This window comes from Prosthecobacter debontii (genome assembly GCF_900167535.1).
In the GTDB taxonomy this organism is placed as follows: domain Bacteria; phylum Verrucomicrobiota; class Verrucomicrobiia; order Verrucomicrobiales; family Verrucomicrobiaceae; genus Prosthecobacter; species Prosthecobacter debontii.
In genome coordinates, this window is record NZ_FUYE01000003.1 from 219,457 (window position 1) to 334,799 (window position 115,343).

The window sequence follows — 115,343 nt, forward strand, 5'->3', positions numbered from 1 at the left end:
AACAGCAGACGGCCTACCGCACCACAGTCTGGGCATGGACGGCTTCACAAATCATTCTCAAGGAGCTCTCCAGATTGCCATCGGCGGTTTTGAAAGAATCTGCATCAATGGTTAGGGGTGCGCCTAACACCACCAGAGGCGCTCCATATTGGGGGCACTGAATGGCTTGTTCTAAGCTCAGGCCACCCACCGCCTGCACAGGCACCTTCACCGCATTTACCACCTCGCGCAGTTGATCCAGCGGGCTGGGCATGCGGTGGCCTGCAGCCGCAATGCCGCGGCGCTCATCATAACCGATGTGGTGGATGATGTAGTCGCAGCCTAGGTCTTCGAGAAATTTGGCCCCTTCTACCATGTCCGGGCACACCATATTATCCCCCATGACCTTACAGCCAAAGTCGGCCCCTGCCTTGACCACACATTTGATGGTTTCCGCATGAGCCCGTGCCATCACCACCACATGCGTCGCCCCGGCTTTGGCCATCATCTCGGCCTCCAAGTAACCTCCATCCATCGTTTTCAGGTCGGCCACAATGGGGATGTCTGGGAAGGCCTTGCGCAGGGCGCGCACACCGTGCAGACCCTCCGCTAAAATCAACGGTGTGCCTGCCTCCAGCCAGTCCACGCCCGCCCGCAAGGCCATGGCAGCAGTTTCGAGAGCTTCATCAATGTTGGTAAGGTCGAGGGAGATTTGAACGATTGGCTTCATGGCGGTGACTGGAGGATTGCAGATTGATTTACACAATCCCGAGCATCATCGTCACGACAAAGATGATGCGAAATGCGACACTGCTCAAACCACGCCCTCTCCAGCGGCGTTCAGCGACCGTGATCAAACGCTGGCAGCAGGAGAGGCAACGCTGGTTAGGCACGCTAGCGCCCACCTCCTTATTTCATCCCCTTTTCGACCACATCCCCGGCGTACATTTTTTTGCCAAAAACCGTGAAGGTCATCTCATGTTTGCCAGTGAAGGCCTCCGCCAGCGCTACTCCATCCAGGATGAATCCGACATCCTGGGGATGACCGACTTTGACCTCAACCCAGGCACCATGGCTCAAGCCTATGTGGAGGATGACGGTCAACTCCTCCAGGGCAAAACTCAACGCATCGAACGTGTCGAACTCTGGTGGGATCGTCAGGGCATGCCTGACTGGTTCCTCGTGATCAAGCTACCCATCCTCGATAAAACCGATCAGATCCAAGGGGTCATGGGTCTGCTTCGCCGGCCTGATGAAGCCGAGCGACGTCTCCCCATTTTTCAGACCGTTGCGCAAGCAGTGGAGATCATTCGGCGCGACTATGCCAAACCGTTGCTGGTCGAGGATATTGCCGTCTCCTGTGGTCAGTCCCTGCGACAACTGCAGAGGCGGTTCCAAGCTTCCTTCGGGATCTCCCCTCAAGAGTTCCTATTGAAAACCCGTGTTCTCGCTGCTGCCCAGCTTTTGGATACCTCCGCGCTCTCGGTGGCTGAAATCGCTCGCTGCTGTGGCTTTGCCGATCAAGGGGCCTTTACGCAGCATTTCCGTCGGCGCACGGGATTAACCCCCACGAGCTACCGACAGAAAAAAGCTCCCCTCGAGCCCATTAATAAGCTCTAGGAGGCTCATATTTTGGTTGCCCTCTGGCCCCCCCTGCGAATCGTTCAGGTTCCCATACCATGAGCAAAGCCCCCATCACAGTTGCAGTCACCGGTGCCGCCGGTCAGATCGGTTATTCCCTTCTTTTCCGCATCGCATCCGGAGCACTTTTCGGCGCCGATCAGCCCGTGAACTTGCGTCTCATTGAGCGCAATGATGAAAAGGCCATGAAAGGCCTCACGGGCGTCTGCATGGAACTCGACGACTGTGCTTTCCCCCTACTGAACAGCGTGCACCCCACCTGTGACATCGACGACGGCTTCACCGGCGTGAACTGGGCCCTCCTGGTCGGTTCCGTCCCACGGGGTCCAGGTATGGAGCGTAAAGACCTCCTCAGCATCAATGGCAAAATCTTCACCGGCCAAGGTCAGGCCATCGAGAAAAACGCCGCTAGCGACGTGCGCGTGCTCGTAGTGGGTAACCCCTGCAACACCAATTGCTTGATCGCCATGAATAGCGCCAAGAGCATCCCGACCGACCGCTGGTTCGCCATGACCCGCCTGGATGAAAACCGCGCTAAGAGCCAGCTCGCCGCCAAGGCCGGTGTCCACAGCACCGCTGTCACCAACATGACCATCTGGGGCAACCACAGCGCCACCCAGTATCCCGACTTCTTCAACGCCAAGATCAACGGCAAACCCGCCACTGACTCCATCAGCGACACCGAGTGGCTGCAGGGCCCTTTCATCAGCACCGTGCAGAAGCGTGGTGCTGCCATCATCGAGGCTCGCGGTCTTTCCTCCGCCGCCTCCGCTGCCAATGCCGCTTGCGACACCGTTTACAGCCTCACCCGCCCCACCCCAGCCAGCGACTGGACCAGCGTCGCCGTCTGCTCCGATGGCAGCTACGGCATCGAAAAAGGCCTCATGTTCTCCTTCCCGATCCGCACCGACGGTAGCAAGTGGGAGATCGTCCAAGACGTGCCCGTCAATGAGTTCAGCCAAGCCAAGATCAAGGCCACCGAAGACGAGCTCAAAGAAGAGCGCGCTGCTGTGACCGAACTCGGTCTCATTTGATGGATCTCTCCACGGAGAGCCCAAACAGACCCGTCCTCCTTGTCTTTCCTCCAAGCCACCCAGGCCCAGCCTCGGGTGGCTTTTTCTTAGATTCGATATGGCTAGACAGGTGGAGTACAGGCTGAGGGATGAAGTTCGCATCTCCCGACTCAAATCAGGGCTATCGAGTATCTTAATGGATCTTGTGGCCCAACAAGAAGGTATCGAGGGGAGCGCGCAGGCTCATCGCCGCCGTGGATCATGTCACCTCATAGCCAAAACTTTCGAGCTGCATCCGCAACTTCTCAAAACCGGAGGTCCAAAAGAACACTGAGGCCCAGAACACGACGAACTCCGGCAGCTCATCCTGAGTGTGCTCGATGCGCAACCCCACCGAGAACCACCCCCGATGCCTGTGCAATCCCCGGATGCAGCTCCGTGGAAAGTGATACTCACGACCGAGACACGTGACACGCAGCGCCTCGCGCATCGCCGGAAAGCTTGGCCAGTGGAAAGCTTGCATAAAAGCCATCGGTTATCATTCCGCCCGTTTGGGTAAACGTCGTCATATTCGATTTGCGGGCTAACGTTTCAGATCAGAGACCGAGCAGTTGGCGCGGAGCGTGCGCAGCACGATCCGTGACAATCAATCGTGTTCCCTCTAGCACTTCGTTAGGCTCATTGACGTCAATGCATAGAATCGGGTCTACAGAGATACGATTATGAGCTTACCGGAGGTAGAAACTCGAGACCATATCTGTCCGCGATTTCCATCACGCGAGGGATTGCTTGTTCTTGCGGGCTCAGCCTGCCCACTTCATCGAAAAATTCCTCAAAACCTGCCGGGGTAATGGTCACCACCATCCGACCTGGATTGCGGCCCACACAACGATAAGCGTGCGGCACTCCACGCGGTGCAAATATCGTCGCGCCCTTTGTGGCCTTAAAGGCCTGCCCACCGCAGGTAAATTCATATTCACCTTCGATAATCTGAAATGTCTCATCTTCCCGATGATGAATATGCGGAGGCGGACCCTCGTCGGGCTTATCGATCGATTCTATCACGCTTAAAGCGCCGCCTGTATCGCGTCCGTGGAGACGGATCGTGATGGCATTTCCGATAACATTGACTAACTTCCCTTCGGCGAACGGAATGTGGATGGGGTTCATGTGAGGGTTCAGAAATATGTTCGAGTCTGCCGAACGTCGAAGTCCTCTCACACCTGCCCGGGGGCGAGGCTTCGACTGTGGGATGAGGGTGAAATGGTCGTGACGGATTGAATTCGCGGCGGGCAGGTATTGAGAGCGACGCCTTGTTCGCCTTTCTGTTTCTTTGGATTTAGGTAGATTGAGAGCTCTGAACTGCCTCAAGAAACTTCTCCTCGCATCGAATCAATCGATCATAGGAGTCGTTGTCGAATGGTGCAGATCGTCCACTGCAATTGTAGGCTGTCTTTGCGGCGTTCTCTGCGACATAGGCAAAGATTGAATCCAAATCAGTCTTCCCATGCGCTTCATTCGCAAGGGTGATATTGACTCGGATCGCGTTGAACTGATCGTGGGCCTCATACCACCGGCTAGGATCTCGAAGGATGGCAACCAGACGATCATATTCAGGCCGCACCGATACAAATGGCAAGTTGCTCTCCATGATCGTCAATACGCGCAATGCGTGATCCGATGTGTAGGTGATCATTTTGTGGCGAACGTCTCGGATCAGGCGACGGCGAGTGCAAGACGTTGCTGACATGACTGATAGCCTTCGAGCCGTTGCCTCCAGCGTTTTGTTCGCCCCCGTTTGGCTGGTGGCCTTCTTCGGTTCCTTTTTCTGCTTCAGTATCTCACGAACTCGGTCAAGCACAGTAGCCTTCGGCTGAAATGTCATCGGAAATCTTTGTTCTGGAGCCGAATACCATTCGATCTTGTCATCCTTCAAGGGGCGAAGCGAAAGGTTCCAATTCGCACCCACCCACAAGTCACCATCTCGCCTCAAAAACGCCAAATACAGACCAGCAGCTAAGTGGCACTGAGCACAGATGAATGTCTCATCTCCAAATAGAGTAAAAGCATCTGGTATAGTTCCCGCAACCCACTCTACAACCTTAGCTCCAGCACTCCTGCGGTATGTCCAAGTCGCCCCCTTCTGATCGCTATCAACCGGCTCGGACAATTGGATGATGGCAATGGCAGTGGATTGAGTGACGAGTTGAGGCTCGGTCTGAAAATATGCCTTCGCGGCTGCGTCATTTCGCACCACGAACAAAGCGACGAGAAGAGTGATGATCGACTTCACACTGTGCATGACGGCGGTGGACTTGGTTGCTTGGTCGAACATCTAAGCTGTGGCGGCGGTGAGCGCAAGACTCCGTTCATGCGACAGGCAGCTACGAGCCGTTGCCACCAGTGTTTTGTTCGGCCTCGTCAGTTAGGCTGATATGGTCATCTTGAGTCTGGTATGGTTGCCCTCCGACAGGCCAGTAGAGCAAAGAGAACGTCGCCAGAAAAAATGCTGGCAGTGCAACAAAGGAATGAAGCCGCGAGGCTGTGACTGTGTCCCCAACAGAGTTGGTGTATGTGTATGGCTCTTGCATCCCAAGGAAACGCCCAAAAACGAGGACCACGATGGATGCAATGAGAACGGACGCAGCAGGCCTTCTGCCAGAATACCATATCTTCGCAAACCAAGGCATCTTACGGCACAGGCCGAGAACTAGCACAATGGGAAGCGAGATGGCCAATAGCAAGCTCGCAACGAAAGGTGCGCCGATCAACGACATGATGCTGTCGTAGTCGTCAAACAGCTTCAGGCAGAAGAAAATGCTCCACAACATGACCGAAGTAAGTAAGTAGCGTGGTTTCTGAATCACGAGCGGCTCCGTTGGTTGGGCGAACTAGTTGATGAAAAACAATTCTGTCGAGGATGTCAACAGTGTGATGGACCACTGTTTGGGCGAGTCCGAACGAGTTTACAACTCCATGGATGTCTCTTTTGGCATAGATACCGCCGATAAGCAACATTACTGACGGTTATGACGCCACCTCATATCTGCACAAACGCCGTATCGAGATGATACTCGCCTGAACGACAACCCAGCACGCGGACAAAGTAGGCGTCAAGCCACTCCGTAACAGGCTCCACTTCAAACGGAGTGACTTCGAAAGTCGCGAACTTGTTCTCTTCCCAACAATTGAGCTTTGTCGAAATCAACGACAGCCCGAGTTTGCTGAGCCTTTCCTCGGGGTTATCTGAGTACGGATAAGCAGCGTTGACGGTCTGATCGAACACTTGCACCCATTGTTCGGAATCACCCGCAACTTCAAATGTCACACAGGTATCGGGAGCCCCTTCGACCACTTTTTGAAGAGTAAGACGAATCTACGCGAGTGGCTGTCTGTCACTGCCCTTCGAATCCGCCCCGGAACGAACCATGGATTGTCCTAAATCGGCGCTTCACGATCAATTCGTTCTCGACGCTCAATCAAGCCTTCGACCATTTCAATTATTTCGTCAGGTACGGCTTGATCTGCGACCGTAACTCGAAGGATCTCCATCAATTCGTTTCGGACTACCGCGTCCAGATTTGAGCTCAAGATTCGATTGATCATCAAAACGCCATTGTAAGACGGCTTGCGTCTCACGGACGCCTTCAACGCTGGGAGATAGTTGGGATAGTAGCGCTCAACGTGATGAACGAGTGTTCCTGGTGCACCGCAATCCGCATCAGGAGCTGTCTCGAAAAATTCAAAAATGGCCGGATAGACGGAGTCAGCAATCTCAGGTGCGAGTTGCTCAACCAATTGATCGACATGAAGCACAAACTCGTCCACATAAGGATCAAGGCGCATCAATTGGTTTCGAAAATCGTCGGTGTTTGTGATCATTGTCTTCTTCAGTGGACAGGTGGCTTATGGCAAATCTGTCGACATGCCAGCAGCCCAATCTCCGACAGCTTTCGGTATCATTCTGTTACTCGCAATGATGTTTTTACAGATGCCCGCACATGGCTCGGCGTTGTCTGTTTGCATTGCCGAGTTGACCATTAGTAATCATGGGTCCACCACTCAAAGATAACCTGCCCTGCTCGGACGACGATGAAACCTTTGCCGATTCGCTCCGAAGTTTGGAGTGAATCAAATTGGAACAATTGATCTCCGGGAAGGATCTCGCGCCGCAAGCGGATGAGTTCGGGAGCGTCTTTCAGAAGTTCTGTGATCGCCTCCTTATAGTAAGCGCGTGGCATCATCCCGCTGCCTTTAACTCCGTCGATGATCCACGGGTTGCTCTTGTCAGACTGGATCTGCGAGAGTGCGATGATTTGCTGAATGCGCTCAGTGTGGATCATCGATTCCAGTTCCTCAAGAGACAGCCTTTTGGAAATCCACGCCGGTTTCACGGTCGATCCCTGATATTTAGGGACGTCACTCGGCTCCGCCGCTTGGATGGTGTCGGCACCAAGTCCGGCTAACCAAATGAATGGAACCAAAAATATCTGATTGGTAAAACGCGCACGGCAACACCTCACTCGCTGATGATGATGCGCTACAAGTCCTTTGAGTCCGTCAAAGAACGCGATGACCGGCCGTTTTGCCGAGTGCCAACAGGTCTGCGACTTCATGATCACCACTTTGACAAAAACACCGTCGTTAGGCAATCCAAGGTTCGAGGAGCAGAGGAAGTTGTCCGTTGGATGCCTGTCGAGAGGCTGCGCAGGCGGAGAGATGGGAGAGCGAGTATGGCGAAACCTACTCGCCTCATTTTCTAAGGATGGGGGGAGGCCATGGAAACGGGTGTGTGTTTGTTCCACAGGGGAATTGGGGATGACTTCATGATCACAAACGTTTAAACCTCCCTCGGACTTCGACGCGGTTACCCGCACACGGAGTGTGCGGACCACTTTGCTGTGCCATGCGGCGGTCAGAGCCTGCCCACGCGACTTGGCACCTGCTTTTGCAGAAGTTAACCCAACCTGATCGGGGCATGAGTAGGGAGACCAAACAGCGTTCTTGGATGGATGGAAATGATAAGGGACCGGGAGGCGCCGTTAAAACAAGGTGTGAGGGCAGCTTGCCTCATGATGACGGCAGGATCACCGCAGTCTCGGGACCGGTGCCGTCACGAGGTGTGCGTTAGGTATTCCCAGCGGAAGTTTTGTAGACAAAGTGAAAAAGGTCTACAAAACGGGATTCACGATCCTGCCCAGGCAGGCGGCGTTGAGAGCGCGTTTGGAGAAATCGCATGAGGATCATAGGTCGATTCACCCTCGGACTTGCATTCCGATCATCCTAGGGTTGGATCTAGCCACCATGGTTGCCCGCACCTACTCTGCCACCCTCCTCGGCGTCAATGCCATTGAGGTGGAAATCGAGTCTTTCGACAGTGGCGGGAACCCCAAGATGTTCATCGTCGGGCTACCGGATGCCTCGGTGAAAGAGAGTCGGGAGCGGGTGACGGCAGCGATTTCCTCCTGCGGGTTTGCCCTGAATGAGGGCACGACCACAGTAAACCTTGCGCCAGCGGATTTGAAAAAGGAGGGCCCAGGGTTTGACCTGCCCATCGCCATCTCGCTGATCGCGCATCGGGTGAAGATCCCCATCCGCATCCTGGCGGAAACGGCGATGGTGGGGGAGCTAGCACTGAATGGAGAACTGCGACCCGTGCGCGGTCTGCTGGCAATCGCGCTGGAGGCCCGAGCACGCGGACGCAAGCGACTGCTGGTGCCGAAACGAGCCGCCACGGAAGCCAGTGTGGTGGCGGGGATCGACATCATCGGCGTGAGTCACCTGCGGGAGGTGGTGGAGTATCTGAAGGGCGAGATCGAACTCGCTCCCGAGCCTTGCCGTGCCACGGAGTTCTTCGCTGCGGCAGCTCACTACGACATCGACTTTGCCGATGTGAAAGGTCAAGGCGATGCCAAGCGCGCCATCGAAGTGGCCGTGGCCGGTGGACATAACATCCTGATGGTAGGTCCACCGGGAACCGGGAAATCGATGATCGCCAAACGAGTGGGCACGATCATGCCCTCCATGACGGAGGAGGAAGCCATCGAGACCACCAAGATTCACAGTGTGGGAGGTCTACTCAGTGAAAAGCAGGCCTTTGTCGCGACAAGGCCTTTTCGTTCCCCTCACCACACGATCAGTGATGCGGGGCTGCTCGGCGGCGGCACCAATCCTGGGCCCGGGGAAGTGAGCCTGTCGCACAATGGAGTCCTCTTTCTGGATGAGCTGCCCGAGTTTCGCCGCAGCACGCTGGAGGTGATGCGCCAGCCTCTGGAGGATGGAAAAGTGACAATCTCGCGGGCCGTGGGTTCCGTGACATTTCCCGCATCCTTTTTGTTAGTCTCTGCCATGAATCCTTGACGCTACATTGCCCTTTTTCAGCTTCTTGAAATGAGGGAAAGTGAATCATTTCAATGATGACTTCCTCGTTCCCGACGGTGATCGTCCGTGCGATGAGGTTCACGATGTCGCGTTTCTCCGTGTTCGATAGGCCGGGCCATCGTTCATAGAGATTGGTCGCCTCGGCGGCTAGCTGCTCCTGGCTCAGGCCGTCCACCTGCAAGAGGGCGATCTGCGCCTCGACCTGCGGCAGCTCGGCTTCGAGCTGTTTGCGCCGCTCGGTTGCAGGGCCGTCCATTTCGCCGAAACGCTCGGCTGTGATTTTCCTCGCCATGTAGAGCTTCAGGATGTGCTCCGACTCCTCTCGCAGCCGCGCTATGTCCTGCCGCATCGTCTGGGCGAGCGCCTGCTTCTCGCGCAAGCCGTCGCTGACGCGCTCGATGTAGTGCTTGAGTGTGTCAGGGTTAACGCAGTAGTCGCGGACGTGCTCGCGGAAGAGGTGCTCTAGGTCGTCGCAAGGTATGCGATGACGGCACTTCGAGCATACATACTTTGGTGAGTTGCTGAAGACATACATCTTCCCGCCGCACGCGCAGCGAACCGCGCCTGTGAAGATGTGGTCGGACAACTTACCGGGCTTCTGGCGGGATGCGCGGCGGCTGTCGAGAATGTCATTGCACTGCTGCCAAAGCTCCACAGAGACAATCGGCTCGACGCTCGTATAAACGTGCTCGCTCTCCGGCTTCAGCTCCCACTTGCGGCCAAGGTTCTTGGTGAAGTTGCTGCGGTATAGCCCCTTGGAGGTTGGGTCGCGGATTAGGCGCTCGACACTGGTATCGCTCCACTTGCTGCCGTCGCGCGTGCGATGCCCGCGTTCGTTCAGGAGCCGTGCAACCGTCTTGCGGCGCTTGTGCTCGGCGAAGAGTTCGTAGATGAGGCGGCGCACGGGCGCTTCCTTCGGGTCGGGGCGCAGCCGCTTGTCGTCCCAGACGTAGCCGAAAGACGCGCGGCCTCCGAGGGGTTTGCCGAGCTTCGCCCTTACGGCGACGGAGGCGCGAACGCGGTCAACGATCTCCTCGCGCTCCCACTGCGCCATCGCCGCCACCATGTTGTAGAAGAGGCGTCCTGAAGGGGTACTCGTGTCGATGCTCTCCTGGAGCGACACGAGGTCGGCATTGTGGGCGCGGAAGTAATCCGAGAAATCCATTAGCTCGCGGGCGTTGCGAGTGAGGCGGGCGAGCTTCGAGAATACCAGCGCGGCAATGTGGCCGCGCTTCACGTCGGCCATCATCCGCCGCGTCTCCGGGTGGTCCATGACTGCTTTGCCTGACACCCCGGCGAGGTCGTATGTCTCAACCACTTCCCAGTCTTTCGCGGCGCAGTAGTGCTCGGCGCGTGCGCGGTGGTGCTCCGGGCTGTCGCCTTGTGCCTGATCTTCGGTCGAGACGCGAATCCAGACGCCGACTCGCTTGGCTCCAGATTGTAAAAAAGGCAATGCGGGCATAGCTACAGACAATAGCGAGCTTGTTCTTTCTTCAATCTAAAACTTGGCTATTCACGGATGGTGAAATCAGCCGAAGGCGGTTGCGTGGAGCAAGAATATCCACTCAAATAGAGCGCATGGCGTTTCGGAAACCATTTGATCGGCTGCGGGGCACCCGCACTATCACGATTAAGCTGCCCGTTGATTCGGAGGGCTTCTTGGATCGGCAGTGCGCCAGCGAGGAATGTCGCGGCGTCTTCAAGGTCGCCGAGGGCAGTTGGAAGGATCACGTCAAAGATGAGGTCGTTTTTTGCCCTTTCTGTCGGCATCAGGACAAGGCAGAGGAATGGAACACTGAGGAGCAAAACCGCTATGTTCGACGCAAGGCTAAAGAATTGGTCGAGCGCGAAGTTCACGGAATGCTGAAAGAGTGGGCGAAAGACTTTAATTCGACCCAGCGAAGCGGCGGGCTGATCAGCATGTCGATGTCGGTAAAGCCACAGGTTAACTCCTGGGTATTCCCGGCGCGCTTCGCTGAGGCTATGAAGCAGAAGATAGCTTGCGAAGCATGCGGGTGTGTTTTCGCGTCAATTGGTGCTGCTTACTTTTGTCCTGCCTGCGGCCACAATTCGGTGCTCCGAACTTTCTCAGAAACGCTGAAAACCATTCGTGGAACGCTCGCGGCCATATCCGCCCTCTCGGCGGCGATTGGCGATGGAGACAAGGATCATGCAGTAGATGTCGCGCGTCTCTTGGTCGAACAAAGCTTGGTCCGGGTGGTGGGTGGATTTGAGAGATTCTCAGAGGCGCGGTTCCAGCAGGTTTCTGGTGGTAGTGAGTTCAAGCGAGGGGCCTTCCAGCGCCTTGGAGATGCCTCCGATCTCTGGGAGAAGATTGGTCGTCGCCGATACGATCAGGTCCTTTCCTCTTCTGACATGGCGTTTCTTGGGAAGATGCTTCAGAAGCGTCATTTGCTAGCGCACAGAGAGGGGGTTGTGGACAGCGATTACCTGAAGAAGACCAACGATCCGAGCATCGCCGTTGGCCAGCGTATTCGCCTCAAAGAAGCTGATGTTATCCGCGTCTGCGAACTGCTTGAAGTTTTGGCAAGGGAGCTGGGCAAGTAAGCCTGGTTACTGCGCCGCCTCGCCGTCGCCTTTTGCCCGTCTTGACGAGCTTGCCAAAATCTTTGCGGCAGCCGCCTCGCGCTCCTTCGCCTCTTCCGGTGATATGTGAACGGTCGTCGTCCTCACCGTCCAGCCTTTGTGCCGCACCTGCTTGTCGGGCATCGGCTCTTGTGGAGGCTCGGCCAGCACAAAGTTCTGAAGGTGCTCGTTGAAGCCGTCGCGGAGGAAGAATCGCAGGCGGTCGCCGTGCTGGTGGCCAAAGGAGACGCGGGCTGCCGCCTCAATTTTCGCGAGCTTACCCGATTCTGCGGCTACGACGGCAACCTGCGAAACTCCCGCCCTGAGGCATTTTCCAATGTTGCGCAGCTCGTAGTCGAGTGTGTTGGTAACGGTAATTTCCACGGCTATCGTGAACCCCTCACGTTCGAGCAATAGGTCCGTGCATTCGAGCGTGCCGGGGAGCTGCTTCTCGATGGTGGCCCTGAAGCCGAGCGATTCGGCGATAGACTTGAACTCTCTCTGCAAGTTTCGGTGATCTTCGCCGCCGCGCCCAAGCTCAGCGGGCACGGCGGGTGCCACCTTGGCCGCTGGTGGCTCAGGGTCCGGAGCTTCTTCATCCGATCTCGGTGCCGTCACATCGTCGCGGCTGTGCTCTGGCTCCACCCCCGGCTCGTCCGCATAGGTCGCCGCCGCCTCGTGCGCCGCTGCGTCCGCCTCGGAGTTTGGCGTTCCGTAGGCTGCCCTTGATCGGGCAACGGCCTCGTCTCGACCGGCGTAGTCCGTTCCCTCGAACCGTCCCAGCTCGGGGAGGGTAGCGATGTTGAAGTCGGCGTCGCTCCGCTCGACGCGGCACACCGCCTCACCTACGCTGAGGTTTTGCAGCTCCCGCGCCTCGAAGTGCGAGAAGCCGTCGGCGAGCGCCCGAGCATCTTGGTCACCCACGCGGAACACGATGCGCGTGCAGGCGCTCGAATCTAGCGCACCGGCAACCTGCGGCTCCGCCTTGAGTTGGCTCAAGCCCTGGTGGGAGAGGATGAGTCCGAGGCGGTACTTGCGCGCCCCTGACAGAATTTCCGCCATCGACGGCGTGAGGAAATTCGCCGCCTCGTCCACATAGAGGAAGAACGGGTTGCGGTCTTCCTCGCGCATCCGCTGGCGGGCCATAGCCATTTGCTGAAACTTCGAGACGAGGAGCGTGCCGATGAGGTGGGCGTTCTCCGCGCCGATCTGCCCCTGCGGCAGCTTCGCGATGAAAATCTTGCCGCTGTCGAGGATGTCGGCGAAGTCGAGCTTGTTCACCCGCTGCGACACCATGCGCCGGACAGGTTTGCGCGAGAGCAGCTTCTCAAGCCGGGTAACCACGGGGCCGATTGACCGCGTTCCGCCGAGCTGCGGGAACCCCTTCTTCCAGTAGAAGACCACATCCGGGTCTTGGACCGTTTTCAGGAACTCGTTCCGGGTGCCCGCGTCGAGCAGGAAGTTTTTCAGGTCGGCGATGGTGCCGCCGCGCGAGCTTTCGAGGAAGGCGAGAATGGCGTGGTGAAGCACGCTCTCCATTTGCTCCCCCCAGCTTGAAGATTGTCGGCGGAACACCGCCACGAGATCAGAGGCGATCAGGTCTTTCTCGAAGTCGCTGTGCGCGGCGAGGATATTGAACCCAACGGAGAACTCTTCGTCGGTCGGGTCAACGACCACGACATCGCCGAGCCGGTCTCGTGGGACAAAATCGAGGACTCTCTCGGCGAGGTCGCCGTGGGGGTCCAGGAGACCGCACCCGAAACCGTTCTCGATGTCCTGCCTAATGCAGTTGAACAGGAATGTCGTCTTGCCGTAGCCAGAGCCGCCGATGATGTGCGTGTGCCGGACGCGGTGATCCATGCGCAACCAGACGGGAGATTCCTGGCCCGCATGCTGATTGACGCCAAGCAGGAGGTCGGCCTGCTCAGAGAGGTGGGCGGGCGCGGGCCGCGTGCGCCCGGTGTCGCGTCGAAGCTTTGACGATACGACGGCGCTCGTGGGCAGGTGAACGAAGCCGGTCAGCTCCTCCGCGTTGAGAAGCATTCCCGTCCGTCGGCTCTGGCGGCGGAGAATATCCTCTTCGTGCGCTTCGGCTGGGTACTCGTCGTCGGAAACAGGTATCAGTTCGTTGCCGCCAATTTGGGAAAAGGAGCGAAGGCACGATGCCATGTTTAGGCACAATCCGTGCGCCCGCTCGCGGTCGTCGGCAAACACCGCGATCCGTACCACGGCGGCGAAAAGAGGCGAGCGTATTTTCTCTCGCGCCTGCTTCACCAACTCGGGTCGGTTCGCGAAAAACGGCCCTCCCGTATTGTCGGTCACGGCGCGGAGGATGCTCTCCGCCCATGCGTGGCGCGTCGGCTCGAAGACGACCTGGAACACCGCGAGTTCCTGTGGCGCGAGGTCAGACATTGCCGCTGCCATGCTCACGAAGATGTCGCTCCTAGGCAGGGCGAGCGGGACCATGCAGAGATCGGAGAGTCCAAGCTCGACGACCGCCATTTGTGGCCCCGCTTCGCGCCACCGCTGGTGCAGGTAGTCGTTTTGCGGGACTACTTCGGCTCCGGGGAAGTGCGCGGCAATCTGCTGAGTGAGCAGCGGGGCGTCGGCGATCCCTGCGGCAAACTGCGCGACGATCTCCCTTGCGCTCCCTACCAGCTCGAAAGCCACGGGTTCGCGGCAAGATGACAGCGACAGGAACCATGACTCCATTGTGTCGCGGCTGATGCCCTTGATGTCCGGCAAGGTAATCTGCGCCTCGGTCATCTCGCCGCGCTCTTCGTAGAACGGCCCTGGCTCGTTATCGGTCGTATGCTCGGATGCCTGCGCCGCTGGTTCCGGCGATAGGAGGCGGCTCACGCCGCCTAAGAATCGGCTTCCAATGGTCTCGTGGCGTCCGTCATCTGCGGGCGGAGAGCCATTCTGAGAAACGAAGTGGCCGAAGAATGGGCGGAACGGCGGTTCAATAGAAACTGGTGCGTCGTAGTGCTGCCAGCCGCGTCCCCGCAGCTCCCAGCGGTAGAACTGGTCGGTCAGCGCTTTGTCGATCCATCCCATAGATCAGCCTCCCAATACCTTCCTGAGGAATGCCGCGAGCGGTCGGTCCGGTTTGAGGTCTTTGAACTCCAGCAGGCTCAAGCCAGACGAAGCGGTGAAGGCGGCGATTTGCCGATGGACAATGGATTGGACGAGGTTCTGGAAGAGTCCTCTGGTGTCGTCGCGAAAGAAAGTCACTGGCCGGAGAAATGCCTCGTAAATCACCCCAAAAACGGGGAGGCGCAGCAACAGGTCGTCGAGGCGGTTCCAGCCCATTGTGACGAGATTCCGGCAGAGCGTAACGAAAGCGATCACGTTCAGCGCAAAAATGGCGATGCCCCAGTACAGCCCAAGTAGCTGCCAGTAGGCGATGAATGCTCCCGCAACGAACATTAGCGCCACGATTACTTCCCACCATCTGAGTGAGCAGGGAATCTCGGTGAAGCGCGTGCTGAAGAAAAATGAAGTGCCCCACGGCGCGGCGCAAACGAGGTAAGCGAAGCGCTCGCGCCTAACTCGCAGGTACTCGCGGTTTGCCGAGAGAAGGCCGCCCTCGCGGAAGAAAACTCGCGACACCTCAATATCTGGCAACTGCTTCTCGGCAATCTCTGACTCAATAGCTTTATAGAGATCGCCGGGTGCAATGGAGAAATTCTCCAGGTAGGTAGCTTGGTGGTCGTGCACCAGAGGTTTGCGGTGTTTCCAAATTCCGAACATGGCTCACTTCCGCCCTCCACTGGTTTGGACTTTCAAGGTGCTCTCTCGCTGCTTGACGATCTTCGGCCCCTGATTCGTCAATAGCACTTCTAGGTCCATCAGGACCTCGGCAATCTGCTTCGGCTTGCTGGGGCTAGAGATTTCGATGCGGGCTACGTACGAAAGGGAGAAGCGGTTCCCGGACAATCGAGTCACCTCTATGGGTGGAACGGGCGTCTCGGTGAAGGTGGTGGTCCCGGCACGGTTGCGCCTGAGCATTTCGCCGAATTCTTCGCGGGACATGGATTTGCCAGGCCCGAGGTCGATAGCTGCCCCGTATCCACTCACGACGTTTTCGAGGTCGCCTCGGCTGAAGCGCGCGCTGTGTTCGACTATGAACTGCCGCAGCCTCTCTTCGTCGGCGAGCTTTGGCGTCTGGGGTGTTGGGTCGGGCGACTGTGATCTGACGGTTGTTTGGAGAGGGACGGGCGGCTTTGGCGGAGGGGTAGCTTGCGGCGCGGGCTGAGGCAGGAGCGGAGGACCCACAGGGGACTGGGCTGTGGTTGGCGTTGGCGCGGGCGGCGGTGCTGGCTCAGGTAGAGGCCGCAAATCACGGCTGCGGGACGGCATCAACGTCGCTACTACGGCTCGACGGGGGACAGACTGATTGTCGTCAGCCGCCTTTATCACGGCCCACCAGTCGGGAGAGATCGAATACTCGTCGCCGTCTTGAATCGCCGAAAGCGTCATGAGCACATCGCCCTCCCGAATCGGTTGGCGCTCCTGCTCGATCCAGACGGTGCAGGTCTTGTCGTCCGCCGCGATGAAGCGGGCGTAGCCTTTAATAGTTCTAGGGTTCCCCGCGACGGTCTTGCCGTTGAGCGGGTTGATGATCGGTGCGACCACCGCCGCGCGAACGGACCGCTGTTCCAGCGCTGTCTTTACGGCGGGAGCTGTTGGAAAATCGCTCTTCGACTCCGCAACAAATCGCAGCGAAGGCGACTGGCGAAGCCCCATATAGAGAATGCGAAGACGCTCCGGCTCCATCAGGAAGAACATGGTGCCGTCACGGTTGGGAAACGCGCTGGTAAAGCCGTGCTCTGCGCTTGCCGCGAGTCGAGTGTAGAGTGATTCTTCGTCGTTGAGGGCGAGCGTCCGCGAGTCGTCTCCGAGGCCACCGATGAAGGCGAAGTGTGCCTTCGGCGTCTTCTCCATGCCCGGCGTGAATGCCTCCTGTCCGATGCGCGTCCGCTCGTCATCGGTCAGCTTTGCCCACTGCGGGTCTTTGGCTGCCGTGGCGATGCGCAGGGAATCGAGCGATAAGATGCCCGGATCGCCACGGCTGGGATAAATGACGACGGACTCATCGCGCCACCATACCAAGCCGTAGCGCTGACCCCCATCGAGAGCCGGGATTGGCAGTCGAATCAACTTGCCGCTCTCGGGAACACAGACCCAAATCGCGCCGCTTACACCGGAGACAAAAATGATTCGCTTGTCGTCGGGGGACCAAGACATCGCTGCGATGCCGCCGTCCACCGTGAGCGAGTAATCCGGTCCCGGATCGTAGAGGTGCCGCACGACAAGCTGGTGTTCGCCCCGCTCGCGCGCAACGAACGCGATTTGGCGCTCGTTGCGGGACAGTTCTATGGCCGATTTGGCGTCTGTATTTGGTATTGCGTCTTCGTGCAACACGATTCGCTTCCAGGCGTTTGCCGAATCGAAACCTTCCGGCTTCACATAACGGGGTTGGGGAGGGGGCGTCGAAACGATTGGAGTTGGCTTGGCGGTGACGACAACGGAAGGCTTCTCCATAGCCTTCCCGAACACATAGACCGCAGGCCAGACGAGGACACCGAAAGCGGGCAAGAGGGCGTTCAAAGCGAGGGAGAGCACGCTCCCTCGAACCCCCCATGTCTTGCCGAATACAGTTTGGCGTCGCCTCGCGCGGTGGCTCAAGTTTGCTCCAACTGTCGCGAAGAGCGCGGACGGAAGAATGGATAGTAAAAGGAGGACGACGGCGAGTGGGAACGGCAGGTTCCGAATGGTAGAGCCAAGATTCGCCGAGTACGCTGCCACACAGGCCACCAGAGCCGCTAGAAGGCCGGAGATTGAGGCTTTAGACCGAATTGCGCCTTCCTCTCCCGAAAGCTCTGAAACCTGCCTCCAGGCACCAATCAGCCAGCCAGACGCGAAAGCCGAAGCGAAGGCGGGCAGGAAGAATCTCCCTGCGGGCAGAGGAATGAGACGGTTCCACAGGGAATCGGGAATCCACGCAAAGGCTGCTGTTGCGGCGAAAAGACAGCCCGCCGTTGCGAGCCATTCTGGACCGCCGACTGAATCAGAACTTGCCGATTTCGCGACCATTGCGGTTGGCAGAGCTGCACTGGGACACGCCTACATGAAACAGACAGGCATCGTCAACGGCATTCGCACTCTGAGGATAAAAAACCACGAGGATTGCCACAGCCATTTAGGCACCTATAATGGCTGCGCTCTCTCGACCTCAGGCGTGCTCGCAAGTCTCCAAGACAACCCGAACACTGTTCGTGGTTTGGAAAGCCCAATCCTCCCGGATGAGCACTCCGTATCACGCCAAATACCTAGCCCACGAGCTGACAAAACGCTGCCCCTCAGACAGTGTTCAAAAGCTCGCTGCCTCGCTGGCAGATGCGCAGGTTGATCTAAACCCCCACCAGATTGACGCAGCGCTGTTCGCCTTTCGTTCACCTCTGTCGAGAGGGGCAATTCTCGCTGACGAGGTAGGGCTGGGGAAGACGATTGAAGCGGGAATTCTCCTTTCGCAGAAGTGGGCGGAGAGAAAGCGGAGGTTGCTGATTATTGTCCCGGCGAACCTGCGCAAACAGTGGAGCCAAGAGCTTGCCGACAAGTTCTTTCTCCCGTCGATTATTCTCGAAGCCAAGTCGTTCAACCAGTTCATTAAGCAGGGGAACCTAAACCCCCTCGACCAGCCTTCGATTGTCATCTGCTCCTATCACTTCGCCCGCGCAAAAGACTCCTACCTGAAGCAGGTGAGCTGGGACTTGGTAATCATCGACGAAGCGCATCGTCTGCGGAATGTGTACAAACCGACCAACCGTATTGCGAACGCGATCAAGGCTGCGGTAGCGCACGCACCCAAGGTGCTTTTGACGGCCACGCCGCTCCAAAACTCACTCCAAGAGCTATATGGCCTCGTGAGCATAATCGACGACTACACCTTCGGTGACATTAAGAGCTTCAAGTCGCAGTTCGCCAGCCTGCGGAATGATGACGACTTCAGATCGCTACGCGAGCGGCTGAAGCAGGTCTGCCAGCGCACGCTCAGGCGGCAGGTGCTCGAATACATCAAATATACAAACCGGATTCCGATCACTCAGGAGTTCTATCCGACTCAGGAAGAGCAGGAACTTTACGACCTCGTTTCGGACTACCTTCAGGCTGATCAGCTCTACGCTCTTCCGTCCAGCCGCAGGCAGCTCATGACCATGATTGTTCGCAAGCTGCTAGCATCATCGACCTTCGCTATTTCAGGGACGCTAGAAGCGTTGGCCGCAAGACTCGAAGCTGCCGCAGTTCAAAACGCCCCCGCAGAGGTTGCCCAATGTGATCCTGGAGAAGTGGCTCCTGACTACGATACGGTGGATGAGACTGAGGAAGAGTGGACGGACGAAGAGGAAAAGCAGGCAGAGAAAGCCGCTTACACAGCCGAAGACCTGGCGCGAATCAAAAATGAGGTTGCCTTGCTCAGGCGCTTCACCGCGCTAGCAAAGTCCATTCAAAAGAACTCGAAGGGGGAGTCGCTGCTCCAAGCGCTGAGCGCGGGCTTCAGCGCTGCCACCGAAGCGCAGCGACGAGGTTCTGCGCCCACGCTGAATGCCAAGGCCATTATTTTCACTGAGTCAACCCGGACGCAGAGTTACCTGCTCCAGCTCTTGGAGGGGGCGGGGTACAAGGGGCGTGTTGTTTTGTTCAACGGCACGAATAGCGATCAGCGTTCAAAGCAAATTTATCGAAACTGGATCGAGCGGCATAAGGGCACTGACCGGGTGACAGGCTCACCGAGCGCCGATATGCGAGCTGCTCTCGTCGATTGCTTCCGCGATGAAGCCATCATTATGATCGCCACCGAAGCAGCGGCGGAAGGAATCAATCTTCAGTTCTGCAACTTGGTGGTGAACTACGACCTCCCCTGGAATCCCCAAAGGATCGAGCAGCGCATTGGGCGCTGCCACAGGTACGGCCAAAAGTACGATGTCGTGGTGGTGAACTTTCTCAACAAGAGCAACGCGGCAGACCAGCGCGTTTACCAGCTTCTCAGGGATAAGTTCAAGCTCTTTGATGGCGTGTTCGGAGCCAGTGATGAAGTGCTGGGAAGCATCGAGTCAGGCGTCGATTTCGAAAAAAGGATCGCATCGATTTACCAGACCTGCCGGACACCGGAGCAGATCGATTTTAACTTCAACCAGCTCCAGCAAGAACTCGAAGGTCAAATCGACGAGCGAATCAGCCAGACACGGCAGCAACTCTTGGAGAACTTCGATGAAGAGGTTCAAGAGAAGCTGCGTGTTGGCAAAGCGAGAGCGGAAGAAACCCTGTCTCGTTTTGAGCAGTGGCTCTGGCAAATCACGCGCTTTTACCTGCGCGACCATGCGCAGTTCGCAGACGAAGGGCACTCGTTCCAGTTGGTGCAAAATCCCTTCCCAGAAGAGCGGATTCATCCCGGCCCGTATCGCACTGGAAAGAATGTTGAAGACGCCAACCTCTACCGAGTTGGGCACCCTCTCGCGCAGCGAATCATTGAGTCCTGCCAAAAGCTGGAAACTCCGGACGCGGAGGTGGTTTTCTCAGCCAGCGGACGGAACATCGCCGCGCTCGACGCGCTGAAAGGCAAATCTGGGTGGTTGTCTGCCTGCGTGCTTACCGTCTCCGCATTTGAAACGGAAGATCATCTCTTGTTAGCGGGGCGCACAGATGATGGGGAGTTGGTGGGGCAAGACCAGCTCCAGAGATTGTTCTCGCTGCCGGCACAATCGGTAACAGCAGTTACGTCTGACGAATCAGCGACACTGGCCCTGCGTGCAGAGTTGGAGCGGCACAAGAAGGCCATACTAGTGAATCTCAGCGAGAAGAACGGCAAGTTTTTCGAGGAAGAGCTAGAGAAGCTGGATCGGTGGGGAGAAGATCAGCGAAACTCTCTCAAGACTCGCCTGAAGGAACTTGAGGATCAAATCAAGGAGGCAAAGCGTTCGTCACGGCTCGCCGCGAACCTTCCCGAAAAGCTGGCCCTTGAGCGCGAGAAGCGAAACCTCGACACAAAGCGAGATGAGGCTTGGAAAGAATACGAAGAGGCCGCAAAGGCTATTGAAGCGAAAAAGGACTCTCTGATTGATGAGGTCGAGCGTCGGCTGGGCCAGCAAGTTCAATTTAAATCGTTGTTTAACCTCAAATGGAGACTCGCTTAAACAGCAAAAAATGAAGATTGATCGAATAGCCAAAATCAAGAGACATCGAATTTTCCGAGACTTCACTTGGCCAACATCTGGCCTCGACGATTTCTCTCGATTCAACCTGATTTATGGCTGGAATGGGGCCGGCAAGACAACCATATCCAACCTGTTTAGGGCCGTTGAGAAACGAGAGGCAATCACTGAGGGGGAGGTTCAATTTGTTTTTGATGGCGCAGCATATGCGGGCGATGCGCTGGCCTCCACGCCTGCACTTCCAAAGGTTCGGGTGTTTAACCGCGACTATGTTAATGCCAGCGTGTTCCGGCGAGATACTGATCAAGTTGTGCCGATTTTTGTTCTTGGAGAAGACAGCGTAGAAAAACAGAAGGAAGTAGAGAGGCTGCGTGCCGCACTGGCTGACCATCAGAAAAATTATCTGGTGGCTGAAGCGGCCCTCAACTCAGCAACAAAGTCGCTGGAAGGCTTTTGTCAGGCTCGGGCAAAAGCAGTCAAAGACTTAATTGGAAATGACGCATCGAGCAGTTACCGCAACTATGAGCGGTCGCGTTTTCGCCAAAAGGCAGAAGCACTGTTGGTTGGGGGTAACGCATCAGCCTTCCAGATTGACGACGACGCTAGGACCAAGCTGATTCAAAGACAGCAGGATAAATCAAAACCCAAAATTCCATTGGTTTCCGCATCCATTTCTGACAGGGAACACCTGTTGAGGGAGGTGAGGGAGGCATTGAAAACATCAGTGGTTTCGGCTGTGATTAATGATCTGGCAAACAAGCCGGATGTTGCGACCTGGGTAGAGAAGGGTCTGCACATTCATTCAACCAGCGATGCCACTGGCCTCTGCAATTTCTGTGGGCAGCGCATCCCCCCCAATCGGATTGAGGAGCTTAACGGGCACTTCAACGATAAGTTCAGAGAGCTGAACCTGCTCCTTGATCGGCTCTGCGAAAGAATTGATCGGGACAGAGCAACGCTCCGCGCGCTGCGGTTGCCTGACGCCGCGGCTCTCTACACAGACTTAGTTGAATCATATAAAACGGCGGAGTTGCGGGTCAACCGAGCGGCTGTCCGGCGTGAAGCGGTGCTTGTTGCGCTGGTAAGCGCCATCAATCAAAAGAAGCTGCGGCCTTTTGAGACGATTGAATTCACCCCAGAGTCAGAGCGTGAAAGCCCCGCCACGGACGAGGGGCGTGAATCGTTTGAGGATTCAGTCGCTGTGTTAAACCAACTGCTAGAGAAGCACAACACAGAAACCGACGCTTTCGACCTCTCCGTCGCTGAGGCTAGGAACAAACTGGAATCCCACGAAGTAGCTGACGCGCTTCAGGATTATGCTGATCGCGTGAAGACATTAAGCGACGCAGAAACAGAACGCTCAAAACTACAGGCATTGATTTCCTCTGCGGACTCGCAGATAACGGCCATCGAGAAAGAAATTGCGGAGCATGTCAGGCCAGCGGAAGAGCTAAATCAGGAGTTGAGAAGTTATCTGGGGAGAGATGAATTGCAGTTTCATCCAGAAAAAACCGGCTACACCATTACACGCTCTGGAGTGCCCGCTCAAAATCTCAGCGAGGGGGAGAAGACGGCTGTGGCGTTTCTACACTTTTTGAAGTCTCTTCAGGGTAAGGATTTTCAAATCGCGAATGATGTTGTTGTCATTGACGACCCGGTTTCGAGCCTGGACGCTAATGCCCTTTATTGCGCCTTCGGATTTATGAAGGAACGCTGCAAAGATGCAGGACAGCTTTTCGTGCTGACACACAATTTTTCGTTCTTTCAGCAAGTAAAAGATTGGTTCGATAATCTGCGCGGGCCGGACAAGCGCAAGCATCAGCGCTATCTTCTTGAGACGCGTAATTCATCCACGGAGGGTAGAACCGCTGAAATCAAAGCACTCGACTCACTGCTAAACGATTATCAGTCTGAGTACCATTTTGTGTTCGTCCGCGTTTATCAAGAAGCCAATAACTCACACCCGGTACTCGATCTCGCTAGCGTTTACGGAATGCCAAATATGGCGAGAAAGTTGCTAGAGTCCTTCTTGGCATTCCGCCAGCCGGGCGATACCGATACATTGCACGCGAAAATCGGGCGCACGACTGGCCTTGATCCCGCGCTGAAGGCCAGAATGTATCGCTTTTTGCAGACACATTCTCACGCCGACCGCATCGGCGAACCTGGGCATGATCTATCCATTCTGTCAGAGACCCGAGACATTCTGCGCAACTTGCTCCAACTGATGGCGCTAGAGGACAAACCTCACTATGACGCCATGGAACTACTCGCCAAGACCAAGCTGGGCCTTGACTGACCACCTTAGCCACAAGACCCACTCCTGATTTACAATAGCCTCACCGCAAAGGAAAACATGCCAGAACAACCCGAAAAACTCGATATTTCCTCCCTCAATATGGTGGATTTTAACCGCACCAGTCTCAAAGAGCTTTTCCCAGAAGTATTCACGGAGAATGGAAAAATCGACTTTGATCGACTCAAGCTCACCCTCGGAGAAAGCATTGATTCGGGGAAAGAACGCTTTGGCTTGGTTTGGCCCGGTAAGGCGGATTGCTTCAAGACAATCCAGCAGATGAGTACAGGGGCATTGCTACCTCAACGAGAAGAATCTGTCGATTTTGATAGAAGCGAGAACCTGATTCTCGAAGGCGACAATCTTGAGGTATTGAAGCTTCTCCAAAAAGCATATCTGCGGCGGGTTAAAATGATCTACATTGACCCCCCATACAACACGGGCGGTGATTTTATCTACCCAGACAATTTCTCGGAAAGCCTCCAGACTTACCTGGAGTTTACGGGTCAAACTGACGGCGAGGGAAAGAAGCTGAGCACCAACACTGAGTCTGACGGTCGATTCCATTCCAAGTGGCTAAATATGATGTATCCACGCCTGTTTCTGGCGCGGAACTTACTGCGGGAAGACGGTGTGATCTTCATCAGTATTGACGATCACGAGGTCGATAACCTGAGAAAGCTATGCAATGAAATTTTCGGGGAGGAGAATTTTCTTGGCTGCATTGTTTGGCAGAAAAAGTACGCTCCCGCGAACGACACTATCGATCTCAGTACCTCACACGACTACATACTCGCTTACGCGAAGACAAGACCTGTGGACGCGTCAGGAAATATCGTCGCCCTGCTAGCGCGAGAGGAGCGAACTGAAGACATGAACAAGGCCTACACGAACCCCGACAACGATAAGCGTGGCGCGTGGAAGCCGGGTGACTATACCTGCAACAAGTCGGCTGACGAGAGGCCAAACCTCTACTACCCAATCACCCAGCCGCTAACAGGTGAGGAGATTTGGCCAAAGAAGTCGCGCGTCTGGGCATACAGCAAAGATCAGCATGAAAAGAATGTCGCAGACGGTCGGCTGTGGTGGGGAAAGGAGGGCAACAACAAGGTTCCTGCCTACAAGCGCTTCCTCACCGATGTTGGAGGCGTTGTGGCCCAAACCGTTTGGCTTTGGGATGAGGTTGGTCACAACGATGAAGCGAAGAAGGAGGTGCAATCTCTTTTCCCGGACGCACCTGATGCCTTTGAAACACCGAAGCCGACCCGTTTGATCCGAAAATTACTCAGTCTGGGAGCGCCCGGCAGCGATGACATTGTCCTCGATTTCTTTGGTGGAAGCGGCACTACGGCTCACGCGGTCTTGGAGCGAAATCGGGACGAAAACATCAGTAACAAATTCATTCTTGTTCAGTTACCCGAACCGACTGGACGCAAAGAGTTTGTCACGATTGCCGACCTCACGAGAGAGCGTGTCAGAAGGGTCATCAAGAGGCTCAGTAATGAGGGCGAAGGGCTTTTGGATTTGTCTTCTAAAGCTAAAAAAGACCTCGGATTTAGGGCGTTCCGACTTCAATCTTCGAGCTTCAATCTCTGGCAAGCATCAGCAAGCGACGGCGAGACGGGGCTAGCTAAGCAATTAGAGCTGCATGTTTCGCATGTCGCCCCTGGGCGGTCTCAAGATGCCTTACTTTTTGAGATCTTGTTGAAGTCGGGTTTCCCGATCACAACTCAAGTTGAGACAAAATCGATCAACGAGCAGAGCATCCATTGTGTCGCTGACGGTGCTCTGGTTGTGTGCCTCGAAAAAAGCATACTGCCTGAGACCATCAAGCACATCGCTGATCTCAGGCCGGAGCGAGTTGTCTGCCTTGACGAAGGCTTTGGCGGGAACGATCAGCTCAAGACGAACGCCGTCCAGACGATGAAGGCAAAAGGAGTAACCAGCTTCCGCACGGTATGAAGCTCCAGTTTGACGCAAAGCAAGAGTACCAACGGCAGGCTGTTGAAGCTGTCGTAAATCTTTTCGACGGCCAGCCTTTAGCTCAAGGCGATTTTGAAATCGCTTTTAGCACCGAAGGGCAAGCCCTTTTTAGCGGTCAGACGCAGACGGAGCTTGGCGTAGGGAATCGGTTGCTGCTCGATCGCGAGACGCTGCTGAAAAATCTCCAAGAGGTTCAAGTGCAGAATGACCTCGATACGGATAGCGCGTTGCTTCCCGTCACGGGGGAGGCTTCTGCACCGCTCAACTTCTCGGTCGAGATGGAAACGGGCACTGGCAAAACTTATGTCTATCTCCGAACTATTTTTGAACTGAACAAGACCTACGGCTTCAAGAAGTTCATAATAGTGGTGCCAAGCGTGGCGATTCGTGAGGGTGTGCTCAAAAATCTGGAGATCACCAACGATCACTTCAGGGCGCTCTACAACAATGTTCCCGCAGAGCATTTTGTTTACGACGCGAAGCGAGTAAATCGGCTTCGCCAGTTCGCTTTGAGCAACCAGATTCAAATTCTGGTGATCAACATTGATGCGTTCCGCAAGAACTTCACCGGGACGGCAGACGAGAACAAGAGCAATGTCATTTACAAGGAGAGCGACAAGCTTTCAGGGCGACAGCCAATCGAGTTTGTCCAGGCGACCAACCCCATCGTCATCATTGACGAACCGCAGAGCGTAGATGGCACCGAGAAGGCGCAAGAGGCTATTCGTGCCCTGAACCCGCTCTGCACACTTCGCTACTCAGCCACTCACCGCAATCCGTACAACCTTGTTCACAAGCTCGACCCGATCAGGGCTTACGAGCTGCGTCTGGTGAAGCAGATTATCGTCGCCAGCGTCACGGGCGATGGGGCGCAGAACGAGGCGTATGTGAAGCTGCTCAAAGTTGACAACACAAAGGGAATCAAAGCTCAGGTCGAGATTGATGTTCAGCAGGCCGATGGGCCAAAGCGCAAGAAGGTCGCCGTGAAGCATGGCGACGATCTGCACATCAAGTCGAACGAGCGGGCGCAATACGCCTCGGGATACGAAATCACCGAAATCAATGCCGAGCCGGGCAATGAGTTCATTCAGTTCAGCAGCGGCAAGCGAGTTTCCTTGGGGGCAGAGCTTGGCGGTATTCGAGACGACCTGTGGCGAGTTCAGATTGAGAAGACTGTTCGCAAGCACCTTGAGAAGGAGAAGCAGCTCCAAGGACGGGGCATCAAGGTTCTATCCCTTTTCTTCATCGACAAGGTGGCAAACTACCGCGCATACGACGGGCAGGGTCAGCCTGTCAAAGGCAAGTTCGCGCTGGCCTTTGAAGAGGCATACAAACGGCTCACCTCCGAGGGGCCGCTCAAAGACTTGCTCCCGTGGCCTGTTGAGCAGCTTCACAACGGTTACTTCGCCCAAGACAAAAAGGGCATCCTCAAGGACACGAACGGAAGCACACAGGCTGACGATGATGTTTACAACCTCATCATGAAGGAGAAAGAGCGCCTGCTGGCCGCTGACGAGCCGCTGCGCTTCATTTTCAGCCACTCCGCGCTTCGCGAGGGTTGGGACAACCCCAATGTGTTCCAGATTTGCACGCTGAACGAAACGCAGTCGGCGACGAAGAAGCGGCAGGAGATCGGTCGAGGACTCCGGCTCCCGGTCAACCAAGAGGGCGAGCGGGTGTTCGACGAGAACATCAACAAGCTCATTGTCGTGGCGAACGAGAGCTATGAGGATTTTGCGCGGACGCTTCAGACTGAGTACGAAGTCGATTGCGGCGTCACATTCGGGAAAGTGCCAAAACTCGCCTTCGCGAAGCTTCAGGTGCTAGAGGGCGACGAAACAAAGCCGCTCGGGCGTGACGCTTCTGAGGTGATCTGGTCTTCGCTCGTGGCGAAGGGCATCCTCGACGACAAGGGGAAAATACTCCCGGCCTTCAACCCGAAAGCGCCCGGCTTTGATCTGGGGCTGCCAGCGGAACACGCTTCGCACCGCGCCGAAATCATCGAGGTGCTAGCGAGCTACCAAATCGAACGCCACATCAAGCGAGACGAGGACGGGAAGCCGCTCGTGTTCAAAAAAGCGCTCGCGCTCGACCCGGAGTTCCAGGAGCTTTGGAAGCGCATCAAATCGAAGACCACCTATTCGGTCGAATATTCGACCGAAGTGCTGGTGAAGAATGCGTCGGCAGCCATCAAAGAGATGGAGCGCGTTCAGCCGGTCCGCATTCGCTATACAGAGGCGGGCCTTGGGCTTGAGAACAAGGGGGTCACCTCAACCGTCCTGCGCGAGTCGGGAGAAACCGTCGAGTATCGCGGTGCGCTGCCGGACATCATCGCCTACCTTCAGGGTGAAACAGAACTGACCCGCGCCACGCTGGCGAGAATTCTGAAGGAGTCCGGGCGACTCGCGGAGTTTCTGGTCAATCCGCAAAAGTTCATGGACCAGGTTGCCTCGATTCTGAAGCGAGAGCTGAACCGGCTGATCATCGACGGCATCAAGTACGAGCGAATCTCAGACGAGGAGTTCAGCATGAGGCTGTTCGAGGAGGAAGAGATTGTCGGCTACCTCCACAACCGTCTGGAGGTTCAAAAGTCAGTCTATGACGCGGTTGTTTACGATTCGGAGGTGGAGCGTGAGTTTGCCGAAAAACTCGACAAGCGGGAGGATGTGAAGTTGTTCGTGAAGCTGCCTCACTGGTTCCTTATCGAGACGCCCATCGGCAAGTACAACCCGGATTGGGCCATCTTGAAGCACGATGATTCTATTCTATACCTCGTGCGCGAAACCAAGGGCACCAAGGATTTCGAGAAGCTGAGGAACAGTGAAGCCGAGAAAATCCGCTGCGGACGCCGACACTTCGAGGCGCTTTCGGTGGACTTCTCGGTGGTCACCTCGGCGAGCGAGATTTAGCGAATCGAAAATAGTTTTGATCAGCAATGATGACAGAAAAACAGATTCGGAAGCCTCCTTGCGAACCTGTTTCGTCCGCTCGTAATTACAGCGCAAAGACACTCAAGATTCTGTGGGGGCGTTCTGCTGGGCGCTGCGCGGTGCCCGAATGTCGGGCTGAATTGATCGTGGATGCTACCAGCTATGACCCAATCGTGGTCATTGGAGATATTGCACACATCGCCGCATCGAGTGATATCGGGCCACGTTCTAACGCAGCCTTGACGGCTAAAGAGAGAGATAGCTACGATAATCTGATTCTTCTTTGCAAAAATTGCCACGCTCGTTTTGACGGCCAAAAAGTAACGAACACGGTCGAGGCCATCAAAAAGCTTCGCGCTGAGCATGAGGCATGGGTTCGGGCATCTTTGCCTGAACGTGGGCGCAGTGCAACGCCCTGGCGCGTCCTCCTGGTGCAGGGTGACTATCCTATTGATGCGACACACGCCGAGACTGCGCTCTCGCCTGATCATCCAAAAGGTCCCCCAACGGTTCTAACCGCACCATCAAGTCAGCCGTGGGGAAAACTTTACAAATCTATAGAAAAGACCGTTCGCAGATTCCTATCAAAAGGAGACTCTTTTGAGAGTCGGTTCGCAGTCTTTCCTCTTGCGCCTGTGTCAGTATGCATACTCGTCGGTTACCTTCTGACCAACCGCCCAAGAGTCCGATTGTTCCAACACCATCGAACGCGTGGGCAGTGGAGTTGGCCAAAAGACAAGCGGGGATCGGGGGATTTTGTGATCAGCGGCATGCCGAAAAAGAGCACCCTCAAGAAAGGCGAAGTAGCAATATGTTTCAATCTAAGTGCTCGAATTCGATCTGCTCAGCTGCCTATCGATAAGAAACTGCTTCTTGGTTTAATAGATATCGCCGTTTCAGAACCGAGCGTGCATTGGCTTCAATCTTCCGATCAGCTTGAAAAGCTGGGCGCTGCTGTGGCGAATTTGTTTGGGGCGATTCAAAGTTATTATCCTGAAGCCTCACGATGGCATCTCTTCTTTGCTGGTCCAGCTCCAGCCGCGATCAAGGTTGGTCAACAATTGAACCCAACAATGACCCCGCTTGTTCAGTTATATGAATTCCGTCAGGCAGGCGGTTCGGCATATACAGCCAGCTTGCTTTTGGGAGAACATTGCAAATGAGCAACCACGCTTACCTAAAACAACTGCTCGCCGAGCAAGATTTGAGGCCTGAAGAAGTTGAGACACTTCAACGTTGCGGAAGGGCTATTCAGAGGGCTGTTGCTCGCTTGGATGGCAACCCTCGTTTTTACTACGCTGGTTCATTTGGGAAGCAGACAATTATCAGAGAGAATTTTGATTTAGATATTGTCGCGTATTGGCCTGACGACTGTGGCTATACGCTAAAGGGCATCTTCGATGCGGTCGGAAAAGTATTGCAAAATGAGTGGAAATCTGCCCGCTCTAAAGGGGTTGCCTGGACAATCTCGTTTAAGGGAGGCTTCCACATTGATGTTGTTCCGGGCCGGGCGTTGGACAAGACATTTAGGGAGGCAAATCTTTATCGAAACGACAAAGACTCCTCAATGAAAACTAGCATCAAGGTCCACATCGAAACAGTGAAGAAAAGCGGCCGAAGAGATGCCATCCGCCTCATGAAACTCTGGAGAACTCGGAATAATGTGCCCGTTAAAAAGTCGCTGATCCTGGAGCTGCTGACGATCAGGGCATTGGAGGGGACAACATCGCCCGACCTGGAGCATCAACTGTTGACAGTTTTTTCTCATTTGCGTGAGAATATTGAAGTGTGTCGAATTGTGGACCCGGCCAACTCAAACAACGTCGTATCGGATGAACTCACTGCGCGGGATCGGAGCGCTATTAGGACAGCGGCGTCAGCGGCGATTGCCGCAGGTCGTTGGAGCGAAGTATTTTAGGCTTGGGTTTACTCGCGGGTAGGCCTAACAAGCAACGACTTGCCGCTATCTTCCAAATAGAAAACCGCCTCGATTGAGGCGGCGAAGTGATGCTTAGTATTCACTTGGCAGCAGCACAGTGGTAGCGCTACGGTCAGCCTCAGTGATGATCCAGAACTTTGTCTGATTCCGACCGTGATAGGCGGACAGCAGGCGTTCACCGTGCCGGAGAGCTTCCTCGTTGGCCTGGATGTCTTCCGGGCAGAGGTCGCCCCAATCGCCGCATGAGTGTCGGGACATCCCATTATTGATGTCGCCGGGAGTCAGAGCCTCCAGCGCCCCTGGCGTGGCGAGGGTTCTGCCTAGCATGAACTTTGGTTTTTTGTCGCTCATAGGTTGTGGTCGTTGAAGGTGGCAGCGATGGCGTCGAGATCGTCGCCAAGCAGTTCCTCGACGGCGTGCTTGATCGCGGTGCGGTCTGCGTTGGGCTGTGCGTCGGCAGGGCAGGCAGGGCACCGGATCAGATGCATGACCGTCTTGCCGAACTCGTAACTGGCTTCCTTGAACGCGGCGCGGTAGTGAGGGGAGAGCCGTTCGCTTTGCGGCAGCCGTCCCCACCCGTGCGCCTCGTCTTCAGGGAGCATCGTCTCGTAGATGGCGTCTTGGAAAAGGTGCCAACTGTCCCAAGGCTCTCCGCAGGCGGAGCAATGAACATCCATGGCGGTCAGCGGGTGCGAAGCAGTGCTTCGATTTCGACTTTCTCCAACTGCTCCGGCTGGTGCCGGTACTCTCCGATGTCCAAGGCCCGCACGGAGCAGGACCGGGATAGTCGGCTCGCCGCGTCAGACGCCCCGTGTCGCCCTGCTTCATCAGCGTCGAGCATGAGGCACACCTGACCGCCTTCGCCTACGGCATCACGAATCAGAATCTCCTGCCTTGCTGACAGTGACGATCCGAGGAGCGCCACGGTTCGCGGGTAGCCAAGCTGAACCAACCGCAGGCAGTCGAATACGCCCTCGACAACCAGCAACGGCTGCTCATCTGGGACTTGGACGGCACGATCAATGTTGAAGAGTTCGAGCCGCTTCTTGAAGCCCTTAGGGAGCTTGTATTTTGGCTTGTCCTCCGGAGGCGTTCCCGGCCAGCGTCCGATGTACGCGACAAGTTTGCCGTCACGATTTTTGACGGGAATCGCGATGTATCCTCGCAGGCAACCTCTCCCGCAGAGGCCGAGGCCGTAGCTTTGGACCGTCGCCCCGGTCAGGCCGCGTTCCCCAAGGTAAGGGTGGTCTGCCTTCAGGGTTTTGAGTTCAAACGAGAGAGGCGGGTTCTCGCCCGCTTCGTCGTCTTCGCTCGCGTCCTGCTGCCCCGAGGCACCTTCTGGCAGTGGGGGAGAGGGCGCGTGGGAACGACGGGAATGCACGACAGATGACTCGGCAAGCGTGGAGCCGGCCTTGTCGGGCATGAACCATTCCTGAAGCAAGAGCGCCGCCTCACGGAAAGGAAGCCCCTCCCGCAAGGAAACAAAGTCGATGATGTTTCCACCTCGACCGCAGTTGCCGAAGCAGTTCCAGCAGTTTTTGCTGACGGAAACGCGGAACTGCGTGGGGTTGGTTCCCCTATGGATAGGGCATGGGCCGGAGAGCCTGTCACCGCTCCTTTTCAGGGTGCGGATCAAGTCGTAGCGCTCCAGTATTTGTGTGATGGTGATTCGCGACTTCACTTCTTTGAAGTCCACGAAGTCACCGCGAGGCATTGTTGCGGTGCTCATGGATGAACTCCTTTCGGCTATTTGTTTTTTGGTTGATGTGGAAAGAGCCACCCAGCGCGTCGGCTGGGGTGGCTTCCTCGACATCCATTTTACCATGAACAGGGGCGCACTCCCGGTAGCAGGGGAACCTTCCGGCCAGCGCATGAAATCCAGGTGCCAAACGGATCGGCGGCTACTTCGGTCGCGGTGGAGAAGAGAAACATGGTCGTATCTCCGCGTTGGAAACAGGCGGCTGTCGCCCTTCGGATCGATGCAAGGCGCTTCGCGGAGTCGGCGACAACCAGCACCCGGAACCCCGGAATCTGGTAGCGCCTCCAGAGGACTCCAATTTGCCTCGTCGCCTTGTAGGCGATCACCTTCTTCCGAAAGGAGGACAGGTTTGGATCGCGTCGGGAAATAGGCATCGTGCCCCTGTCAGCTTCCAGAAGAAAGAATGACTCCAGGCCGCCCGGCAATTGGATTGAGAAGCCAGCGTCGGGCATCAGGCCGTATTGAGCAGACTCACCATCGAGAACGAACCTGATCCGCCAGCGAAGATGGCGTCTTCTAGGCGAAAAATCCCGCGACAGAATGCCTGACCACTCGTGATGCGGAAGAAACCTCAAGCCTTCAAGAGCGGCGCATCGCTCAAATGAAGAGACGATTTCGCTGACTCTCAGAGAGTGTGAAAGGCTCAGCGCGACTCCAGCGGAGCGGAATCGCGGGGGCGTCGCGAAGGTTGGAAGCCCGTTGTCGCGTAGGGCGTTCTGGCCGGTGGAAGTGATGGCAAACGCCATCGGGGCGTTGCGCTGTCCATCCAGTAAGAGCTGCGACTTGGGGCGCAGTAGGTAACCAGCATGGAACAGCTTCCCCACCCTGCGTATAAAGTGCTGGTGGCTCCCGCCAATGAGCGGGGCGAGATGACTGGAGCGGACGACCCGGTAGCGGTCTGCCAAGTCAAGAATGTGAATATCCCGTCCGGTAAGCCGAATGGTGTCAGAAGGGGAGCGTGTGAACCGTGGCTTCCTCAGCCTCGGTATTCGCACTCCGCTATTCTATCAAATTCAGTGTCTCTTTAGCGCGACTAAAAGAACCAATCGATAATTTCGATCATCAGCCAAAATGCCATTATAACCAAAACCATCGGCCAAAAACCGAATAAAGCCCAAAGCACAATGGCCCAGATCAGCGATTTTTCTGCGCCACCTATTGCCGCTTTTGCGCTGTCCAGAATTACCGCGACAAGCAATACGATCAGCAGCTTCTCCGAATCACTCACAGGAAGTCAGGCTACCACCTCATCTCTTGGGGTCAAAGCACGCTAGCCCACCGGTTAAGCTTCGCCTCAACCGTTGATCGCGAGGTGCAAAATTGCTGCCTTGAGCGGTTGCGAATTATTCTTGTGTATTTCGACTCATCAACAATGATCGGTTCGATCTTCAGGCGAAACGGGTAGCCAGCTCCATCAATTGGACGGACCAAGGCGGTAAAGGGCGGCAGCTCAATAAACTGTGTCGGCGCGAATGTGCCGAAGTTGGTTGCGAGCTTGTCGGCATCTTCGCCAGATACTCGGAAGGCGAAAGTGGTGCCGGTGTTGCCAAGAGTTGCCGCTTGGACTGAAGGTGGAAGCTGCGCGAGATACTGGTGCGCTAGCACGAGGCCGAGGCCAAATTTGCGGGACTCGGAGAGAATCGACGCAAGCGTGTCCGAGAGGAATGACTGCGCCTCATCCAGGACAAGAACGAACTCTCGCCGCTCATCCTGAGAAAGCGAAGCGCGCTCCATTGCCGTGGCGCTCAGAACTGAGGTGATCAATGCTCCAAGCAAGCGAGACGCATCGTCGCCAAGTCCGCCCTTGGCGAGATTGACGATCAAAATGCGGCCGCCTTGCAGGACATCTGCAAAATTCACCCGGAGGCGTACCTGCCCGAGCACCTGGCGCACGCTCGGAATCGCGACAAGTTGACCGAGCTTGTTCTGAATGGGGGCAATCGCTTCCGTGCGAAAACGTCTATCCCAAGCGTCATACTCAGTGCTCCAAAACGAGCGGACAAAGGGGTCGCGGCACTGCCGCACGGCAGAGGCTCGAAACGCATCGTCGGTTAGCAGGCGCGGGAGAGCAACGAGACTCACATTCTCGCAATCCAGCAAGACGCGAACAGCGTGGTAGAGAATATATTCGAGGCGAGGCCCCCAGCTATCGGCCCAGATATGCCGGAACGCTGACACCAGCGCCGAGGCAACGCGGGGTCTGGAAGACTCTGGGATGGCGCAGGAGACGAGATTGAGGGCTGGGGCGAAGTCCGGGTCGCATAGATCAATCAGAACCACATCGTCGAGGCGGGAGGCGGGGACGGCGTTAAGCGCCCACGTCGCCAAATCGCCGTGTGGATCGAGGATTGCCACGCCGTCGCCGTTTTCGATGAGACCATGAATGAAAAGCTGGAGCAGGGTTGATTTGCCCATCCCCGTCTTGCCCAGGACATAGACATGCCGAAGGAAGTCCCGAGTTCGGAAGCGAAAAGGTGAGTTGATGCCAGCGTAACCAAATCGCTGGCCGAGGTAGATGGAGGTCATATCGGAGGCGGCTGCCCTCACCGCGCCGCGTGACAAGCCCCCTTGCGAACAGGCTGGAAACGCAAATACCGGCAAACCATTGTTGTGGAGCCGGGGAGGAGAGTAGCTGCCGCCGATACCCGAAGCGCGGGCTTCAGGTGAAGAGCTAGCCCGTCGTATTATAGCAAGTCCATCATTCTCGGATTAACTGAGCGATGCGGGCAAGCTCCCGATCATCAGCTCGCTTCCAGTCGTGGGAGGAAAGATAGCCCTCGTAAGCCGTGAAGAACTTATCCACGTTCGAGTTGATCTGTCGAAACGAGCTGCTGCTCCCGGTGCCGTGCATCGGAAAGAGTTTTGCGTGAACGTGATCCACGCCATACCCCTCGAATATCAATCCAGTTCTAGCCACTCCTGGCAGTTTGTGATCCAGCAAAAGAGCAACCTGTTTCGCCGCAACTGTGAGTTTTGCGAGAACAGAATCAGCTAGCTCAAATGCGTAACTCGGGTAGTGCAGGCGCGGAATAACCACGGTAGCACCCGGAGTATTTGGGTAGATGGACAAGAAGGCGATGTGGTCTGGATCTTCCCAGACGGTGTGGGCGTGAGCTTCACCACGAGTAATTTGGCAGAAGATGCAATCCTTCATAGGGGTGTAGGCTTGCGGGAAGATGCAGCAAGTTCGCCAACATGCCACTGAGTTGAGGCTGCGATGAAATCAGTCACGCCTATGGCCATCCCTCGTTCAGCAGTCGTGGGCCGGTAGTTACCCCGTCGTACACCCTTCGTTAAGGGTAGTTGAACCGGTTGTTGAAAATCCACCCGCCATGTGGGTGAACCCGTCAGAGGCAGGGGGTGGGCTTTGCCCGACTGCTGCCGCACCTCGTGAGTGGAACCCTCGTTTAGCTGGCCGGTGGTCGCGCTCATTGGATCGGTTGCGAGTGAGCGTAGGTGGGCCAGCGGGCGGAGCGGTCGAACAATGAGCCGATGTGCGCGTGGGTAGGCGGCAGGAGAACCAGTCGTGAAAAGCCGTGGTCCCGCCACAGGCGGGAACCCGTCGTAAAAACTAGTTCCCCATGTGTCGTGACCGCGTCGCGGCCCGACTTGCCGCTGCTTGGCGATGACGGGGATCGTGTTCGTCCCCGGCTCGCCCGATAGCCGCTAGGAAGCAGCGGCAAGTCGGGCCGTGAGGCCGACACATGGGAAGTAGAAATCCTCTTGTTTTACAAGGGAATGGCGCTGCTGAGCGCCGTCGCCACCCCGACATACCGTGGTTGTCGGGGTGGCGTCATGGGCAGGGCAAATGCCCGCCGTCTTCGGCGGTGCTTTGACAGCGGGGGAGAAGGTACGCTTCACTGCCTTCCGGCCTCCGGGCCGAACATTGACAATCCACTCTTAATGTAGTGGAAAAGAGATAGACCCAGGTATCCTGGTGAGCGGTCTTTGGCCCGCGCACTTCGGCAATCAGACGGGAGAACTCCCGGAGGTTACTTACACGCCTAACAAGGCAACTATGTATCTGACGAAGCGTCGGCCCCACCTGCGAGGGTTTGGGCCGGTTGAAAGCGCCTTCGTTCGTGAAGGCGAAGACAACGAAACCCTTATCAGTTCATACCTGGAGTGGAAGCGCAGCTACGCGCCTCGCGCGTCGCAAACATACGCGATCTGGGTACGCCGGTTCCAGGAACAGATAGACAAAGCGCCCGAGGACATCGTGGTTGGCGATTGGGTCGCCTACGCTCGAAGCCTTGAGGGGCGCTTTGCTCCGAAGTCAGTGGAGTATGCGTTGAACATTGCCCACAACTACCTGCGCTTTTGGCAAGAGCAGGGAAGGCTTCGGAGGATGCCATTGTACCTCGCCCGTGTGGGCAGGGCGATGGCCTGCTCGCACCGGGCAATCGAGGAGCAGGAGTATCGCCGGATGGTGAACGCTCTTCAGACGGAGGGCGAAAAGTCCCTCCGTGATCTGGCTGTCGTGATGCTGCTTCACGACACCGGGATGCGGGTCGGCGAACTCGTGCAGCTTGAGATCGACCAGATTGAAGAGGATGCGTCCGCGACGATTCGGACCGAGAAGACGGTTCAGAGGCGACGCGTTTTCTGGAATCGCGGGACAGACGAGGTTCTGCACCGGCTCATTGTCGCGCGGATCAACTCGCACGCACCGACTGACTGGCTGCTCGTGGAAAAGTCCGGCAACGGTGAGCAGCCGCTCACGACGCGCACGGTGCAGCGGATCATCCAGCGAGCCAGCAAGCTCGCCGGGATCGATGGGCATGTTTCCCCGCATTCGTTTCGCCACGCCTTCATCCACCGGCTGGCGAAGCTAGGGACGCCCGATGCGATCATCGCGCAGCTCGTGGGACACAGCACGCCCTACACCATCGCGCACTACACCAAGCTGTCCCGCCCGGAGTTTTCAGACTTCGCGCGGCGGCAATTCGCGACGGCTGATGAGCTGGCGCTGGCGGCTTGAGCTGCCCTGCTTGTACGATGGGGGAGAGGGGGCTATAATAGTCCCCAGCTCCTTCCTACTCACAGGAACGGTCCGGTCTCGTGTCCAGCGCCGACGGCGCAAAGACTTACACGCGAGACGACTCGCTGCGCAAAATTGTTTTGATTTACGGGGGCTGTGGATAACGCCCCCTCCTTCTAGGGGGCATTGTGTCGCACAATACCACTTGTCGGAAGTCAAGACAGACCACTCCAGCGCGCGAGAGGGCCGTTCCTATGAAGGAGCGGCCCTTTTGCGTCGGGGAGCCTGGCGGCACTGAAAGATACGGGAGAGACCGCCGCCAGGCTCCCCGGCACAACCGGGGGACAGGTCGAGCATTACCCGCCCTAACTCCTCGCCCATGCGCAAGCGTCAGGAACTCGAATACGTGCCCGTCGGCCAGGATCAGGCGCAGCGGCCACACAAAAAAAGTGGCTTCCTCATTCGGCTGCTGCGGCTGATTTTTCAAGGCTTCACGGAACCATGCCCGTGCTCGAACTGCCGCTTGTCGAGGGGTGAGGAGGTAGCGGAACAGCAGGTTATCAAGTTCTGATCACTGGCCCGCACCGCGCTTCTTTCGCGGCGCACTGGCGGACGGCGCACGCGCCCCCGCTGGTCGAAAGTGGAAAGCGCACCAAGGCGCGGGCACTAGCAAACAAGCTTTATGGCGAAGAGACGAGTCGTGGATACCCGCTTCTGGGATGATTCCTACATCGCCCAGTTGAGTCCGAACGCGAAGCTTCTGTTCCTCTACCTCCTCACGAATCCCTTGACCAACTGCGGGGGTGTTTACGAAATCGCGGTGAAGCGAATCGTGCTCGATACCGGCTTCACCGCCCGCGAGGTCAGCGCCCAGCTAGACCGGCTGGAGTCTGACGAAAAGATCGTGCGCCGTGGGAACTGGATCGGGATTGTGAACTTCACCCGATACCAGACGCTCAACCCATCCGTGCGGCAGGGGATTGCCACCAGTTGGGCGAACGCCCCCGCCGAGATCATCGAGAAGCTGAGGATGCCAGCGGTCGCTCAGGCTCTTTTACCGGCCTCGCACAGGCTGGTCAGAGGCTCCGACAGACTGCCCGACTTAACCAAAACAAAAAAGAATCTGAACCTGAACGGCGCGGCGGGAGACGGGGCGGCATTGAACCAAGCAACTCCGAAAGGGGAAAGCCAGCCGGGAGCCGTCTCGCTCTCCGAATGGCTTCGACGCCGACGGTGGACGAATGACGATGAGCCGTGGAGGGGGCGCGGCTCTGACGGGGACAGCCGAGGGCGCTGAGAAGGGCTGGTGGTCGGCGCGAAGCCCATCTCGCCGAATGAGGCGGGCTTCATCTGACCATCAAACCCAAGAAGAAGCTCATTCATATGAATACGAAAACCGCCCTGGCGCTTGATAGCGCCGACACGAGGAGTGGCCGGACCGATCCCTACCAACTCGTCACGGAAACCATCCTCAAGCATCTGGAAAATGGCGTTGTCCCCTGGCATCGGCCTTGGCGGCGCGAGACGGGCAAGCCTCGCAACTACGAGACGGGCCGGTGCTACCGAGGCGTGAACCTGCTACTGCTGGGCATGTCCGGCTTTGCCTCGCCGTTCTGGCTCACCTACCGGCAGGTGCAGGCTCTCGGCGGAACCGTCCGCAAGGGGGAGCACGGCTCGATGGTGGTCAACTGGGGCAAGTTCACACCTGGCAGCGAAGACACGGACGATCAGGCCAAACGACAAAACCAGAGATCGCGCTACTACCTCCGAAGGTATGTGGTCTTCAACACGGTGCAGACCGAGGGAATTAAGTTTGAGCCGCCCGAGGCTCCGGCTTCATTACCAGAATCAGCGCGTATCGCCTCCGCAGAGCAAATCGTGGCCGACATGCCGAACCGTCCAGTCATCATGGAAGGGCGTCGGGATTCGGCGTTCTACAGGCATTACACCGACACGGTTCACATGCCAGCTTTCGGCTCGTTCGAGAGCGCGGAGAGCTACCACCTCACGCTCTTCCACGAGCTGATTCACGCCACCGGGCATCAGTCTCGCCTGAATCGAAAGACGCTCACTGAGAGCGATGGGTTCGGCGGCAAGGTTTACTCGCAGGAGGAGCTGGTCGCCGAGATCGGCGCGGCCTACCTCGGGATGGAGGCGGGTATCGTGCCGGATGAGCACGCGCAGTCCGCCGCCTACATTCAGTGCTGGCTCGAAGCGTTGCGCGAGCCGGACCACAGGCGGTGGTTGGTGATCGCTGCGAGCCAAGCCGCGAAAGCCACCGACTTCGTGCTCGGCACCCATACCACGGTGTTCGAGGAAGCCGAGGCATGACCATCACCTCCCGAGTCTGTCGGGAGGTTTTCTTTTTTGCTTCGTTGCCTGTGGAAAATCACAGAGTCTGTCATTTCAGCAACGCTCGCTCCTGTGGGATAATTCGCCGCATGGGGCTTGCCAAGTTCGCGACGGTTGCGCTAGTCGCGCTGGCAGCGCTCGCGCCTGCGGCTACGGTCCTTCAGGGAGACCAAGCGACGAGGGAGCGCCTAGCTCAAATTTCAGCTGTCGCGTTCGGGAGCCGGAACGCCGCTGCCGCTGCTGAGGCTCTCGAATTGCGCTGCGGCTGGCTCGACTGGCTCTGGTGGGGTTGTGAGGTTGAGACGCCTGTAGTCACGCCTCCGCCGGAATCGGAACCTCCAGAAGTCGTCGAGGTCGTCTCGACGGGTGTCCCCGCCGAATATGCCGTAACCGAGCACGTCATCGAACGCATCGTGGTTCGCGAGGAACCCGCCGACCAAAGTGCCCTCCTGTCGCTGCTGGAGCGCGTCGGCCTGCTTGAGGCTGAGATCGGCGATTTCGAGGGTAGCTACCAGCCCGCCCGCGACTACTCGCCGAAGTCGGCGGCCCGGTCCCGAGAGCGGGAGCGGGAGCGTACCGACGAGTCCATCGTCACGGCTATCTCAAGCGGCTCGTCTGACGCCTCGCTCAACTCGCTCGCCGTGAGCGGCGGTGCCACATCGACCTTCGCGAACGGCCTCGACATCGACGAGGGCTGCTACGCCATCAACGGCGTGTGCGTCGGGGCGGGCATCGTCTCGTCGCAGTGGGACAGCGTCCCGGGCGGCCTGAGCTACGTGGGCGGCAACGTTGGGATCGGGACGACAAGTCCCTCTGTTGCCTTTGTGGTAACAGGCGAGTCGCACCTCGCTACGACAACCATCAGCGGCGGCCTAACCGTCATTGGCAATACGACCATCACTCAGGGCGGGCAGCTAACCGTCGGCGACAAGATCATTGCCCCGGGCGAAATTGGCCTGGGAACCACGTCCCCCTCCGCGAAGCTCGCGATACAGAGTACGGATCCTAGCCAGACGGCGTTCCTTCTCCAGTCAACGCCAGGTCAGGTGAATCCGCTTATCGACGTCTTCGGCAACTCAAACACCAGCTTCTTCCGTTTGACTGCTGGCGGACACGTGGGAATCGGCACCTCGACCCCGACCCAGGCGCTTGCCGTCCAGGGTGATGCGCACGTATCGGGCACGATGACCGTCGGGGCGCTCAACTCCTCGGGGGTATTGAGCGTCGGCGGCAACTTGCGCCTCGTGTCGTCGGGAACGGACTCGAACCGCTTGGTGTTTGGCAACTCTGTGGGCGAAGACAGCATCCGGCTGCGTGGCTACGGGGGCGAGCGGGGCTGGGTCTTCACCGTTGGGGGCAGCGACGCCTACTACTTTAACCAGGACGGCGGCTTCCAGGCGGCTGAGGTGTCCGCGAACGAAGGCACCTTCGGCCAGCTCACGGTCTCTGGTGGCACCGCGCTTAACGTCAACGAGTCTGGCGGCTTGGCGCGCATCAAGTTCCAGAACCCGAGCGCCGCAGATACGTGGTACCTGGGTACGCGCTCATCCACTGGGGACAACTTCAACTTCGAGACAGGGGCAGGCCAGCTCCTCTCGATCACGACGGCGGGTAGTGTCGGTATCGGAACAACGACGCCGTCCCAAAGACTCACCGTCGCTGGCAACCAGAACCTCACCGGCTACCTTTCGTTCGATGACAACATCGACATCAGGCCTGCCGGGCTTTCGACGGGAGGGTACGGAAACACCCTGATTGGCATAGGGAACAGCGTCGCCAACAGCACGGCCAGCGTTGCCGTCGGGAGCGGCAACACCGTCAACGGCTTCTTGAGCTTCGCGTTCGGGCGAGGCAATACGATTGGAGCCACCTCGTACTCAGGAGCTTACGGGCTTAACAACTCCGTCGGTCAATCAAATGCTTTCGCCTTTGGTCAGGGCATCACAAACAATACGCTGAACTCTGTGATGATCGGGCCTTCCGATACGGCGAAAATGACCATCCTTTCGAGTGGCAACGTGGGTATCGGCACGGCAACGCCTGGCGCGAAGCTTGATGTTGCGGGTGGCGCGGCGACGACCGCCGTCAGCGGGCTGCGCGTGAGCCAGACATGGAACAGCTCAGGCACGACATTCCCTGGAGCACTGGTAGTCGATGTGACAAACACAGCCAGCGCGGACCAGTCGAAGCTCGTGGATGTGAGCTACAACGGTACTAGCGCGTTTTCGGTGCTGCGCGACGCGACCTGGGGCAACACTTTCTCCCTGCCAGGGCATGGCAGCATCGGGGGCGTCAATTTCCTTTTTGGCCAAATTTCTGGAGTTGGGAAGCTCGATGGTGCCAGCGGCGCCTACAGGATCTTAGACACCGGCGACGGCTCTGGTGCAATTCAATTGGCGCAGAGCACCCCGGTCACGTGGGGAGCGCCATATTATGCGCCCGATACGGGTCTGAGCCGAAGCGCAGCCGGAGTCCTAAAGGTGACAGACGGGGCATCAGGATTAGGCACCTTGGTCGTCGGCAACATCGGCATTGGCACCACCTCTCCTTTCGCAAAGCTATCTGTTGTCGGCAGCGGATACTTTGACGGGAATGTCAACGCCACGGGTCCCCTGAGCGTGAGAAGTTCTTCCGAGGGAAGCACCAACTACACGATCTATTCTCAAAATTCCACGTACGATAGGAAAATAGGATTTGTGTGGGATGCGGGAGGAGCATCGGCTGGCATCAATACTGATTCGGGATTGAGCCTGTATGCAGGTAGCGGAATCACACTTAGCCCAAGCGCTGGAGCAACTTATGTTAATAGCAACTTGGGTGTGTATGCTCACGGTGGAGTCGGATCGCCCGCGTCAAGACTATCTGTAAATGGTAACGCAGCAATCGGAAGCTCATATTTTCAAACCGCCGCACCTACAAATGGTTTAATTGTGGAGGGAAATGTCGGTATCGGTTCCACGACTCCTGGGGCGAAGCTCACTGTTGTCACCGCGAATGGTACGGCAACGAACCAGCAGTTTTCCATCGGCAACGGAAATGGCAGCGACTACTACATCGGCAGGGATGGGGTTACGAACGGCCACCTAGTTTTTTCGGGCGGGCTCGCCGGACAAGCTGGCTACGACTTTAACGGTCCCGTGACCTCAAATGGCGCTACCCTCATCTCGCAGGGCGTCCCAGGGTTAATGGTTGGAAATGTGGGGGGGCTGGCAGCGCCAGCTCAAGGAATCAGAATTGCAGGTAGCGCTGATGGCACGTTTGACTACACAATTGCGCGGGAGTCGAACGCCACGGGAAACCTGCAATTTGTGGGGACTAACGCAGGTCAAACGGCGTACGTTTTCTTCAACGGCGCGTCTGAAATATTCCGTGTTGCGGGTTCCGGTTCCGTTTACTCGGCGACGCTCGGTGGCGGCGCAACTAACGTTACGGTGGACGCCAACGGCAACCTCATCCGCGATCCGTCCGATGCGAATCTCAAGGAGAACGTCGAGGCCGTGTCCTCTGCCGAGGCACTCGAAAAAGTTCTCACCCTGCGCGGCGTGACCTTCGACTGGCGCGACCAAGAGAAGTACGGCCCGCAGCGCGAGCTCGGCTTCATCGCCCAGGAGGTTCAGGCGGTCATCCCCGAGGCGGTTTCGGATGGCGGCGACTACCTCTCGCTGTCGGTCAAGCCAATCGTCGCGGCGCTCGTTGAGGCGCTCAAGGCGGTGTGGGCGGTGGTAGAAGACCTCGTGGCCAAAGTGGAGGGTCTGGCGACGCTAGTGAAGACCCAGCGCACCGAGACCGAAACCCTCTGCGTCGGCGAGACCTGCATCACCGAAGCCGAGCTGCAGATTCTGCTGCGCGACGCAGACGTTCCCGAGAGCGCTCCCCGTGAAGATGGTCCGTCGGATGCGGAACCCGAAGAAGGATCGGACGAGGAGCCCTTGGACTCCGGAGAGCAGCCGGTTTCTGACAACGAGGCCGATGACGGCAGCGGCGAGGAGTCCAGCGGAGATGCTCCGCCGGAAGCGTCTGTTGGTGACGAGGAAGAAAGCCCGGCTGAGGTGCCCTCTGAAGGCGACCCAGAGCCCGCTGGTGACGGTGATGCCGCCAGCGAGGAGTCTGCTCCTGCCGACGATGGCGCGTCTGGGGACGATGCCCCGGCGGCAGAGTAGGCGGCAGGAGTCTTCTGCTCGGGTCGGTGCCCTGCTCTGCTTGGGCTAGCTGAGTCTGGCGACCAGATTCGGGATTCGGTAGAGGTCAGACTGGCGAACCGTGCAGTTAAAACCGAGAGTCGCGAGATCGGCGCGGTGCGCGGCGACGGCGGAATCTTCCAGTCTCGGATCGAGCACGATCTCGTCAAAGAGCAAGAGCGGGTCGAGCGGGTAGAAAAACCGGTCTTCAGCGCTGCTGCGCTTGTTTGGGCTAAGGTAAATCAAGCGCACCTCGCTCTCGTGCGAGAACGCGAGGCGCTTGAGGAGCAAGGTCTTGCACTGGTTCACCCCGGAGGTGTCGAACGCGGCCGCGTTAACAAACTTTGGGTCGGTTATCGAGGCGCGGATAGCATCCTCAGAATGGTACGAGACTTTTCCGATGAAGCAGGATATGTCCCGGAACTTGCCCTCGCTCTTGTAGAGGCCGGACAGAAGCTTTCGCGGCGTGCAGCGAACCCGGACGCCGTCTTTCTCGTGGCTGTAGATTCGCCACATCGCGTCGGTTTCCTCGGCGTCGGTCCAGCATTGGCCGTAGAGGTCGTCTCGCATCCCGAAACCGATGCGGTTCCCGTGCTCGTCGAGGGCGGTGGCCGAGAACAGGAAGTTCTCGAAGGGGTCGTCCCAAAGCTTGGTGCGGACGAGGCAGTTTTTCTTGCCTGTGGCCATTTCACGCAGCCGCGCGAACGGCATGAAGCGGTAGATAGGCGCGTCGATCTTCGACTGGTCGTCCCAGTTGAGGAAGTTGTTGGATGGTGGTCTAGAGGTCGTGTTTTTCGTGCTCATGTATGTATTTAGTCTCCAGCCGCGAAAAAATAATCGGCGACGGTGAAATTTCTTTCTGGCGGGTCAATCGGTCGGTGTGAAAGTGGGCTGTCGTGGTTCAATTTCACAATTTCGGCCTACTGCTCGTCGCGGCCTGGATGTCGGTCGGGCTAGGCCTGACCGGCTTGGAAGCCAGCGAAATCACAGGGAAGGTGGTCGGCGTGCACGACGGCGACTCGCTCACGCTCCTCACGCCAGACAAAACGCAGATCAAGGTCCGGCTCGAAGGCATCGACGCGCCCGAGCTGAAGCAGCCGTTCGGGGCAGCCTCCAAGAAGGCGCTCTCCGACTTGGTGTTTGGTAAGACTGTGCGGCTGGAGGAAACCGGGAAGGACCGCTACAGGCGGACGCTCGGGAACATCTTCGTCGGCGATGTCTGGGTGAACCTCGCCATGGTCGAGAGGGGAATGGCGTGGTTCTTCGTGAAGTACAGCAAAGAGGCCACGCTCGAATCAGCAGAGATCAAAGCCCGCAAGATGCGATTGGGTCTGTGGGGCGGCAAAGACCAGACCGCCCCGTGGGAATGGAGGAAGAGCAAGTAGCTCAGGGGAGCGTCACAGCCTCTTGAAAACCGGGTCGCCTGATGCGTCCAGAGGGTAATGGCTGCATGGGATGGTCTTTAGAAGCGGCAGGAGGTTTGATGGCGAGAGCGTCGCGGTGGAGCCTCGGTAGTCGAGTCTTGCGTGCGGCGCTTTGCCGGACCAGCCGGTCAACAGTTGCACCGCATAGCCGACTGCGGCAGACGCGAGAATGCCGTTCGGCCACACGACTTGCGGTTGCTTGCCCGCGCCGTAGCCCTGCGCCTCCTCGGCCAGGTTTTCCGGTGTGAGCACGCGAAGGCAGTGCAGGCACGACTCGCCGGGCAACGAAAGGGCGACCTGACCGCTGATTTCGTTTCGGTCGGGCAGCACCATCATTCCAATGTCTATGAGCGGAATCTGGTGGGAGCGGCAAAACGCCTCCAAGTCGCGTCTGGCGCGAAATGAATCCAGGCAGCCGAAGACGATGTCGCATTCTCGCAACTGCTCGCGCTTTTCCTCCCACGAGGCGGGCGCATCGCTGAGCACAGCAGACGAGTGGAGCGCCTTGATGAGGCGCGCTGCGATAGCGGTCTTGTGCCTGCGCTTGATCGCGTCGCGCATCGTTGCCCCGATGAGCCTGTTGAGGTTGGTCTTCTCGGTCCGGTCATCGTCGCAGAGGACCAGGTTGAGAAACCCGATATGTGCTAGCTGCTGGCATACATGAGAGCCGCCCCCGCCAAGGCCAACGACTCCAATGCGTGCTTTCGAGAAAATGGCTTGAGAGTCTTCGCCGAGGAAACTCTGCCGGTCATAGTCAACGGCCTCAAATGGCCTCAAGAAGTCTAGAAATCCGCGCTTCCGTGGCGGCGGAGAACGGTCTGGGAGGAGCATCGGAAACCCGACAACCGAGAAGTCTTGGATTGGGGCAATGCTCGAACCCGGCGCAATCACTTCGCCGCACATTCCGTCCTCAGAGAGCACCGCCCACCCGTGAAATGATGAGGCGTGCGCGTTGGCCAAACTCTGTGCGACTCGCGGCCCCTCCCGGCAATCGACGGCGCTCGCCACCGGGACCCCACTTCGCCCGTGCGTGTGAACCCAGAGCTGGCCGACACCTCCTCCAATGGATCTCCCCATTGCCTGTCTGATTGCCTCTCCGCCAATCCTTCCCCCGCAGTGAGGGTCGCGGATGTAGAGGTCGTCGGCAATCTCGTGGTAATCCGTGGCAAGCAGGACGGTGTGGTTGTTCCGGGTTGACCTGCGGAGCGAAAAGAAGCCAAGCCTTTCGTGCGCGAAAGGGTGGGGGCGCTCAAGGTCGTCTAAGCCTTTGGCGAGCAGACTGCGTGATATCTTGAGGGTCACTTTCATTCACGGAATGCGGCCAGATGATCAATCACCATCTGCGCAAGGCTTAGCCCTGCCTTTGTTTTCCAGGAGACAGCCCACCATGTTTGACCCAGAATATGGCTCCCGGTGTTTGGGTTCCAGTTGGTGCCCTTCCCTCTGTGCGCGACTTTTTGGTCCAAGAACAGGCGCGACGGATAGCCGTCACGGTCATGGGGGCAAAGCAGCACTTTCACCTCACGCGGCTGGCAGTGCTCAGGGAGCGTGAACTGTTCGATGAGAACAAATTCGACGCCGCCTTCCGAGGCCAACGACAGGTTTGGAAAGAGAGCCTTAAGCTCTGCGATCTGTTGGGCGTCGGGCATTGTCAGCTCGCTCCTCCGCTGGGGCAGTGGCTCGCGAAAACCTCGCCGCCCTTGATGTCGATGCGAGCGTTGTGGTCGAGCGGTTTGAGTTCGGTGCCAACGAGTTGGCACAGGACATCGCTTTGGGGAATGTTGGGATTCGGGATCGTCTTGATCTGCGCCACCGGGTGGATTCCGGGCCGCACCTCGTAGGGGGTGTTGTTGATCGTAATGGTGACCTTTTCGGGGCCGCGATTGTCGGGTTTATCTTCTGGTTTCATAAATGCTTGTCTTGAGGTTTCAGGAGGTTGGATTGTGGATTAGCCAATCGGCGGACACTGATCCGGGCCGTAGGTGTTTCGCTCGCGGATTTGGCCGTTCTTCGCGTGGATGAACATCTCGCTTTTCTGGTTTTGAGCGATGGTCCGTGCGGCACCGATAGCTGCCGTTTGCGTCGTGTGACGCGAAGTCACGCGTTCGCTGCCTTCTGCTCTGACTGCCCAGGCCCCCTTGTGAGGGACCACATGCTGATTGTTGGACTGCTTCGGGTTCATTTTTTTCTTGTAGGGGATGGGGTTTGGTGTCTTTATTGCGTTCGTGAAATCGTTTCACTGGTATTACATATAGACTCCCCGTGAAGGCGTGCAAGGATTTTTTTCATCAATGAAACACATTCACTAAAGAAACAAAATGGCAGAATCACACGAAATCGACCTGAAGAAGCTGGCGGCACTAGTATCAAGAAAGCGAGGCGGGCGGCCCCTGCGGGATGTTGCCGCCGAAATTGGCGGTGTCAGCGCACCAACCCTGTCGAGGGTTGAGAAAGGAAATGTCCCCGATGTGGACACCTTCATGCGGCTCTGCCGCTGGCTGGAAGCTTCCCCTGACGATTTCCAGACACGCGCCTCAGAGCGAACTGTTGGGGCTGAAATCAGTTCTCCAGAACGCATCTGCGCGTTCCTTCGTGCGGACAGAACTTTGCAGCCGGACACCGCGAAGGCGCTGGCTACAATGATTGAACTTGCCTACAAGGGGATGAAGGGTGGAGGCATTCAATGAACAATCATGTGCGCGCGACTAGGAATCGATGTGAAACTCAGAATGGGGAGAGGCTTCAAGGCCGATGCTGAAAAGCTCTCTGTTGATGTGCGGGCTGCGCTCAAGCTTCAGCCGCATGATCGAATTCCTGCGGAGACGCTGGCCGAACGAATGGGATTCCGCGTCATAGAGCCGTCGGCGATTCCAGGACTCTCTGAAGGTCACCTGAAAGTCCTCACCGGAGACGGCAAAAACAATTGGTCGGCTGTTTTGATCAAAGCGGAAAACGGAGATGGGGGTCTCATCATCAACAATCCGACACACTCGCCTTGCCGTCGGGAGAGCAACATCTTCCATGAGATCAGCCACGACTTGTGCCAGCACGAGCCAGATGAGGTGATCAACTTGGGCGGCCTCGCTGTCAGGTCATTTTCTTCAGAAAAGGAGGAACAAGCTGAGAGGCTGGGCTATGCCCTTCACATCTCTCGCGATGCGCTGTTTTGGGCGGCGAAGAGGAAACTGACCCGGAGCGGAATCGCTGAACATTTTTGTGCGAGCGAAATCCTCGTTCGGCATCGAATCAACTCGACGGCAGTCGAACGAATCTTAAAAAGGGCCATTCCGACCTGATGGTCCTTCTGGGCTGGGAAAGCCTCGCCGAGCGAGCATCTCAGGTCGTCTGCGTGCTAAAGAATGGGAAGAGGGCAGCGGCACCGAGAAGAGGGGATTTCAGAATCCGTTGTCGAGCTTTCGGACAAGGGCTTGTTTTGCCCGAGAGCCAATTGAAGAGGGTCTTTCGTTCGATTCCAAGTCGAACTGCCAGCAACTCTCGTGGCAGACCGTGACGCCGCTGGAGGGATGTTAGGGCTTGGTCAAGATTCGTGGGGGCTGGAGTCGGGTCGTAGCCGAGGAACTGGATCACTTTGGGCCATTGCCAAACTTTCGGCGCAATCCGGTCGGCCTCCCAGCCGTTGTAGGAGGTGAATGTCACCCCGAACCGAGAAGCCGCCTGCTCCTGTGTCTCCCCGAGGTCGAGGCGGCGCTTCCGAAGGTGCTCCCCAAGTGTCTTGGGGGAGTCTGGGTAGCCTTTCACCCGCTTCTCGTGGGGGCCGAGGCAATGTAGGGGTGCCCGGATTGTGGCCCAGAAAAAAGGCAACGTACCCATGCCCTTGTGGCTACTATGGGGATAGCAAACGTGCTTGTCGTTGTGGTTCACCCATAATTCTAAAGTATCGTCAGCGAATCAGCGGCCCGCTACTTGATCGCATTGATCTACATGTGGAGGTGCCGCTGGTGGAATATCGAGCCCTCGCTCAAACAGAGCCAGCGGAGTCTTCGGCAAGCATTCGCCTGCGTGTCGAACAAGCTCGGCAGATCCAGATCCAACGCTTCCAAGGTCTGAAAGGCATTCACACCAACAGCGCCATGACGCCGCGGCTCATCAAACGGCACTGCGAGCTGGATGCGGAGTCGGGCGCTCTCATGGAGCAGGCCATGGGTAATATGAACTTCAGTGCCCGCGCCCATGACCGCATCTTGAAAGTGGCCCGCACATTGGCCGACCTTCGTGGTTTGGAAAAAATCGATGCGGATTGCGTCCTCGAAGCGGTGAACTACCGCACTCTGGACAGGAACCTGTGGAGTTGAGTTCGCTCCCCAGGTTGACTTCATTTTTGTGACGACAAACTGAGCTGACCGAATTCAGCCAGCCCTCTCCAATCAAATTAGCGCTGGCTGATTGTGGCTCTCAATCACGGCCCAAGCATTATGATTGTGAATGGACTCGAAGTTTTCAGCCTCCACCCGGAACCATTTGATCTGCTTATGACCGTAAGCCTTCTGCGCCACGCTGCGGACCAGGTCTTCGACGAAGACCGGGTTGTCGTAAGCTGCTTCGGTGACGTATTTTTCATCGGGGCGCTTCAGCACACTGTAAAGTTGGCTGCTGGCGCTGGCTTCCACGAGTTCAATGAGGTCTTCAATCCAGATCGGCTGGCGGAAACGCACCGAGAGCGTCACCAAGCCACGCTGATTGTGAGCCCCACGCTCGCTGATCGCCTTGGAGCACGGGCAAAGCGTGGCCACAGGCACCTCGACGGTGACGACGTAGTCCACTTCATCGCCCTCGGCATTGACCTCGAACACCACTCCGTAATCCAGAAGTCCTTCAGCCTTGGTCACAGGGGCGCGCTTGGCCCGAAAATAGGGGAAGCGCATCTCCACATGGGCCTTGCGGGCATTCAGGCGCGACAAAAGTTCACGCGGCATGGCAGCTATGCTGGCGACGGTCAACTCACGGCCATGGGCATGAAGCACCTCGACAAAACGGCTCATGTGAGTGCCCTTGTAGTGATGCGGCAGATCTACAGCCATGGTCACCGTAGCCACGGTGTGCTGTTGGGACTGGTCGCGATCACGTATGCGCAGAGGGAAGCGCAGATTTTTCACGCCAACACGGTCGATCGCGATTTTACGATCATCCCGCTCGTTCTGAGTGTCTTTGAGGGAGGAAGGCATCCGGAAATATACGAAACAAAATTTCCCACTGCCGCAGCTAGCAACAGTGGGAAAAGATTTTCAGCACCGCTATCGAACGGCTCAGGGGAGCAAGTTCACCGCGCGAGCACGCTTCACTTCGCGGGTCACTTTGCGATGAAGCCAAGCTGGCAGACCCGTGACACGGCGGGGGATCAGCTTACCAGTCTCCGTGAGGAAACGAGCGAGGAGCTCAGGATTGGAATAGTTAAGCTTCTCCACCGGGATGTCCATCCGGCGACGAGGCATCCGGCGGTTGTTCTTGCGGAGGGAGATGAGGCGTTCGGTAGTCTTAGGTTGCATGACGGTAACGGCAGCAGATTAGCGGATCTCACGATGCAGGGTGCGACGCTTGAGGAAGGGATTGAACTTCACTTTCTCAAGACGACCCGGAGTGCGCGGGCTCTTTTTGTTGCGAGTGCTGACGTAACGGGACGTGGGCATGCCCTCCGCTTTCGCTTCCGTGCATTCGAGGATGATGATTTCGCGTGCCATAAAATTGGGGCCGTGAGCTTAGACTACTCTTTACTGAAGTCAAGCGACTCGTTATTATTGCTGCTCGAACTGCCGGAATCTTCCTCGTCGCGATCGTCATCGCCGTCGTCGGAGGCTTCATCCAGGCCGAACAGAGAACGGACGGGACGGTTCCAGCGACCACTGCGCTGCTCACGCTCAATGCGCTCCTGGCAGCCGACGGTGAAACGGGTGAATGGGAGAGCTTCGAGACGCTCTTCAGGGATGGTTTCGCCAGACATTTCGCAGATGCCATACATGCCCAGATCAATGCGCTTGAGGGCTTCATTGATTTCATAGATGGCGTCTTGTTCCTTGGCCAGGAGGCTGAGGGCGAAGTCGCGGTCATAAGCATCACTGCCGGCATCGGCCTGATGCATGCCAAAGGCGGATGAATCGCCCTCGCTGCCACGCAGGCTGCTGTTGGTCACGCCTTCAGCGGAGTTCAGGTAGGCGTCGCGCAGTTCCACGAGGCGCTGGCGCTGCTTCTTGAGAAAGGCCGCTGGGAGCACGGGCTTTTTCGGCGGCGTGTCCATGGTGATGCCTTCATCTTCAGCACGGCCGGTGCGGCGGACGTTGGTGATTTTAGGGGTTGATGCAGAGGCCTTGGGTTTAGCCGGGGCAGCCACTTTTTCCTCCTTGGGAGCTGGGGCAGCTTTTTTCGTGGCTGCTGGAGCAGGGGCCTCCTTCGCAGGGGCTGGAGCAGAAGCTTTTTCTTTTTTAGCGGCCGGGGCTGGGGCAGCAGCCGCTTTTTCCTTCTTGGCAGGAGCTTCCTTCACTGCGGCTTTTTTAGCAGGCGCGGCATTGGCGGCAGGCTTAGGAGCAGCGGCTTTTTTGGCAGCCGGTTTAGGGGCGGCAGATTTGGCAGGGGCTTTCTCTTTCTTCACGGGGGGAGATTTCTTCGGCGCAGGGTTGGCCGCCTTGGTCACGGGCTTGGCTGGGGACTTGGATGCTGGTTTAGCAACCTTAGCCGGGGCTTTCGCGGCGGGCTTTGCTGGAGCTTTCGTCGCAGGTTTTGCCGGAGCTTTGGGCGCTGGGGTCTTTTTCGCAGGCATGGCTCGTGAGGTTGGGGCGTTGATTCGCTTGGCATCCACCGATTTTTCGCAATCGGCGGAAAGAGCGCGGATAGTGATGTGCTTTGCCAAAAATGGCAACCGGAATTCCCAAGCAGAATTTTAGCCTTATCTGCCAAAATCACCCTATTATCACCCCATGGTCGAAATTTCCCGGTGTAACCAAGCCCTGGCATAAGCCCAATCACGTTTGGCGGTCGGCTCGGAGACGCCCAGGACTTCCGCCGCTTCGGCAAAGGTCAATCCGACGAAATAGTGCAGTTTCACCAACTCTGCTTTACGAGGATCTTCCGCGGCCAATTTATCCAGCGCCTCGTGCACGGCGAGGAGTTCATCATCTTGCGCCACCGGGGCTGCGACGGGCAAATCATCGTCCAGCATCACCTGCTCCTGGCCGGCCCCGTGACGCACGGCGCGTCGCCTGCGCGCCCGGTCGATCAAAATCCGACGCATGGCCTCCGCCGCCGCCCCAAAGTAGTGGCTTCGGTTTTGGAAATTCGCAGCCCCGAGCTTTAACCAAGCCTCATGGACCAAGGCGGTGGCTTGCAGCGTCTGGCCAGGCAACTCCCGTGCCATCTTGGCGGCAGCCAGCTTGCGCAGCTCGGCATAAACGGCCGTCAAAAGCTGGTTAGGCGCAGATTCCTGCCCCTGCTGGCAGGCCTGAAGGAGAAGGGTGATCTGATTCATCGGGCAAAGTCAGCGTAAAATTCGATTCAGATCCAGAACGAAACACAAGCCAAGCTTAAAGCCAATAACCCGACACTGCAAAGTCCCGCCACCACACTACGCTTTTCCATCGCGCCCATTAAACTTTTCACCGCCAGGGCCAAGCCTGGCAGTCCACAGAACAACCATGCTGCCAGGGCAAACGGATGGACAAGCAAGGCGATGAGCAATCGCAGATGCAAGGCCTCTGCCCCCGTCAACTGCGACACGAGAGAGGCGGTCCAGGCACCTGCGATCGAGATGCCTAACAATAGCAGCCCGAGCCAAAGATCATGGGTTAAGGAAGAGACGCTGACGGATGTTTCGTGTTTCATGCCCACCCATGCGCAGGCAGGCAGGAAATCGGATCATCCTTCATCATTTATTTTCCAGGCAGCCCCGCCAGCTTTCGCGCATAGGTCAGGGTATCGATTTCCTCCACCGCTTTATCTTTGCGGATCGCTTTGATGCGTGGGAAGCGGAGAGCCAAGCCGCTGTCATGTCGGTCACTCGCCTGAATGGAGTCGAAGGCGATCTCCAAAATGATCTGGGGAATAACCGTCCGCACACGGCCTTTTTGTTCCAAGGTGGTCTGCTGGAAGTGTTCCGTCAGTTCCTCGATCTCCACATCGGTCAGACCGGAGTAAGCTTTGCCGATCACACGCAAGGCGTTGTCAGACTCCTCGTCTCGCACGGCAAAAGTGTAGTCACTCAAGACATGACTGCGTTTGCCATGCCCCTGCTCCGCTTTCACCACCACGACATCGAGAGTCGCGAAGGCTTTCTTGAGTTTGAGCCAGGACTTGCCCCTCCGCCCAGGACTGTAATGGCTATCGGGGTCTTTGATGATCAGCCCCTCATTATTCCGTCGGCGTGCCGCCATGAAGGCCGCTTCCACTTCCTCCACCGAATGGGCGCGCTGGACACCGATCAAAGCCAGCCCCTGAGGTAGCTGAAGAGATTCGAGCTGCTGACGCCGTTCTTGCAACGATCGATCCAGCCAGGATCGGTCATTCTGCCAAAGAAGATCGAAAACGACATATCGCACCGTAATGTCACTGGGCAGAAAGAGATCGGCCTGATCTCGGCGACCTAACCGCTTTTGCAAATCAAAAAACGAGAGCTTCTTGTCGTCGGAATATGCGATAATCTCACCATCCAAGATCACGGCATCCGTCATTTGCCGAGCGGCTAAAGCGATCTCAGGAAACTGGTCTGTGATGGGTTTTAAATCCCGAGTAAAAATCTCCATGCGCTGCGGCGTGACATGGAGCTGAGCTCGGATGCCGTCATACTTATCTTCCAGCCAGATGCTTTGAGCGCCCAAAGCCGTCATGCGCTGCCAGACCTCCGCAGCGGTTTCTTCCGGCGACGCCAGCATGACCTTGATGGGAACCATGGGTTGAGGTGCGGCCGCGTGGAGTTCCGCCCTCCGTGCCAGAACGGCTGCCCGCCCGATGTCCCCACAAAGCATGGCCGCTTCACGCACCTGATCCGCATTTTGATCGAATGCCGCCGCCACGGCTTCCTCAATCAATCCTTCCTTGGATCCCATGCGCAGCTCACCGGTCAACAGGCGGATCAACCAAGAGCCTGTATGCGCTGTGAGTCGGAGCAATTGCTCTTTGAGCAACTTCGTTTTTGGAACCGGTCCCCGAACCTCACGCACGGCTCTGAAAAATTGATCGGTTTCACCTAGAGTCACCGTCTGCGGATCTAGCAGATTCATCCGGCTCAGCACGAGATACGCTGTGCGTCCGGCATCAGCTTGGCTGCGTGAAATGGCGCGATACTCGGCATCACTCAATCCCGACAGCTCTTGCAAGGCACGTCGAATGATCGCCCAACCGGCATTCACAGGACCTTCGGCTGCTGCGGGGTCGAACAATAAACCGGCGCAATATCGCACCGCCAAGGCGACATCATTCTCGCTCTCTAGAGCCCTTAAATATTCCGCTAGGAGAGCCGTCTTTTTCAAACGTGAAGATTCAGCCGCCGCCAACTCTCCGACCTGAGACCAACGCGCCAACGAATCGCAAGCCTCAACGACTCCCTTCGCTGCCCCAGATGCGTCCGGCGGCAATGCGTCCAATCGATCAGGCATCCCATCCAGAGACATCTCCAACTGATCTGCCCCCTCCAGGGTCCACGCATCATAACCCCGTGCGCGGAGATCTGCCGCAAACTCACGCGTGTAACCGTGAACCAAAAACACCCGTCTAGCTTTCACTACCTTCACGGTTTCCAGCAATTCAGGATAGTCGGCATGATCACTCAGAGGAAACGCTGCATCCACCTGATAGCGATACTTGGCTCCCGACTGCATGGCCCAGCCGCTCAGCATGGCGGTGCGGCAGATCTTAAGCTTGCGGATAGCTTGGCTGCGTGCTCCGCCGGGCGGAAAAAGCAGAACATGCCCCTTAGCTCTGGCCGGGTCAAAAAGCTGATAGTCTGGTAGCCGCCCCAACCAAGGAGCCACCACTTGAGTCATCTCCCAAATGGAGGGATGAACCATCACAGGATAGCCCGCATCTCCCAAAGCGCAGAGGATTTCCTGCGCTTTGCCTAACGAATAGCCCAACAAGACCGGAATCTCTCCTTCATCGAGAGTTTCGCGCACCCATCGCAGCATTTGCTCAATCACCACCGCCGTGGGTGGAAACCGAAACATCGGCAAACCGAAGGTGGTTTCCATGATCAAGGTGTCCGCAGTCAAGAGCTCACATCGCTCCGAGCTGAGCCCTTGACGCAGCTTGTAATCTCCGGTGTAAAGCAGTGATGCGCCATCGCTCATGCGCGTCAGATGCAGCATGGCCGAACCCACGATATGCCCGGCGGGAAATAAGCGTAGCCTCCAGCCCTCCCACTCGAAGTCTTGCCTCATCGGAAGTGCCTCGACATGACCATCCTTAGACATGCCATAGCGCACCCGCATGAGCTCTCGGGTTAGAGCCGAGCAACACGTCCATTCATGACGGGCCACATGATCGCTGTGCGCATGAGAAATGAAAGCACGCTTCACCCCATGATGAGGATCCAGCCAAAGATCCGCTTCAGGCAGATAGATGCCTTTACGATATTCGACCTTGAGAAGCGGAGTCATTGGCAGGGCTACGCTCAGCAAGCGCAGCCAGATGATGTTCGTCAAGTGTTCCGCCACTGATGAAAGGTCGGTCGCTGAAACGTTACGGATACCATGCGCCTACTGCTCTATCTGTTTTTGCTCCTTTCCCAAGGTCTGTTGCCAGCGCAGGCCGGCAAAAAGTCTTGGCCAGATCTCTCCAGCGTGCCGCCAGACTTAACCTTACCGGCCCTCACGGAGGGGCGGCCGAGAGCCGGATGCTGGGTCCGCCAAACGACGGCCCACTGGCAAGGAACCGAAGTCTATCATCTCCTTTACCTGCCCACCGATTGGAAGCCGGATCGCTCTTGGCCAGTGATTGTTGAATATCCCGGCAACGGCCCTTTTCAAAACGCCTTTGGAGACACGAGCACCGGCAAGGTGGAAGGCTGCTGCCTGGGTTACGGCATCAGCGCGGGTCGCGGCTTTATTTGGATCTCCATGCCCTTCGTTGAAAAGGCGGAGTCCACACAACGAAATGCCACGCGTTGGTGGGGAGATCTCGATGTCTCGAAGCGTTACTGCATCGAAACCGTGCGCGCAGTTTGTCAAAACTTCCACGGCGATCCTCAGCGGGTGCTGCTCAGTGGCTTCTCACGCGGCAGCATTGCCTGCAACTATCTCGGTTTGCACGACGATGAGATCGTCTCTCTTTGGTGCGGGTTTATTTGTCACAGCCACTACGATGGCGTTAAAACTTGGCCCTATCCAGATTCCGACCGGGGCGCTGCACACAAGCGTTTGCTCAGGCTAGGCCAGCGCCCGCAATTCATCAGCCATGAGGGCAGTATTGATGCAACTCGGGATTGGCTCTTGAGCACGGGCATCAACGGCCGCTGGACGCTTGTTCCCCTGCCTTTTCGCAACCACAGCAATGCATGGGTGCTACGAGATCTGCCGGAGAGACAGCGCCTGCGGCAGTGGGTCCATGAAGTCATGCCGAAAAAATAAACTTTCTTTGAGGGATCGTCATGGCGGCGGGGTAGCACCCCGTGGAGCCCCCAACCAGGCTCCACACCAACCAACCCCAAAGTCTAATCAACCATGACGAAACCCATCCTCATTCTGACCTCCGCTGCCCTCATGCTCACGGGAGTGAGTTGCTCCACCGCTAACACAGATTCAGGTGGACGTCGGTACCACACCTCTCCCATCCCGATCAAAAACCGCACCGGCATCAGTTGGACGGACAGCCGAGTCGCCTCCCCTACCGCGCCTGCAGGTAAGGCCCGTTATCATCACTCCAGCTCACCGATCGCCGGTAAGACGGGGCTACAAATCGCTCGCGTGCGCTGAGCCCGCACGTTGGCATCACGCCGTTTGGCCAAAAGGCCCCACCTCACGCATTCCTCTCTATGAACACACCCGACGATCCCCTCGACGAGTTGCTGACTCACTGGCAGGTGCGTGGCGATACACCGCCCACGTTTCAGCGTGAGGTGTGGGCCCGAATCGCCGCCCAAGAGGCTGAACCCACCTGGAAAGAGAAGCTCTGCACTAGGCTGCTGAAGCCCAGCAGTTGGCTTGTCGCATCCGCCGTGGCCATCCTCATTGGTGCTGGCATGGCGTGGCTGGAAACTCGTCCGCTACAGCTCACCCCTTACGATGCCTACGTGCGCTCCATCAGTCCGTTTGCTTCGCATCATTTAGCCGCACGTTAAAATCATGTCGATCCGTGAGAAACTGCTGATCCGGGTGATCGCCGTCATCGCATTGGCCATCATCACCCACGAGATCGTCTATTACCTGCGGCCCAAGCCAGCCACGGCTCAGCAGATGGGCCTGGAATGGCTGAAGGAAGAATACCACCTCCCAAACGATGCCTTTGCACGGATTAAGGACCTCCATCGTGACTACTTCATCCGCTGTGACGAAATGTGCGCCAACATGGAGCGCGCCCACCGCCCTCTGCTCCAGCGGAGTCGGACTCAAGCCTCGCAGGAATGGCGCATGGCCGCCCTGAAACGGGAAAAGGCGATCTGTGAGAACTGCTTGGATAACATGGTGGACCATCTCCGGACCGTGGCCAGCCTCATGCCGGCGGCTGAAGGAGAACGTTTCCTCAAAGACATCCTCCCCGAAGTCATCAACCCGCCCGAACTGCAAAAACTGCGGTCTCAGGTGATCCCCCTTCAATGATTGCATCGCCTGACGACGAGGACAACGATCTCATGATGGCTCTGGCTGGGGGCAATGATCCAGCTCTCAATATCTTAATCCGGCGCTGGACGCCCCGGCTGATCAGTTATGTCGAGCGCCTTTGTGGCTGCCATGCCACCGCCTGCGATCTGGCTCAAGAGACCTTCGTACGTGTTTACAAACACCGTCAGCAATTTCGCCCCGCCCATAAGTTTTCGACCTGGCTCTTCACCATCGCCACGAATCTCATGCGCAATCATTCCCGGTGGCAAAAGCGGCACCCGGTGACCCTTCTGGATCCGCACGAAACTCATGCGCTACCCCTGGAGTCCGGGCATCCAAGTCCAGATGGAGATCTTGAGAACAAGGAGCGCGCAGCCGCCATTCAACGTGCCATAGGGCAGCTCCCTGCAGAACAAAAAGAGGCCCTCATCCTTTCCACCTATGAGGGATTGTCCCACGGGGAAATTGCCGAAATCATGGGCACACGGGAAAAAGTCATTGAGATGCGCATCTACCGCGCCCGCAAACAATTGCGGGAATGGCTTCACGGTTGGCTCCAGACGTGACAACTCGGTCACGATTCTGACACAAATCTCAGCCTCCCATTGACAGCAGGGGCACCTCCCCGCTAACTCACAGAAGCTCGACGTCCGCCCGACTCCATGAACCTGCCCAATCAACTCACGCTCGCACGTCTCGTGCTCACGGGGTTTTTTGTGGCCTGCTTCTATCTCCCCTGGTCGCACACGTACTCCGTCGCGGTCATCATCTTTGGCATCGCGAGCTTTACGGATTACCTGGACGGCAACATCGCTCGGGCACGCAATCTGGTCACCAACTTCGGCAAGCTTTTCGATCCCCTTGCCGACAAAATCCTCATCGCCGCCGCTTTCATCCTCTTGTCGGTGGATAAGACCATTCCCTCTTGGATCACCATTGCCATTCTCTCCCGGGAATTTTTTGTGACGGGCATCCGCCAAATTGCCGCAGGCCAAGGAGCCGTCCTGGCAGCCGAAAAGCTCGGTAAGCACAAGATGGTCTGGCAAATCATCACCGTCCTCTATTTCATGCTCAAGGCCGGGTCCCAGGAGCCCATTTTCGGATTTCTGAAGCCTGCGTTCGCCTCCGCCTCCGTGGATCTCTGGGTCGGCGGCTTCATCATCTACTTCACCACGGCCTTGACCCTGGTCTCAGGTTTCAGCTACTTTTGGAAAAACCGTCATCTCTTCAATGATGCTTAGCGTCATTTGAGGTAGACGGGCTCAAGTTCTAAGCTCTCTACGATCATGTCCGCCGAAGCCCAATTGCGAGCCCTGCAAATCTCACTACCTCCGGCCCCACCGAAAGGTGGCATTTATAAGCCGGTCGTGATTGTCGGTAATATTGCTTACCTCTCTGGACATGGCCCCTATCTGGACGATGGAGGCATGATCCGCGGGCGCGTGGGCGAGGATCTCGATCTAGCGGAAGGCAACGCTGCAGCACGCCAGACCGGGCTGGCCATGCTGGCCACTCTGCAAAAGGAACTGGGAAGCTTGGACCGGATCAAGCGTGTGATTAAGCTCTTGGGCATGGTCAATGCCATGCCCGAATTCACGGATCACCCCAAAGTGATCAACGGCTGCAGCGAGCTCTTTGCCCAAGTCTGGGGTGAAGAGAATGGCATCGGTGCCCGCAGTGCCGTCGGTATGGGCTCTCTACCCGGGAACATTGCTGTGGAAATCGAAGGGATCTTCGAACTCCACCCCTAAAGGCGGCTCATTCATTGAGTCCGTAGGCGTAGCCCACTACCTCACCATCTTCTTCATCAAAGGCAATGCGCATGGGGCGGCAGCACACCTCACAGTCATAGTCCACATCACAGGGAATCTCCGTCACAAAAGGCGCGGGAACATCGAACTCCTCAAAGCAAGTGGGGCAGGTGACAGGAACCGTGTGCATAGAATCAGTCTAGGGCGCTAAAACGGCGAACCAACGCCTCCCGGCGATAGCGAAACACCTTCTCATGCATCGGCTTTACGTAAAGCGTATGGACGACTTCCCCAAACGGCCAAAACGGTAAAGCATAAATCACATGGTCCGAAACCTCAGTCTGAGTCGGCGACACCTCTTTAAAAGAATGTCGATGCTGCCAGAAACGATAGGGGCCAAAACGCTGTTCATCAATGAACGACTCCTGCGGCTGCACATGCCGGATTTCCGTAACCCATGTCCGGTAGAGTCCTGGCAACAACTGCAGGCGATACCAGACCACTTGCCCCGCATAGATGGATGACATATCCCCTCCCGCCACCTCAAAGCGCATATCGGGAGGCGTAATCTCATTCAAGTTAGCTGGCTGAGAGAAAAACGCCCACGCTTCTGCCAACGGAATCCGCAAGATTTGAGACTGACGAAATTCATGCAACTGCATGCTGGCATTACGCCGCATCATCCGACCTGGGCGCACACTCACTTCCGCGGCTGCATACGATCCGGTAAATTGTCATTCTCACGGTCTTGCGGTAGCATATCCCGTTCATCAGCTACGCCATCTCCATCACTATCATGCCCCGGTTGGAACCAACTGCGGTCACGCACCTCCCCGGCCAACTGGAGAGCTCGCCATAGATGTTGCACCGCCTCCGCCCGGGTGAGTTTGAAATCCTTCCGATCACGGTCGAGCAACCCTGGGGAAGCTGGCAATCTCAGAGCAGTCAACCAACGATGCAGAGTTTCCCAATTCACTTGGTCCTCAGGGTGAAAGCGTTCTTCCTGAGGACCAAACTGCCCCCACGTTACCATGGACTCGATGTACTTCCGATCTGGATCACTCATGGCGATATCCACATAACGAAGTACATCGAATGCAGGCCAATCTTTTGCTGAGGGAGTTAACCGATGAAGACGCGTCAAAACCGCAGCGAGGTCCCGACGCGTCATCACCTTGTCGGGCGAAAAGAAAACCTGATCCGCATCGGGCAGCCACACCCGCCGAGCAGCCAGCAAATTAGCGGCCTCAAAGTGCAGGTCGTCTGGACTCACATCCTGCCAGGGCCAGATGAGCACTCCCGGTCCACCATGGCCGCGAACCAAGATCTGCTGGAGTTCATGAATTTTGGCCAACGAACCGACCAACTCCCGAGGCTGCTGCCCGTCCCGCAGAGCCATCCAGGCCAAGGTCCCACTCGCCTGGCCGACGAGCATCATCTGATTATGCAGCCGCAGAGCCGACTGCACCACACTGCTCACCCCTATGTTCTTGCCTGCGCCTAACAATCCCTCAAATTCAATAGGCACAAGCCCACGTGCAGGGAAAACAGCTCGATCCGTATCCGTGTGCCAGCCTCGGCTCGGCGTCTGCTCATACACCCACGGACCCCTGCGGTCCTCGGTAAGAAACTTCCGCCGCGTGGGGTGAAAATCGATGTTGAACTGAAAACCCAAGACCGAGTCCTCCGGGAGAACCTTGGCCCACTTGGGCTCGCGACTCGCTGCCCGAATGTCATTTTCGCTCAGCATGGCCAGAGCCTCTAACCTTAGCCCTTCCCTAACATAGGGTTTCGGTGGCAGACGATCTTCCGTGCCAAATTCGTCCGTTAACTTCATGTAGCGGAAGGAATGCGGAAAGTCACCCACTCGATCATGCACTTGGGTTTGCAGATGGTGCAGCATGCCCAAGGCATGAGCCTTCGCATCCGCAAAAATGATGCGCCGTTGAGCGGGGGTCAGATCCACGATGTTTTTTTTCGAAGCACCCTGCTCCGTTTGCTCTAAAGCTTCCGTCACCTGCTGAGGAAGCTGACAGACAGGGTAATCCTGAACCGGCCAGTTTAGAAAAGTGGCCTCCGTGCCAGGCGCGAAGCCATTGTGCCAGCGATCCACCAGCCGGCGATGGGTGTACACGCTCCATCCTTTCATGGAGTATATGCCGCCGCTCATATCGCTATCCACCCAGGGGGGGGTTTTGTCCAAAGCCGCGAAAGAGTGCGCACCGTAAGTCTTCGGAGCTGACACGGTGTGATCCGAACCTGCCTCCCGTAGCACAACGCACCAGGAAATCGGATTCATCTCCTGACGCCCGGCCTCATCAAAGACCTCCGGGGCACTCGGTTCACCGAAGCGTGAACGCAGATCAGGCCCCGCAGCGTAAGCCGCTCCGCTCAGGCGGATCACATCTCCCCAGTCTGAGGCATCGATGGTGAGTTGAGCCTTCACTTGGAGTTCCGGTTTTTCACCAAACACATGCCGAAAAGTCACCCCTGTGACGTGGCCCCGTTGCACGTCCACATGAATCGGCTCGCGATCCCGCTCGACACGCAATACGCCCGCTTCGATGTGCGGCTTGACCAAGGCCTCGAAAATGGCGGCTGCCGCCGCAGGCTCAATGGTCTCGGTGCCGCAGTAAGCATTCCCCGGCGATGCTTTGCCATACACTCGCGAGTTATGGGCTCGAATCTGATCCACCACCTCGGCAAAGAGGCCACTCCGAGGGAAATTCACCCGACGTCCAGCGACCGTCGTCCATTCATCCAAACACCCCACGCCCTCGGCGCTGAACTGGCCACCCAGCCATTGAATATCATTGACGAGGACGATCTTTTTCACGCCCAACCGAGCTGCCTGCACGGCTGCAGCACATGCCGATTCTCCCCCTCCGACAATCAATAAATCAGCCTCACCAACTTCTCCACGAACCAAGGTCGTATACCCTAACAACAGCGAGAAAAAGAATGATTTCATGGAGCCTTTTTATACGGGCATTCAATCCCGTCCTTTGCGGAGAAGACCTCACCTCCCCTCGATACAAAGAAGGTCGCAGATGCATAAACGCTAGTTGTGATTATCCCAAGCCGTGGCAGCATGCTGGCACCACCCATGTCACCCCAAATTTACCACGTTCTTCACCTCGTCGGCCTGATCTGTGTCTTCATCGGTTTCGGAGCTTTGCTCTCGGGTTCCACCAAAGCCGCTATGAAATGGCATGGCATTGGCCTCCTCATCAGCTTGATCACCGGATTTGGAATGGTTGCTAAAATGCAGATCCCTTACACCTCCAAGTGGCTGATCGTGAAGATGGTGCTTTGGCTCGTTTTGGGTTTCCTCCCTGTTTTAGCCAAAAAAGGTGTTTCCCCGAAATCCGTGGTGGCCATCGCTGCTCTGGTGGGAGCTACCCTGGCTTACCTGGGCTACATGAAGCCATTTTGATCAGCATCAATCTCTCCCCTCCTCAACGGCATGAGCTCCCGCAGTTCATGCCTTTTTTTATGCCTGATGGAGCTTGCCGCCTTGGTTCGTTTATTTCACTCTCGACCGCAAAACCAAGAAATCGTGTCCTCGGCAGCCTACCTCATCGTAGTCATGAAAACGACAACGCCCCTTTTCACTCTCGTGTCCTGCTCTCTTTTTGCTCAACCCCTGCCCTACCCTGAAACCCGCAAGGACCCCGAGATCGTGGATGACTACCACGGCACTCAAGTCGCCGATCCTTATCGTTGGCTGGAGGACGACAACAGCGAGGAGACCAAGGCTTGGGTGAAAGCGCAGAACGAAGTCACCTTCGGTTATCTGAAAAAGCTGCCCAAGCGTGGGGAAATCCGCGACCGACTGGAAAAGCTCTGGAACTACGAACGCATCGGCGTGCCGTTTGAGGAAGGCGGACGTTGGTTTTTCAATCGCAACTCGGGACTGCAAAACCAAAGCGTTCTGTATGTGACCGAATCCCTCGACGCAGAACCGCGCATCTTGTTAGACCCCAATGCGCTTTCCCAGGATGGCACCACTTCCTTGACAGAATCAGCCCCCAGCCCAAACGGCAAACTGCTGGTTTACGGCCTCTCCAAAGCCGGCAGCGACTGGCAGGAATTTCGCGTCAAGGACATCGATACAGGCAAGGACCTGCCCGACGTCCTGGAATGGATCAAGTTTAGCGGAGCCTCCTGGGCCAAAGATAACAGCGGCTTCTATTACAGCCGTTATCCCCAGCCGAAAGAAGGGGCTGCTCTCACTGAAGCCAATAAAAATCAGAAGGTTTACTTCCATAAGCTGGGTTCGCCCCAGAACGAAGATCGCCTGGTCTATGAACGTCCGGATCAGCCCGACTGGGGCCTGCATGCCTATGTGACGGATGATGGAGCTTATCTCACCTTCACCGTGACTGAGGGCACCGATCCCAAGAAGAGGATCTTTTACCAAAGCCTCACCGAACCGGATGCCAAGGTGATCGAACTGCTCAATGACTTCGATGCCGCCTACGGATTTTTGGACAACGTCGGTAGCGTTTTTTATTTCCGAACCGATCTGGAAGCCCCGCGCTATCGGGTCATCGCGATTGATGTGACCAAACCCGAACGGAAGCACTGGAAGGAAGTCATTCCCCAGACCACCGACAAGCTCGATGGCGTGACCCTCGTCGGTGAACAAATCCTCTGCGAGTATCTGAAGGACGCTCGTTCTGACATGCGAGCATTCGATCTGAACGGCCAGTTTATCCGCCAGATTGAATTACCCGGCATTGGGACTGTCGGAGGCTTTGGGGGGCGCCGGAAGGATATCCAGACCTTCTACGCCTTCACCAGTTTTACCTCCCCCGGGGCGATTTACCGTTATGACATCGCCAGTGGTCAAAGCAGTCTCTACCGCAGGCCGAAGGTGGACTTTGACGGTACTGCGTATGAGACGCAGCAGGTCTTCGCCACCAGTAAGGATGGCACCAAGGTACCCATGTTCATCGTCCACAAAAAAGGTCTCAAACTGGACGGCAGCAACGCCACCCTACTCTATGGATATGGCGGTTTTAACATTAGTCTGACCCCAGGGTTTTCCATCGGACGTGCCGTGTGGTTGGAAATGGGCGGCGTCTTCGCTCTTGCTAACCTCCGAGGGGGTGGCGAATACGGCTCAGAATGGCATCGAGCCGGCACCAAGTTGCAAAAACAGAACGTCTTCGATGACTTCATCGCTTGCGCCGAATTCCTGCAAAAAGAAGGTTATACTTCACCCTCAAAACTCGCCATCCAAGGCGGCAGTAATGGCGGTCTGCTCGTGGGTGCATGCATGACTCAGCGACCTGAGCTCTATGGAGCCGCTCTACCCGCCGTTGGCGTGATGGACATGCTGCGCTTCCACAACTTCACCATTGGTTGGGCTTGGAAGAGTGACTACGGCAGCAGTGAAAAGGCAGACGAATTCAAGGCTCTCTACGCCTACTCTCCGCTGCACAATCTCAAGCCCCGCACACGCTATCCTGCCACGTTGGTGACCACGGCTGATCATGATGACCGTGTCGTCCCAGCCCACAGCTTCAAGTTCGCCGCACGGCTCCAGGAATGCCAAGCCAAGGATGGACCTCCCGTGCTCATCCGCATCGAGACTAGCGCAGGCCATGGAGCTGGAACTGCTTTGACCAAGGTGATCGAAGAGACCGCTGACGAATGGGCATTTCTTCATCACCAGCTGCAAATGGACTGAAGCTGAGCAATCCATCAAAGTCTGCTCCGCCCGAGTTGACAGCGGCAAGTTGACTGTCTAGCCTCACGGCAGTGTCAACCATGCCCAACCAGCTTGCCTTACTCTCGCGCCTTTCGCGCTGGGTGGTTGTCGCTGCGGTTTGCTTGTCACTGGGCCTGCAATGGACGATGCTCCAGGGTATCGCCTGGACCGGCATGTTGATTACCTTTGCCAGCGAAGGCTCCCTCATGGAAGCCGTGAGTAAAACCTTCGACGGCGAACACCCTTGCCCTCTTTGTAAAGCCGTCGAAGCGGGTCAAAAACACGATCAGCAAAAGTCGGCTGACGCACCGAAAAAGAAGATGGAAGCCATTCTGGTTTTCGCCATCCAGACGGTTGCGCCAGCGTCGAAAATCGAAGCTTTCCCTCAGTTCATTCAGCAAGGAGAACGGCGCGCCATGATGCCGCCGAGACAGCCCCCGCGGTTCGCTTGATTTGATCCTTCATACCCCTTCGTCGTTCAGACCCAGGGGGATCAATTCTCACGCTCTAAACCTCGGGCATGCCGACCGTTGTCTGCCGTGCGCAGCACCGGAGCGCCCACGTCTCGCTCTATGAAATTCTCTTTTTCGTCCCTCGTTCTCGCGGCCCTTTGGCTGCCCTGTCTTCCTCTATCTGCTCAGCAAAACGCCGATCCTAACACCTTGCCTGAAGTTGTGGTTACGGCTCAAGCTCAACGTGAATCCCTCACCTCTCCCCGTGTAGAAACCGTTAAAGAACAGCTCAGTAAAATCCCTGGCGGGGTCGCCATAATCGATGCCGAAGATTACAAACGCGGTCGTGCCACAACCCTCAAAGATGCGCTGGATTTCGCTCCAGGGGTCTTCATTCAGCCGCGCTTCGGAGCGGAAGAAGCAAGGCTTTCCATCCGTGGCTCCGGCATCCAACGCACCTTCCACGGACGGGGCATCAAGCTCATGCAAGACGGGGCTCCGCTGAACCTGGCCGATGGTGGTTTTGACATGCAGGCCGTGGAACCACTCTCGGCTCGCTACATTGAGGTGTTCCGTGGTTCCAATGCCTTGCAGTATGGCTCCACCACCTTGGGTGGTGCGATCAACTTCGTCTCAATGACGGGTTACGATGCATCCCCCTTGCAGCTGCGATTTGAAGCCGGTTCATGGGATACCTTCCGTGCTCAAATCAGCTCAGGCGGTGTCTTTGGAAACGCGGATTATTATGCCAGCTTCACTCACTCCTCCACGGATGGATTTCGCGACTGGAGCCGCCAAAGCAATCAGCGCTTCTTCGCCAACTTCGGTTACAAGCTGAGCGATGACGTCGAGACCCGTTTTTATGTCACCTACGTTCACACGGATTCACAGCTCCCGGGAAGCCTAACTAAAGATCAACTCGAAAGCAATCCACAGCAGGCTAACGCAGGCAGTTTAGCCGGGAAGCAAAAGCGTGACTTCGATCTCTTCCGCATCGCCAACAAAACCACTTTCACCGATGGTGATCAGAAGCTGACTGTCAGCAGCTTCTGGTCTTGGAAAGATCTCGATCACCCCATCTTCCAAGTGATCGACCAGCTCTCCAATGACTTCGGTGTCGATGTCCGCTACGACTCGCTGGCTGACCTGGCAGGGCATCGCAACCAATTCACACTTGGTTTGGGAGCCACTTATGGCATCACGCAGGACAACCGCTTCCAAAACATTGCGGGTGAACGCGGGCTGCGCACGGCAGAAAACGAGCAGACCTCGACCAATCTGGACCTCTACATCCAGAACAGCTTTTACATGACCGACACGCTGGCTCTGGTCATTGGGGCACAAGGCAGCTATGCCAAACGTGACTTTGAAGAAGAGAAAATCTTCGGAGCCAACAACAGCGCCGATGAAGATTATTGGGGGTTCAGTCCGAAGCTGGGCCTGCTCTGGGAAGTCACGCCCAAAGCGCAAGTGTTCTTCAATGCTAGCCGTAGCTTTGAGCCACCTTCATTCGGTGAACTGACCGCTGTCGGTGCAGCCCCAGGACTCGTCGAATTGGACGCTCAGCGTGGCACAACCATCGAACTCGGTACCCGTGGGTCCACCGAACGCGTGCGCTGGGATCTGGTCTGGTATTACTCCTGGTTGGATAACGAGCTTCTCTCCCTGGGCATCCCGGGAGTCAGCCCGACACAGACGGTCAACGCAGGTCGCACCATCCATCACGGCGTCGAGGCCATGGTCGATGTCGATCTCCTACGCGGCATCGTTTCGCCTTGGCAGGAAGCAACGGTAGCCAGCGGTAAACAACTTGGCCAAGATGCCATCCGAGGGGATCGCTTGTTCCTGCGTCAGGTCTATCTCTTCAACGACTTCCGCTTTGATGGCGATGGTGAATTTGGCACCAACGAACTTCCTGGGGTGCCTCGCCACTACTACCGGGCTGAACTCATCTATGAACATCCTTGCGGCTTCTATGCTGGCCCGAACGTCGAATGGGTTCCTCAGGGGTATGCAGTGGACATGGACTCCACGCTGGAGGCCGATGGCTATGCTCTGCTCGGCTTTAAAATCGGCTACCGCACTCCCAAAGGCCTTTCCTTCTTCATCGAAGGCAAAAACCTAACCGACGAAACCTACGCCGCCACCACGGGTGTGCTGAAAACCGCAGCAGCCAATAGCGCTGTCTTCATGCCTGGAGATGGCCGTGCCGTCTATGCAGGCATTGAATGGAAGTGGTAACTCAATGTTTAGCCGGGGCAGCCCATCCCTGCCCCGGTCATTTCGACTCACATGAACAAAAATTTCATTCGCAAAGCGCACCGATGGCTGGGCCTCCTCTTCAGCTTAACCATCCTCATGTCCGCCGGCAGTGGCGTGATTCATAACGTCATGACCCGGACGCAGGCTCCTCCACCGACAGCCCGCCCGAGTGGTGAAGGATTGGATGTCTCGCTCATTCAAATCAGCGTCGCTGAAGCCACTGCCAAACTGCCTGAAGCAAGCCAAGGAGTATCCGCTGTGAACGTCCGCAGCATTGGCGGGGAGCCCTGGTATCAGATCTATGTGAATGGTACACGCGGAGCCCAGTATGTCAGCGCCAGAGACGGACGGGTGGACGCCGCTCAAGATGAACGCTACGCCTCAGAAATCGCCAGCACCTTTCTCGGCGGAGCTAAGGCCCGAAAAACCGACTTCCTCACGGCGTTTAACAATGAGTACATCAACATTTTCCGCATCCTCCCGGTTTATCGCTTCGATCTGGATGATGAAAAGTACACGCGTGTTTATGTCTCCACCGTGACAGGCAGTGTCACCCGACATACGGATAATCAGCGTCAGTTTGAAGCCACCATCTTCACGAACTTCCACAAATTCGGTTTCATCCCGAACAAAGACCTCCGAGATCTGGTGCTGACGACGCTGACCTTTGCCACCTGCGTGGTCGCGATTCTGGGAATATTTCTCTTCTTTTTAACCCGCCCCAAACGGCGTTAAGAGTCCAGACAAACAAAAAGCCCGGTCACAGGGACCGGGCTTCATTGAAGGATGGCTCGAAATCACCAATAATAGGGTCGGTAGCCATACCCGTAACCGGGACCATAGCGGTAGCTGCTGGCGTGGAAGCCGCTGCGATAGGGCCGGTAACCATAATACCGCGATGGATACCCGTAGCGGCTGTAGCCGTAGCGCGGGCCGCTGCGGTAATAGACGGGACGACTGTAACCGTAGCCATACCCATAGCGCTGATCCTGGCTCGCACCGATGGAGGAGCCTGCCAAGGCTCCGAGGGCCCCACCGATGGCTGCGCCTTCCAGTGGACGACCACTGTGGCTACCAATCATCGCTCCCAAAGCACCACCACCGACAGCGCCGATCACCGCACCATCACGCTCATTCGGGCCAGCATAGGGGCTAACACAGGAAGCAAAGGTGAGAGCAAGGCCTACGGCACCCAGAGTAGCTAGAGGACGAAGTTGAGTTTTCATAAATAAAAGGGGGTTCGTCGCATCCCGAAAGATGCGCTCACCTCTTTGACAGGGAACCCACCCAAAAATTCGAAATCCTCCTGCGATGAGGCATTTCGCAATCTTTGGTTATGAATTTTATAACCTTTAAGCCCACTCGTTTACTTCCGCTCAAAATACGGAATGCCTAACCGCTTGGCCACTCGGAGAGGACGACGCATGGCTTCTTCCATACGCAACGCCTCATCTGCACCACGGACATCTCTGCAATCCGGGTGAGACTCGGGTGCTTCGATCAAACCGAGATGATGCAGGACATGCGCCGTGCTGTGCTTGTAAGGCGCCGCACTCATTTTTTCATCCAAGCGGAAGACGAGATCCTCGAACGATTGGAAAGCTTCAAAGAGCTTGTAAACCCGTGTGTCGAAACGACCTGAACCGGTCTTGAACTTCTTATCCGCCACGCTGTCCAGCAGCCACATGTCACGGGCCGCACAGATGAGCGGGCAGGCACTGACCCCAGCTCCAATCAACAAGGGCAAACCAAGGCGAATGGCAGTCGGGATGCCGTAGTCGTCACCACTGTGAGGAGCGAAGGGCAACTTCAGATCCTTGCACATGGCGGCCCAATAAAGGAAGTGCGGTTCGTCCAGCGTGCTGATTTTACCGCCCACGTATTTTGGATGATTGGCGATCTCATGCAGCAACCACGGTTCATACGGTGAAGCCCAAGGCACGAAAGAAGGCTCAAGCGCATGAGCAATCGCCGGATGAGTGATGTGCTCAGCGATTTCAAAATAGGCATCACGACGGGCTTCCGGCTCCAGAATATTCAGGAGCCGTGAGGTCATGATCATCATCTCGCCATTGTCATGGCTCTGAGCGATGTCCAGTAGCGGCCAGTAGCGCTCTGCTTTGAAAACCGTATCTTTTTCCGCACCGCGCGCCGTGATACCGGCAATAAACTTCTGGTTAGGAAACTCTGCGCGAAAACGCTTCAGCACTTCCGCATACAATTCATTGCTGAGGTCGAAGATGTAACCGGTATCCGCGTTGAGCACGAAGACCATCTCCACCCCGTAGTACTCTCCGCACTGCTGCATCCAGCGCACACTTTTGGAAAAGCCCTCCCAATCCGGCTTTTGATCCTTGAAAGGTAAGAGGGTGGCAACGCAGAGGCGTGCTTTGGTGGTATGATCCACTAAAGCCTCTTCAGCAGTGTAAGCCCAGACAGTCTCCTGCCAGGTCGTTGTGGGCTTCAGGTCGGCGGGATTCGAGATCAACTCAGGCATGGTCAGAAAACTCAAAAGCGGTCTTATTTGGCAAGGCGATAGATGGCTCCATTCCAGTCAAGAACGAGCATTTCGCCGTTTGCGTCGGCGCAGAAAGCGGTCGGTTTCACCAAGACTGTGGGCTTTTTCTTGGGGTCATTCCCAGGGGTCTGTGGGCTGGTATAAAGCAGGCTGTTGCTGTCCACCTTGCCTTCGTCGTTCGCACGCAGCGCCCAGATTTTGCCCAGGACAAAATCGCCGTAAACATAGGCTCCCTGAAGGTCTGGCAAGGCCTTGCCATTGTAAATGATGCCGCCCGTGATGCTGAGGCCATCGCCATGATGATACTCATGGATGGGGTCGATCAACTTAGCTTCGGCTGGCGCCTGATCTTGACGCAGAGGGAATGGGCGGGAACCCTCACGGAAGCTCCAGCCGTAGTTACCGCCTTTGACGATCCAGTTGATCTCTTCCCACAGATCTTGCCCCACATCCGCCAGCCAGAGGCAACCTTTCTCATCGAAGTGCATCCCCCATGGGTTACGAATGCCATAAGCATAGACCTGCGGTTGGGCATTAACCCCGTCAGCGAAAGGATTGTCGGCTGGGATGCCGTAGGCGTTGTGAAACTCCCGGCTGTCGACATCGATACGCAGCACCTTGCCCACCAGCACCGCATTGAGCTGGGCCATGCGCTGCTCATCGTTGCGCTTGGAGGTGTCTCCCACGCCGATGTAGAGGTAGCCATCCGGGCCGAAGAGGATGTTACCGCCGTGGTGGTTCCAGTTGATGAGCGGGATTTCCAGCAGCACACGTTCCGTGCTCTCGTCGGCTTTATCAGGGTCTGCCGAGCTGACTTTCATCTCGCTGACGACGAGACGCTTGGGCTTTTGCTGAGTGTAGCAGAGATAGAACAGGCCGTTGTCCTTAAACTTGGGATGAAAAGCCAACCCGTTCAAGCCTTCTTCGAACTTGCCATTCGCAGCTTCCATCTGGCGAGTGCTCAGATCGAGAAAAGTCTTGGTCTCTGCCGACTGCTCATCTTTCGGCAGAATCAAAATCTGACCACGCTGAAGGGCCAAAAACTCCCGCTGAGTGCCATCGGCAGGAATCACCACCGCAATGGGGAAAAGTGTCTCCACTTTCTCGTAAACACGGGTGAGTTTAACCAGATCTTCCGCGAATGCGGAACTGGCCAGTAGAAGACCGGTGGTAAGTAAGGAGGCGAGTTTCATGAGCGACGATGGAAACTTGAAGAGAAAGATCGGATTTGGGAAGAAACAAACGCTCGTTAGCGTCACTTTTGCGCAGCTTTAGGCAGCCAACCCTTTTCGGATAGCGTTTGCGCAATCGCCTGGGCGATGAGCCGATGGCCTTCGGGTTTCACGTGGTTAGAGTCGGTGTACATCTTGGCCGCCTGCACCGGAGAGATCACCTCCTTCATGCTGATTCGAGCGACTCCATCCCTAACTAAGGGGGCCGTCCAATCCGCCACCGCTACATCGGAGAGAAGCACGCCGCCATCCACTGTCTTTTGCCGAGTGTTGCTGGCTTGTAGAACAAGCAGCGTAGGAATTCCAGCCTTGTGCAAGCGCTCCAGTGCTTGAGCAGTCACTTGCTTCACCCGTGCCTTCCATTCACGCAGGGTATTGTCGTCCGTGCTCGCACGCAATTCTTCATTGACATCAAAGGCGCCGGCTTGGCTCCGAACGGCGCGTGGCAACCATTGCCAATACAATTTCTCTGTCTTCATCTCATAAAATTGACGAAGGACCATGGAGTGCATCAGCCAGTTCTTCGGGTGCGGGCTATTGAAGTCATCTCGCCGCTGCCATTCACGCTCGTCCTCATATTCATTGGAGGTTCCCACATGCAGAATGATCAGGTTCGGCTGGTATTTCTCGGCTTGTTGGATGACCAAGTCTTTACGCCGAGCACCAAAGCCTGGCAGAGACAGATTCAAACACTCCGCCTGGATGCCCCTGGCCTGCAATTCTTTCTCCAAGAAGCCTGTGTAGGATTGCTCCACACTTTTGCCACGCGAGACGGAATCCCCAATGACCATCACACGATAAACACCTTCCGGCCGCGTCTTCTGAAAGGTCTGCGGAAAAAAGCGGCGCCCGCCAGAACGATGCAATTCGACTTCCCCATCGGACTTTTCCACAAAGCCGGCGGTGGGATGATATCCATAGTCGAAGCGCCCCTCCATCGCCCGCACGAAGACGAATCGCGCGGCCAATTCTGCCATCAAAAGGATGGCCACGAATAACAAAAAGCTTCGAGTAAAAAGGTGCATTCCGATCAAAACTGGAAATAGATAAACTCCTGCTCATGGGCCACCGAGCTGACCATCGCGACAAAGAGGAGGACGAAAATGATGCCACGCACGGGCCAAGGCAGAGCCGTCAATTCCGCCTCATCTCGAGGCTTCCACGTCGCTACCTGGAGCAAGATCAAAGGCACAATGTGAAACACCAGCCAGAGGGCGGGATGCATCCAGTCTTCACTTGGAGCCCAGACCGTCAGCGCATGCAGCCAGACGCCGAGTTGCGTCATGGTTTGAGCTCGAAACAACGCCCAACCGAACAGCGTCAGAACGAACATCAAAACAATAGCTCCTGTTCGTTTAGCACGCGAAGTCGCAACCTCCAAAGCTCCTAAACCGGGAATCACCCGGTAGGCCGTGAGCATGGCTGCATGATAGCCCCCCCACAGCACGAAGGTCCAACTCGCACCATGCCATAGGCCTGCCAGCAGCATGGTGATCCAGAGATTCACCACCGTGCGGACCGTACCTACCCGGTTTCCACCTAACGGGATGTACACATAGTCGCGGAACCAACTGGAGAGTGTGATGTGCCAACGCTGCCAAAAATCCGATGGGCCCGTCGAGGAATACGGGAAGCGGAAATTCATGCTCAGATGAATCCCCAGCAAACGGGCCGAGCCTCGTGCCAAATCGGTGTAACCTGAGAAATCACCATAGATCTGGAAAGCAAAAGCGACGATGCCCAGCAGTGCCCATGGCGCATTCGGCGTCGCCCCTGGATTGAAGACGTAGTTGGCGATCAGCGCGCAGTTATCCGCCACGAAGATCTTTTTGAAGCCACCGATGAGCAGCAGGCGCAGGCCAGCATGTAGATGCTCCCACTCCCACACCGCCGCCTTGGTAAACTGGGGCACAAATTTGGCGGGCCGCTCAATCGGTCCTGCGACAAGCTGCGGAAAAAAGGCGAGGTAGGCCCCAAAGGTGATCAAATCCGGCACCGGTTCCACCTTGCCCTTATAAACGTCCACCGCATAAGCCACCGACTGAAAGGTGTAGAAGGAGATGGCGACCGGCAAAATGATGTTGGGCAGTGTCCAGCCCGGATCCATCCCCACCGAACCAAGCAACGCCACCAAGCTTTCCGCGAAAAAGCCGAAGTACTTGAAGAAGATCAGCACCACCATGTTGGTAATGATGCTGAGCCACATGAAGCCGCGCCGGCGAGACTCCAGTGACCACGTCCAGATCCACTCATGGAGCGGCACGAACAGGAGAGGGAAAATTGCCGCTGCCGTTAAACTCGCCGCACTGATGCTGACATGATCCCTGCAGAAATACGAACAGCCCCCCAGCCAGATGAGCGGCAGCAGGGTAGTCACAATGATTTTTCCCCGGGCTTCACGCTGCCCGACCATCGAGCGGGTGCAGAAGAAATCGATCCCTGTCGAAGCCAAGAGCAGCGCCAGAAAACGCAGGTCCCACATCCCGTAGAAAAAGTAACTCGCCGCCAGGAGCAGAGCCATCCGCCCGAGCCGAGGAAGCGGCCAGTAGAGAAGAACGATGAGCGGAAGAAAAAAGGCGTATTGCCAGGATGTAAACGACATGGGGCATCAACTTGCCAACCAGCTTACAGCCAGACCACTCAGCGGAAGTGATGCCCAATTCAGCACCGACAACGCAGCCTGAGCGGACGGTTCCCATGCCAGCGGCGCGCGACCATGAGTCTCGACGAGGCACAAGTCAAAGACATGATCAGCCTCAATTTGAATGTCGTCGGACGAATGAACCGTGCGCAGGAATCGTGCCTCCCCCCCTTTTTCTCGGTTGATCAACCGCACACGCCGAACCTCCTCGGGACATCTGAGCCGGAGAATCACATCACAACGATCTAGGCGTTTGTGAGGGGAGACATTGACATAGATCACCAGTTTTTTCTTTCGCAGCCAATGCTCAAAAGGGGCGAGGTTGTCTCTTTCCAGGGATTTGCTTTTGATTCTCCGGGTAAAAATCCCCAAGAACGGCACCGCCAAAATGCTGTCATCCACCACGGCAATCTGACGTCTCGAAATACTGCCCAATCCTTCTTTACGGATTTTCTTACCCAGGGTGGATTTGCCACTGCCCGACTTTCCGGTGATGCAAAAAACGACTTGTTTTTGAGTCTTCATCAACTCCTTCAAGGTCCTTTCCAGAGTCTCCTGCCAGTTCTGAGGGGAAAGGGGGATCGAAGCAGCCATGCGAGTCAAAGGGATCTTACATTTTGCAAAGTGACAATTCTGTCGCCGATGGACCCGCGATCAAGTCTCAACATCAGGCAATTTGCCAGAATCGTCACCTAGCCGGGGTTTTCTACAACACACTTTTCATTCGCACCCGCCGTTGGACTGGCTATCCTCGCCACCCTTATGCTCCAAGCTGGAATCGTCGGCCTGCCCAATGTGGGCAAATCCACCCTCTTCAACGCAGTCACCCGCACCCGCAAGGCGGAGGCTGCCAACTACCCTTTTTGCACCATCGAGCCCAATCAGGGCGTTGTCGTCGTCCCCGATGAGCGCCTCGCGGTCCTCTCCAAGATGAGCGGCTCCCAGAAGCTGGTCCCGGCGGCCATTGAGTTCGTCGACATCGCAGGCTTGGTGAAAGGCGCAAGCCAGGGTGAAGGCCTCGGCAACAAGTTCCTCAGCCACATCCGTGAGGTGGACGCCATCGTTCACGTCGTCCGTTGTTTTGAAGGCGGCGACATCACCCACGTGGACGGCAGCGTCGATCCCATCCGCGACATTGAAGTCATCAACACCGAATTGATCCTGGCGGACATGGACAGCGTGACCAAGCGTAAGGCCCGCACGGATAAAGACGCCAAGCGCGGCATCAAGGAAGCGCAGGCCGAAAACGCACTTTGCGAAAAACTGCTGCCCCACCTGGACGCCATGAAACCCGCCGTCACGCTGGAGCTCAATGACGAAGAGAAGAAGCTTCTCAAAAGCTTCTTCCTTCTGAGTGGCAAGCCTTGCATCTACGCCTGCAACGTTGCCGAAGACGAACTGGCCGAGGCTTCCAAGAATCCTGACAAGCATCCCCAGGTGTCCAAAGTGCGTGAGTATGTGAAGCACGCTCATGCCGCCAGCGCCACCGTCGTCAGCGCTGCCATTGAGTCTGAACTGAGCGAGCTACCTGAAGAAGATGCCAAGGCTTACCTCGCCGACCTCGGCGTAGAGGACAGCGGTGTAAACCTGCTGATCAAGAGCGCCTATTCCCTGCTCGGTCTTCAGACCTACCTGACCACAGGAGAAAAAGAAACCCGCGCCTGGACCATCACCAAAGGCATGAAAGCCCCCCAAGCTGCTGGCGTCATTCACGGCGACTTCGAGCGTGGTTTCATCGCCGCTCAGATCGTCCACTTCGACGACCTCGTCGCCCTCGGCTCCGAAGCCAAAGCTCGTGAAGCGGGTAAGCTGCGCATCGAAGGCAAAGAATACGTCATGCGCGACGGCGATGTCGTCGAGTGGCGTTTCAATGTGTAAGCTGAATTGAATCCAATTTAGCCGACGTACGCTTTGATTGAGCGACGTCGGCTTTTTTGTTTACCCGGCAGCAGATTACGGAAAATTCAGCAGGATCAGCGAAGCGGCCTTCTCATCAGAGGTTGAAAAGAGTGCATAGATCCGGGTGTGCCGATCGAAATCAAACAAATGAAACTCCTGGGAGCCATGGCTGGGAATCGTGTATTTGCTCTTGCCTGTGCCACACCAATCAAAGGAAGTATCGACCCAGCGCCCCCACTTGTACTCTTCAACATAAGTTGACGGCGAGGTGGCCTTGCTACCGTAATAATAGATCGGTTGGTCCATCCTGTTCGTGACCTTGGCGACCCTTTGGCCATCCGTCCCTTGAATCAACTGAACTGTTGGGAGTTGAGGGAGTGGTGGCTCTGCAGCTTCCTTCAGAAGTTTGCGCCAGCCCATGCTTGTGCCTGTCGAACAGCCGCTCACACAAAGGATGAAGAGAGGCAAGATGCACGTTCCGAGGAGGCATTTCATGATGGAATCTCAAGCTTGGAAAAGTCTACTTCGTGCGGAAATAAGGGTGCTTAGGATCGCCCTTGCTCAGTAGATAGGCCAAGAGATCGAGAATGTCGTCCTCTTGGAGCATGTTGACGAGTCCTGCAGGCATCATGGAGACCTTACTCGGCTCGATGCTGGCGATGTCACTGCGCTTGATGCTCTGGATCGCATTGGGGTCCAGCATGTTGATGTTCACCATCAGCGTGTCCTCTTTCAGGTTCATGATGCGGCCCACGATGAGTTTGCCATCCTTCATCTTGAAATCCATGCTGCCATACTGGTCGCTGATTTCCTTGCTCGGTTCGATGATGGATTCCAGCAGGTCTTTCGGACCGAATTTACCGGAAACACTGGTGAGATCTGGGCCGACAGCACCACCTTCGAAATTGAAACGATGGCATCCGAAACAACCCACAGCGCCAAAGCTATTGCGGCCGTTTTCAAAGTTACGACCACCTTCCAGGCCGACGTGCAAGACTTTCTCTAGATCGGCCACGGTCCAGTTTTTGACATAGCCTAACTGCTTGGCTCCAAAGGTCGGCGCTTTAGCTTCGGGCTTGGCCTCCAAGATTGCTTGAAGCACCAGCTTTTCCGCATCCGTCAGGCCTGCAAGGCTATCCCGTTTGATGTCTTCAATGAACAGGCCAAAACTGGCTCCCCCTGTATAAGTGGCTGCTCGTTGGAACCACTTGAAGAACTGCTCACGCAGCTCCGGGGTCCAACCAGCCTTAGCAAGGCGCAGGCTTTTGGCATAACCGATCTGCTCTTCTTGTGAAGGAGCCCCATTGACGAGGGGCACCGTTTTCGCCACCACACCTTCGTCACCCAGATAAACCAACATCTCACAGAGATCCTGACTGAAGCCGACATCCTTATGCGGGAACAATGGCGCAAAGCGAGCGATCGTGCTCTTCTTCTGCTCTGCCGTAGGCTCGCCCAAACGAAGAAAGGCAAGCGTGTAGTTACGCAGCAAAGTGATCTGGCTCAGAAGGTCCAACCCTTCGAGAGAAATCTGATCCAGGGCCGCGATCACGGCGGATTGGTCTTCCTTAGCGCCATGACGGATCAGCGCCATCAAGGCTGTCAGAGCTGCACGTGGCTCTTTTTCGCCTAACGCTTTGTCTTTCCACGAAGCCACAGGCTGATGCTCGATGGCGATACGGGCGGCATTGCGAATGAGACGATCCGCATGACCGAGATGAGGCCATGCTACAGCCACGGCCTTCTCATTGGCTGCACCGTGGTAAGCTTCTAAGCTGCGACGCAGATCATGCAGCTTTTTGACCTCGCCCTCCAGAGGTTGGGGCGCGGGAGCCGTGGATTCACTGCCGGTGTAGGTCACGCGATACAAGCCCGATTGGGTTTTACGACCTCCAATCGCGAAGTACATGGCTCCATCTTGGGGATTGATCACCAAGTCGGTAAGAGGCAGTGGCTGGGCACTCAGAAACTCTTCGAAGTCGGCGCTATAGCCTGCCCCGTCAGGCTTCAGATGCACGGCATACATTTTGCCATAGCTCCAGTCATTGATGAAAAAAGCCTCCTGATACTTGGCCGGGAACTTAGCACCATAACCAAATTTAGTTCCTGTCGGTGACCCTGGGCCAATGTCTTTGACGGGAGGCACGCTGTCTTCCCAGCGCACAGGCCATTTGGCCGAACCATTGCGCCAGCCAAATTCACTACCACTCAAGACCTGACAGACACGCGTGGGGCGATACCAAGGCAGGCTCATGTCCCACTCCATGTCGGCATCATAGGTGAACAGATCGCCTTCACGATTGAAGTCAGCCCCATACTCATTGCGGAATCCCGTGGTGATCAGCTCCCATTGCTTGCCATCCAAACTGACTTTGGCCACCCATCCACGTGGGGCCTGAGCGTCCTTCATGAAACCACGCCCATAAATGCGTGGCAGCAAAATATCTTCCTGCCAGACTGCGGGCACACGGTTCTGGGTGAACTCCGTCAGAGGCGTCTGGTTTCCGACTACGACATACACGCTCTCACCATCAGGCCCTGCGACGACGTAGTGAGGTCCATGCTCACCAGCACGCTCGGTGTAGCCACGCAGCAGTTCCACCTTGTCGAATTGATCATCGCCATTTGTGTCGCTGACTTTGTAAAGGCCGCGCCCTTGATATTCGTCGCCATTCACCTGGAGATAAATCGCGCCCTTCACGAAGGCCATCCCTTGAGCTGCACCGATGGCCAGATCCATCTTCTCGATCTTCGTTTCCGAAGGGCTGCCATTGAGTACTGGAGGGGTGATGCGATACAGCGGCCCGTATTGGTCCGAGGCGAGCAGGCGGCCTTTATCATCCAGGCACATGCTGACCCAGGAGCCCTGCTCGGTTTTGGGCACGGTGTAGAGCAGCTCCACCTTGAAATCCTTTTTGATTTTGATCTGGTCCACCGGCGTTGCGGCTTCATCCGCGAGCAAGGCGGTGGATGCGAAGACAAGAGACAGAAGATAACGGACTTTCATGACGGGTGGTTGGGACGGAACGCGGTTCGAGAAAACCGAGCAGGCACAATCAAACGTCAGATTGACGGCAGATAAAACAAAAAAGGCCGCCGGAATCATCCGGCGGCCCTGAATGGATCAATCTGGACCTGATTCTTACTGTTCCAAGATCAGTGCCGCCGTGCGGAAAGCCTTTTTAGCTCCTGCCACAGGCACTTTGATCAAACCTGCGCCCACTGTCTCTTCAAAGGACTCGTCCTGAAGAAGAACTCCTGTGGTGGCTGCCTTACCAGCGAGATTTTCCTCCCCCGCAGGAAGACTGAACGTGCCGGTGAAGCCGCCGTCGGCTTTGGCGACGGAACCGGTCCATGAGACAGGCGCGGTGGTAGTGGCCGTGAGCTTGAACTTGCTGTCCAAGGTGAATTGGGTCGGCAGCACCGGCGAGTCATTCGGTGCGGCATTGGAGAGACCGGAACCAAAGATTTCCACTTCCATTAGGCTATTCGTGAGACCCAGGCTTGTGGCGAGTTCGGTGGCGGTCCTGGTCGGCGCAAAGCGGCTCACCTTAGCGGTCACCTCCAGTGGTTCGGCAAACCCGGCGGGGTAGCTCAGTTCCTTGCTATCGGCGGCTTTGAACCACTCCAGACCTTCGGGCAAACGTTGAGGCAGGTTCAGCGGCTGGCCGAGATTACCCAGGGTGACCACACCTCCGATGTAGGAAGCTTTGTTCTTGTAAGGCTGAGCCCACAGGAGAGCTTGACCGGTCGCGGAGAGATTCACACTGAGGGTCACACTCTGGGCATCTCCTAAGAGCCCTTTCACTTTGATGACTCCGGTCTTGCTGACGCTGCCCTTCGCCCAACCGATGCCAGCGGGGTAGGCGATGCCATCCTGCTCACCTGCATCGAAGGCTGTGACGATCTTCTGTGCCACCGGCGGATTCGCGTTCTTAGCCGTCAGGCGGAAACCGCGCTGGGTGCCTGTGACTGCACCGGCCTCATAAGAACCGCTGGTCAGCGGTGACTGCGTATCGATCTCCACCGTGGCGGTCAGCGCAGGCACGTTCTTCGCGGCCTTGAAGGTCAGCTCCACCTCAGCGGTGGAAGAGCCTTGAGTCAGCGCAAAACTACCCTTGGTCGAACGACGTGTCGTGCCTGCATACTCCAGAGCGGCCGAGTAGCTGCCCGCACCGGAGACCGTCATGCGCAGCAATCCTTGTGGCTGACCCTCTTCCGTTTCCAGAAGGGATTCATAACCACCCAGAAGCACCGCTGGGAAGGCCAGCACGTTCAGGGTCAATGCGTCCGAACCAACGATTACCTTGCCATCCTTCTCCATGAACTGCAGCGCATAGCTGCCGGGAGCACCGGTCACCTTGCCTGTAATGGTGTTGTTCGTCGCATTGAAAACAAGGCCGCCAGGGAGCTTCCCGACCAGAGCAAGAACGTGATCTTCATCTTCCAGCAAGCTGCTGAGATTCATGCTGACCACATCACCGACGCGCAGCATCGCCGCGGGGTGAGTGCCGAATGCGATTTCATCCGCATCGGAGATACCATCTCCATCCGTGTCGCTGGCATTTGGGTTGGTGCCTGCGGCCAATTCATCATTGTCCGAGATACCATCGCCATCGCTGTCCTGAGCCACTTCAAACGGAACCACTGTATCCATGCGGAAGTTCAGGTTCTGAATGCGGAAGTCACCGAAAGCCGGGGTATCGGCCAAGTTATAAGCCGTGGCCGGAGTGGCATGACGGCTGGTGAGGTAATCCGCCAAGGTCTTTTGCTCGCCCAAAGCATTGGCCGGAAGCTGTGGAGTGACGGTAAAGTCGAGTTCTTCATTGGCAATGATCGGACCGAGAGAACCGTCTTCCAGCAGGTAGCGGAAGTTGCTGCCATTGGCCTTCATCGGATAACCGTCGCCATTGTTGGCCAGGAAGTTCAGCGTCACCATCTGGATGACCGCCGGAGCCGATGGGTTGTAAGTGCCGTTCTTGTAGAGAGTCACCTTGATCTTGTTGCTCTCATCAATCAGGGCGATGGAAACCACTCGGCTATTGGCGGGCAGATCGGGATCCCAAGCGAAAGCCACACCCCCCACTTGTGGGAAACGTCCTTGGTTAGGCCAAAGAGCCACACCATGCTCCAGAATGGCCTTCAGACCCTGAGGAGTCGTTTCGAAGGTCATCAGACGGTTGTTGAAGCGCAGTGCGTTTTCAATATCGAGCTGCGAGATACCCCCTTCAGCCTTGCCGACTGCTGGGTTAGCCGGAGGAGGCAACTTCACCGAGCTACCGCCAGCACTGGACACCGCTCCGATCTGGGCACGAATGCCGCCGCCGTTCTTCAGGGAGACGATCGGGATCGCGCTATCAATACGGTCACGCAGCAAGACGGCATTGGCATCAGCCGACATGCTCCCGAAGTTGGTTTCCTCGCTGCGCACAAAGTTACGCTCACCTTCCAGATACACGTTGGTGTAGCCATAGACCATGCCGTCTTTGGCATTGATCACCGCCTGCACCGCATCGGTGATGGCTTTGACCGCAGCGCCCTTGGTGCCAGAGGCGAAAGCTGTCGTGCTGAGATCATCCTCACTCACGTTCCAAGCAGCGGCCACATTGGCAGCGGTGGAGGCATAAGCGCCGTTGGTTCCTACACGATCGGTCACGCTCTCTAGGATGATTTCACCATTCTCATCGAACTCCACGCCCAAGCGCCCCAGATAGGTGAACTCGTTGTCGGTATTCACGATCAACGTGGTCTTAGTATCGGTGCCTGCGGTGATGATCGGGTAAGTGTCTGCAAAGTTGGCCGAATGTCCTGGGAAGGCCACCGCCACATCATCCGCGTCGCCGAGACGTGTGTTGGAACCAGCGGCCAGAATGATGTCCACGCCATGGAGTTTGGTCGCCAGACTGCGCTCGTTGGAGAGCTGCTGCAGGTGAGAAAGCAGGATGATTTTGTTCACCCCTTCCGCGATCAGTTCATTCACATAAGGCTGAACCTGATTGGCCAACAGATCTATGTTGTCCGTTTCACCATTGGCTCCGGTGCCAGTCGGGAAACCTTTCACTTCGGTGCCACTCGGGGACGAGATGCTCTCGATCAGCTGAGTGGTCACACCCACGATACCGATCTTCTCGCCGCCTTTGACAATCACCGCCGTGGGGACAATGCGCCCGTTGCTCAGTTCAGCTTCAGGAATCAGGCTTGTGGTGCCATCCAGAGGGATATCGGTGAAGCGTGCATTGGCCGCACTGTCACCCGAGAAATCCAGGTTTAACGAAATATGTGGGAACAAAGCTCCACCCCACGCTCCCGCAGGTGCAATGGCTCCCGTGAAGACCGCCGTGCCGAGGTCCCACTCATGGTTACCGATGGCCGAAGCTTCAACACCGATGAAGTTATGAATGGCGATATCGGGGCGGGCAAAGGCGGTGGAGCCGATGCCTGGCACGTTGTTCAAGGAGGGATCGGTGCCTGCATTGAGGAAGGGGCTTGGGATAAAGTTATCACCACCGGCCAGGATCAGGGTATTGTCATACTGATCATCAAAAGCATCCACGAGAGCTGCCAAATGAGGTGCGGTTTCAGCGGCCAATAAGCCGGCTTCTGCATCCGCCAAGTGCAAGACCTGAAGGGTGAAGTTCGCCGACTGCACACTGAAGAAGGTCAACGTATTGCTGGACTCGTTGGTGACCGCGATCATCGGAATCCCGTTGGGGGATTTGGCAGCAGGGATGAATTGAATCCCCTCAGGGTTCAGATCATCTGGGAAGCTCACCAATCCAGCACGAGTCACGCTGGCAGGATTGGTCACGTCATAGATGATGATCGTGCGATGACGTTCAAGGCCCACAAAGGCGTAGGTGCGGCCATCGATGACACCGATCTCGATGCCTTCCGGTTCTGGGCCTTTGTTGTCACTACGTGCATCGTCGAACTGCGGAGCACCGATCGCGGCCATGGTGGTTTCGATGTCATCTCCACTGTCATAGATCATGTTGCCTTCGGCATCCAAGATGGAGAAGGAACGAGCTCCATACATGAGAATGCGATCCACATCACCGTCATTGTCCGTGTCGCCACGCAATCCGGGAGAATTGGAGACCGTCAGACGGCCCATCTTGGCAGTGTTTTTCAACTCAGCGGCATTTGGAAACACGGTCGGATCAAGCACATAACCCGCATTGCCTACCGTCGTCGTCTCGGTCGGACTGGTCAGGAAGTCATTGCGGTCATCGCCTTCGTTCGCGATCACATAGTAGGTTTGGCCACCCGCCTTGAAGGAGGAGATGCTATCCGGCATGTAGAGACCGAAAACAGGGTTCCCCGTCGTGAGATTGATCAGATTGCTGGAGCTGGGTCCGTCCCGATCACTGAAGTCGGCCAACAGGGTGGAGAAATCCTTCTCACCCAAGGGCAGAACGTCTGTGAAGGTCGCCGTTGCGATATCCAAAATGGCCACAGCATTGGCCTCTTGAAGAGTCACCATGGCCTTGGTACTATCGGGAGAAACCGCAACATATTCAGGCTCGAAGTCCAGAGAAGGCAGACGCAACACGCTCGATTCTTCAAAGATGCGCACCCCAGCGGCCTTCAACGCGGCGGCTTGGGCATCGAAAGCCGTGAAGTCCGCTGTCGCCACCGTCGGGGCTTCGAAGCCTGCGGAGACATCGATGATGCTCACGGTGCCTGGGTTTGGATCCGTGCCACCGAGTTGATATTCACCTTCATCAGCCGTCAGCACCTTGCGACCATCGGGGCTGAAAGTGACCTGGTCTGGCAGATACCCTACCTGCACTTTGCTGATGAAGGAGCTGTCCGCGGCATTCAGGAACACCACATGACCACGCTGAGTTTTATCCGCATTGGGGACGGCGACCGCCACAATGCCGTTGAAGACATCCACGCTGGTTACATCCGAGGAATTCAAGCTGACCGGAGCATCCGTGAAAGTGAGGGTCTCAAGCAAATGAGGAACGGCCGGATTCGTGATGTCCACCACCTGAAGCCCAGAACTCGAGGTCACAAAGACACGCTTGCTGGCCGCATCGTAAGCCGAGATTTCAGCACCCGCTAAATGGAGCGTGGAAACACGAGCTAACTTCAGCGGGCCTTGGGTCACGGTCGGCGAAGGAGGTGCCACGGTGCGACCAGGAGAACCCAGATCCGTGCCGACAGCTGCCTGGAAGCTTCCATAATTGCTGCCCGTGGCTGCTGTGTAGCGAGGGCTCTCTGTGCCAGACGTGGGCACCCAGATCAGCGCCACTGAATCAGCCGAACCACCTGCCGAAGGACCGGCATGGCCACCCACGGAAGCATTACCATCTTCACGCGTGAACCCGCTGGCAGCATAGCTGAAGAAGAACAACTCATTGCCACCGCTTTCGAATAGGGAAACACCGTCGTTTTGGCCGAGACCAGGAGCGCCAATGGTTTGGAACACCTTCACAGTCTCATCCAGCCCCCACCAAGCACGGAAGGCCGTCGGAGAAGCCGTCGTGAAGATGACCGATTCACCAGCATCAATGGTGGAACCGCCAGGCAGCACATAAGAAGCTGCAGTTGCAGCGGAGCGACCACTGTCATGCCAGCCGTAACCCGCAAGATCCACAGCTTCAGTGCCGAAGTTGGTCAGCTCCCAGTAATCGCTCACATCACCAGGGGTTGTTTCCGATTGGTTAGACTGAATTTCCGTCAGCACCAGTTTGGTGGTGATAACATCGCCATCGTCAGTGACGGTCACGGTATCGATACCCGAGGACAGGTCCGCTGCAGCAGCCGTGAGGGTCACCCCTTTGTCGCCATCGGGGAAGCTGTCATTGACCGCGCTCACCTCAAAGGTGGCGGAGCTTTCACCTGCGAGGATGGTCACCGTGGCCGGGACCGTCGCTTCGGTAAGATCGCTGGAGGACAAGTTCACTACCAACTCAGCCGTGGTGCTACCGGTGCGCGTTACCGTCCCTGTGGCCGCAGGGTTAGCGGCGCTTTCGGAAAAGGTGTCTGGAGCGATGACCAAGGTCAACTCATCCGTCGGAGCGGAGCTCAAACCGGTATTGCCAGGGGAACCGATATCCGCCGGATTGATGCTCGAAGCAAAAGCCCCAAAGGTGCCCACCGTGGCGGCTGTATAGCGAGGAGTGTCGGTGCCGAATCCAGGATCAAGCACAAGCGCCTGAGCAGCAGCACCACCACCGGATGGGCCTGCGTGACCACCTGCGGATGGGCTGCCGCTCGATTGGGTGAAAGCACCCCCGGCATAGCTGAAGAACAGAATCTCGTTCCGGCCATTGTCATAGAGCGTGATGCCATCGTTTTGGCCAAGCCCAGGTGCAGCAACGTTCGTGATGACTTGCACGGATTCATTAATGGCCCACCAGGAGCGGAAGCTCGCGGCATCCATAGCGGTGAGGATGATGGATTCACCAGCCGCAATCGAGGTGCCGTTAGGGATCGTCACTCCGCTGGCGAAAGTGCGGGCGCTGTCCGTCCACTTCCAGTTGCTCAGATCCACAGTCGAGGAACCGGCATTCGTCAGCTCCCAGTAATCAGCCGAACCAGAGCTAGTCGGGTTGGAGTGAATCTCGGTCAGCAGCAGCTTGTATCCAGGGGATGCATCACCATCATCAGTCACGGTCACGTCAAAGGTGCCTGCGTCGGCTCCACTGGCGGTCGCCGTGATCGTGGCGACTTTATCGCCGTCCGGGTAGTTATCGTTCACGGCGGTGACATCAAAGGTGGCGGAGGCATTGCCGGAAAGGATGGTCACCGTTGCTGGCACGACAGCTTCGGAGTCGTCATTGGAAGCGAGGTTCACGACCAAGTCATTCAAAGTGCTGCCAGTGCGTGTGACCGTGCCTGTGGCGGCGGGATTGCTGGCGCTCTCGGAGAAGGAGCCGGGAGTCACACTCACCATCAGAGCCAAGGCAGGACTGGCCAGTTCAGCAACACCGGGAGAAGCGGTCAAATTGCTGTTGTTGGTCGCTACAAAGGCACCGTTCACACCTGCCACGCTCAGGGTGCTGATTCCTGCATTGTTTAAAGCGATCGCATTGTCAAAGCTGGCCAGTTCAGGCCCGCTCGGTGAAGCGCCAAAGAAGACCTTCGCCCGCAGGACATTGGTGCTGTCATAGAGGTTCACCGCATCCGAGCTCGTTCCCAAGCCCACGCCAGATCCGGTATAACCACCCACCTGGAGTTCAGCCGGAGGATTGCTGCCGAACCAAAGGTTGAGGAACGCCGCTTTAGCTGTCGGCAGGTCGGTCGTCTCAATGAAGATCACGGACTCACCTGGAGCGATGGTGGTCACCCCGTTCAACGCCACAGCCGCTGCTGGAGATTCCGAGCTGTCATCCATCTTCCAGCCTGTGAGGTCAATCGCATGAGCCGTGTGATTGGTCACTTCGAACCAGTCGGCATTCAGCGGTGCGACACCGCTCGACCAAGGAGCCACTTCGGAGATAAACAACTTACCCACGGTCCCAGGAGAACCCACAGCATCCGAATCATTCGCTGCCGTAAAGGCATCATTCACACCAACGACGCTCATCGTCGTGATCCTTGCGCTGGTCAGCCCGGCCGCGTTATTAAAGGTCGGGAAAGGACCCGTTGGAGAACTGCCAAAGGTCACGCTGCTTTGAAGCACGCCGGAGCCATCATAGACATTCACCTGATCTCCACCCGTGCTGAGGCCAATGCCGCTACCGCTGTAGGTGCCAATTTGCAGACCGGCTGGGGGACTCCCACCGAACCAGGTGGACAGGAACAAGCTCGCTGTGTCGGTCGGTGTCGAACTCTCGATAAAGATCACGGACTCTCCCGGAGCGATGCTGGTAATACCGCTGAGGGCGATGGCACTGGCGAAGGAAGCCGAATCGTCATCCACCTTCCAGCCCGTGATGTCCACAGACGAGGAACTTGTGTTGGTGAGCTCAAACCAATCGGCACCTACCGGGCTGCTACCGCTGGACCAAGGAGCCACTTCGGAAATGATGATCGCTGGGAGCATCGGCGTCTCGATTTCCACATCGGTGATTGCCAAAGTATAATTGACGCTCGCATCTGGGGTTGTGGTTCCAACACTGGCATCATCCACCTCAACAGTGAGGCTGTAGCTGGTCTTGGTCTCATAGTCCAAAACGGTGCCGGCTTTGATGTAAAGCGCACCCGCTACGACTTCGAAATCTGCAGCATCAGCACCGGTTAGGGAGATCACGTTCGTGCCAAGGCCGTCATCAGTGATCGAGATGTCCGCCACCTTCACACGACTCCCGGTATTCGTGGTTTCGGGAAGACTTGTCACCGCATTGTTCAAAGCCACGGCGGTTGGCGCTTGGTTCGGCACCGAAGACGGCGCGTAAACCCAGAGCTGCGGATGATCCGCATCACCACCGCCGTTTTCACTCACGACATAGATGAGGCCATTGCGGTCCATCGTGATGCCCTCATGCTGCTGGGCCGCAGCCGTCAGTGGGTTGCCTACATCACTTTGGATATTGAGCCTGCTGCTGATATTGCCGGAGCGATCCACATTGACGATGCTCGCGGATTCTTGGCTCAGCACCAGCAGGTTGCCGGATTGCGCACGACCATTGAGCGAAGGCAAATTCGAAAGAGCAAAGACATCCGCCACATCCAGCATGCCGAGCAAGGCCGGATCGAAAAGGTTCGTGGAACTCTCCGTGGTCGGCGAGCCGTTGGTCGCGGTGCCTGCCTCGAAATCAACATTGGTTTGGAAGATCCCAATCGGATCGATTTCCTTCAGGCAGATGAAACCACCAGTCTGGGGGTCGTAGGATAAACCTTCGGTGCCCGTATTGGGAACGAAGGTGCCAATCTTCACGGTCTTGGCCCCACTACGAGAGAGAGTCGTGCCTGCAGCGTAGGTGAACAGAACGAGCTGGCGATCCCGCTCTTCACTCATGACAAACTGATTGTTACCGATGTAAGTGATCCCTTCCGGATCGTAGAAATCCGTGCCTTGCGGGCTGCTGCCAGTCGCGAGCGTCATGGTGTCCACCAACGCACCCGTCTTGGTGACTTGCACAATCGATGTGCCGCCATCCGCTGTGATGAAGAGGGTATCGGTATCCCAGTTATAAGTCACCGCAGAGGCTTCTTGAGCCAAGAGGTTGATGCCATTCGGTGGTGTCGAGCGAGTCGGCTCAGGCAGGTCGTAGCGGCCGATCCGGATGTAGGAGGAAAGATCCACCTCGAGAGGCAAACCCACCTTGCCTGGCGATCCGAGATCCGTGCCGACAGCCGCCTGGAAGCTACCGTAATTGCTCCCGGTCGCATTGGTGTAGCGAGGGGACGAAACGCCGCTGGAAGGCACCCAGACCAAAGCGACAAAATCCGCTCCTGACGATGGCGCACCTCCAGAAGGGCCTGCATGTCCGCCTGTGGAAGAAGAGCCATTTTCACGTGTAAATCCTCCCGAAGCATAGCTGAAATAGAACAGCATATTCCCCGCATTGTCGAAAAACGACACCCCATCGTCACCGCCCAGACCTGGAGCTGAGAGACCACCCGTGGGTTTGAAGACCTTCACATAAGAAGGCAAGCCCCACCATGTTCTGAACACCGCTGGATCCGTATTGGTGAAAATCACGGATTCATAGGGGCCAATACTTGCACCGGACGCCAAAGCATAGGTCGCCGCTGTTGTTCCATTCTTACCGCTGTCATGCCAACTGTAGCCGGTTAGATCCACGGTGGTGCCACCAAAATTGGTCAGTTCCCAATAGTCGTTCTTACCGGTAGGTGCTCCTGCGGATTGGTTAGACTGCACCTCGGTGAGGATCAATTGCGCCTGCGCACTCGAGGCGAGGCCTCCGAGGGTCAGCGCTAGGCTGCACAAGGCAAGAGGGATGCTTTTGAAGAGACGTTTCATGGCAAGGGGGGAAGAGCGCCACCGCTTAACTCCCTCTACCCCGCCCACTCCAGATCATGAAGGTAACAATTCCGCCACCTCCCATCATGAAACACTTGTTGTTATTCCAACAAGGATAGGACCTCACAAATACAACAGGCAAACACCAGCCTAACCGTGCAAAATTTCTGTCACGTCAGCTCCTCTCAAACTCGGCCTCGACGGCTGAAAAGTCCGTATCGAGGACTGAAGATGTAGGCCAATAGGAAAAGCCCGCCGAGCACCACGATGATACTGGCACTGACGGACCAACCTAATGGGTAGCTGAGAAAGAAAGCTGCCACGGAGCCAAAGGCTCCAATCAAGCCCCCGCCCCAAAACAAAGCGCGTGCGTTGTTGGTGAGCAGATACACCGTGGCCGCAGGGGCCACCATCAGCCCCACACTGAGAATGCAGCCCACCGCTTGAAGAGATGAAATGAGCACGAGAATGGTGATGCCAAACGTGGCGTAATTCAAAAAGCGCACCGGCACCCCCAAACTGGCCGCGATGTTCGGCTCAAACAGGTAGATCAGCAAGGGACGCTGGAGCGCCGTCAAGGTCAATACGGCTAAAGCACTGATGCCAAAAGCGATCCACATGTCACTATCTGCCATGCCGACGATGCTGCCAAAGAGCCATTCATCGAGCTTCTGCCGTACATTTAACTGCGTGAGAATCAGATACCCCCCAGCAAAGGCCGTGGTGTAAAGAATGCCCATGGAGGTGTCTTGATCCAAGCGAGAGGTGCGCGAAAGAAAGATCGAACCCAACCCCACGATCAAGGCCGCGAAAATCGCCCCGGCGAGAGCACTCCACTGGCTCAGGCCCACCATCAAGACGGCGAGGGCAATGCCCGGCAGCAACGCGTGTGAAAGCGTCCCCACTTTGAGGGCTGACTTTCTCAATACGACGAACGCGCTGACGAAGCCATTGGCGAACCCAATCATCAAACAGGCGAGCAGCGCCCGCTTGGCGATGGGTTCAGAAAGGAAATCCGCAAGAGATGGAAGGTCGGCAGACATGGATGGATAGGAATCAATGGCCGTAGGCCTCAGCAACGCGTTCGGGAGTGAAAGCCGTGGCGACCTCGCCAAAAGCCACTTGGTTTTTTTTGATCAGCAGCACATCATCGAAGTTGCCTTTGACCGTCTGCAAATCGTGGTGGCTCGCAATGAGCAATCGCCCCTCGGCAGCCAGTTCACGAAAGAGACGTGACAGACTCTCTTGTGCAGGTTTATCCAATCCGGTGAACGGCTCATCGAGCAAGAGCACATGCGCCTCCTGCGCCACGGCCCGAGCAATGAAAGCCCGCTGCTGCTGCCCACCGGACAGAGCGCTGATCTGACGATCCTGAAGATCCAGCAGATTCATCGTGGTCAAGGCCCGCTGAACGATCTCGGCATCATGACGGGAGTATTTCCGCCACCAACCGAGATTGGGATATCGACCCATCTCGACGAGCCCTCGAACGGTGATGGGAAAATTCCAATCCACATCCCCGCGCTGAGGCAGGTAAGCGATCTCATGGCTGCTGCGCGTCAGTGGCTTACCACGCCAGATGATGCTGCCGCTATCCGTGCGCAACAGACCGGCCAGTGCCTTGAGCAGAGTGCTCTTGCCCGCGCCATTGGGGCCAATCAAAGCGATGCTACGCCCGCATTCCGTGCTGAAGTGAATGCCATCGAGGGCCAACACTTCCTGGTAGCTCACCCGCAGGTTCTGCACCTCCAGGCGGTGATGATGCGAATGCGCGCAGCCACCGCCGCCCCAGCAGACGTGTTCCTTACGCAGGCTATTTTCAGGATGGGCGTGCATTACCAGGTGAATGTGAGGACTTCGTCCAACGAGCTTCCCGAGGACCAGCGGGTTTCGCGGTGGATTTCAAAACCATCCGGCTCCAACTCCACCGTCAGCGCGGTGTCCGGGGTCCCTTCCGGCCATGTCGCCGTCAGGATGAGATCATTGCCTTCATGCGAGATTTCGATGGCTGTGGAGAGTTCAGCCGGGGAAGCCGAAAGATCCATTCCTTTCAGCAGTTCCTCATCACCTTGTTTGAGACTAACACTGAGCGGGCGGTGCGCATAACGAAGCCGAGCCAGTGTGGGCACCTCGACATGGCGATGCTCCCCCTCGGGATGGTCGGTGCCTCCTTTCACCACTCGCTCCTCCCCCTCATGGCCATGATCTTCATGACCATGAGCCTCGGTTTCCTGCGCATGCATGGCCGCACCCGTGGTGAGTTTCGTCAAAGGAAACGCCAGCAGGCCAAAGGCGAGCCCGAGCAGGAAAATTTGAATGGGTGGAAAACCGCGCATTATTTGCATTAACGTCGTGGCAGCCACCTTGGCCGTCAACATGAGAGAAAGAAGGATTCGAAGGGAACTGAGACATTGACTACCCTCCGTCCATCTGAGTAAAACCATTAAATGCCTTTCTCGCATCCTCTACAAACGGCCGCCATTCTCTGCGTTGTGGCGAACTTAGCCTCCGCCCAAACGGACTCTGCCGTCCCACCTCCTGACGTCATCACCATCACCGTGGGAGACAGACCGCTGAAAATTCCGGCGCCTGAGGGCTTCGTGCGCTGTGATGGCATCGATGCCGATTGGGATCAGATCACGACGTCCGTGCTGCCCGCCAACAATCACATGCAAGTGACCTTCGGCACACCTGCCGACCAGGAGGCGATTCGTAAAGGCGAACCGACGGACTATTCGCGCAACTTCAACGTCCAGTCCATCCGCTCGTTGGAAACGCAGGAGATCGGAGAAAAAACTTTCGCCAGTCTGCGCCAGAACATGAAAAAGGAACTCTTGGCGATGCGCGACAAAATCGAAGCCGACGTGCAAAAGCTTGTCAAGCAAGGTAACCGTGAAGTCTCGGAACAGTATGGGGTCGATGTGGCCCTCAGCATCAACGATGTGGCCATGCTTGGTTTCTTTGAGGAAAGCGATACGGCGATCGGCTTCACGATGGCCATGAAGCTGGGAGCGGCGAATCCGCAAGGAGGACGGGATGAATCTCGGGCTGTGGTCGCTGCCATCATGACCCCCGTGAATGGGCGTCTCGTGAATCTCTATTCCACCGCCCCCTACAAGACCGAAGCCGACCAAAAAGAAGTGGAACGGTCCGTCACAGCTTGGCGAGATGCGATCATTGCCGCCAACCCCCGGGTGAAGGGGCCTGCCTTAGGTTTTGACTGGGAGCAGGTCATTCGCTCCAGCATCATCGGTGGGGCCATCGGGGCTGTGGTTATGCTTTTTCAGCTCTTCCGAAGAAAATCCGCCTCCACTCCTGTTGGGTGACGTTTCTTCTACAAAGAGTCCCTCAAGAGGCCTTTTCTTTCTGTTGACCTGTTACAAGACTTCTCCGAGTCTCGCCGCTCCAAATCATGAAATTCACACTTCGCCTTGCTTGCGCCGCATTTGCCGTCGCTTCCACACTGTCAGCTCAGACGGAATCTCCAAAACCTGCTGGCGAAGCTGCCGCTCCTGCTGCATCAGCACCGATGGACAAAGTCAGCTATTTCATCGGATCTCAAATCGGCGGTAACATCGCCAACAACTTCAAGCAGCAGGGCGTGGACATCGACCTGGATAGCTTCTTGGGCGCAGTCCGTGATCAATTCGAAGGCAAGCCTTCCAAGTACAAGCCTGAAGAGCTTGAAGCAGCCATGCAGGAATTTGAAAAAGTGATGCAGGGCAAGCAGGCTGAAATGCAGGCCAAAGCCGCTGATAAAGCCAAAGAAACCAAAGCTGCCGGTGCTAAGTTCCTGGCTGAGAACGGCAAGAAGGATGGTGTGAAAACCACCGCCAGCGGTCTGCAATACGAAGTGATCAAGCAGGGCGAAGGTCCAAAGCCTGTTGCCACTGACAAAGTGAACGTGCACTACCACGGCACCCTTCTGAATGGCAAAGTTTTCGACAGCAGCGTCGAGCGTGGTGAACCCATCACTTTCGGCGTGCAGGAAGTGATCAAAGGCTGGACCGAAGCTCTTCAGCTCATGAACGTGGGCTCCAAGTACAAACTCTACATCCCTTCCGAGCTTGCCTACGGCGACAACGGCGCAGGTGCTGACATCGGTCCCGGCGAAACCCTGGTCTTCGAAGTCGAGCTTCTGAAGATCGAGAAATAAGCGATTTCGGACTCGGTCCGATCCGTCTCCAAGACTCTAATGGCTGCCAGATTGGTTCTGGCAGCCATTTTTTTGGTCGAATTGGCCACAAACGCTCGCCCGATCTGTCCTTTTATGACAGAAAATGCACAAATGGTGCCGGGAAAGTCCGTTACCTCCCACCCGCCAAAGTTTATCCAACCCATGAGCTCTAATCCCAAGTCACGCCGTCAATTCCTGCAAACCGCAGCCGGGGCCATCACGGCACCCTTCATCCTGCCCTCCCGTGTCTGGTCGGCAGAAACCGCGCCCAACTCCCGCATCAATCTCGGCTTTATCGGCATGGGAAAAATGAACTCCGGCCATTTGGGGAACTTCCTGGGCCGTGAATCCGTGCAGGTCGTGGCTGTCTGCGACGTGGACACCAACCGTCGTGAAAACGCGAAGAAGAAGGTCGAAGAAACCTACGGCAAGAAAGCCGGCAGCGACTACAAGGGTTGCTCCGCTTACAATGACTTCCAGGAGCTCCTGGCCCGCAAAGACATCGACGCCGTCGTCATCGCGACTCCGGACCACTGGCATGCCTACATCGGCATCGCCGCCGTCAAAGCTGGCAAAGATGTCTATGGTGAGAAGCCTCTCACTCACAATGTCCATGAAGCGCTGACTCTGACCAAAGCGGTGCGTGACAGTGGCCGCATCTTCCAGACCGGCTCCCAGCAGCGCTCGAACAATCAGGAGTTCCGTATCGCCGCTGAGCTGGTGCGCAACGGGGTGCTGGGTGAAATCAAAACCATCACCACTTCCTTCGGTGACCCCGCCGGTGTTTACAATCTGGGTGAAGAAGCCATGGAGCCAGGCCTCGACTGGGATCGCTGGTGCGGTCCAGGCCCCTTGAAGCCTTACAACAGCATCCTCAGCCCACGCGGCGTGCATAACCACTTCCCAGCCTGGCGTATGACTCGTGAGTTCGGCGGCGGCATGATCACCGACTGGGGTGCTCACCACATTGACATCGCTCAATGGGCACTCGGGGTGGATGACAGCGGCCCTGTTGAAGTGCGCTCCCCTGGCGCAGATAAGAAGCGCGGTGCTCAGCTCGTTTACAGCAACGGCGTCGTCCTAACCCACAACGATGGCAAGGGCGTCTCCATCTACGGTACGGAAGGTGAAGTGCACGTCAATCGTGGGAAGTTCGAGTTCATCCTCGGTGGTAAAACCATCCACAAGTTCTGGGACAAGAACGAAGACAAAGGCACCTCCCTCGACCGTGAAGTGATCCTCACCGAGCGCGAATACCTCAAAGACGCCAAGGTGAAGCTGTACGTCAGCAAGAACCATCACGATGACTGGCTGAACTCCATCCAGACCCGTGAGCGCCCGATCTGCGACGTCGCTATTGGCGCCACCTCCGCCATTTCCTGCCACCTCATGAACATGGCTTATTGGAACGACGCCAGCTTCAAATGGAATCCTACCGAGCGCACCTTCGCTGAAGGCGGTGATCCGAAGTGGCTCACCCGCGAGTATCGCGGCAATTGGGTGGTCTGATCGAATTCTCAGCACTGCGGTGCTGAAGCAGTCCGTTCGTTGTGGAACCCTGCAAAGCGACCTCGAAAGAGGTCGCTTTTTTCGTGCCTTCGCTGCCCTTCATGCCTTGACCAGCACCGCCTCACGCAGGGCACCTAACCACTGATTCGCACGCGACCAGAACAATCGGAAATCCTTCCCATCAAACTTGCCGCGATACACCATGGCGACCCAACCCATGCCGACAAAGAAGGCTTCAGGCGGCCATACTCTCATGAAACCCTCAAACCCAAAATCAGGTATCACTTTTAGTTAGTATTTTATTCATCCCACCACCTCAGACCACTCGTCAGGTGTATTGGTATTGGCGAAATAAACCTGCGTTGAAGGCGATACGGGCTGCACGATGGCCAACCCCTGGTTAACGGCATCCTCGATCAAACGGCGCATGCTGAGCTGAGTGTCTTCGAGAGCCTTTTCCATCAATGGAATCAGCGCTGGCGTATAGACCCCGGCCAGAGGTTCGATGCCGTGACTGGCGCGGAAGAACAACGCTTGATCGGGAGGAAGCTCTGCAATCGATTCGCTCAAAAAAGCCGGATTCATCTCCGGCATATCCACGGCCAGCACCACCAGCGGCATTTGTACTAACGCCAGAGCCCGACTCACGGGGCCTATGGGACCGACATCGGTCCCTGGCGGATCGAACAACCACTCCACCTCGGGCTCCGCAGTCTGATGCAGACCCTGCCCTTCTCGACAGGCGACGATGAGCCGCGCTGGCTTCAGCATCCGCAGTTTTTGAATCTGGCCCTGCCACAGCGGCTTACCCTGCCAAGGCAGAAACGCCTTGTCCTCCCCCATGCGGGTGGAGCGCCCCCCGGCAAGCAAGAGCGCCGAGTATCCTGGAACTGGAGTTGGGTCAGACATACCAACCCTTATTCGGATCTCAGGCCGACACCGTTCACCGAAATCACTCGATAGGAAATGGCAGATGTGGCGGGCGTAGGGTCCACGAACTTCATCTCCAGCAGAGGTTTCTCAGGAGTGTCGTGGTAGGACATGGCTTGAAAAAGCGGACGTCCAAACCGGCTCGCCAGTTTCTCCGGCACTCGTCCGATTTCCTTACCCTCGCGGTAAACGATGAACTGCTGGAGACCGCTTTCGAAGTCCACCTCGGCCTGCCAGGTCACGACTCCATCTTTGACCTTCACATCCGTAGGACCAGGCGGTGGCGTGGTGTCATTCGTCGCCCCCGTTTGGATGTATTCCGCACGCAGTTTCGTCAGTGCCTCTGTCGGCATCCACGCTGCGGTTTCTAAGGCCCCCTTAAACTCACTCGCCTTCACCGCCGTCCTCTCATCCATCTCGGACAGCCAACCGTCACTGACTTTCACAGGCAGTAGCGCGGCGCCTTGTTTCGGCAAACGCATGGTTAGGCAGGTGTCCAAAAAGGGAATCGCTAAATAACGCGAGTCACCACACTCATGACCTGTCCTCGGATCGCGTGCAAAACCCGCCGGGGCTCCCTTAGCTCTCCAAGCTTTGAACATCGCACGATCTCCCACCCGTGCCGGGCCGTGACGTTTATCTTGCTCCTCTTTAAGACCGCCGTTGAAGCAAATCGGCACCTGATACACGGCTTCGCTCAGTTCCGGTTTGGGGATGTCTCCCTTCTCCCAAACATAATAGGCGGAACCCGAACGAAACCAGATGGCCGCGATGCGATCGGGATGCAGCGTGAGCATGAGGCTGGACCAGAAACCACCGCCGCTATGCCCCCACAGAGCCCACGGCACCTTCCCGATTTCCGGATGTCCTGACTGCTTGGCAAATTCCTCCAGGCTGTGTAGAAAGGCCTTCTCCGAGCCATTGCGGGGATCACACCACTTCCGACAGTCCTGTCCATCCTCCTGATGATAAGACGGGCCGAGCAGTGCACACCCATGCTTTGCTGCCAGGGCCTGCCAATGCAGATCATAGGCCGCTGTCTCACCGCCCTTGCAGGCTCCCGCGCCACAGCCATGCTGATGCACGATCACACCCCGGACTTTCTCAATCCCTTCCGGCAGCCACAGCGTGTAGGTCACCCCGTAGATCAGACCCTCCGGCTCTTTCGACGGGGGATACTCGACTGTGAGATAGCGACCCGCTACAGCTTGAGTGAAGAGCGGCAGCACGCAGAAAAGAGAGAGCAAAAACAGGCGCATGGTCAGGCAGTTCACCTGCAATCCCTCGCCACGTCAAGCCATCCCTCCCAGCGAACTCAACGCTGGGTTAATCTTGGCTCTTCGACAGGCTTGAGCTGCTTATCGTAACAGCCATTCTGCTTCAGCGAACCCAACTGCGTGGGCATTTTTTCCAACGTGGGAATGGAGGACTTCGCCAGCGCGAGTTGGCCCAGCGGATCTTTCACGACTAGGATCCAACCATCATACTTGTAGCCAAACTTCAAGCCCGTGGTGTCATAGCGGGTTGTTAAATCCGGGGCTTGCTCCTCCACGATTTGTCGAGCCGGCAGATTCACCTCAAAGTCATGCCGCTGCAGCACCTTGAAGACTTTCCGATCCACGGCGCTCTCCCCCACGAGCATGAAAGAGACCTGATGCTTCTCGTAGTTCTGTTTATTGTCCGTGTTGGTAAACTTGATACGCGGTTTGATCACCTGCATCTGGTCATCGAAATCTCCACCTTTGGTCTTCGCCGGACGGCTAATCATCACCTCCGCTTTGACACCGCGAAAGAACGGCACATCGACAAACTGCGCAAACGCCACCCCACCGAGGAACAGGATGGCACCGACAACTTTCACCAGGGAGCGATTCATCATTTTCATAGCGGGACTGGCAGGGAGTGACCTGCACGTGGTATTACTGGATTCCTGAGCGCCTGTTACAAAACTCACCCATCACTTTTATGACCTCCTCTCCCCGCCCCTGGATCCTTGCCGAGACGAACTGGAAGCATGTCAAAGACACCCGCTACGAGATTGCAGTCCTGCCCTGGGGGGCCACAGAAGCCCATAACTGGCACCTGCCCTACGCCACGGATAGCTATCAAAATGAAAGCCTGTGTGCCGAGGCGGGCCGCATCGCGTGGGACGCCGGAGCTAAGGTCGCCATCCTGCCTAACCTCCCCTTTGGTGTGCAGACAGGGCAGCTCGACATCCCTTTTTGCATCAATATGAACCCCAGCACACAGACCGCCGTGCTGGAGGACATCATCAGCTCCCTGGAGGGCGTCGGCATCCCTAAGCTCGTGGTCTTCAACGGCCATGGCGGCAATGACTTCCGTCAGATCCTGCGTGAGCTCCAGGCACGCCACCCGCGCATCTTCCTCTCCGTGGTCAATTGGTTCAGCATCAGCAGTGGCAAGGACATCTTCACCATCGTCGGTGACCACGCCGATGAGCGTGAAACCAGCCTCATGCTGCACCTGCATCCCGAGTTGGTTTTGCCGAAAGAAGACTGGGGCCCGGGCACGGACAACCTGTGGAAAATCCCCGCCATGAGGGAAAAGTGGGCCTGGGCTCAGCGCGCATGGTCGCAAGCCACCAACGACACCGGCTCCGGCGATCCACAGCACTCCACGGCCGAAAAAGGGGCTCAATACTTCGAGCTCCTCACCGCCAAGTTCGCCGGTTACCTCGTGGACCTGGCCGCAGCCGAACCTACAGCGATGTATCAGAAAGCGGAATGAACCAGTTGGGCTCTGAATCTCCATAAGAAGCCAGGATCATCACGGAGCGTTCCCAGTCTCAATAAAGGCCCTTCAGTCTCAGGCGGCATAATGCCCGGTGTCCACGCAGCAAGGTCGAGTGCCCGCGCAGGCGTGGATACAGCAAGTCCGGAGCCCTACCTTCAAGCGGAATGAGACGAGCATCGAAAAGTCACCCGTCCGGCTGAAGCCGGGGCTCCCAACACCGCCCTGTCAGGCGGAATCCAAGCTTCGCGATCGTCCCCAAACTCGGAGCGGCTTCAGCATCCCATCCGACGGCGGCGCAATACCAGTCCGGTCAAGGCGAGACCCAGCAACATCGCCCGGCTCGGCTCGGGAGTGCCGGTGATGGTCAGGTTATCGAAACGAATGGTGCGGAAGTCGGAGCCAGTCGTGTTAGCCCCTGGGAAATTTTTCACATAAAAACCGAGTCCGGTGATGGCCTCCCCTGGACCAAACAAAGTGCTGGAGGAGATCGTCGAGGCCCCCGTGTCGAGCGACATGGAGGTGCCCTGAGTGAAGCTGACCGCATACCAGGAGGCATTCAGGAGATCCACCTGATACTGATTCGCTCCAGGTCCGTCCACCCCGCCGGAAGGCGTGGCATACCAGGCCCCATCCACCTGCACCGTCAGGTAGTAGCTCATGCCTGTCATGGTGCCGCCGGTGTTTTGCTGCCAGCTCGCGCTAAAGGCGCTGTAATCCGCAGGCACCAGCCCCGTGAAAGCACTTGCCCCCAAGGTGGCGGTAGTGGAGGTGGTGAAAAGGAAGTAATCCACCGTCGTGGTGCCGCCATTGGCGGTACTATTTTGCGCGTAAAGGTAGGGATTGGGGTTCTCGCCTGTCGGGGAGGAAACTCCATTGGTGATACCCGTGCCGCCATAAGCTGTGCCAGCGACATTCACGCTGTTGAAACTGCGCCAGCTCTCCGTGGCCTGGCCCACGGATTCACCGGTAAAATCTTCCATGAACAGCGTCGCCGCCGAAAGGGGTGCGGCGGAGGCGAGCAGGCCAAAAGCTAAGCAACGAAATAGGTGGGCACTGGACAACATGGGCGGGAGAAAACGCAATTTCAGGCGGGTTCTTGCCCGTAATCCTACCAAAAGCAAAGTCGTTTCACCGATGTTTTCCCTATTTGTGAGGGGTTACAGAGTCTCCGCTAAGATGGTGCGAATGTGTCGCCGCTCAGATTCGCCCAGGTAATCGTAACGCCCCCCGGGCTCCTCGCCTCGGAGAATGCGGTCCAGCCGCGCTTTAACCGAGGCCTTGAGCGCAGGCTGCATGCGCTCAAACGTGCGAGAGTAGATCATATAACTGCAGCGGTATTTGAAGAGGCGATTGAGCAGTTGGAAATCCTTGAGACTGCGCCCGCCAGCACTGGGGCGTGCGGTTTTCAAAAAAGCGGTCTGGAAGGCTTCATCTCCCTCGATGCCTCCATCCGGCAGCGTGGCCTCGTCTTTGAAAAGCAAGGCATCCAGCACGTCTTCTGTGCAGTGCTCAATGATGCGCTTGGCCGTGCCCGTAGGTTCGTTCTGAATGGGTTCGCCGAGTTCTTTTTGCAAGGAGGTCTGCATGTACATCGCACGCGCGGCGGTTTGATGCGCCTTGGTCAGCACATTTTGCACGGAGGTCTGATGCTCCAGCACCATGAGCGCGACGATGTCGCTGCTGGCGCGGGGGTAGCGGCTGATGTCAAAAAGGCCGGTAAGTTGGGTCAGATTGGCCCCCTGCTCCACGGGCATGTCGCAGGTGTTATCGGCGTTTTCGGTGGCGATCACATTCCCTCGGTGAGTGGAGTCGCCATGCCGCCCAGTGACATACCAGCCTCCCCACCGATCACGAAAGGGCGTGGTGCTATCCACCACCGCGCTGCCTTGACTCAGAATGGGATGCCCGGTGGCGCTGGGAAAAACAGAGCGCACCATGACGCCCGTCACACCCGGAGTGAAGGGGCCGCCATGGCAGGTGAGGCAGCTCTGATCGCGCTGAAATTCCAGCGGTTTTTTCCGAGAAGTCTCCGGCTCCAGCAGATAATAAATCGGCCCCAGATAAGGGTCCACCACGGCAATCTCAATGCCCCCGCCCACGGAATAACCGAGGTAGGCCTCATCGCCATAATAAATGACCCGCGGTGTCTGCGGGCTGATGAGATCGTTCTGTTTGCTGGTTTTGGAAAACACCAGGACCTGAGACTCCTCAGGGATGTGAAACTCCCGGCGTAGATCCCGCAGCACCGTCCAGGCATCCGTGCGATCCACCGTGGTCTTGCCCGCCTGGAGGCGTTTCATCAGATCCTGCACCGCATCCTGAGGTGTGGTGTCGGAGTAACGGATGGGCGGCAACTCATACTCCGGCTCCGCCTGGGCGAGCAGAGGCAGCAGAGGGATGAGGAAAAGCCAGCGCATGAAAGGGGGGAAGACAGAGGAGCTTTTAAATACGCTCACAAAATACCTATTTAACCAACGGCCAACACTTGCTCCCCATTTCCCGCCCCTTGTCAGGGACTGTGCCTGAATTGCGAGCTTAAAGAGCTTGGCGCAGAATATCGAGCAGCTCCTCCTGGCTCAGCGGCACGGGGTTCCCCTTCATGCTACTGGACTGGGCCGCCTTGGTCGCGATTTCCGGCAGGTCTAGATGGGTGATGCCAAAACTGCCCAAGGTGGGGATCTTGAGTCGGAGACTGAGCTCCTTCAGGAAAGTGGCCGCCTTTTCCGGGGTGCCCTCGTCATCGTTTAAAATCAGGCGGGAGGCAGCTTCGAATCGCTCTCGGATCAGGCAGTCCCCATCCCGCTTGATCGCGGCCCAATTCATCGCCCACACCGGAGCCAGCAAGGCCGCGCAAACTGCGCCATGGGCCGCTTTGAAACTGCCGCCAATGGGTGCCGCAAAACCATGCACGGCCCCTAGCCCTGCATTGGCTAGGGCCATGCCGCTAAACATGGCCGCTAGAGCTAAGTCTTCCCGCGCCTCCACATCATGCCCGTCCGTAACAGCCCTTTCGAGTGAACGAATCGCGCGGCGAATGCCATCCACACAGAGGGCGTCCGTCATGGACTGAGCACGGCTGGAAACATAGGCCTCCAGGCACTGCGTGAGGGCATCCATGCCACTGGCCGCAGTCACCGAAGGAGGGCAGGTGCGCGCCAGTTCCGGGTCCACCAGAGCCACGGCCGGCAGCATGGAGGGGTGGCGCAGGCTGGCCTTCACCCCGTGCTCAGCGCTAACTAATACCGCATTCCGAGTCACTTCCGCCCCCGTGCCCGCCGTCGTCGGCACCGCGATGAAGGGCAGCGGGGGATTGTCCAGAGGTTGGGCTTTTCCCACGATCTCCAGGTAATGCAGCAGATCATGCGGCTGCCGAGCCACCGCCGCGATCGCCTTGCCCGCATCCACCGCGCTGCCGCCCCCCAGACCGATGACCACTTCCGCCCCAGTTTTCAAAGCCGTGGCCGAACCCCGGCGGATGTCATCCACCGTGGGCTCCGTCAACAGCGGGAAAATCACGACCTCGAGCCCCCTCTCTTCCAAGGTCTGAAGGATGGGCATGAAACGTTGGGGATCACGCCCGGTGACAACCAGGAGTTTCTTCCCGAGACCCAGGGTCAAAACGGGTAACTGTGACACGGCTCCCCGGCCGAAAATGATCCTTGTGGCGGTGGCAAATTCAAAGGTCATAAGATTCTTCTCGCTCGGCTGAGGCGAGACTGCAATCGGGATGAACTTTAGCCGATGCCTCTAATCTTTCACGAAATTGCCCTTTCACTGGCGGGCTGGCATTCTAACAGCTAGACTGAAGGACCCGCTTCGTGGCGGGCAAACGAACACTATGTGCGGAATTGTTGGCTACATTGGCAAACGGCAGGCCAGCCCGATCCTCTTGGATGGGCTGCGCAGGCTCGAATATCGTGGTTATGACTCGGCAGGCATCGCGCTGCTGAACGGCGGTAACACGGTTAAAATCATCAAACGCGCCGGTCGCATCGAGAATCTCAGGCAGGCGGTAGCGGAGATCGCTCCCACAGGTGAAGTGGGGATCTCACACACCCGCTGGGCCACCCACGGTGCGCCGACGGATGAAAATGCGCACCCCCATCGGGACCAGAGCGGCAAGCTTGTCTTGGTGCATAACGGCGTCATTGAGAACTATCAGACGCTGCGGGATCAATTGCTCGCTCAGGGTGATACTTTTGAATCCCAGACCGATACCGAGGTGCTAGCTCACCTCGTCGGACGGTACTTTGAAGCCAGCGACGAAAAAGACGGTGCGAGCCGCCTGCGCAATGCTCTGAAAGCCGCCTTGGCCAAGGTCAAAGGCACCTACGGGATTGCCGTTATGCACGCCGATGTGCCAGGGGTGATCGTGGGAGCCCGCTTGGGCAGTCCTCTGGTGGTGGGCCTGGGAGATGGCGAGCACTTCCTGGCCAGTGATGTCTCTGCCATCGTCGCCCACACTCGTGACGTGGTGTATCTGAATGACCACGACATCGTCAGTCTCAGTGAGGATCAGTATGATGTGACCTCCATGGACGGCGGTGAAGCGCAGGTGAAAGTCAGCCGCGTGGAATTCACGGCCGATGATGCGGAGAAGGGGGCTTTCCCGCACTACATGCTCAAGGAGATCTTTGAGCAGCCGAATTCCCTCCGCAATGCCATGCGTGGTCGCCTTTCTCGTGATGACGGCACCGCTATTCTCGGCGGCTTGAACATGACCCCGCAGGAACTGCGTGGCGTGGATCGCATCATCCTCAGCGGTTGCGGAACCGCTTTCCATGCGGCCATGGTCGGTGAATACGTCATCGAAACCCTGGCCCGTGTGCCGACCGAGGTGGAGATCGCCAGTGAGTTCCGCTATCGCAACGTGCCGGCGGATAAAAACACCCTGCAATTCGTGCTCAGCCAGAGCGGTGAAACCATCGATACCCTGGCCGCCATGCGTGAAGCCCGCCGCAAGGGCATCAAATGCCTCGGCATCGTCAATAGTGTCGGCAGCACCATTGCTCGTGAGAGCGACGGCGGTTGCTACATTCACGCCGGACCTGAAATCGGTGTGGCCGCGACGAAGACCTTCACCTCTCAGGTAATGATCATGACCCTCCTGGGCATGCTCTTTGGTCGTATTCATCACCTCTCCAGCGCCGATGGCATGGAGATGATCGATGAACTGGAAGCCATCCCCGACAAGATCGCCAGCATTCTCACTCAGACCGACCGCATCAAAGCCATCGCCGAGAAGCACGCCAATGCCGAAGGGATGCTCTTCATGGGCCGCCAAGCCAACTACCCTGTGGCCATGGAAGGCGCTCTGAAGATGAAGGAGATCAGCTACATCTACGCCAGCGGTCACCCGAGTGCCGAGCTGAAGCACGGCGTCATCGCCCTGGTGAAGCCGGACATGCCGTCCGTGTTCATCGCTCCTGATGATGCCGTGTTCGACAAGAACGTCAGCAACATCGAGGAAGTGCTCGCCCGCAAAGGCCCCGTCATTTGCGTGACCACCGAAGGCCGCACCGAACTGGAGCGCCTAACGGATGATGTGATCTACGTGCCGGACTGCCCCTCCTACCTCAGCCCTCTGCTGACGGTAATCCCGCTCCAGCTTCTGTCCTACTACACCGCCGTCGCCCGCGGTTGTGACGTAGATAAACCCCGTAACCTCGCCAAGAGCGTGACGGTGGAATAAACCACCTTCCAAGCCTCCATTCAGCGGCTGCGCCTGATGCATCTCAGGCCAGCCGCTTTTTTGTTTTTCACCTCATTCACTACATTTGTAGTTGCCTAACCACGACAAATGTAGTGAAATAAACGGGAAAGGAATTTAAATCATGCCCACACCCGATATTTCCGAATCTGAATGGACGGTCATGGAAGCCCTCTGGGAGAGCGCTCCGCAGACGGCCTCCGAAGTCACTAAAACCCTCAAACCCACCACGAAGTGGGCTGAAAACACCGTGCGCACCCTGCTGACTCGGCTGGTTGAAAAAGCGGCGCTGAAAACCGGTGAAAACCCCAGTGGCACCCGAACCTATCAACCCGCTGTGAAGCGTGAGGATTGTGTCCGCGCTGAGAGCGACTCCTTCCTCCAGCGGGTCTTCCAAGGGGCCGCCAAACCGCTGCTGGTCCACTTCGCCCAGAACAGCAAGCTCACCCCAGACGAGGTGAAGGAGCTCAAGAAACTGCTCGATCAGTCCCTCAAATCTTAACGCCAACCTATTATCAGCCATCCTATGAAAACGCTGCATCTTCTGTTTGATTGGACTCTGGACACCAGTCTCCGGGCGACCTTGTTGGTGGTCCTCGTCATGACGCTTCAGACGCTCCTCCGGCATCGTCTGTCCTGCCGCTGGCGTTATGCCTTATGGCTGCCGGTGCTCGCCGTGCTGCTGATGCCGATCTTTCTTCCAAGTGCGTGGAGCCTGGAAAGCCTACTGGCCCCATCACGCTCCGTTCCAACAGCGTCAGCCCAGGTGCAAACGATGGAGCAGGGATCGCAGGATACGGGGCTGAAGACTGGGTTATCGAATCCTCTCATCACGGTCCCTGCACCGCTTTTTGACTGGAGCCAAGTGGGCATGTGGGTGTGGCTATCGGGCGTTGTCGTTCTCCTTTCGGGAGGGCTGCTTTCCTACCTTCGAACTCTTCATCTCGCCCGCAATCAGGCATCACCGCCTGATGAAGCTTTGCTGACCGAGATTCGGCAGATCGCTGGGGAGGCGAAGCTGTCACGCCTACCTGACATCGTAGTCTCGCCCGAGATTCAAAGCCCGGCCGTCACGGGCCTCTGGCGCTCTGTTTTGATGCTTCCCAAAAGCTTTGGGGACCCACTGAACGCTGAAGAAACCCGCCTTGTGCTCAAACACGAACTCATGCATCTCAAGCGCGGCGATCTCCGCATCAACTTTTTGTTATGCCTCCTCTTGGCTCTGCATTGGTTCAATCCCCTGCTGTGGTTCGCCTTTTTCAAAGCCCGCACAGATCGTGAAGCCGCTTGTGATGAGCAGGTGCTTCAAGGGGAAACATCCGCTCGACGTCATGCCTATGGCAGTGCCTTGCTCAAAATGGAATCCGCTTTTCCAACACATGGCCTCTGCGTTGGATTCGTGGGTATCTTCCAACGCGGCTCCGCGCTGCGCACTCGCATCCAGGCCATCGCCAGCGCCCGCACGGCTGCCCCCCTCCTGCGAGTTTTCCTCTGGCTGGCCATTCCTGCGATGACCTTCCTTGGCGTTACCCGCGCTCAAACACCTATCGCTCAAACCGACACGCCTGGATTTGAAGTCGGCAGCTCGAACTTCAAGTCCGGAGACGAGATCCGCATCTTTAAGGTGGATCGTAATGCTGACCGCATGATCATCACCGGTGCCTATGAACTGGGCAGCGAGGAATCCGCTATCCTGCTGCTCTCCATCACCCGTCTCAACACAGGTTCCCCCAAGGTCGCTTTTGATCCACGTCAGCAAGTAACTGTGCAGCGAGGTCAGGGCTCCTTCACCCTCACCTTTCCCAACCCCTATCCAGGTTTACCTCATGTGACCTTTTACCAACCTGCCCAGCCTGGAGCCACAAACAGCGCCTTTGGGGGCATCTACTTCGGCACGTCTGAAGAGGCTAAAGCCTCCCGAAAACTCGACCTCAGTTACATGACGGCCCAGGTCGGCGGCAGCGGTAACAGCGGCGATCCGAAGAAAACCCTTCCGCCCCGCAACAGTTACCTCGTCCGAAAGTTGGAACGCATCGTCTTCCCCCAAGTTCAGTTCAGCAGCGTGACTCTGAAGGAGGTGGTGGATTTCCTCGAGGTTCAATCTCGCGAATTGGACACTCTTGAGACCAACCCCAAACTGCGTGGCGTGCATTTCCTGCTGAGACAAGGCACCGGAACGGAGGCCACTCTCAGTCTCGACCTCAAGCAAGTGCCGCTGATGGACGTGCTCCGTTATGTCACCGAGCTGGCCGGGGTGAAGTTTCGTGTGGAGCCTTATGCCGTGCTGATCGAACCGCTGTCGGATTCTTCAACGGCCGTTGCGTCATCGCCCGACCAAGCCCGTGCACTGACCGGTAATCCCCTGAAATACGGCCCGAAAATCATCCTGCCCCAGGTCCATTTCCGGGATGCCACGCTGGAGGAGGCACTGGAGCTCATCCGAGTCCAAGTCACCACCGCTTGCGACCGCATGGAGATCGCCCCGCTGAACATCGTCCTCAAACCCGGCGCACCAAACAAGGCCCGCATCACTCTCGATCTCAAGGACGTTCCTCTGGTCGAAGCCCTGCGTTACGTCGCCGAGTTGGCCCATCACAGCCTGCGCTCTGATGAGCATGCATTCATCCTTGAGCCTCGTGTTAGCAAAGCCAGCAAGAACTAACGAACTTCCTGTTATTCCCACCTAGAAAAGATCATCCTCTCGCAGGTCTGGTTTTATTTGCGGCCTGAAGGGTCGCGGGAGAGTGCGCATCATGGAAATCAATGCCACCCGTTACCGCGCTCCTTCAGAGCGCGACGTGGATCTATCGATGGGCGCTCTGGCTCCCCCAGGCCTAGCGGCCTGGGCTGAATCCTGCGGCCCTTCAGGCCGCGCTCGCACTCACATCTAACAAACTCGTATCACGGTCTGGCAGGAAAGCAGGAGCACTCGACAGATCATACTCTGGATAAGATAATATCCCCACTTGCAGTTCCGCCTTTTGATTCGCCCGCTGAGGGATGATGAATCCTCAGCGTTCACGACTTTACCGACGGCATCTGAAGATGTGGCGAGACACGGTCACGGAGAAGCGGTGGCAGATGCGCACAACTTGTGACCGTCTAGACCACTTTTCGCACAACACTCAAGGGATTAAAACCAGCGGCTTGAGGTGGTCGGTGGAGCTGCTTTGACGACAAAACGGTTGTTGTCTACAAAACGGGACAGCGACCCCCTGGGCGGCTTTTCACCACCTAACAAAAAGCCCGGAAACCGTGAGGTTTCCGGGCGAATGGTTAAACGAGATGGGGACGGAGTGAGAAGAGCTGCGTTATTGCACCTGCACGGCTCCATCCAGAATCTCGACGCGGAAGTTGGTGATGTCTGTGGCAGCTTTACCAATCACGATGCTAACGGGATGCGTCCCGGCGGGAAGATCGAGGGTGAGTTCGGGAGTGACTTCTTTCAGGTGCTGATCGCCCACCACGACATCCACGGACGTGGTGCTGCTGAGGCGGAGTTTGACCTTGCCAGCGCTCTCAAGCTTCAGGGTGAATTGGGCGATTTTCGGAAACCACGGATACATCCGGATCTCTTCGAGTTCGTTCAGGGGAAGATCACCGCTGACCTTGGAGAACAGAAGCTGCCATGGGTAGGCCGCGTCTTTTTCATGCAAGGCGTGCAGACCGACATGGCGCACGTGATCCACCACTTCAGGCTCCATCTTGCCCATCACCTTCCAGGTGCGGACGTAGCGGTTGGGTTTGATCTTGTAATCCCCCTCACGGCCGAGTTCCGAGAGGAAACGCACGAGGTCCACAAACTCATCTTCACGCAGGCTGGCGGTGAGGCCGGGCGGCATCATGCTGGCGGGGCTCATCTGGCGGCTGGCGATTTGAGCCTTGGGCACTTTTTGCAATTGGTTGGCAGGGTCGCGGATGATCACTTCGTCACCGCCGTCCTGAACCAAACCTCCACTGATGACTTGGCCATCTTTGAGGCCGATGATGACCATGTGGTAGCCTTCCTTGATCTTCTTGCTGGGTTCCAGCAAGCTTTCGATCAGGTAATCCACCGGGGCGCTGCCGCCGATGCTGACGAGGTTAGGCCCGAGCACGCCACCAGCATCCCCGATGGCGTGGCAGGTCTGGCAGAGCAGTTGCTGGCGGCGATAGATGGCTTCCCCACGGGCTGGATCGCCTTGTTCCTTCACCTTGCTGACCAAGGCGGTCATTTCCTCGGGGGTGAGGGCTTGATTCATCTGCTTCACACCACCGGCTTTCTGCAAAGCGGCTTCGAGGGGACCTTTGATGCCGCGAGTGGAGACGATGCGGATGCCTTCTACCGCTACATAGTCGGGGATGGTTTTGCCCTCCAGCTCCTTGGCCAGCACATTGGGAAGCTGCTTGTTCTTCAGGAATGCCGTGAGCACCGGGGTGGCCTCTTGCGCGTTCTTGGCAGCGGCAAAGAGCTCCACGGCACGCTGGGCTGCCACCTGAGGACCGACATCGGTCAAGCCCTGCACGGCCAAGCTGCGAAGCTCGGGATGCTCCTGGAAGATCTGATTGAAGAAGTCCTTCGACTTCCCACCACCGAGTCTTGCCAGCCCTTGAACGGCACCGTCACGCACAGGTGCGGCGGTGTCGGGCTTGAGCAGGATGGTTTGCAAGGTTTCGCGGGCGGACTCCACTTTCCAGGCTCCGGCCAGGATCGTGGCGCGGTGAACGATCTCGGCGCGGGGGCTCTCCAACCAACCTTTGACAATGGCTTCGGCACCTTCCGGTTTCACACCGCGTGTGGTAGCAGCCTTGACCAGGGCATCCAGAAGTCCTGCCACTTTGTCCGCCATGGCCGGGTCATTCACCAGAGCGGCGATCTCAGCCACCTGAGTGGCATTGGCGGCATCTCCCGCCATGGTCATCACGGCGGTGGCGTCGTCGGCGGCAAGCTTGTTGGCCTTCAACGAGGCGAGCAGAGGCTCCAGGGCGGCGCTCTTGCCCGTGGCTTTCATGGCGTAAACCAGATGCTTCGGATTGTCGTTCAGCTTGAGTTCCTCTTTGAGAGCCAGAGGCAGCCAGATGTCCACCTGCTCACGGGCGGTCAGCTCCAGCAGGAAATCCAGACTTTCATCCATGCTTTGATCCAGGGCCTTCAGCGCCAGTTCGAAGGCCTGAGGCTTGCGCATGTCATACAGCACCGCCATGGCCCAGAGGCGCACCTGGGGGTTTTCATCGGTGATGCCCTTGTTGAGGAAGGCCATCGCATCGGGCAATTCCTTCCAACGATGGGTGAGAATGCGCAGGGCTGCGGCACGCACCCGGGCGTCGGGGCTGGCATACAGATCGCGCCACAGGGTGGGGGAGAAGCGGTTCAGCCCCTCGCGTGCCCAGGCCACTTCCAGCAGGGTATGCCAGTAGTCGGGGGCGTTTTTGTCCAGAGCTTCCACCCAGGTTTTCAGCACTGGGATCACCTCCGTGACTCCACGGGCGCGGATTTCCTGGCGGGCAAAGTCGCGTGTCCACTTGCGGTTGCTCTTCAGCATCTCCAGCAGCTCGGGCACCGGGGTGCCGACGATCTTTGGCATCTCACTCAGCGGGCGACCCTTGGCGGTGATGCGCCAGATGCGGCCATGGACGAGGTCGCGGCGTGGATCGCGGAAGTCCACCTCGCCATGTTGGATGATGGGGTTATACCAGTCGGCGATGTAAAGGGCTCCATCAGGGCCGACACGAACGTCGATCGGACGGAAAGCGCGGTGGTTCGAGGCCAGGACGTCCTCTTCCTGCTTGGCGATGTAGCTGCTGCCGTTGGGGGTGAGCTTAAAGCGATTCACGCGGTTGCCACGGAAGTCATTGGTCACCCAGGTGCCCTGCCATTCCTCCGGCCAGTGTGGATCGTCGATCACTTCCAGACCGCATTGCTTCGGCTGGCCTGGGCTCAGACCACTGAGGGTGCGGGCAGCTCCGGGCGAGGTTTTGAAAACACTGCCCAGGAAGATGTAGTTCAGCCCCTCTCCTCCCGCACCGTCGGTGGCGAAGGATTGGCCCCATTTGTCGAACTCATAACCCCACGGATTGATCAGCCCTTTGCTGACGATCTCCAGCCGGCGAGTCTCCGGGCGGAACTCCCACACCCCACCGCCCATGAGACGGCGCACGCCATATGGGGTCTCGATGTGGCTGTGGATGTAGATGGATTGGTTGAAGGAAAGCAGCCCCTCAGGGGTATGCCGCATAGTGTGCAGCAGGTGGTGCGTATCCTCGGTGCCGAAGCCGCTGAGCATCACCGTGCGCTCATCGGCCTTCAGGTCGCCATCGGTGTCTTTGAGAAACAGCACCTCCGTGGAGTTAGCCACATAAGCCCCTCCATCGCCGGGGATCACCGCCGTGGGGATGTGCAGGCCTTCGGCGAAAACCGTTGATTTATCTGCCTTACCGTCGTGGTCGGTATCCTCCAGCACCACGACTTGGTCCTTGGTGCCGTCCCCAGGCTTGATCTGCGGGTAGGTCGTGCTGCTCACCACCCAGAGGCGGCCTTGAGCATCCCAGTTCATCTGCACCGGCTTAGCGATCATCGGCTCCTGGGCCCAGAGGGTGATCTCCAGCCCCTCTGGCACCACAAAGCCCGCCTTTTGGACCTCGGGATTAGGGTCGGGCAGATCCGCCGTGGAATGCGGCTGGGAGGCCCAGGTCGTGGCGGCACCCGTGCAGAGCAGGAGAGAAAGCGTGAGAGAACGTGGCATGGCGTTGGGAGAGCGAGTAAACGCGGCACCGGGGAAGGGGTCAAGGTTTCTCCGGTGACTGAGGGGGTGAAAATAACGTCGCTCAGCGGACAATCGTGCAGACCTCTTTTCCACCTGGGGGCCTCATTTTCGGCATTCCCTTTCTCATCAAGCCGTGTATTGGCTCCCTCATGCGTTACTGGCTGCTCAAATCCGAACCCGACGTCTTCTCCTTCGACGACCTGAAAAAGCGCCCGAAGAAAACCGAACCCTGGAATGGCGTGCGCAATTATCAGGTGCGCAACATGATGCGGGATGAGATGGCCCTCGGAGATCTGGGGTTCTTTTACCACAGCAGTTGCCCCGTGCCGGGGATCGCGGGGATTGTGAAGATCGCCAAGGAGGCCTACCCCGATCACACTCAGTTTGACCCGTCCTCCGAATACTTCGACAAAGGCAGCAAACCCGAGGAGCCCCGCTGGCTGATGGTGGACGTGAAGTGGGAGCAGGACTTCAAAACCTTCGTCACCCTGGACATGCTACGCGAGGAACCCAAGCTGGCCGATCTACTCACCCTCCGCCGTGGCAATCGTCTTTCCATTACGCCCGTGGAAAAGAAACACTGGGAGCTGATCTGCAAACTGGGTGGTCTGTCCAGTCAAGAGTGAGGTCAATCCCATCACGCCCCCTTGAGGGGGCGACGGCCCTGCGTCGTGCTGCCAAGGCCGGGAGGGTTTCACTCCTTAGCCAATGACTCCACCACCACATCCTTCACGCTGACCGTGCCGAAGCTGAAGCCGATGCTCAGGTTGGACTTGGGGCGGGCCAGGCTGGGATGCTCGTAGGTTTTCTCGAAGTCGCCGATCTTCACGGTGGCTTGAGAACCCTTCAGCGTCACCACCACAGGGATCCACTCGCCGGGCGTCAAGGTGGGGCTCTCATTGCCCAGGGAGATGGATTTGTGGTCCTTGTCATCCGCCGGGAAGGCACGGATGCCCGTCCCCTTGGGGCTGGTGAGGAACCGGAAGACATGCCCCTCGGTGCCATTGGCGGTGAAGACCAGAGCCTTCACCGCCGCATCCGCCTTGTAGCTGAAGCGGAGGGTCGCATTCTCATAAGCGAGGTCATAGAAGATGATCGGGCCATGATCCTTGAACTTCTTGTAGAGTTCATCGTCCTGGGTGCAGGTGGCGGTGTGATCCGCAAACCTCCACTCCCCTCGGGACGCGCGGCGGCTCTCCAGCTTGGGGTTGGAGAAGTCGTCTTTGAGCAGCGGACCATCAGCGGCGAAGAGACTGGAGGCGAGGAAAACGCTGGCGAGCAGAGGCTTGATCATGATCGGTTAGGCAAGTGAATGGATGGATTGTGGTGACGGGTAGGGCGTGATCTGACTTCAGCCTTCTCATGGCAGCGTCTTCGCCACCCCGTTGTAGCCTGCACGCACGGTGCCGTCGGTATGGATGAGCGGCTCTGGATGGGCCACACGGCCCAGCGGACGCACGCCAGGAGCCTCGGCCCCATCCAGACCAAGGTCGTCCTTCATCACCTCCGCCAAGGCTCGCAAGCGCTTCACTTCATCGGGCTGATCTTCGGCAAGGTTGGTGGACTCGGCGATGTCAGACTTTAGGTTATACAGATCCCCTTTATCCAGGTGCAGTTTCAGATCCCCCGAGCGGATGGCCTCCATCTTGAAGCCTCGGTAGTAATAGAACACATCATGACCCGTGGCTCCGCTCTTGGCCTGCAAAAGGGGCGTCAGGTCCTTGCCGTCCAGCTTGCGCACAGGCAGCTTGGCCCCCGCCAGAGAAGCAAAGGTGGGCAGCCAATCCATGTGCGCGGTGATCTCCCCCGTGCTGGCTCCCGCAGGCACATGCCCAGGCCACCAGGCCAGGGTGCAGACGCGGATGCCTCCTTCGTAGGTCTGGCCTTTGGAGCCGCGCAGAGGCTGATTGTTCGAGCCGTGGTTCAGCGCTCCGCCATTGTCACTGGTGAAGACGACCAACGTCTGGCCATCCAGCTTCAGTTCGCGCAGCAGGTCCAGGATCTTACCCACGCTCGAGTCCACTTCCTGGGCCCAGTCGCCGAGCAATCCGTTCGGCGACTTACCCATGAATTCCTTGCCGGGATATAGAGGGAAATGCACCGCTGTGTGTGGCATGTAGATGAAGAACGGCCCTTCCTTGTTGGCGCGGATGATGTCGCACACCTTGTCTGTGTAGCGGCTGGTGATGGTGTGCTGTTCCTCCGCCTTCACACGCTCGATCACATTCCCGTTTTCCACCAGCGGCAGCGGCGGCTGCGCATAGCCCTTGATACCGGTTTCATCGATCCCCGTGTTATTGGCGGGCAGCTTCCGTTTCGTCGCGGCTTTGCGGTCTTCCCCTGGATTGCTCTTAGCACCTTCATCCGCAGGTCCCATGTCATTGGAATAAGGCAGGCCGTAGTAGCTATCGAACCCCTGGGCTGTCGGCATGAACTCAGGCTGATCCCCCACATGCCACTTGCCCACACAGGCAGTCTTGTATCCTGCCGCTTTGAGCACTTCCGCGATGGTTTCCTCCTCAGGATTCAAACCCACCGACGACGAAGGAAACAGCACGTGAGGAATGGGCAGCACACGCTTCGGATAACACCCCGTCAGCATGGACGCCCGCGACGGACTGCACACCGGAGCCGCATAGTGGCTCGTCAGCTTCATCCCTTCCTTCGCCATCCGATCCAGGTTCGGTGTGGCATTGGTCGAACCGAACGGACCGATATCCGCATAGCCCAGATCATCAATGTTGATGAGAATCAGGTTGGGCTGATCCGCCGCGAAAGCCACCAAAGGAGAAAGAAGAGCATGGAACAGAAGACTGCGAAGGTGCATGGGCCTGTCAACGGCCCTGAGGCCAGCTCATTTCATCCAATCTCATGATTAAGCTCACGGCGTTATCTGCGGATCATTCGATCAAGCCAGCTTACTCTTAAACGTTGGCAGCAGAGGTGCGCTTGGGTTCTTACGGAGACAGTTTGATGCCGATAGCTTCAAACTTTGTCACCATGTCCTGCCCAATTTGGTCATCGCTGCGACCTGCGATCAGTTCCTCCATAAGCTGCTTGGATAATGCTGCCGACGAAGCTTTATCTTGCTTGAAGACCTTGGAGAAATAACGGTGAAGCCCCGCCCCTGTTCCATCTCCATCCAGGTAACCGAAGTAGTAGGTTAATAGGATGGCGTCCAACTTGCGCTCCAGCAGCTTTTTCACCACGTTCGAGTTATCACGATTGTCCCAGGTGTCGTGCATGTAAGTTAGCATTCTTCGCACACTGAGATCCACACCATATCCCATCTGCTCTTTGATCTCTTTTTTCAGAGTGCTTTCGAGGGCAGTGAATTGAATGGTGCCATTGCTTTGATAAGCGAGATGACGCATGAACGACTCAAGCCCATTCGCAGTCCAGGGAGACATCCGCCCGCGCACGTCCCAATACATAACTCTCGTGGTCACACCCGCCACGCGTCCTGGTTCCTTTTGTCGGGAATCGTATTGATATCGAGCGCCGACTTTCTTCAGCCCCAGCGCCTTGAATTTGATGAACGTCTTGTCATTCTTGGACATGGCAGAGGACCGGTCATCTCCTCCCATGGCAATGTAATCATCCTCCGTCTCGGTGAGATAGATCTGGAAAAGCTTGCCCTCTTTGGGCCGAGGTTCCCAGGCCCAGGGTAATTTCGAAAAAGCGGTCTTGATCAACTCAAAGTCTGAAGCCACTTCGGACATCACTGAGCCTGCCAGGGGAGCTGTCGTGATGAACTCAAAGGTCCCGGATTGATAATGAAACTGGCGTGCAGCGGGATCTTCTTTACCCACCGTCACCGCGATGGATTTAGGATCCACGGTGACGACCCCAGCAGGCCAGACGAGAGACATCGAGGCTGGGGTCTCTGAAGGCCGACTCTGCCAATTTCGGATAAAGTCCTGATCCGGTCTGGACAGGTTGCTCACAGGCACCGCGCTCTGCACGCCGTTGGAGAGTTTCAGGACCACATTCGGACCAGAGACTTCCACCAGTTCAGCCGTCACGCTGCGGCCATCCTGGTTGGTCCACAGGCGGCTAGCACCAGCCTGGGCTGCGGCTTCCGAATTGGCCATGCCCAGCATAAGGCCAGAGATCAGCGTCGCTGCGCGGAGAGCGTTTAGGGTAAACAAGGTGACTGGTTTCATGTTCATTCCAATGGAGATCCTTTTGGCGTAGGTGCGAGAGAGGGGACGATGAATACCAGGATTGGGGGAAACCGTGAAGAGAAAAGTCCGTTTCTACACCTATCAAGAATTAGGCGACACCTTTAACACTCCCATCAAGACACCTCATACCATACTGAGCATTAAGATAAACCCCGGATGGAGATAGGCGCTGGTGAATACCCGCACGGCTAGCGTTATCGGTTGACCTTCACCCGCATGAACCGATGACGCTGGCTACCCAAAGGCACATGGTCACGCACCCGAAGCTGCGTGCTGGTATTCACCTCCGTCACCAGTCCATCGCTACTCCAGCGCATGGGCTCGCCGGGATCATCGGAGGCTTGAACCGTGAAGGTCACATCCGTCGCATCGGGGTTCTTCGGCACGGTGATGCAGAGGTATTCATCCTCGCCGACGATGGTCGTGCCAAACTCCACCGGTGAAGGATCCGTGATCGTGGGACGAATTCCAAAAGCATACTCTAGCAGGTTGACCTGCCCATCAAAGTCAGGGTCCCTATCCTCAGCGGCATCTGGATCGTTGAGATAGCCTTCCCAGTGCTGA

Annotated in this window: 100 protein-coding genes and 2 pseudogenes (1 of these 102 running past the window's edge); 43 read left to right on the forward strand and 59 right to left on the reverse strand. The window is 57.0% G+C overall.

What is annotated here, in order from left to right:
* Window positions 1-13: 13 nt before the first annotated feature.
* A complete protein-coding gene (locus B5D61_RS05770; RefSeq protein WP_078812372.1) occupies window positions 14-709 on the reverse strand; it encodes an orotidine 5'-phosphate decarboxylase / HUMPS family protein in 696 nt (231 codons plus the stop codon).
* A 23-nt stretch (window positions 710-732) separates the two neighbouring features.
* Between B5D61_RS05770 and B5D61_RS05775 the strand changes: the two genes are divergently transcribed.
* Both B5D61_RS05775 and B5D61_RS05780 read left to right on the forward strand, forming a co-directional pair.
* Complete coding sequence (locus tag B5D61_RS05775) at window positions 733-1,599, forward strand: AraC family transcriptional regulator (protein ID WP_217698922.1); 867 nt, start codon at window positions 733-735, stop codon at window positions 1,597-1,599.
* 59 nt (window positions 1,600-1,658) lie between these two features.
* Entirely contained in the window at window positions 1,659-2,654 is a 996-nt protein-coding gene (locus B5D61_RS05780) for a malate dehydrogenase (RefSeq protein ID WP_078812373.1), read from the forward strand.
* 238 nt (window positions 2,655-2,892) lie between these two features.
* Here B5D61_RS05780 and B5D61_RS05785 read toward each other — a convergent pair whose 3' ends face one another.
* The 4 genes from B5D61_RS05785 to B5D61_RS05800 all read right to left on the reverse strand — a co-directional run bounded on the left by B5D61_RS05785 (window position 2,893) and on the right by B5D61_RS05800 (window position 5,500).
* Entirely contained in the window at window positions 2,893-3,156 is a 264-nt protein-coding gene (locus tag B5D61_RS05785) for a hypothetical protein (protein WP_139373090.1), read from the reverse strand.
* Window positions 3,157-3,353: 197 nt separating this feature from the next.
* Complete coding sequence (locus B5D61_RS05790) at window positions 3,354-3,803, reverse strand: cupin domain-containing protein (RefSeq protein WP_078812375.1); 450 nt, start codon at window positions 3,801-3,803, stop codon at window positions 3,354-3,356.
* 169 nt (window positions 3,804-3,972) lie between these two features.
* Window positions 3,973-4,968, reverse strand: a complete 996-nt coding sequence (locus B5D61_RS05795; protein ID WP_078812376.1) for a hypothetical protein — start codon at window positions 4,966-4,968, stop codon at window positions 3,973-3,975.
* A gap of 49 nt (window positions 4,969-5,017) precedes the next feature.
* Window positions 5,018-5,500 (reverse strand): hypothetical protein, encoded by a 483-nt coding sequence (locus B5D61_RS05800; protein ID WP_139373091.1) that lies wholly within the window; start codon window positions 5,498-5,500, stop codon window positions 5,018-5,020.
* Between the two features lie 31 nt (window positions 5,501-5,531).
* Between B5D61_RS05800 and B5D61_RS26970 the strand changes: the two genes are divergently transcribed.
* Window positions 5,532-5,657 (forward strand): hypothetical protein, encoded by a 126-nt coding sequence (locus tag B5D61_RS26970; protein ID WP_281251750.1) that lies wholly within the window; start codon window positions 5,532-5,534, stop codon window positions 5,655-5,657.
* Window positions 5,658-5,673: 16 nt separating this feature from the next.
* On the opposite strand, the gene B5D61_RS05805 is transcribed toward B5D61_RS26970, so the two are convergent.
* From B5D61_RS05805 to B5D61_RS05815, 3 genes are all read right to left on the reverse strand, one after another.
* Window positions 5,674-5,961, reverse strand: coding sequence for a hypothetical protein (locus B5D61_RS05805; RefSeq protein ID WP_078812378.1), 288 nt, complete (start codon window positions 5,959-5,961; stop codon window positions 5,674-5,676).
* Between the two features lie 110 nt (window positions 5,962-6,071).
* Window positions 6,072-6,515 (reverse strand): hypothetical protein, encoded by a 444-nt coding sequence (locus B5D61_RS05810; RefSeq protein ID WP_078812379.1) that lies wholly within the window; start codon window positions 6,513-6,515, stop codon window positions 6,072-6,074.
* 158 nt (window positions 6,516-6,673) lie between these two features.
* Window positions 6,674-7,249, reverse strand: coding sequence for a hypothetical protein (locus B5D61_RS05815; protein ID WP_078812380.1), 576 nt, complete (start codon window positions 7,247-7,249; stop codon window positions 6,674-6,676).
* A 688-nt stretch (window positions 7,250-7,937) separates the two neighbouring features.
* Between B5D61_RS05815 and B5D61_RS26790 the strand changes: the two genes are divergently transcribed.
* Window positions 7,938-8,993: a YifB family Mg chelatase-like AAA ATPase gene (locus B5D61_RS26790; protein ID WP_078812381.1), complete on the forward strand. Its 1,056-nt coding sequence runs from the start codon at window positions 7,938-7,940 to the stop codon at window positions 8,991-8,993.
* A 646-nt stretch (window positions 8,994-9,639) separates the two neighbouring features.
* Here the strand turns inward: B5D61_RS26790 and B5D61_RS26795 are convergent.
* Window positions 9,640-10,476: pseudogene (locus B5D61_RS26795) on the reverse strand (recombinase family protein); the annotation flags it as partial.
* 116 nt (window positions 10,477-10,592) lie between these two features.
* Here B5D61_RS26795 and B5D61_RS05830 point away from each other — a divergent pair.
* Complete coding sequence (locus tag B5D61_RS05830; protein ID WP_078812383.1) at window positions 10,593-11,582, forward strand: hypothetical protein; 990 nt, start codon at window positions 10,593-10,595, stop codon at window positions 11,580-11,582.
* A gap of 6 nt (window positions 11,583-11,588) precedes the next feature.
* Here B5D61_RS05830 and B5D61_RS05835 read toward each other — a convergent pair whose 3' ends face one another.
* From B5D61_RS05835 to B5D61_RS05845, 3 genes are read right to left on the reverse strand one after another with little or no spacing between them, the layout of a single operon-like run.
* Window positions 11,589-14,657: a type IV secretory system conjugative DNA transfer family protein gene (locus tag B5D61_RS05835; RefSeq protein ID WP_078812384.1), complete on the reverse strand. Its 3,069-nt coding sequence runs from the start codon at window positions 14,655-14,657 to the stop codon at window positions 11,589-11,591.
* 3 nt (window positions 14,658-14,660) lie between these two features.
* A complete protein-coding gene (locus B5D61_RS05840) occupies window positions 14,661-15,353 on the reverse strand; it encodes a hypothetical protein (RefSeq protein WP_078812385.1) in 693 nt (230 codons plus the stop codon).
* A 3-nt stretch (window positions 15,354-15,356) separates the two neighbouring features.
* Window positions 15,357-17,213, reverse strand: coding sequence for a TolB family protein (locus B5D61_RS05845; RefSeq protein WP_176159243.1), 1,857 nt, complete (start codon window positions 17,211-17,213; stop codon window positions 15,357-15,359).
* Window positions 17,214-17,908: 695 nt separating this feature from the next.
* Here B5D61_RS05845 and B5D61_RS05850 point away from each other — a divergent pair.
* The 6 genes from B5D61_RS05850 to B5D61_RS05875 are packed head-to-tail and all read left to right on the forward strand — an operon-like array spanning window position 17,909 to window position 29,942.
* Window positions 17,909-20,797 carry an SNF2-related protein gene (locus B5D61_RS05850; RefSeq protein ID WP_078812387.1) on the forward strand — a complete coding sequence of 963 codons (2,889 nt, stop codon included), beginning with the start codon at window positions 17,909-17,911 and terminating at the stop codon, window positions 20,795-20,797.
* Between the two features lie 10 nt (window positions 20,798-20,807).
* The gene (locus tag B5D61_RS05855) at window positions 20,808-23,114 is read left to right on the forward strand and encodes an AAA family ATPase (RefSeq protein ID WP_176159244.1); all 2,307 of its coding nucleotides are present in this window, start codon (window positions 20,808-20,810) and stop codon (window positions 23,112-23,114) included.
* A 57-nt stretch (window positions 23,115-23,171) separates the two neighbouring features.
* A complete protein-coding gene (locus B5D61_RS05860) occupies window positions 23,172-25,073 on the forward strand; it encodes a site-specific DNA-methyltransferase (protein WP_078812389.1) in 1,902 nt (633 codons plus the stop codon).
* Complete coding sequence (locus B5D61_RS05865; protein WP_078812390.1) at window positions 25,070-28,003, forward strand: type III restriction-modification system endonuclease; 2,934 nt, start codon at window positions 25,070-25,072, stop codon at window positions 28,001-28,003. The genes B5D61_RS05860 and B5D61_RS05865 overlap by 4 nt, the downstream gene beginning before the upstream one ends.
* A gap of 26 nt (window positions 28,004-28,029) precedes the next feature.
* Window positions 28,030-29,187, forward strand: a complete 1,158-nt coding sequence (locus tag B5D61_RS05870; RefSeq protein ID WP_078812391.1) for an SAVED domain-containing protein — start codon at window positions 28,030-28,032, stop codon at window positions 29,185-29,187.
* A complete protein-coding gene (locus B5D61_RS05875) occupies window positions 29,184-29,942 on the forward strand; it encodes a nucleotidyltransferase domain-containing protein (RefSeq protein WP_078812392.1) in 759 nt (252 codons plus the stop codon). Before B5D61_RS05870 ends, B5D61_RS05875 begins: the two co-directional genes overlap by 4 nt.
* A gap of 93 nt (window positions 29,943-30,035) precedes the next feature.
* Here B5D61_RS05875 and B5D61_RS05880 read toward each other — a convergent pair whose 3' ends face one another.
* From B5D61_RS05880 to B5D61_RS05910, 7 genes are all read right to left on the reverse strand, one after another.
* Entirely contained in the window at window positions 30,036-30,314 is a 279-nt protein-coding gene (locus B5D61_RS05880) for a hypothetical protein (RefSeq protein WP_078812393.1), read from the reverse strand.
* Window positions 30,311-30,640: a hypothetical protein gene (locus B5D61_RS05885; protein ID WP_078812394.1), complete on the reverse strand. Its 330-nt coding sequence runs from the start codon at window positions 30,638-30,640 to the stop codon at window positions 30,311-30,313. The genes B5D61_RS05880 and B5D61_RS05885 overlap by 4 nt, the downstream gene beginning before the upstream one ends.
* A 5-nt stretch (window positions 30,641-30,645) precedes the next feature.
* On the reverse strand, window positions 30,646-31,692 hold the full coding sequence (locus B5D61_RS05890; RefSeq protein WP_176159245.1) for a CHC2 zinc finger domain-containing protein: 1,047 nt from the start codon (window positions 31,690-31,692) through the stop codon (window positions 30,646-30,648).
* Window positions 31,693-31,781: 89 nt separating this feature from the next.
* Entirely contained in the window at window positions 31,782-32,717 is a 936-nt protein-coding gene (locus B5D61_RS05895) for a replication-relaxation family protein (protein WP_078812396.1), read from the reverse strand.
* 38 nt (window positions 32,718-32,755) lie between these two features.
* Complete coding sequence (locus B5D61_RS05900; RefSeq protein WP_078812397.1) at window positions 32,756-32,950, reverse strand: hypothetical protein; 195 nt, start codon at window positions 32,948-32,950, stop codon at window positions 32,756-32,758.
* A 32-nt stretch (window positions 32,951-32,982) separates the two neighbouring features.
* Entirely contained in the window at window positions 32,983-34,248 is a 1,266-nt protein-coding gene (locus B5D61_RS05905) for a type IV secretory system conjugative DNA transfer family protein (RefSeq protein WP_078812398.1), read from the reverse strand.
* Between the two features lie 172 nt (window positions 34,249-34,420).
* Complete coding sequence (locus B5D61_RS05910) at window positions 34,421-34,876, reverse strand: HIT family protein (RefSeq protein WP_078812399.1); 456 nt, start codon at window positions 34,874-34,876, stop codon at window positions 34,421-34,423.
* Between the two features lie 864 nt (window positions 34,877-35,740).
* Between B5D61_RS05910 and B5D61_RS05915 the strand changes: the two genes are divergently transcribed.
* From B5D61_RS05915 to B5D61_RS05935, 5 genes are all read left to right on the forward strand, one after another.
* The gene (locus B5D61_RS05915) at window positions 35,741-36,703 is read left to right on the forward strand and encodes a tyrosine-type recombinase/integrase (protein ID WP_139373094.1); all 963 of its coding nucleotides are present in this window, start codon (window positions 35,741-35,743) and stop codon (window positions 36,701-36,703) included.
* A gap of 379 nt (window positions 36,704-37,082) precedes the next feature.
* Complete coding sequence (locus tag B5D61_RS05920) at window positions 37,083-37,274, forward strand: hypothetical protein (RefSeq protein ID WP_078812401.1); 192 nt, start codon at window positions 37,083-37,085, stop codon at window positions 37,272-37,274.
* Between the two features lie 111 nt (window positions 37,275-37,385).
* Window positions 37,386-38,000 carry a hypothetical protein gene (locus B5D61_RS05925; protein WP_078812402.1) on the forward strand — a complete coding sequence of 205 codons (615 nt, stop codon included), beginning with the start codon at window positions 37,386-37,388 and terminating at the stop codon, window positions 37,998-38,000.
* Between the two features lie 86 nt (window positions 38,001-38,086).
* A complete protein-coding gene (locus B5D61_RS05930) occupies window positions 38,087-39,034 on the forward strand; it encodes an ArdC family protein (protein WP_078812403.1) in 948 nt (315 codons plus the stop codon).
* Window positions 39,031-43,215 (forward strand): tail fiber domain-containing protein, encoded by a 4,185-nt coding sequence (locus tag B5D61_RS05935; protein ID WP_078812404.1) that lies wholly within the window; start codon window positions 39,031-39,033, stop codon window positions 43,213-43,215. The genes B5D61_RS05930 and B5D61_RS05935 overlap by 4 nt, the downstream gene beginning before the upstream one ends.
* 45 nt (window positions 43,216-43,260) lie before the next feature.
* Here B5D61_RS05935 and B5D61_RS05940 read toward each other — a convergent pair whose 3' ends face one another.
* Window positions 43,261-44,037 carry a DUF2971 domain-containing protein gene (locus tag B5D61_RS05940; RefSeq protein WP_078812405.1) on the reverse strand — a complete coding sequence of 259 codons (777 nt, stop codon included), beginning with the start codon at window positions 44,035-44,037 and terminating at the stop codon, window positions 43,261-43,263.
* Window positions 44,038-44,129: 92 nt separating this feature from the next.
* Between B5D61_RS05940 and B5D61_RS05945 the strand changes: the two genes are divergently transcribed.
* Window positions 44,130-44,618, forward strand: coding sequence for a thermonuclease family protein (locus tag B5D61_RS05945; RefSeq protein ID WP_217698923.1), 489 nt, complete (start codon window positions 44,130-44,132; stop codon window positions 44,616-44,618).
* A 12-nt stretch (window positions 44,619-44,630) separates the two neighbouring features.
* Here B5D61_RS05945 and B5D61_RS05950 read toward each other — a convergent pair whose 3' ends face one another.
* From B5D61_RS05950 to B5D61_RS05965, 4 genes are read right to left on the reverse strand one after another with little or no spacing between them, the layout of a single operon-like run.
* Window positions 44,631-45,965, reverse strand: coding sequence for a HesA/MoeB/ThiF family protein (locus B5D61_RS05950; RefSeq protein ID WP_078812406.1), 1,335 nt, complete (start codon window positions 45,963-45,965; stop codon window positions 44,631-44,633).
* Window positions 45,962-46,306, reverse strand: a complete 345-nt coding sequence (locus B5D61_RS05955) for a hypothetical protein (protein WP_078812407.1) — start codon at window positions 46,304-46,306, stop codon at window positions 45,962-45,964. The genes B5D61_RS05950 and B5D61_RS05955 overlap by 4 nt, the downstream gene beginning before the upstream one ends.
* Before the next feature lie 2 nt (window positions 46,307-46,308).
* The gene (locus B5D61_RS05960) at window positions 46,309-46,566 is read right to left on the reverse strand and encodes a hypothetical protein (RefSeq protein ID WP_078812408.1); all 258 of its coding nucleotides are present in this window, start codon (window positions 46,564-46,566) and stop codon (window positions 46,309-46,311) included.
* Between the two features lie 39 nt (window positions 46,567-46,605).
* Entirely contained in the window at window positions 46,606-46,839 is a 234-nt protein-coding gene (locus tag B5D61_RS05965; protein ID WP_078812409.1) for a DUF2188 domain-containing protein, read from the reverse strand.
* 136 nt (window positions 46,840-46,975) lie between these two features.
* Here B5D61_RS05965 and B5D61_RS05970 point away from each other — a divergent pair, with 136 nt between their 5' ends.
* A complete protein-coding gene (locus B5D61_RS05970; protein ID WP_078812410.1) occupies window positions 46,976-47,344 on the forward strand; it encodes a helix-turn-helix domain-containing protein in 369 nt (122 codons plus the stop codon).
* Between the two features lie 150 nt (window positions 47,345-47,494).
* Window positions 47,495-47,953, forward strand: coding sequence for an ImmA/IrrE family metallo-endopeptidase (locus B5D61_RS27195; RefSeq protein ID WP_425440067.1), 459 nt, complete (start codon window positions 47,495-47,497; stop codon window positions 47,951-47,953).
* A gap of 40 nt (window positions 47,954-47,993) precedes the next feature.
* Here the strand turns inward: B5D61_RS27195 and B5D61_RS25605 are convergent, their stop codons facing one another.
* On the reverse strand, window positions 47,994-48,488 hold the full coding sequence (locus tag B5D61_RS25605) for a helix-turn-helix transcriptional regulator (protein ID WP_139373095.1): 495 nt from the start codon (window positions 48,486-48,488) through the stop codon (window positions 47,994-47,996).
* Here B5D61_RS25605 and B5D61_RS27060 point away from each other — a divergent pair.
* Both B5D61_RS27060 and B5D61_RS05980 read left to right on the forward strand, forming a co-directional pair.
* Window positions 48,449-48,568, forward strand: a pseudogene (locus tag B5D61_RS27060) (ATP-binding protein); the annotation flags it as partial. The gene B5D61_RS25605 and the pseudogene B5D61_RS27060 sit on opposite strands and share 40 nt — an antisense overlap.
* A gap of 33 nt (window positions 48,569-48,601) precedes the next feature.
* Window positions 48,602-48,970, forward strand: a complete 369-nt coding sequence (locus B5D61_RS05980; protein WP_245846476.1) for a magnesium chelatase subunit ChlI family protein — start codon at window positions 48,602-48,604, stop codon at window positions 48,968-48,970.
* 72 nt (window positions 48,971-49,042) lie between these two features.
* Here the strand turns inward: B5D61_RS05980 and folE2 are convergent, their stop codons facing one another.
* The 7 genes from folE2 to B5D61_RS06020 all read right to left on the reverse strand — a co-directional run bounded on the left by folE2 (window position 49,043) and on the right by B5D61_RS06020 (window position 55,252).
* Window positions 49,043-49,840, reverse strand: coding sequence for a GTP cyclohydrolase FolE2 (gene folE2, locus B5D61_RS05985; RefSeq protein WP_078812413.1), 798 nt, complete (start codon window positions 49,838-49,840; stop codon window positions 49,043-49,045).
* An 81-nt stretch (window positions 49,841-49,921) separates the two neighbouring features.
* Window positions 49,922-50,161, reverse strand: coding sequence for a 30S ribosomal protein S18 (gene rpsR / locus B5D61_RS05990; RefSeq protein WP_078812414.1), 240 nt, complete (start codon window positions 50,159-50,161; stop codon window positions 49,922-49,924).
* Window positions 50,162-50,179: 18 nt separating this feature from the next.
* Entirely contained in the window at window positions 50,180-50,353 is a 174-nt protein-coding gene (rpmG, locus tag B5D61_RS05995; protein WP_078812415.1) for a 50S ribosomal protein L33, read from the reverse strand.
* 23 nt (window positions 50,354-50,376) lie between these two features.
* Window positions 50,377-51,426: a TraR/DksA family transcriptional regulator gene (locus tag B5D61_RS26145; protein WP_176159249.1), complete on the reverse strand. Its 1,050-nt coding sequence runs from the start codon at window positions 51,424-51,426 to the stop codon at window positions 50,377-50,379.
* A gap of 150 nt (window positions 51,427-51,576) precedes the next feature.
* Window positions 51,577-52,131: an ECF-type sigma factor gene (locus tag B5D61_RS06010; protein WP_078812417.1), complete on the reverse strand. Its 555-nt coding sequence runs from the start codon at window positions 52,129-52,131 to the stop codon at window positions 51,577-51,579.
* Between the two features lie 26 nt (window positions 52,132-52,157).
* The gene (locus tag B5D61_RS06015; RefSeq protein ID WP_078812418.1) at window positions 52,158-52,484 is read right to left on the reverse strand and encodes a hypothetical protein; all 327 of its coding nucleotides are present in this window, start codon (window positions 52,482-52,484) and stop codon (window positions 52,158-52,160) included.
* A gap of 47 nt (window positions 52,485-52,531) precedes the next feature.
* Window positions 52,532-55,252 carry an ATP-dependent DNA ligase gene (locus tag B5D61_RS06020; RefSeq protein WP_078812567.1) on the reverse strand — a complete coding sequence of 907 codons (2,721 nt, stop codon included), beginning with the start codon at window positions 55,250-55,252 and terminating at the stop codon, window positions 52,532-52,534.
* A 93-nt stretch (window positions 55,253-55,345) separates the two neighbouring features.
* Here B5D61_RS06020 and B5D61_RS06025 point away from each other — a divergent pair, with 93 nt between their 5' ends.
* From B5D61_RS06025 to B5D61_RS06055, 7 genes are all read left to right on the forward strand, one after another.
* A complete protein-coding gene (locus tag B5D61_RS06025) occupies window positions 55,346-56,221 on the forward strand; it encodes an alpha/beta hydrolase (protein WP_217698925.1) in 876 nt (291 codons plus the stop codon).
* A gap of 93 nt (window positions 56,222-56,314) precedes the next feature.
* Window positions 56,315-56,566: a hypothetical protein gene (locus tag B5D61_RS06030; protein WP_078812419.1), complete on the forward strand. Its 252-nt coding sequence runs from the start codon at window positions 56,315-56,317 to the stop codon at window positions 56,564-56,566.
* 59 nt (window positions 56,567-56,625) lie between these two features.
* The gene (locus B5D61_RS06035; protein ID WP_078812420.1) at window positions 56,626-56,931 is read left to right on the forward strand and encodes a hypothetical protein; all 306 of its coding nucleotides are present in this window, start codon (window positions 56,626-56,628) and stop codon (window positions 56,929-56,931) included.
* Between the two features lie 4 nt (window positions 56,932-56,935).
* Window positions 56,936-57,409, forward strand: coding sequence for a hypothetical protein (locus tag B5D61_RS06040; protein WP_078812421.1), 474 nt, complete (start codon window positions 56,936-56,938; stop codon window positions 57,407-57,409).
* On the forward strand, window positions 57,406-57,978 hold the full coding sequence (locus B5D61_RS06045; protein WP_078812422.1) for an RNA polymerase sigma factor: 573 nt from the start codon (window positions 57,406-57,408) through the stop codon (window positions 57,976-57,978). Before B5D61_RS06040 ends, B5D61_RS06045 begins: the two co-directional genes overlap by 4 nt.
* Before the next feature lie 96 nt (window positions 57,979-58,074).
* The gene (pgsA, locus tag B5D61_RS06050) at window positions 58,075-58,653 is read left to right on the forward strand and encodes a CDP-diacylglycerol--glycerol-3-phosphate 3-phosphatidyltransferase (RefSeq protein WP_078812423.1); all 579 of its coding nucleotides are present in this window, start codon (window positions 58,075-58,077) and stop codon (window positions 58,651-58,653) included.
* A 45-nt stretch (window positions 58,654-58,698) separates the two neighbouring features.
* A complete protein-coding gene (locus B5D61_RS06055) occupies window positions 58,699-59,163 on the forward strand; it encodes a RidA family protein (RefSeq protein ID WP_078812424.1) in 465 nt (154 codons plus the stop codon).
* Between the two features lie 7 nt (window positions 59,164-59,170).
* Here B5D61_RS06055 and B5D61_RS06060 read toward each other — a convergent pair whose 3' ends face one another.
* Genes B5D61_RS06060 through B5D61_RS06070 form a run of 3 tightly spaced genes read right to left on the reverse strand, consistent with a single transcriptional unit; the run spans window position 59,171 to window position 62,134 of the window.
* Complete coding sequence (locus B5D61_RS06060) at window positions 59,171-59,353, reverse strand: zinc ribbon domain-containing protein (protein WP_078812425.1); 183 nt, start codon at window positions 59,351-59,353, stop codon at window positions 59,171-59,173.
* 4 nt (window positions 59,354-59,357) lie between these two features.
* Window positions 59,358-59,825 carry an SRPBCC family protein gene (locus tag B5D61_RS06065; protein WP_078812426.1) on the reverse strand — a complete coding sequence of 156 codons (468 nt, stop codon included), beginning with the start codon at window positions 59,823-59,825 and terminating at the stop codon, window positions 59,358-59,360.
* A 38-nt stretch (window positions 59,826-59,863) separates the two neighbouring features.
* The gene (locus B5D61_RS06070; protein WP_078812427.1) at window positions 59,864-62,134 is read right to left on the reverse strand and encodes an FAD-dependent oxidoreductase; all 2,271 of its coding nucleotides are present in this window, start codon (window positions 62,132-62,134) and stop codon (window positions 59,864-59,866) included.
* Window positions 62,135-62,269: 135 nt separating this feature from the next.
* Here B5D61_RS06070 and B5D61_RS06075 point away from each other — a divergent pair, with 135 nt between their 5' ends.
* The 5 genes from B5D61_RS06075 (at window position 62,270) to B5D61_RS06095 (ending at window position 68,331) form a co-directional block, all read left to right on the forward strand.
* Window positions 62,270-62,599: a hypothetical protein gene (locus B5D61_RS06075; RefSeq protein WP_078812428.1), complete on the forward strand. Its 330-nt coding sequence runs from the start codon at window positions 62,270-62,272 to the stop codon at window positions 62,597-62,599.
* 183 nt (window positions 62,600-62,782) lie between these two features.
* Window positions 62,783-64,861: a prolyl oligopeptidase family serine peptidase gene (locus tag B5D61_RS06080; RefSeq protein WP_245846478.1), complete on the forward strand. Its 2,079-nt coding sequence runs from the start codon at window positions 62,783-62,785 to the stop codon at window positions 64,859-64,861.
* An 80-nt stretch (window positions 64,862-64,941) separates the two neighbouring features.
* Complete coding sequence (locus B5D61_RS06085) at window positions 64,942-65,334, forward strand: hypothetical protein (protein WP_078812429.1); 393 nt, start codon at window positions 64,942-64,944, stop codon at window positions 65,332-65,334.
* Between the two features lie 120 nt (window positions 65,335-65,454).
* On the forward strand, window positions 65,455-67,575 hold the full coding sequence (locus B5D61_RS06090; protein WP_078812430.1) for a TonB-dependent receptor family protein: 2,121 nt from the start codon (window positions 65,455-65,457) through the stop codon (window positions 67,573-67,575).
* Between the two features lie 51 nt (window positions 67,576-67,626).
* Window positions 67,627-68,331 carry a PepSY domain-containing protein gene (locus B5D61_RS06095; protein WP_078812431.1) on the forward strand — a complete coding sequence of 235 codons (705 nt, stop codon included), beginning with the start codon at window positions 67,627-67,629 and terminating at the stop codon, window positions 68,329-68,331.
* Window positions 68,332-68,393: 62 nt separating this feature from the next.
* Here B5D61_RS06095 and B5D61_RS26615 read toward each other — a convergent pair whose 3' ends face one another.
* The 6 genes from B5D61_RS26615 to B5D61_RS06125 all read right to left on the reverse strand — a co-directional run bounded on the left by B5D61_RS26615 (window position 68,394) and on the right by B5D61_RS06125 (window position 74,581).
* Entirely contained in the window at window positions 68,394-68,822 is a 429-nt protein-coding gene (locus B5D61_RS26615; RefSeq protein ID WP_078812432.1) for a glycine zipper domain-containing protein, read from the reverse strand.
* A 140-nt stretch (window positions 68,823-68,962) separates the two neighbouring features.
* Entirely contained in the window at window positions 68,963-70,093 is a 1,131-nt protein-coding gene (locus tag B5D61_RS06105) for a hypothetical protein (RefSeq protein WP_078812433.1), read from the reverse strand.
* A 23-nt stretch (window positions 70,094-70,116) separates the two neighbouring features.
* A complete protein-coding gene (locus B5D61_RS06110; protein WP_078812434.1) occupies window positions 70,117-71,307 on the reverse strand; it encodes a PQQ-dependent sugar dehydrogenase in 1,191 nt (396 codons plus the stop codon).
* A gap of 62 nt (window positions 71,308-71,369) precedes the next feature.
* Window positions 71,370-72,371: an SGNH/GDSL hydrolase family protein gene (locus tag B5D61_RS06115; protein WP_078812435.1), complete on the reverse strand. Its 1,002-nt coding sequence runs from the start codon at window positions 72,369-72,371 to the stop codon at window positions 71,370-71,372.
* 5 nt (window positions 72,372-72,376) lie between these two features.
* Complete coding sequence (locus B5D61_RS06120) at window positions 72,377-73,948, reverse strand: MBOAT family O-acyltransferase (protein WP_078812436.1); 1,572 nt, start codon at window positions 73,946-73,948, stop codon at window positions 72,377-72,379.
* Window positions 73,949-73,954: 6 nt separating this feature from the next.
* Window positions 73,955-74,581, reverse strand: a complete 627-nt coding sequence (locus tag B5D61_RS06125) for a DEAD/DEAH box helicase family protein (RefSeq protein WP_078812437.1) — start codon at window positions 74,579-74,581, stop codon at window positions 73,955-73,957.
* A gap of 168 nt (window positions 74,582-74,749) precedes the next feature.
* On the opposite strand from B5D61_RS06125, the gene ychF reads away from it, so the two are divergent.
* Window positions 74,750-75,865 (forward strand): redox-regulated ATPase YchF, encoded by a 1,116-nt coding sequence (gene ychF, locus B5D61_RS06130; RefSeq protein WP_078812438.1) that lies wholly within the window; start codon window positions 74,750-74,752, stop codon window positions 75,863-75,865.
* 75 nt (window positions 75,866-75,940) lie between these two features.
* Here the strand turns inward: ychF and B5D61_RS06135 are convergent, their stop codons facing one another.
* The 6 genes from B5D61_RS06135 to B5D61_RS06160 all read right to left on the reverse strand — a co-directional run bounded on the left by B5D61_RS06135 (window position 75,941) and on the right by B5D61_RS06160 (window position 91,147).
* Window positions 75,941-76,306, reverse strand: a complete 366-nt coding sequence (locus B5D61_RS06135; protein WP_139373098.1) for a hypothetical protein — start codon at window positions 76,304-76,306, stop codon at window positions 75,941-75,943.
* Window positions 76,307-76,406: 100 nt separating this feature from the next.
* Window positions 76,407-78,893 (reverse strand): heme-binding protein, encoded by a 2,487-nt coding sequence (locus B5D61_RS06140; protein WP_245846479.1) that lies wholly within the window; start codon window positions 78,891-78,893, stop codon window positions 76,407-76,409.
* A gap of 135 nt (window positions 78,894-79,028) precedes the next feature.
* Complete coding sequence (locus B5D61_RS06145) at window positions 79,029-88,769, reverse strand: choice-of-anchor I family protein (RefSeq protein ID WP_078812441.1); 9,741 nt, start codon at window positions 88,767-88,769, stop codon at window positions 79,029-79,031.
* 185 nt (window positions 88,770-88,954) lie between these two features.
* The gene (locus B5D61_RS06150) at window positions 88,955-89,812 is read right to left on the reverse strand and encodes a metal ABC transporter permease (RefSeq protein WP_078812442.1); all 858 of its coding nucleotides are present in this window, start codon (window positions 89,810-89,812) and stop codon (window positions 88,955-88,957) included.
* 13 nt (window positions 89,813-89,825) lie between these two features.
* Window positions 89,826-90,605 carry a metal ABC transporter ATP-binding protein gene (locus B5D61_RS06155; RefSeq protein ID WP_078812443.1) on the reverse strand — a complete coding sequence of 260 codons (780 nt, stop codon included), beginning with the start codon at window positions 90,603-90,605 and terminating at the stop codon, window positions 89,826-89,828.
* The gene (locus B5D61_RS06160) at window positions 90,605-91,147 is read right to left on the reverse strand and encodes a hypothetical protein (protein WP_176159250.1); all 543 of its coding nucleotides are present in this window, start codon (window positions 91,145-91,147) and stop codon (window positions 90,605-90,607) included. The genes B5D61_RS06155 and B5D61_RS06160 overlap by 1 nt, the downstream gene beginning before the upstream one ends.
* 69 nt (window positions 91,148-91,216) lie before the next feature.
* On the opposite strand from B5D61_RS06160, the gene B5D61_RS06165 reads away from it, so the two are divergent.
* From B5D61_RS06165 to B5D61_RS06175, 3 genes are all read left to right on the forward strand, one after another.
* Window positions 91,217-92,095, forward strand: a complete 879-nt coding sequence (locus tag B5D61_RS06165; RefSeq protein ID WP_078812445.1) for a hypothetical protein — start codon at window positions 91,217-91,219, stop codon at window positions 92,093-92,095.
* Between the two features lie 86 nt (window positions 92,096-92,181).
* A complete protein-coding gene (gene bamJ, locus B5D61_RS06170; RefSeq protein ID WP_078812446.1) occupies window positions 92,182-92,925 on the forward strand; it encodes a BamJ family beta-barrel-assembly machinery protein in 744 nt (247 codons plus the stop codon).
* A 183-nt stretch (window positions 92,926-93,108) separates the two neighbouring features.
* Window positions 93,109-94,455 carry a Gfo/Idh/MocA family protein gene (locus tag B5D61_RS06175; RefSeq protein WP_078812570.1) on the forward strand — a complete coding sequence of 449 codons (1,347 nt, stop codon included), beginning with the start codon at window positions 93,109-93,111 and terminating at the stop codon, window positions 94,453-94,455.
* Window positions 94,456-94,554: 99 nt separating this feature from the next.
* Here B5D61_RS06175 and B5D61_RS26150 read toward each other — a convergent pair whose 3' ends face one another.
* Genes B5D61_RS26150 through B5D61_RS06190 form a run of 4 tightly spaced genes read right to left on the reverse strand, consistent with a single transcriptional unit; the run spans window position 94,555 to window position 97,264 of the window.
* Window positions 94,555-94,710: a hypothetical protein gene (locus B5D61_RS26150; RefSeq protein WP_176159251.1), complete on the reverse strand. Its 156-nt coding sequence runs from the start codon at window positions 94,708-94,710 to the stop codon at window positions 94,555-94,557.
* A 48-nt stretch (window positions 94,711-94,758) separates the two neighbouring features.
* Window positions 94,759-95,364: a molybdenum cofactor guanylyltransferase gene (locus B5D61_RS06180; protein WP_078812447.1), complete on the reverse strand. Its 606-nt coding sequence runs from the start codon at window positions 95,362-95,364 to the stop codon at window positions 94,759-94,761.
* 8 nt (window positions 95,365-95,372) lie between these two features.
* Complete coding sequence (locus tag B5D61_RS06185; RefSeq protein WP_078812448.1) at window positions 95,373-96,644, reverse strand: alpha/beta hydrolase family protein; 1,272 nt, start codon at window positions 96,642-96,644, stop codon at window positions 95,373-95,375.
* Window positions 96,645-96,700: 56 nt separating this feature from the next.
* A complete protein-coding gene (locus tag B5D61_RS06190) occupies window positions 96,701-97,264 on the reverse strand; it encodes a hypothetical protein (protein ID WP_139373099.1) in 564 nt (187 codons plus the stop codon).
* 86 nt (window positions 97,265-97,350) lie between these two features.
* Between B5D61_RS06190 and B5D61_RS06195 the strand changes: the two genes are divergently transcribed.
* Complete coding sequence (locus B5D61_RS06195) at window positions 97,351-98,133, forward strand: creatininase family protein (protein ID WP_176159252.1); 783 nt, start codon at window positions 97,351-97,353, stop codon at window positions 98,131-98,133.
* Between the two features lie 278 nt (window positions 98,134-98,411).
* Here the strand turns inward: B5D61_RS06195 and B5D61_RS06200 are convergent, their stop codons facing one another.
* The 3 genes from B5D61_RS06200 to B5D61_RS06210 all read right to left on the reverse strand — a co-directional run bounded on the left by B5D61_RS06200 (window position 98,412) and on the right by B5D61_RS06210 (window position 101,826).
* Complete coding sequence (locus tag B5D61_RS06200) at window positions 98,412-99,203, reverse strand: PEP-CTERM sorting domain-containing protein (RefSeq protein ID WP_078812450.1); 792 nt, start codon at window positions 99,201-99,203, stop codon at window positions 98,412-98,414.
* Window positions 99,204-99,296: 93 nt separating this feature from the next.
* Entirely contained in the window at window positions 99,297-100,556 is a 1,260-nt protein-coding gene (locus B5D61_RS06205) for a hypothetical protein (protein WP_078812451.1), read from the reverse strand.
* A gap of 118 nt (window positions 100,557-100,674) precedes the next feature.
* The gene (locus tag B5D61_RS06210) at window positions 100,675-101,826 is read right to left on the reverse strand and encodes an iron-containing alcohol dehydrogenase (protein ID WP_078812452.1); all 1,152 of its coding nucleotides are present in this window, start codon (window positions 101,824-101,826) and stop codon (window positions 100,675-100,677) included.
* Window positions 101,827-101,977: 151 nt separating this feature from the next.
* Here B5D61_RS06210 and glmS point away from each other — a divergent pair, with 151 nt between their 5' ends.
* The 4 genes from glmS to B5D61_RS26155 all read left to right on the forward strand — a co-directional run bounded on the left by glmS (window position 101,978) and on the right by B5D61_RS26155 (window position 106,740).
* Complete coding sequence (gene glmS / locus B5D61_RS06215; RefSeq protein WP_078812453.1) at window positions 101,978-103,831, forward strand: glutamine--fructose-6-phosphate transaminase (isomerizing); 1,854 nt, start codon at window positions 101,978-101,980, stop codon at window positions 103,829-103,831.
* Window positions 103,832-103,973: 142 nt separating this feature from the next.
* Window positions 103,974-104,351, forward strand: coding sequence for a BlaI/MecI/CopY family transcriptional regulator (locus B5D61_RS06220; RefSeq protein ID WP_078812454.1), 378 nt, complete (start codon window positions 103,974-103,976; stop codon window positions 104,349-104,351).
* Window positions 104,352-104,375: 24 nt separating this feature from the next.
* Window positions 104,376-106,511 (forward strand): M56 family metallopeptidase, encoded by a 2,136-nt coding sequence (locus B5D61_RS06225; RefSeq protein ID WP_078812455.1) that lies wholly within the window; start codon window positions 104,376-104,378, stop codon window positions 106,509-106,511.
* A gap of 91 nt (window positions 106,512-106,602) precedes the next feature.
* Complete coding sequence (locus B5D61_RS26155) at window positions 106,603-106,740, forward strand: hypothetical protein (RefSeq protein WP_176159253.1); 138 nt, start codon at window positions 106,603-106,605, stop codon at window positions 106,738-106,740.
* A 420-nt stretch (window positions 106,741-107,160) separates the two neighbouring features.
* Here the strand turns inward: B5D61_RS26155 and B5D61_RS06230 are convergent, their stop codons facing one another.
* The gene (locus tag B5D61_RS06230; protein ID WP_078812456.1) at window positions 107,161-110,571 is read right to left on the reverse strand and encodes a PVC-type heme-binding CxxCH protein; all 3,411 of its coding nucleotides are present in this window, start codon (window positions 110,569-110,571) and stop codon (window positions 107,161-107,163) included.
* Between the two features lie 170 nt (window positions 110,572-110,741).
* Here B5D61_RS06230 and B5D61_RS06235 point away from each other — a divergent pair, with 170 nt between their 5' ends.
* A complete protein-coding gene (locus B5D61_RS06235) occupies window positions 110,742-111,218 on the forward strand; it encodes an EVE domain-containing protein (RefSeq protein WP_078812572.1) in 477 nt (158 codons plus the stop codon).
* A 68-nt stretch (window positions 111,219-111,286) separates the two neighbouring features.
* Here B5D61_RS06235 and B5D61_RS06240 read toward each other — a convergent pair whose 3' ends face one another.
* From B5D61_RS06240 to B5D61_RS06255, 4 genes are all read right to left on the reverse strand, one after another.
* Window positions 111,287-111,886, reverse strand: coding sequence for a hypothetical protein (locus B5D61_RS06240; RefSeq protein ID WP_078812457.1), 600 nt, complete (start codon window positions 111,884-111,886; stop codon window positions 111,287-111,289).
* A gap of 66 nt (window positions 111,887-111,952) precedes the next feature.
* Window positions 111,953-113,419 carry a sulfatase family protein gene (locus B5D61_RS06245; protein WP_078812458.1) on the reverse strand — a complete coding sequence of 489 codons (1,467 nt, stop codon included), beginning with the start codon at window positions 113,417-113,419 and terminating at the stop codon, window positions 111,953-111,955.
* A gap of 130 nt (window positions 113,420-113,549) precedes the next feature.
* Window positions 113,550-114,758 carry an SHD1 domain-containing protein gene (locus B5D61_RS06250; RefSeq protein ID WP_176159254.1) on the reverse strand — a complete coding sequence of 403 codons (1,209 nt, stop codon included), beginning with the start codon at window positions 114,756-114,758 and terminating at the stop codon, window positions 113,550-113,552.
* Between the two features lie 215 nt (window positions 114,759-114,973).
* Window positions 114,974-115,343 carry the final stretch of a Calx-beta domain-containing protein gene (locus tag B5D61_RS06255; protein WP_078812460.1) on the reverse strand. The gene runs 8,375 nt beyond the window's last position, so 370 of the gene's 8,745 nt are visible here — the last part of the coding sequence; its start codon lies off the right edge, out of view; its stop codon occupies window positions 114,974-114,976.

Coding starts and splice junctions, on each gene's coding strand:
- B5D61_RS05770 (WP_078812372.1), bottom strand. CDS start 709: ATGAAGCCAATCGTTCAAATCTCCCTCGACCTTACCAACATTGATGAA.
- B5D61_RS05780 (WP_078812373.1), top strand. CDS start 1,659: ATGAGCAAAGCCCCCATCACAGTTGCAGTCACCGGTGCCGCCGGTCAG.
- B5D61_RS05785 (WP_139373090.1), bottom strand. CDS start 3,156: ATGCAAGCTTTCCACTGGCCAAGCTTTCCGGCGATGCGCGAGGCGCTG.
- B5D61_RS05790 (WP_078812375.1), bottom strand. CDS start 3,803: ATGAACCCCATCCACATTCCGTTCGCCGAAGGGAAGTTAGTCAATGTT.
- B5D61_RS05795 (WP_078812376.1), bottom strand. CDS start 4,968: ATGTTCGACCAAGCAACCAAGTCCACCGCCGTCATGCACAGTGTGAAG.
- B5D61_RS26970 (WP_281251750.1), top strand. CDS start 5,532: ATGAAAAACAATTCTGTCGAGGATGTCAACAGTGTGATGGACCACTGT.
- B5D61_RS05810 (WP_078812379.1), bottom strand. CDS start 6,515: ATGATCACAAACACCGACGATTTTCGAAACCAATTGATGCGCCTTGAT.
- B5D61_RS05815 (WP_078812380.1), bottom strand. CDS start 7,249: ATGAAGTCGCAGACCTGTTGGCACTCGGCAAAACGGCCGGTCATCGCG.
- B5D61_RS26790 (WP_078812381.1), top strand. CDS start 7,938: ATGGTTGCCCGCACCTACTCTGCCACCCTCCTCGGCGTCAATGCCATT.
- B5D61_RS05830 (WP_078812383.1), top strand. CDS start 10,593: ATGGCGTTTCGGAAACCATTTGATCGGCTGCGGGGCACCCGCACTATC.
- B5D61_RS05835 (WP_078812384.1), bottom strand. CDS start 14,657: ATGGGATGGATCGACAAAGCGCTGACCGACCAGTTCTACCGCTGGGAG.
- B5D61_RS05840 (WP_078812385.1), bottom strand. CDS start 15,353: ATGTTCGGAATTTGGAAACACCGCAAACCTCTGGTGCACGACCACCAA.
- B5D61_RS05850 (WP_078812387.1), top strand. CDS start 17,909: ATGAGCACTCCGTATCACGCCAAATACCTAGCCCACGAGCTGACAAAA.
- B5D61_RS05855 (WP_176159244.1), top strand. CDS start 20,808: ATGAAGATTGATCGAATAGCCAAAATCAAGAGACATCGAATTTTCCGA.
- B5D61_RS05860 (WP_078812389.1), top strand. CDS start 23,172: ATGCCAGAACAACCCGAAAAACTCGATATTTCCTCCCTCAATATGGTG.
- B5D61_RS05865 (WP_078812390.1), top strand. CDS start 25,070: ATGAAGCTCCAGTTTGACGCAAAGCAAGAGTACCAACGGCAGGCTGTT.
- B5D61_RS05870 (WP_078812391.1), top strand. CDS start 28,030: ATGATGACAGAAAAACAGATTCGGAAGCCTCCTTGCGAACCTGTTTCG.
- B5D61_RS05875 (WP_078812392.1), top strand. CDS start 29,184: ATGAGCAACCACGCTTACCTAAAACAACTGCTCGCCGAGCAAGATTTG.
- B5D61_RS05880 (WP_078812393.1), bottom strand. CDS start 30,314: ATGAGCGACAAAAAACCAAAGTTCATGCTAGGCAGAACCCTCGCCACG.
- B5D61_RS05885 (WP_078812394.1), bottom strand. CDS start 30,640: ATGGATGTTCATTGCTCCGCCTGCGGAGAGCCTTGGGACAGTTGGCAC.
- B5D61_RS05890 (WP_176159245.1), bottom strand. CDS start 31,692: ATGAGCACCGCAACAATGCCTCGCGGTGACTTCGTGGACTTCAAAGAA.
- B5D61_RS05905 (WP_078812398.1), bottom strand. CDS start 34,248: ATGACCTCCATCTACCTCGGCCAGCGATTTGGTTACGCTGGCATCAAC.
- B5D61_RS05910 (WP_078812399.1), bottom strand. CDS start 34,876: ATGAAGGATTGCATCTTCTGCCAAATTACTCGTGGTGAAGCTCACGCC.
- B5D61_RS05915 (WP_139373094.1), top strand. CDS start 35,741: ATGTATCTGACGAAGCGTCGGCCCCACCTGCGAGGGTTTGGGCCGGTT.
- B5D61_RS05920 (WP_078812401.1), top strand. CDS start 37,083: ATGCGCAAGCGTCAGGAACTCGAATACGTGCCCGTCGGCCAGGATCAG.
- B5D61_RS05925 (WP_078812402.1), top strand. CDS start 37,386: ATGGCGAAGAGACGAGTCGTGGATACCCGCTTCTGGGATGATTCCTAC.
- B5D61_RS05930 (WP_078812403.1), top strand. CDS start 38,087: ATGAATACGAAAACCGCCCTGGCGCTTGATAGCGCCGACACGAGGAGT.
- B5D61_RS05935 (WP_078812404.1), top strand. CDS start 39,031: ATGACCATCACCTCCCGAGTCTGTCGGGAGGTTTTCTTTTTTGCTTCG.
- B5D61_RS05940 (WP_078812405.1), bottom strand. CDS start 44,037: ATGAGCACGAAAAACACGACCTCTAGACCACCATCCAACAACTTCCTC.
- B5D61_RS05950 (WP_078812406.1), bottom strand. CDS start 45,965: ATGAAAGTGACCCTCAAGATATCACGCAGTCTGCTCGCCAAAGGCTTA.
- B5D61_RS05955 (WP_078812407.1), bottom strand. CDS start 46,306: ATGCCCGACGCCCAACAGATCGCAGAGCTTAAGGCTCTCTTTCCAAAC.
- B5D61_RS05960 (WP_078812408.1), bottom strand. CDS start 46,566: ATGAAACCAGAAGATAAACCCGACAATCGCGGCCCCGAAAAGGTCACC.
- B5D61_RS05965 (WP_078812409.1), bottom strand. CDS start 46,839: ATGAACCCGAAGCAGTCCAACAATCAGCATGTGGTCCCTCACAAGGGG.
- B5D61_RS05970 (WP_078812410.1), top strand. CDS start 46,976: ATGGCAGAATCACACGAAATCGACCTGAAGAAGCTGGCGGCACTAGTA.
- B5D61_RS27195 (WP_425440067.1), top strand. CDS start 47,495: ATGGGATTCCGCGTCATAGAGCCGTCGGCGATTCCAGGACTCTCTGAA.
- B5D61_RS25605 (WP_139373095.1), bottom strand. CDS start 48,488: ATGGGTACGTTGCCTTTTTTCTGGGCCACAATCCGGGCACCCCTACAT.
- folE2 (WP_078812413.1), bottom strand. CDS start 49,840: ATGCCTTCCTCCCTCAAAGACACTCAGAACGAGCGGGATGATCGTAAA.
- rpsR (WP_078812414.1), bottom strand. CDS start 50,161: ATGCAACCTAAGACTACCGAACGCCTCATCTCCCTCCGCAAGAACAAC.
- rpmG (WP_078812415.1), bottom strand. CDS start 50,353: ATGGCACGCGAAATCATCATCCTCGAATGCACGGAAGCGAAAGCGGAG.
- B5D61_RS26145 (WP_176159249.1), bottom strand. CDS start 51,426: ATGCCTGCGAAAAAGACCCCAGCGCCCAAAGCTCCGGCAAAACCTGCG.
- B5D61_RS06010 (WP_078812417.1), bottom strand. CDS start 52,131: ATGAATCAGATCACCCTTCTCCTTCAGGCCTGCCAGCAGGGGCAGGAA.
- B5D61_RS06015 (WP_078812418.1), bottom strand. CDS start 52,484: ATGAAACACGAAACATCCGTCAGCGTCTCTTCCTTAACCCATGATCTT.
- B5D61_RS06020 (WP_078812567.1), bottom strand. CDS start 55,252: ATGACTCCGCTTCTCAAGGTCGAATATCGTAAAGGCATCTATCTGCCT.
- B5D61_RS06025 (WP_217698925.1), top strand. CDS start 55,346: ATGCGCCTACTGCTCTATCTGTTTTTGCTCCTTTCCCAAGGTCTGTTG.
- B5D61_RS06030 (WP_078812419.1), top strand. CDS start 56,315: ATGACGAAACCCATCCTCATTCTGACCTCCGCTGCCCTCATGCTCACG.
- B5D61_RS06035 (WP_078812420.1), top strand. CDS start 56,626: ATGAACACACCCGACGATCCCCTCGACGAGTTGCTGACTCACTGGCAG.
- B5D61_RS06040 (WP_078812421.1), top strand. CDS start 56,936: ATGTCGATCCGTGAGAAACTGCTGATCCGGGTGATCGCCGTCATCGCA.
- B5D61_RS06045 (WP_078812422.1), top strand. CDS start 57,406: ATGATTGCATCGCCTGACGACGAGGACAACGATCTCATGATGGCTCTG.
- pgsA (WP_078812423.1), top strand. CDS start 58,075: ATGAACCTGCCCAATCAACTCACGCTCGCACGTCTCGTGCTCACGGGG.
- B5D61_RS06055 (WP_078812424.1), top strand. CDS start 58,699: ATGTCCGCCGAAGCCCAATTGCGAGCCCTGCAAATCTCACTACCTCCG.
- B5D61_RS06060 (WP_078812425.1), bottom strand. CDS start 59,353: ATGCACACGGTTCCTGTCACCTGCCCCACTTGCTTTGAGGAGTTCGAT.
- B5D61_RS06065 (WP_078812426.1), bottom strand. CDS start 59,825: ATGCAGTTGCATGAATTTCGTCAGTCTCAAATCTTGCGGATTCCGTTG.
- B5D61_RS06070 (WP_078812427.1), bottom strand. CDS start 62,134: ATGAAATCATTCTTTTTCTCGCTGTTGTTAGGGTATACGACCTTGGTT.
- B5D61_RS06075 (WP_078812428.1), top strand. CDS start 62,270: ATGTCACCCCAAATTTACCACGTTCTTCACCTCGTCGGCCTGATCTGT.
- B5D61_RS06085 (WP_078812429.1), top strand. CDS start 64,942: ATGCCCAACCAGCTTGCCTTACTCTCGCGCCTTTCGCGCTGGGTGGTT.
- B5D61_RS06090 (WP_078812430.1), top strand. CDS start 65,455: ATGAAATTCTCTTTTTCGTCCCTCGTTCTCGCGGCCCTTTGGCTGCCC.
- B5D61_RS06095 (WP_078812431.1), top strand. CDS start 67,627: ATGAACAAAAATTTCATTCGCAAAGCGCACCGATGGCTGGGCCTCCTC.
- B5D61_RS26615 (WP_078812432.1), bottom strand. CDS start 68,822: ATGAAAACTCAACTTCGTCCTCTAGCTACTCTGGGTGCCGTAGGCCTT.
- B5D61_RS06105 (WP_078812433.1), bottom strand. CDS start 70,093: ATGCCTGAGTTGATCTCGAATCCCGCCGACCTGAAGCCCACAACGACC.
- B5D61_RS06110 (WP_078812434.1), bottom strand. CDS start 71,307: ATGAAACTCGCCTCCTTACTTACCACCGGTCTTCTACTGGCCAGTTCC.
- B5D61_RS06115 (WP_078812435.1), bottom strand. CDS start 72,371: ATGCACCTTTTTACTCGAAGCTTTTTGTTATTCGTGGCCATCCTTTTG.
- B5D61_RS06120 (WP_078812436.1), bottom strand. CDS start 73,948: ATGTCGTTTACATCCTGGCAATACGCCTTTTTTCTTCCGCTCATCGTT.
- B5D61_RS06125 (WP_078812437.1), bottom strand. CDS start 74,581: ATGGCTGCTTCGATCCCCCTTTCCCCTCAGAACTGGCAGGAGACTCTG.
- ychF (WP_078812438.1), top strand. CDS start 74,750: ATGCTCCAAGCTGGAATCGTCGGCCTGCCCAATGTGGGCAAATCCACC.
- B5D61_RS06135 (WP_139373098.1), bottom strand. CDS start 76,306: ATGGGCTGGCGCAAACTTCTGAAGGAAGCTGCAGAGCCACCACTCCCT.
- B5D61_RS06140 (WP_245846479.1), bottom strand. CDS start 78,893: ATGAAAGTCCGTTATCTTCTGTCTCTTGTCTTCGCATCCACCGCCTTG.
- B5D61_RS06145 (WP_078812441.1), bottom strand. CDS start 88,769: ATGAAACGTCTCTTCAAAAGCATCCCTCTTGCCTTGTGCAGCCTAGCG.
- B5D61_RS06150 (WP_078812442.1), bottom strand. CDS start 89,812: ATGTCTGCCGACCTTCCATCTCTTGCGGATTTCCTTTCTGAACCCATC.
- B5D61_RS06155 (WP_078812443.1), bottom strand. CDS start 90,605: ATGCACGCCCATCCTGAAAATAGCCTGCGTAAGGAACACGTCTGCTGG.
- B5D61_RS06160 (WP_176159250.1), bottom strand. CDS start 91,147: ATGTTGACGGCCAAGGTGGCTGCCACGACGTTAATGCAAATAATGCGC.
- B5D61_RS06165 (WP_078812445.1), top strand. CDS start 91,217: ATGCCTTTCTCGCATCCTCTACAAACGGCCGCCATTCTCTGCGTTGTG.
- bamJ (WP_078812446.1), top strand. CDS start 92,182: ATGAAATTCACACTTCGCCTTGCTTGCGCCGCATTTGCCGTCGCTTCC.
- B5D61_RS06175 (WP_078812570.1), top strand. CDS start 93,109: ATGAGCTCTAATCCCAAGTCACGCCGTCAATTCCTGCAAACCGCAGCC.
- B5D61_RS26150 (WP_176159251.1), bottom strand. CDS start 94,710: ATGAGAGTATGGCCGCCTGAAGCCTTCTTTGTCGGCATGGGTTGGGTC.
- B5D61_RS06180 (WP_078812447.1), bottom strand. CDS start 95,364: ATGTCTGACCCAACTCCAGTTCCAGGATACTCGGCGCTCTTGCTTGCC.
- B5D61_RS06185 (WP_078812448.1), bottom strand. CDS start 96,644: ATGCGCCTGTTTTTGCTCTCTCTTTTCTGCGTGCTGCCGCTCTTCACT.
- B5D61_RS06190 (WP_139373099.1), bottom strand. CDS start 97,264: ATGATGAATCGCTCCCTGGTGAAAGTTGTCGGTGCCATCCTGTTCCTC.
- B5D61_RS06195 (WP_176159252.1), top strand. CDS start 97,351: ATGACCTCCTCTCCCCGCCCCTGGATCCTTGCCGAGACGAACTGGAAG.
- B5D61_RS06200 (WP_078812450.1), bottom strand. CDS start 99,203: ATGTTGTCCAGTGCCCACCTATTTCGTTGCTTAGCTTTTGGCCTGCTC.
- B5D61_RS06205 (WP_078812451.1), bottom strand. CDS start 100,556: ATGCGCTGGCTTTTCCTCATCCCTCTGCTGCCTCTGCTCGCCCAGGCG.
- B5D61_RS06210 (WP_078812452.1), bottom strand. CDS start 101,826: ATGACCTTTGAATTTGCCACCGCCACAAGGATCATTTTCGGCCGGGGA.
- glmS (WP_078812453.1), top strand. CDS start 101,978: ATGTGCGGAATTGTTGGCTACATTGGCAAACGGCAGGCCAGCCCGATC.
- B5D61_RS06220 (WP_078812454.1), top strand. CDS start 103,974: ATGCCCACACCCGATATTTCCGAATCTGAATGGACGGTCATGGAAGCC.
- B5D61_RS06225 (WP_078812455.1), top strand. CDS start 104,376: ATGAAAACGCTGCATCTTCTGTTTGATTGGACTCTGGACACCAGTCTC.
- B5D61_RS26155 (WP_176159253.1), top strand. CDS start 106,603: ATGGAAATCAATGCCACCCGTTACCGCGCTCCTTCAGAGCGCGACGTG.
- B5D61_RS06230 (WP_078812456.1), bottom strand. CDS start 110,571: ATGCCACGTTCTCTCACGCTTTCTCTCCTGCTCTGCACGGGTGCCGCC.
- B5D61_RS06235 (WP_078812572.1), top strand. CDS start 110,742: ATGCGTTACTGGCTGCTCAAATCCGAACCCGACGTCTTCTCCTTCGAC.
- B5D61_RS06240 (WP_078812457.1), bottom strand. CDS start 111,886: ATGATCAAGCCTCTGCTCGCCAGCGTTTTCCTCGCCTCCAGTCTCTTC.
- B5D61_RS06245 (WP_078812458.1), bottom strand. CDS start 113,419: ATGCACCTTCGCAGTCTTCTGTTCCATGCTCTTCTTTCTCCTTTGGTG.
- B5D61_RS06250 (WP_176159254.1), bottom strand. CDS start 114,758: ATGAAACCAGTCACCTTGTTTACCCTAAACGCTCTCCGCGCAGCGACG.